The following is a 115,343-nucleotide window of genomic DNA, read 5'->3' on the forward strand; positions in this document are numbered from 1 at the left end:
TATTGATTTTTCATTTATCTATCCTTTAGTAGAAAACCTCTACTCTGCCAAAGGACGCCCTAGTATTGATCCTGTTGTTCTCTTTAAAATGACGTTTATTCAGTACGTTTTTGGTATACGGTCCATGCGTCAAACCATCAAAGAAATTGAAACGAATATGGCGTATCGTTGGTTTTTAGGATTTGGCTTCCATACAGAAGTCCCGCATTTCTCTACCTTCGGTAAAAATTATGTCCGTCGCTTTCAAGACACTGATATATTTGAGCAGATATTCTATCGTATATTAAAAGAGATTATGCATCAAGGACTCCTCCATGCAGACCATTTATTTATCGATTCTACGCATGTGAAAGCGAGTGCGAATAAACGAAAGTATGATAAAAAAGTTGTGCGAAAAGAAACACGGGCTTATGAAGAGAAACTTCAATTAGAGTTAAATATTGATCGTGAGGAACACGGAAAAAAGCCCTTTTCCCCGGAGAAATTTGAAAAAGAAGAATGGAAAGAAATAAAGGAAAGCACGACAGATCCTGAAAGTGGGTATTACGTGAAGGATGAACGTACGAAACAGTTTGCGTATTCTTTTCATGCAGCGACAGATGAAAAGGGCTTTGTCTTAGGTGCCATTGTGACTCCGGGAAATGTGCACGATAGCCATGTATTGCAGCCACTTGTGGAAAGAGTCATTCAAAACGTTCAAAAACCAATCGCTGTTGCGGCAGATGCAGCCTATAAAACACCAGCGATTACGAACTTTTTATTAGAGAATCAAATGTTGCCTGTTCTTCCGTATACACGACCTAAAACGAAAGATGGATTCTTCCGAAAGCATGAGTATATATATGACGAGCATTATAATTGTTATCTTTGCCCACAAGGGCAGATATTGAAGTATGCAACAACGACGAAAGAAGGATATCGGCAATATAAATCGAATCCTTTGATTTGTGCGAAGTGTCCAAGCCTTTCCCAATGTACAGAAAGTAAGCATCATCAAAAACTCATTCAACGCCATATCTGGGAGTCGTATGTGGAGGAAGCTGAACATTTACGCCATTCCTATGACATCAAACAAATCTATGCAAAGCGCAAAGAAACGATTGAGCGTGTCTTTGCCGATGCAAAAGAAAAGCATGGTATGCGATGGACAACCTTAAGAGGTCTGAAAAAATTGTCCATGCAGGCGATGCTTACTTTTGCTGCCATGAATTTAAAGAAACTGGCTACTTGGACGTGGCAGGCAGCTTAAGAAGGTATCTATGCTCGAAGAGTATGCTAGATTTGGTTGTATATAACCAAATCTAAAAAAGAAATAGGAAGAAAAATGACAAAAGCCATCGAGAGTGAACCTCTCGATGGCTTTTGTCTACAGTCTGAAAGGAAGAAACCGATACAAATAGTATCGGTTTCTTCCTTTTTATAACGAGTACACGTAATCCGTACTATAAAACGATGAAAACAACCTTATCTTGATTGATTTTTACAGACAATCTTCCTTATTATAATAACAATATAAAAACACATGAATAATCTGCACTGTTTCCTTCAACGTATATTGACTTCTACTACTGAGAAACGCTAAATTAAAGTATAAAAATTTTTATAGAGCATTCAGGAAAGGGCGTATCTATATGTCTGTAGGTAAAAAATTAAGCTTTGGTTTCTTTGCAATTATTCTCACATTAATCATTTCTTTGTTCATTATGTTCCTGTTATTTTCAAACATTGAAAAAAAGATTGAAAATGCATTAGAAGGACATGTTGCCCTGGTAGAATTAGCAGATGATATTCAATACGAAATGGCTATGCAAGGTCTTTTCATTCGTGCCATCATCATCGAAGACAAACCTGCTAACAAAGAGAGTTTCTCAAAATATGCAAGTATGCTCGACACACATGTAGATGAAATCACTGAAAAATCGAATTCAGCTGAAATGGAAACATATGCACAGGAATTAAAAGTTCATAATGATTCTTTTAACAAGGCAGCAACTGAAGCAATAGCTTTATTTGAAGCTGGTAATCTAGAAGGTGCTTTGCAGAAGGTAAATGGTGAAGTCCAACAAGCTAATAAAGGTATACAAGATGTATCCGATCAAATTGGAAACTATCAAAAGCAACAACTAGATATTGTGACAAAAGAATCTAAACAGGCCGTGTTTAATTCACAAATTATTTCCATTATCGCAATCATTATTGGTATCGCTCTAGGTATTTTCCTTATTTTCTATATACAACGGACAATCTCACGCCCTTTAAAATCTGTCGTTCTGGCTGCAAACCATGTAGCTAATGGAGAATTAATTCATCCAGATATTACCCATCAATCAAAAGATGAAATTGGTCAACTTTCAGCAGCTTTTAATGCCATGAAGGGGAATCTGAAAAATTTATTAACGCATATACAGGACAATGCAGAGCATTTAACAGCTTCAGTAGAGGAACTTTCTGCCTCAACTGAAGAAATTACTGCCACTGCTGATGAAATTACAATACGGATTAACGAAACAGCTGAGGCTGCAGTGACAGCTACAGTTGCAGCTAACGAAAGCGCACACGCTATGGATGAAACGGCTGTAGGTGTTCAACGAATAGCTGAGGCAACTCAACAACTACATCAGAATGCTATAACAACTTCAGAATTAGCAACAAATGGAAATGAGACGGTAGAAGAAGCTCAGCAACAAATGAATGTCATCCATGAATCAACACAAACGATTAATAATCTTGTTCAAAAATTGAGTAAGCAATCAGATGAGATTAGTCAGATCACAGCTGTTATTACAGCTATTACAGATCAAACAAATTTATTGGCACTCAATGCAGCAATTGAAGCGGCTAGAGCTGGAGAGCATGGTAAAGGATTTGCGGTAGTAGCAGATGAGGTTCGTAAGTTAGCTGAGGAATCCAAACAATCAGCCAACCAAATCGTTGCCTTAACGCTAGATATTCAACAGGATACACATAATGTAGAAAAAGCAGTCTTTGATGGACTTCATTCTGTCACAGAGGGCGTTAAAATCATCGGACATGCAGGACAAGCCTTTGAAGGAATTGTGAAAGCAATTAATACGATGACAGATCAAATAGAAGATATATCAGCTACCTCTGAAGAAATTTCAGCTAGCGCTGAACAGGTTGCAGCGTCCGTTGCAGAAATCGCCCATGGTGCTTCAACGAGCGCGGATAATACAAAAATTGTAGCTTCAGCAACAAGAGAACAATCTATAACAGTACAACAAGTAAACCAAGTTGCCTCAGATCTAAGCGAAAAGTCCTTAGATTTACAGAATCAGATCAATCAATTTAAACTTTAAATAGAAAACAGTGCATTTTATAAATGGGATGCACTGTTTTTTATATTTTTTCATGGTATACCACTTAAAAAGTGGAAGAATATCCTTCTGAATAGCTATTGTTAACGTTTTCATTCGATGAATAAACAGATTTTTAGTAATTATTTGCATTATCAATCCTCTTCAGTAAGACAAATGACATCCTCAAAAAAACAATACGATTTAAACAGTTCTCTTTGGAAGAATACAAGGCGAAATGAAGCATTCCTTTTATTTTTTAACTGATGAATAAAACAGTAACCGACTGCATATATGCATGTATATACAACTAGCCCCAAAATTATTTCAAAAAAACTTAATCTCGTAAACTAGCTTGTCACTAAATCCAAATTTTTCTTAGTATGGGTACCTTTTTTCATACAAATGCTCATTTTTTTCTTTTTCTTCCCCACAAATGGATAATCCTAGAAAAATACAAAACAAGTTTCTTATATATCATTAATAGATAAAAATATTCATGTTTTGCGATAATAAATTACAAGAAATTACCTGTAAAAGAATCTAATTCACTGAGTTTTACATAGATTTTCTACAAATCTATACAAATTCCTCAAGGTATTACATCTATGACTTTTGATTCATTTTTCAAATATCGATAATATTATCAAAAAAATAGGAATTTTCCGTATAGTAAATCATTTTTTTATTTTTACTTTATTTTTGATATTCAGAATAAGTAAATATCAAATTTTTAATATATATACACTTCGCCTCTTTAGCGTGATAAATCGGAAAAATTTATTATTCTCCTAAATGTCAGATAATACTATATAAATTCGAATCTTTTTTATTTTGTACACAATGATTTTTTTGGTATATTAAATAGGAGCTTCACAAAAGGCTTAAAAATTGTATAAGGGGGATTCACATGAATAAAAACAAAAAGTTTTTATTACTAACAGTCCTTGCAGTATTTTCTTTAGTACTTGCTGCATGTGGCTTCGGTGGAGATTCGTCTGACAAATCTAAAGACGAAGGAAAAGATTCTGGTTCTTCAGAAACAACTTCATCAGGTGGCGAATTAAATGTAGTAGTAGCTTCTGAGCCGCCATCTCTTCATCCTGCATTAGCAACAGATACAACTTCTGGTGTTATTCTAACAAATACTTTTGAAGGATTAACAACACTTGATGCAGACGCTCGTCCAGTTGCAGCTGCTGCTGAAAGCTGGGAAGTTAGTGAAGATTTAAAAACATACACGTTCAAATTACGTGATGCTAAATGGTCAAACGGAGATCCAGTAGTAGCTGGTGACTTCGAATACGCTTGGAAATGGGCATTAAACCCAGACAATCTTTCTGAATATGCTTCAATCCTTTACCCAATTAAAGGTGCTGCAGCATACAACAATGGTGAAGGTTCTGCTGATGATGTAGGCGTTAAAGCACAAGACGAAAAAACATTAGTAGTAACTTTAGAAAACCCAACACCTTACTTCTTAGAATTAACAGCATTCAAAACATATGCACCATTAAACCAAAAAGTAGTTGAAGGTAATGATGAGTGGTATGCAGATGCTGGTGAAAACTATGTAACAAACGGTCCTTTCACATTAGCTGAATGGAGACACAATGATACAATCGTATTAAAGAAAAACCCAGAGTACTGGGATGCTGATAAAGTTTCTTTAGAAACTGTTAATATCGGTATGGTTGAGTCTGAAGCAACTGCAGCAACAAGCTTCAAAGCTGGAGAAATTGACTACTTAGGTGCACCATTCCAATCTGTGGCACTTGATTCAATCGACGCATTTAAAGCTGATGGTTCATTAAATATTAATGACCAAGCTTCTGTTTACTGGTACAAGCTAAATACAAAAGATAAAATCACTGGAAACGCTAACATCCGTAAAGCGTTAGCTTTAGCAGTTGATCGTCAAGGTTTAATTGACAACATTACTAAAGGTGAGCAAAAACCTGCATTAGGCATGGTTCCTATCGCAGTTCATGGCTTTGAAGAAGACCGTGGTTACTTCAAAGATAACGATATCGAAGGTGCTAAAGCAGCACTTGAAGCTGGTATGAAAGAACTTGGAATTACAAACCCAGCAGATATCAAAATTAACCTTTCTTACAACACAAGTGAAGCACACGCTGCTATCGCTCAATACGTTCAAGAGGGCTGGACTAAAAACCTAGGTATCACTGTAGGTCTAGATAACTCTGAATGGCAAGTATATTTAGAAAAACTTAACCAATTAGATTACCAAGTTGGCCGTATGGGCTGGGTTGGTGACTACAACGATGCTTATACATTCTTAGAAATGTATGACACTGCTGCAAACGGTAACAACGATACTGGTTGGGAAAGTGCAGAATACAAAAAATTATTAGATCAATCTAACGTTGAAGCAGATCCTGCTAAACGTCTTGAGCTTTTAAAACAAGCTGAAAAAGTTGCTGTAAATGATTTCCCAGTTATTCCAATCTACTACTACACGAACCTATCTGTAGTACAAGATTATGTGAAAAACATGAAGGCAGACATCCTTGGTAACATCTCTCTTAAAGAGGTTAAAGTAGAGAAATAATCAACAAATAATTCGCTTATTTAGCTCTACAGCGAAGAGCTGCCTCGTAGCCACTTCGGCGCGAGTCAGCTCTTTTTAAAATACGAAGGCATATATTTGTCTGAAAATTGACAAATAGAAGGAGGAGTTTTATGTGATTAAATATATTTTGAAAAGGCTGATGTATATACTTCTCGCGCTTTTCGTCATCGTAACGGTTACGTTTTTCTTAATGCGTCTCGCTCCTGGTAGTCCTTTCGCGAGTGAACGTAATTTCCCACCTCAAATTGAGGAGAAGTTAAACGAAACGTATGGATTAAATAACCCTTGGTATATTCAATATAAAGATTATTTAATCGATACGGCCACATTCAATTTCGGTGAGTCAATGAAATATAAAGCGCGTTCTACAAATGATATGATTTCTGAAAGTTTCCCTGTTTCATTAACATTAGGGATTGAAGCTATGCTATTAGCAGTTGGATTCGGTGTATTAATTGGCGTAGTTTCCGCGCTATATCATAATAGGTTCCCGGATTATTTGGCAACGTCCTTTGCGGTGCTCGGTATATCAGTACCTTCATTTATCTTAGCAGGTTTAATGCAGTATTTCTTAGCCTTTAAGCTAGGCTGGTTCCCTATTAGTGGGTGGAAGGGCTTTATTTATAGTATTTTACCAGCCCTTGCAATCGCTTTCTCTCACATGGGCTTTATCGCAAAATTAACACGTTCAAGTATGCTTGAACAAAACAATAGTGATTATGTAAAAATGGCTCGTGCAAAAGGTATTGGTAAATGGACAATCGTATTCCGTCATACATTACGAAATGCCCTTCTGCCAGTCGTAACATACCTTGGTCCATTAACAGCTGGTGTTGTAACAGGTAGTTTCATTGTTGAGCAAATTTTCGCTATTCCTGGACTTGGTAAGCACTTTGTTCAAAGTATTACAAACCGTGACTATACAGTAATTATGGGTACGACGGTGTTCTATTCCATCATCCTTTTATTTGCGGTATTAATCGTTGATATTCTATATAGTGTGATTGATCCGCGTATTAAACTGAAAGGAGCGAAAAAATAATGACACAGCAACAAATTGAAAAAGATAAGTTTAAAATTGTTGGTGGAAATCATGAAGCAACGGAAAAATTAGCTGATAAATCAGTCTCCTTTTGGAAAGAAGTATTTCTCCGTTTCTCTCATAACAAATTAGCCATCATTGGGATAATCATTTTAATCATTGTTATTTTAATGGCTACATTCGTACCAATGTTTTCTCAATATAAAGCAAGTGATCAGCTAGGTGTTTACAACGCACCACCATCTGCACAATTTTGGTTTGGAACGGATGACCTTGGTCGTGATATTTTCGTTCGTATTTGGGAAGGCGCTCGTATTTCCCTATTTATCGGTATTGCTGCAGCGATTATTGATTTAATTATCGGTGTTTTATGGGGAAGTATTTCAGGCTTAGCAGGCGGTCGTGTTGATAACATCATGATGCGTATTGCCGACGTTTTAACAGCTGTACCTTACCTTCTAGTAGTAATCGTACTTTTAGTTGTTATGCAACCTGGTTTATTCCCAATGATTATTGCCCTGTCCATCACTGGATGGATTAACATGGCTCGTATCGTTCGTGGTGAAGTATTATCTATTAAAAATCAAGAATATGTTCTTGCTGCTCGTACATTAGGTGCTAGTACAGGCCATTTAATTATTAAACACTTAGTTCCGAATGCTCTTGGTGCAATCTTAGTAACGATGACGTTAACAATTCCATCTGCTATTTTCACTGAATCATTCCTAAGCTACCTTGGTCTTGGGGTGCCTGCTCCAACTGCTTCTTGGGGTACAATGGCCTCTGATGGTAATAAAGCTATTGCCAATGCTCCATGGCGCTTGATTTTCCCAGCAGTATTTATCTCACTGACAATCTTTGCGTTTAACGCAGTTGGTGACGGCTTACGTGACGCTCTAGATCCAAAACTACGTAAATAAGGAGGTGGCCGAAATGAGTAAAACAATTCTAGAAGTAAAAGATTTAAGAATTAACTTTAAAACTTATGCAGGGCTTGTCCATGCTGTACGTGGTGTTAACTTTGATTTAAAGGAGGGTGAAACACTCGCTATAGTAGGTGAATCAGGCTCTGGTAAAAGTGTTACGAGTAATGCATTAATGAAACTAATTCCCCAGCCACCTGGTATTTATGAGTCAGGACAAATTTTATTTAATGGCCGTGATTTAGTTCCATTAACTGATAAAGAAATGTCTAAAGTACGCGGAAATGAAATTGCAATGATTTTCCAAGATCCTATGACAAGTTTGAACCCAACAATGAAGGTCGGACGTCAAATAACTGAAGTAATTTTGCAACACAAAAAAGTTTCTAAAGACGAAGCGAAAAAACGTGCAATTGAGCTTTTAACACAGGTAGGTATCCCCTTCCCTGAAAAACGCTATAACCAATACCCACATGAATTTTCAGGTGGTATGCGTCAACGTGTTGTTATTGCCATTGCCCTTGCAGCTGATCCAAAGCTATTAATTGCAGATGAGCCGACAACAGCTCTAGACGTAACAATTCAAGCGCAAATTTTAGAATTAATGAAAGAAATTCAGAAAAACTCGCAAACATCTATCATTTTCATTACACACGATTTAGGTGTAGTGGCGAATATCGCTGACCGTGTAGCAGTAATGTACGCTGGACAAATCGTTGAATATGGTACTGTAAATGATATTTTCTATAATCCAAAGCATCCTTACACATGGGGTCTACTTGGTTCAATGCCAGATTTAGATAATGATACTGATGAGCTATTACGTACGATTCCAGGCTCACCACCAGATCTGACGAATCCACCTAAGGGTGATGCATTTGCAGCTCGTAACGAGTATGCTATGGCGATTGATTATGAACAAGAGCCACCAATGTTCCAAGTAAGTGAAACACATTTTGCAAAGACTTGGTTGTTGCATCCTGATGCACCAAAGATTCCTCTTCCAGATGCGGTTGCTAAACGTATTGAAGGGTATTTAGCAAAGGAGGCACAAGAAAATGACTAAAACTGGTGCGAAAAAAATTCTTGAAATCAAAAATTTACAGCAGCATTTTGGTTCGCCAAGTAATCCTATCAAAGCTGTAGATGGTATCAGCTTCGATGTTTACGAAGGTGAAACACTTGGTCTTGTGGGTGAATCAGGTTGTGGTAAGTCAACAACTGGTCGTTCAATTATTCGTTTATACGATATTACAGGTGGCGAGATTGTTTTCGATGGTGAAAATGTCCATGGAAAAAAATCTAAAAATGAGTTAAAGAAATTTAACCGTCAAATGCAAATGATTTTCCAAGATCCTTATGCTTCTTTAAACCCTCGTATGACGGCTGGTGAGATCATTGGTGAAGCCTTTGATATTCATGGTCTTTACAAGGATAAAAAAGAACGTCGTGCAAAAATTCAAGAGTTACTTGAAGCTGTTGGTTTAAACAAAGAGCACGCGAATCGTTACGCCCACGAATTCTCTGGTGGTCAACGTCAACGTATTGGAATTGCCCGTGCACTAAGTTTAGATCCTAAGTTTATCATTGCAGATGAGCCAATCTCTGCGCTAGACGTATCTATCCAAGCGCAAGTTGTTAACTTACTAAAACAACTACAAAAAGAACGTGGCTTAACATATCTTTTCATTGCCCATGACTTATCTATGGTAAAATACATCAGTGACCGTATTGCTGTAATGTACCGTGGTAAAATCATGGAAATCGGTAAAGCAGATGATATCTACAATCACCCTGTTCATCCGTATACAAAATCTTTACTATCAGCTATCCCACTTCCTGATCCGATGTCAGAGAAGCGCCGTCAACGTATTCAGTACAAGCATACAGAGGTTGACGAAAGTGCAACCTACCATGAAGTAGGTGACCAGCATTATGTTTATGGTACTGCTGATCTAGTAAAAACTTGGGTTGCTAATCGCTAAAAGCTATAACTCCTATCGACAGTATAAAAACTGTGATGGGAGTTTTTTTAATTTACTTCTTTTATTACCCCATATCCCCATCAGACTAAACCTAAATAAACTTACTACCTTTTAGTAGACTATAATTCCCTTCATTCTTTTATTTTCCATAAAATAATTAGTAAATAAATACCATTTATGTAAAATTAGTTTAAATATTTTAAGGAATATATTATGATAGAGTTAACACGAATAAAGGGGTGTATTCAATGAAAAAAAGTATGAAACTTCTTCTTGCTACATGTTGTTTTACAATCGTATTAATTAGTGTTGGTTCTACCACAGCATCTGCCTACCCTGGTCCATGCCACAGTCCAAAGCCTTGTGTGATTAGACCATAATAGTTGCTCTCAAAACATTATTTCCAGGTCTCTATGGTCTCTGTAAGGACAATCAATATTACTGTGTATTAAACTATTATCCTTTATAAAATTCGGCACCTTTAAATGTGATTACTTTTACATTTAAAGGTGCCCTATTTTCTTGTCACTTATTTAATATCCATTTTTTGATTACCTTCTGGATTTTGGATTTAATGCATCCTTTAACCCTTCTCCGATAAAATTAATGGACAAAATTACTAGCGTAATAGCTGTTGCAGGAGGCACCCACATCCAAAGCTTCTCCTTTAATACCTCTGAGTTTCTAGCTTCGGACAGCATATTCCCCCAACTTGGTGTATCTGCTGGTACGCCTAACCCTAAAAAGCTTAAACCAGATTCAGCGACGATTGTTACAGCCATTAGCAATGTTGCTTGTACAATAATCGTCGAAGCAACATTAGGTAGTAAATGCTTCATAATAATCTTTGATGATTTACATCCTATTGATTGAGCTGCTAATATATACTCATTTTCCTTTTCAGCAAGCACCCTACTTCGTACAATCCTTGCAACTGATCCCCACATTAAAAGTGAGATAACAAAAATCAAAGTCCATAGACCAGATACTTTTCCAATTAGAATTTGATTTAAAACAATTACAAAAATCATAAATGGAAACATTAAGATAAAATCTGTAAATCTCATGAGTATTTGATCTATTTTTCCACCAAAGTACCCTGAAATGGCGCCGACAGTAGTTCCAATTAAAACAATAAAGAACATACAGCTTAATCCTACTGTTAAGGAGGATCTACCAGCATAGAGCATTCTTGTAAACACATCTCGTCCATTTGTATCTGTTCCTAACCAATTTTCACTAGAGGGTGGTTTACTTATTTGGGTAAAATCCACCCGGACAATATCTTTAGTTGTAATATATGGTGCTAGAAACGATAAGATAATAACGATCAGTAGAAATATAAGGCTAATCAAGGCTAGTTTATTTTTAAAGAACTTTCGTCTCGCAATTACCCATGGCGAGGGGCTTTTCTTTGGCGATTTTGGCGTTAAAACTTCTTGATCCGTTACCAATGTCATATTTCCCCCTCCTTAATCCAATCTAATACGTGGATCTACTACACCATATAATAAATCCGCTATTAAATTTCCAAAAAGTGTTAAAAACGAAAGTAACATTGTGATCGACATCATGACTGCATAATCCCTTCTTCCAACAGATTCAAGGAAGAGAGCACCTATTCCAGGATACGTAAAGATTGTTTCTGTTATTACTGCACCGCTAATTAATGTTGCGATATCAAACCCAAGGAACGTAATAAGAGGAATAATAGAATTTCGTAAAATATGTTTGTTATAAATTTTCGATTCTTTTGTTCCCTTTGCTCTCGCAGTTCTTACAAAATCTTTTCTACTATTTTCAATAATGTCATTCCGCAAAAATTGTGTATAGGATGCTGTTCCCATCAATCCTAATATAAGCGCAGGTAGTAAAACATGGTGGAATCTACTTATATAGTAGTCCAAATTTCCAGGCTCTAGCCCGACACCAACAGATCCGTTAAATGGGAACCAACCTAATTTGAACGAGAAAAAGTAAATGGCTACAATTCCCGCAACAAATGACGGAATGGCTAAAGCTAGATAATTATACGTTGCAATCAAATTATCCCCAAGTGTATAGGGTTTTCTACCAGCATACATGCCCATGATAAATGCAAATATGTAGGTAAAAATTAACGATGTTAGAGCTAAAAATATGGTATTAGGTATACGCTGCGCAATAATTTCTACTGCTGGTTTCTTATAAACAGTTGATTTACCAAAATCCCCTTGCATAAAATTAACAATCCATCTACCGTATTGCTGGATAATAGGATCGTTATAGCCTAATTTTTCTCTCATTTCTTCGATATATTGTGGATTCGTATTAGAAGGATCAATTTCACCAGCAAATGCATCTCCTGGCATCATTTTCGCTAAAAAGAATACCACCAACGAAATAAGGAGTAACAATGGGATCATGCCAAGTAGTCGTCGAAGTGTATATTGAAGCATGTAACGTCTCCTTATCTATAAATTTACTAACTAAGTCCTCTGTTCAAGGACTTAGTTAGCAAGAATTAAAGTACACAATAGCTTATTCTTTAATATGCCATTTATAAACATCCGTTTGGAAGCCAACAGCGTTGACATGGACACCTTGTAAACGGTTATTAATACCATATAAATCTAAGTTTTCCCATAAAGGAAGTGCAGGTAATTCTTCGTTGAAGTATTTTTGCCATTCAACATATGTTGCCATACGTTTTTCTTTGTCAAATGCTTCTTCACTTAAGCCTTTATCCAATAATTCTTGGTTTTTAGGATCTACCCAACGACCATAGTTCCACTCTGCGTCATTACCCCATAATCCTGATGGATCTGGATCAGCACCTGTACTCCACGCACCGAAGAATGCTTCTAATGCTGCATCATCATTATCTTTCATATCATTATATAAGTTAAACTCAATTAAACTACCTGTCGCTAATTCTGTTTTTACACCAATATCATTCCAAGATTGAACAATTGCTTGTGCACGTCCTTCAAATGCTGCTGAACCTGCATAGTGACCAAATGAAATTTTAAATGGTTGTCCCTTTGGATCTTCTACGAAACCATCACCATCTTTATCTACATAACCTGCAGATGCTAATAGCTCTTTAGCTTTTTCTGGGTTGAATTCATATTGGTTTAGTTCTGACTCTGGTGCAGCAGTCCAGAAAGTAGTTGGAATCACAGTGTTGGCAACTGTTGCTTTTCCTTCTAAGAAAGCATCGATCATTGCTGGACGGTTAATTGCATATAATAATGCTTGACGTAATTCTTTTGCATTAAATTTATCAAAATCTGCCACATTTTTTAATGTAGCTTTATCACGATGACCAAAACGAAGTCCGATATATGAATAGCCCACACCATTAGTTTCTTCAATACGTACATTGCCTAATGCTTCTAATTCTTTTACAGATTGTGGTCTAATATCCATAATGTCAATTTCTCCATTTTGGAATGCACCAGTTGCTAATGATGGGTCAATTACTTTTACAATAACACCATCAAGCTGTGGTTTGCCCTTCCAGTAATCATCAAAACGCTCTAATTCAGAATATTCTCCATCTACAACTTTTTTTACCTTAAATGGCCCTAAGCCAACAGGATTTTCACGAACTTGCTTTGACTCCTCTAAATCCTTAACAGCAATACCTTCATAATGTTTCTTCGGCATTGGATTTGACCATAGATTTTCTAAATTATTAATTTTCACTTGTTCAAAAGTGATTTTTACAGTGTATGGATCTACTACTTCAATACCTTCGATTTTGTCAGCCTTACCTTCTTTTTTAGCTTTGGCACCTTTAATTCCCTCAACATAATTGTAGCGAGGTCCAGCATAATCAGGATGCGCAAGAGTTTCTAAAGCAAAAACCCAGTCATCAGCTGTTAATTCCTCACCATTATGCCATTTTACACCCTTCTGGAATGTAAACGTATACGTTAATTTATCCTCACTAATTTCCCATGAAGCTAAGTTTGGAACATATTCTAAGTCATCATTTACATCATAAATACCTTCCATTGTGAAATTTTGAATATAGCTGTCTACAATACTACCTGAATAAGCAGGATCATATACGCCTTCAGGTGCAACATCTGTACCATATGTTACGATGCCACCCTCTGTAGAAGGTTCATCTGTTGTTGTCGTTGTATCCCCGCTTGTATCCTTTTCATTTTCCTTCTCTGTTTTTGATGAGTCATTATTACATGCAGCTAAAAATAATGCCATAACTAGCAATAGCATAAATGACCATAATGCTGATTTTTTCATTTTTTTCCCCCCGTAATTTTATTTTTGTCAATAACTATTTTCCGTTTTTAGTTTTTAATATAAATGACAAGCAACACTATGCCCCGACTTCACCTCCTTTAAAGCTGGCTTAGATAATGAACATTCTGCCATTGCCTTTGGACATCTTGGATGGAATGGACAGCCTGATGGTGGATTAGCAGGGCTCGGTATATCTCCCTCTAAAACAATACGACTATTTTTCTTTCTCGGATCTGGCACAGGTATTGCAGAGATCAATGCTTGTGTATAAGGATGTAATGGCTCATCGTAAATATGTTCCTTATCAGCTATTTCTACAATATTTCCTAGATACATCACGCCAATTCGATCGCTCATATGCTTGACCACACTTAAATCATGTGCGATAAACAGGAATGTTAAATCAAACTCATCCTGAAGTTCTTTTAATAGATTAAGAACTTGTGATTGTACTGATACATCTAAGGCTGAAACAGGCTCGTCTGCAATAATAAGCTTTGGTCTAAGTGCAAGTGCCCGAGCAATACCAATACGCTGGCGCTGGCCACCTGAGAACTCATGAGCATATTTATAATAGGCATCTTCAGGTAAGCCGACTTTTCTTAATAGCTCCATTACCTCGCCTTTTAATGATTTCAATGATTTGTTACTGAAATTCATAATCGGCTCTGCAACAATGCTTCCTACCATTTGCATAGGATTTAAAGATGCGTATGGATCCTGAAATACCATTTGAATATCTTTTCGTATATCTCTTAAAGATTTCCCTCTCAAGTTTGTAATATCTTTACCGTCAAAGATAATTTTTCCATCCGTCGAGTCTAATAATCTTAAAATTGTCCGTCCAGTTGTCGATTTGCCGCAACCCGATTCTCCAACTAACCCTAATGTCTCGCCATTTTTAATAGAAAAAGAAATGTTATCCACTGCTTTTACATGACCGACAGTATGCCTTAAGAAGCCACCTTTGATTGGGTAATATGTTTTCAAATCAATTATTTCTAGTAAGTTATCCTTTTTTTGTTTTACGATTGTTTCATTCATGTTGTCAGCTCACACCCTTTCTAGTATCGCAACTTTCATAAAGTAAACAAGATACCTCATGTCCATCATCTATAAAGGAAAGTTGCGGCGTAACCTTGCTACAATCAGGCATAGCTGAAGGACATCTATCCACAAAACGGCAACCTATTTGGGGCATATTTTTCAACGAAGGTACAATCCCTTGAATGGTCGTTAACTTTTCAACTTCCTCATCGATTCTTGGTATAGAAGCCATTAATAGCTTTGTATAAGGATGCTGCGGATTGTGGAACAAATTATCTACATTTGTTTTTTCTACAATTTTCCCAGCGTACATGATAATTACTTCATCACACATTTCGGCTACGACGCCTAAATCATGTGTAATAAGTACGATGGACATATCATTTTTTGCTTGAATTGTCTTTAATAGCTCTAAGATTTGAGCTTGCACAGTCACATCAAGTGCCGTAGTAGGCTCATCTGCAATTAATAGTTTAGGTTGACATGCAATGGCAATGGCAATCATAACCCTTTGTCTCATACCACCAGATAATTGGTGAGGATACTCATCTACAATTTGATCCGCTCTGGGTATGCCGACTTGCTTTAATAAGTCTATTGCTTTACTTTTAGCCTCAGCCTTTGAGATTTTAGAGTGATTTAAGATAATCTCTTGTATTTGTGAACCAATTGTAAAAACGGGATTTAATGATGTCATGGGTTCTTGGAAAATCATACTGATATCTTTTCCTCTAATCTTATTCATGTCATCGCTAGAATAATTTTCGATGTTTTTTCCTTCAAACTTAATTTCTCCGCCTGTAATTTTGCCTATCCCTTTTGGAAGAAGCTGCATAACTGAAAGTGACATGACACTTTTTCCACATCCAGATTCTCCAACTACCCCAATAATTTGACCTGATTTGACTGAAAAAGAAACATCATCAACAGCATGATAGATATCCCCATCTATATCAAAACCAGTTTTAAGGTTTTTCACTTCTAACATTAAGCTCATTTAATATCACACCTTTAATTTTTTTACTAAAAATCACTACATCCTTTATGTAAGCAACAGAAACATATGTCTAAAATGTATTCTTTAAGTAAAAGATGTAAAAAGAAATTAGCTTTTGACTTCCTACATAAGATTCAATATTCCGAAAAATTAGATCATAAGATGTTAAACCTATTTCAAAATTATATTAGCTAAAAAAAACATCAAATTTTAAAGAGAACATCTTCCTTACATAAAATTGATCCTATTTTCCAAATGTAATAGTAACTGGATCAGTATATAATATTCTGACAATTAGGCGTAATGCTATTTTATCTGGAAATAATACATTTAATCAAGTGAATTTTTACAATTCTCATAATATTACATACAAAATAATCCATACAACTATACCATTTCAATTTGGACACTTTAGGTTTAAGCATACTGAATATTAGTTCATTTTCAACTTTATTTGCCTAAAGTATCATTTTTTTATTTTATTGAAATAATAATAACCTACTCAATTGATCCACACATACTACGTCAAAATTTACTTTTATTTGGAAAACATGATTATAAAAGGATTTTTATTGTTTATTTAATTCAGAGAATGATACTAAATTTTCCTAATTATTATTAACGAATAATTTTATTTACTAAAGCACTAAACAAATGAAGTGTTTTATATTACATTAAAAAAATAAATTATTTTTATAATTTCTTTAATCTATAGGCCATACTTCTCTTAAAAGTTAATAAAGTTTATTTTCCTTTGACTACATCGAAAAAACACAAAAAAACAACTATCAACAAAAGTATCGATAGTTGTTTCTATGCATTTGCTCTCTTTTATATTCCAGTAACTCTATGTTTTACTACTACTTTTACAAGATTTCTAATTATAGCTCTCCAGCTTTTAATTTTCCATGCCACTCTTTTAAGAATGGAATATCTTCTTCTTTAATAGCGCCGGATTCATTTGCTGCTTCAATCAGATAATCAAAATTTGTTAATGATACGTATTGGATGCCAGCCTCATCAAATGCTTGTTCAGCGCGTGGAAGATTATATGTGTAAACACAAACAACTCCAAGCACCTCACAGCCTGCTGCACGCAATGCTTCTACTGCTGTAATGGAAGAACCACCTGTAGAAACGATATCCTCCACAACCACTACTTTTTGTCCTGCTACGTATTTTCCTTCAATTTGATTACCACGGCCATGCTCCTTCGCTTTAGAGCGTACATAAACCATTGGTAATTCTAAAATATCACTTACCCATGCCGCATGTGGGATACCTGCTGTAGCTGTTCCTGCTACAATTTCTGTCGCTCCGAAATTTTCTTTGATGACAGAGGCTAAACCATTTGCTAATTGTTTACGAATAACTGGATCGGAAATTGTTAAACGTGTATCACAGTAAATAGGTGATTTAATACCAGATGCCCATGTAAATAGCTCTGTAGGATTTAATTCTACTGCTCCAACTTTTAACATAGCGTGTGCAATTTCATTTTGTAATGTCATAATTTATGCCTCCCATAATTCACTTACGATTTTATATGCTGCTACTGGATCCTGTGCACCTGTTACAGCACGGCCAACAACGATGAGTGATGAACCATCACGCTTTGCCCCATCAGGTGTTGCTATACGTTTTTGATCGTGTGCAGCACCTCCAGCTAAACGAATCCCTGGTGTGACACGTAGAAATTCATCTCCACACACCTCAGCAATCGCCTTAGCCTCATGGACAGAGCAAACAACACCTTGTAAGCCTGCTTCCTTTGTCAGCCCTGCGTAGTGTAGGACAGACTCTTGCAATGAAAGAGCAATCTTTTGTTCTGCTTGCATTTGTTCTTCTGTTGTGGATGTTAATTGAGTAACAGCTATTAGTGCTGGACGTTCTTTGCCTGTTGGTGTTCCTGCTTCAAGTCCTTCTAGAGCTGCTTCCATCATAGCACGTCCGCCTGCAGCATGGACATTGACTAAATCTACCCCTAATTTTGCTAGCCCCTTCATCGCAGAGCCTACTGTATTTGGGATATCATGTAATTTTAAATCAAGGAAAATATCATGACCTAAATCCTTTACTTTGCGTACGATATCAGGTCCCTCTTGCATATATAATTCCATTCCAATTTTCACGAAAAGAGGCTCATCGAATTTTTTAAGAAAATCGAATACTTCTTTTTCTCCTGGAAAATCTAGAGCTAGTATAGGTTTCGTATTCATCAACGATGGCTCCTTCCAATAATCTCTGTTATATGTTCTACACCTAATGCATCCAGCTTTGCTGGTAATTCTTCAATAATGTTCGGGCAAACGAAATGGTCAACAAAGTTAGCTGTTCCTACTGCTACAGCTGAAGCACCTGCGGACATAAAATCAATGACATCCTGTGCTTCCGTTACACCGCCCATACCAATTATCGGAATATTGACAGCCTTGTACACCTCATAAACCATTCGTATTGCTACAGGTTTTACAGCAGGACCAGATAGTCCACCTGTGCCATTAGCTATGACTGGCTTACCTGTACGCTCATCTAAACGCATACCAACCAATGTATTAATCATGGTAATACCATCTGCTCCACCTGCTTCAACAGCTAGGGCAATATCAACGATGTTCGTCACGTTTGGTGATAACTTCACATAGACTGGCACTTCTGACACAGCCTTGACAGCCTTGACCAGCTCACGTGCAGTAGCAGGATCTGTTCCAAATTGAATACCACCACATTTCACATTAGGGCACGAAATATTCAGCTCCAACGCTTTAACATTTGAGGCTGTTGAAATACGGCGTGCTACTTCTACATAGTCTGATGTCTCTGTTCCAGCAACATTGGCGATGATGGGCACATTATAATCCTCTAAAAATTTTAATTCCTCATTCATCACTTTTTCAATGCCTGGATTTTGTAGACCAATGGCATTTAACATCCCCGCTGCTGTTTCGGCAACACGTGGCGTAGGGTTACCTGCACGCGTTTCGACCGTTGTTGCCTTAATCATGATAGCCCCCAGTTTAGATAAATCATAAAGCTGTGCATATTCACGACCAAAACCAAAGCAACCTGAGGCTGGCATAATAGGGTTTTTTAAATCTAAGCCTGGTATTTGAATTGTTAAACGACTCATAGTGCCACCGTTCCTTTCGGGAAAACTGGACCATCAGAGCAAACTTTAACATAGTCTTTTTCAACCTGATCAGTTGTTTTGCATACACATGCAAAGCAAGCTCCAATACCACAGCCCATACGTTCTTCAAATGATAAATAGCCTTCTTTTTCAGGATAAAAGCCTTCTAATGCCCTTAACATTGGTAAGGGTCCACAGGAATAAAAAACATCAAATTCAGGAGCATGCGACTCTAAAACCGTTGTTACAAAGCCTTTTGTACCTTTCGAGCCATCCACCGTAACATAATGCGTTTCACCAAGTGCACTAAATTCATCCTCATAAAAGCAGACATCTTTTGTTTGGAAGCCTAAGACGTGGATTGTTTTCACACCACGAGCATTCAATTGCTTGGCTAGCTCATGTAATGGAGGGACACCAATGCCACCACCAACTAGTAGTGCAGTACCTCCCTCTTGCACCGCTTCTACTGGGAAACCATTCCCAATTGGTCCAAGTACGTTGACCAGCTGACCTTCTCGATTTGTTGCCAGAACTTTCGTACCACGCCCCTCAGCACGATAGATCATTGTAAACTCATTGTTGTCTTTATCAATATTTGCAATACTAATTGGTCGACGTAAAAGCGGCTCCAGTGAATCCGACACCTTTACATGGACAAACTGGCCAGGAGTCATCTCCTGAACCAGTTCACCATGAAGTGTCAGTTCGAAAATGTTTGTCGCAATTTGCTTTTGAGAGACGACCGTCATTTTCTCTTGACGTATCATATTAGTGTACTACCTCCGCTTTTGGCATTTGTTCTGCTGTAAATGTCATAGATTCGATAACACGTACCATTGCTTCTGCTGTATCTAAAGATGTTAGACAAGGAACACCATTTTCTACAGACTCACGACGAATTCGGAAGCCGTCACGAGCTGGTTGCTTGCCTTTTGTTAAAGTGTTGACAACAAGCTGAGCTTCCCCATTTTGGATAAGGTCAATCAATGTTTGTCCTTTCGCCCCAATCTTGCCTACTACATCTGTTCGTACGCCTGCTGCTTCAAATGCTTTTGCTGTACCTTCAGTTGCTACAATGCGATAGCCTACTGTTGAGAAGCGTTTTGCTAATGCAATCGCTTCTTCCTTATCTTTATCAGACACAGTGAATAATACTGTACCTTCTGTTCGTATTTCCATACCTGCTGCAACTAAGCCTTTATAAAGAGCTTTTTCTAATGTTGCATCTTTCCCCATTACTTCACCAGTAGATTTCATTTCAGGTCCTAATGTAATGTCTACACGTCGTAATTTAGCGAATGAGAACACTGGTACTTTTACAAATACGCCTTTTTGCTCAGCTGCTAGGCCTGTTGGATAGCCTTGCTCTACAATGGATTTGCCAAGGATTGCTTTTGTTGCAATATTAGCCATTGGGATATTTGTAATCTTACTTAGGAACGGTACTGTACGTGATGAACGTGGGTTCACCTCGATAACAAATACTTCGTTTTGTGAAATGACATATTGGATGTTCATTAAGCCGATGATGCCTAGCCCCTTCGCAAGACGAGTTGTATAGTCAACTAATGTATCTTTTTGTGCCTGTGTTAATTTTTGCGGTGGATAAACAGAGATTGAGTCACCAGAGTGAACTCCTGCACGCTCGATATGCTCCATAATTCCTGGTATTAACACATTCTCACCGTCACAGATAGCATCTACTTCAATTTCCTGTCCTGTTAAGTAACGGTCTACTAATACTGGATGATCTGGAGATGCCTCTACCGCGTTTTCCATATAGTGCTGTAATTCTTCTTGGTTATAAACAATTTCCATTGCACGTCCACCAAGTACATAAGAAGGGCGGACAAGCACTGGGAAGCCTAGACGCTCACCAATGGCAAGAGCTTCCTCTGTAGAAACCGCTGTTTCTCCTTGAGGTTGTGGAATATCTAATTCACGTAGCGCCTGCTCAAATTTATCGCGGTTTTCTGCACGGTCAATATCCTCAAGAGACGTACCTAAGATTTTCACACCATTAGCAGCTAATTTATCAGCAAGGTTAATAGCCGTTTGACCACCGAATTGAACAACAACACCAATTGGTTGTTCTAAGTCGATAATATGCATAACATCCTCAATTGTTAATGGTTCAAAATATAATTTATCGGAAATTGAGAAATCTGTTGACACTGTTTCTGGATTTGAGTTAATGATGATCGCTTCATAACCTGCTTCTTGAATCGCCCATACTGAGTGTACTGTGGCGTAGTCAAATTCTACCCCTTGGCCAATGCGGATTGGACCTGAACCGAGTACCACCACAGAAGGTTTTTCTGACTTAATCGATTCATTTTCGTCTTCATATGTGCCATAGAAATATGGTGTTTCTGATTCAAATTCTGCTGCACATGTATCCACCATTTTATAGACTGGCATAATACCAAGCTCTTTACGATAAGCATACAATTCTTCTGGTGTTGTTTCCCAAAGCTCAGCAATTTTCTTATCTGCAAAGCCTAAACGTTTAGCTGTTCGTAGTACGTCTTTATCATTCTTATTGTCAGCAAGCGTTTGTTCCATATCCACAATATTTTTAAATTTATTTAAGAAGAATAGATCGATTGCTGACCATTCATGAATTTGTTCAATTGTTACACCTCGACGTAAAGCTTCACCGATGAAGAATAGACGCTCATCCCCAGCCTTGCGAATACGTTTTTCAATCCAAGAATCTGAATTTTCTTCAGCATGTTTTAACTCTAAGTGTACTTGACCTGTCTCAAGAGAACGAACCGCTTTTAGCATAGCTTCCTCAAAAGTACGACCTAACGCCATTACTTCACCAGTAGCTTTCATTTGCGTACCAAGATTACGTTTAGCAGATTCGAATTTATCGAATGGCCAGCGAGGAATTTTTGCTACGATATAGTCCAGTGCAGGCTCAAAACAAGCATATGTTGAGCCTGTTACAGGATTTTTAATTTCATCTAACGTTAAGCCTACTGCAATTTTAGCGGCTAGCTTAGCAATTGGATAACCTGTTGCTTTTGATGCTAATGCAGATGATCGAGAGACACGTGGATTTACTTCAATCACATAGTAATTAAAGCTATATGGATCAAGTGCAAGCTGTACGTTACAGCCACCTTCAATTTTTAATGCGCGAATAATATCGAGTGAAATATTACGTAGCATTTGGTTTTCGCGATCAGATAATGTTTGCGTTGGTGCAACAACGATTGAGTCACCTGTATGAATCCCTACTGGGTCAACGTTTTCCATGTTACATACAACGATGGCATTGTCAGCTGCATCACGCATTACTTCGTATTCAATTTCTTTATAGCCTGCGATTGATTTCTCTAATAGACATTGCGTTACAGGTGAATATTTTAAACCCGATGTCACAATTTCTTCTAAGTCTTGATCGTTGTAGCAAATACCGCCCCCTGTACCGCCAAGTGTAAAGGCAGGTCGAACAATGACAGGATATCCAATTTTCGCAACAAATCTTTTCGCTTCATCTAAGTTATGAATAATATCAGATTCAGGAACTGGAGCTCCTAGCTCATACATTAAATTACGGAATAAATCACGGTCCTCTGCTTTATGGATGGCATCTAATTTAGTACCAAGAATTTCAATCCCAAGCTCATCTAGAATACCTGATTTGTCTAATTCGATCGCCATATTTAGGCCCGTTTGACCACCAAGTGTTGGTAAAATCGCGTCTGGACGTTCTTTACGTAATATACGCGATACAAAATCAAGAGAAATTGGCTCAATATAGACTTTGTCTGCAATTTCTGTATCTGTCATGATTGTAGCAGGGTTTGAATTGATTAAAATAACGCGGTAGCCCTCTTCTTTTAATGAAAGACATGCTTGTGTTCCTGCATAGTCAAATTCTGCTGCTTGTCCGATAACAATTGGGCCTGAGCCGATTACTAAAATAGTTTCAATATCTGTACGTTTAGGCATGTTGTTTCCCCTTCCCTGCTTCTACTTCCATCATTTCGATGAATTCATCAAATAAGTGGTTTGAATCTTCTGGACCTGGTGATGCTTCTGGGTGATATTGCACTGTGAAAATTGGATATTTTTTATGACGCACACCTTCACATGTTCCATCATTTAACGCGATATGTGTTAATTCTAAATCTGTATCTTTTAATGATTCGATATCGATGGCATAGCCATGGTTCTGAGATGTTAAATCTGTACGACCTGTACGTAAATCTTTTACTGGATGGTTACCACCACGGTGTCCAAACGGTAATTTAAAGGCTTTTGCACCACTTGCTAAAGAAAAGATTTGATGGCCTAAACAAATTCCGAACATTGGCACTTTTCCAATTAAGTTACGTACTGTTTCAATGCCTTCTTGAACATCTTCAGGATTTCCTGGTCCATTTGACAGCATGATGCCATCTGGATGCCAAGCTAAAATTTCCTCAGCTGACGTATTATAAGGTACTACTAGCACATCACAATCACGTTTGTTTAATTCTCGTAAAATCCCATGCTTCATTCCATAATCAATTAGGACAACTCGTTTACCACGCCCTGGAGATGGATAGGCCGCTTTTGGTGATACTTCACGAACATGGTGCGTAATGGCTGGCGTTGCTTGTAATTGTGCTACTATTTCATCCACATTTACTTCTTCATCAGCAGCTGTCAAAATCGCTTTTACGGAACCTTTACTACGAATAATACGTGTTAATTTTCGTGTATCAATTCCTTCAATTCCTGGGATATCCTTTGATGTCAAATAATCATCTAAAGTTAAATCACAGCGGAAATTTGAAGGATTTTTAGCTAATTCACGCACAACAAATCCACGAATAGCTGGCGTAATCGATTCAAAGTCATCACGGTTAATGCCGTAATTACCAACTAAAGGATAAGTTAAAGTGACAATTTGTCCATAGAATGAAGGATCTGAAATCGTTTCCTGATAACCCGTCATCCCTGTTGTGAAAACAACCTCACCTTGTGAAGCGCGCTCGCTACCAAATGCTGTACCTATAAATACTGTGCCATCTTCTAAAACTAGTAAACGTTTTTTCATTACTCTGCCTCCTGATATACGATATTGCCTTCAAAAATAGTTAGTACTGGCCAACCCTTTGCCACCCAGCCGTTGAATGGTGTATTACGACCTTTTGATACAAAGCCTTCTGCATCAATCGTTTGTTCTTTTTTAATATCAATTAAAATCATATCCGCTGAAGCACCCACTTCTAATGTGCCATATGGCAGATCAAAAATCTCAGCTGCTTTCACTGTCATCCAATCAACTAATTGTTTTAACGTCCACTTTCCTGTTTCTACAAACTGTGTATAAAGTAGTGGGAAAGCTGTTTCGAAACCTACAATACCAAATGGTGCGCCAACCATACCGCAGCATTTTTCTTCTACTGTGTGTGGCGCATGATCTGTTGCAATGCAGTCGATTGTGCCATCAAGTAGTGCTGCATGTAGAGAATCTTTATCATCCGCTGCGCGTAATGGTGGATTCATTTTCCAATTAGCATCATCAGATGGAATATCCATCTCTTCTAGTAATAAATGATGTGGACAAACTTCTGCTGTGACACGGATTCCTGCAGCCTTTGCATCTCTTACCGCACGCACTGATTCCTTCGTCGATACGTGACAAACATGGTAACGAGCGCCTGCTGCTTCTGCAAGTAGTACATCTCGTGCAATTTGTACGGATTCACAAATGGAAGGTATTCCTGGGAGGCCTAGCTCTTTATTACGCTTTCCTTCATGCATCACACCATCATAGATTAATGAGTTGTCCTCACAATGTGCTACAACGACCATATCGTGCTGGGCCGCATCTTTCATTTGCTCATACATCGTTGAGGCTAGCTGGATACCAACACCATCATCTGAGAATGCCACTGCTCCATGTGCTTTTAATTCTTCAATATTTGTTCGAACCTCACCCGATATATCCTTTGTTAGGGAACCGTATGGGAGTACTCGAATAACCGCACTGTCCTTAATGAGCCCATTGATGAGTTGCATGTTTTCAACCGAATCAGGTACTGGCTTTGTATTAGGCATTGCGCAAATTGTCGTAAAGCCGCCTTTTGCTGCTGATGCCGAACCTGTTGCAATGGTTTCCTTATGCTCAAATCCTGGCTCTCGTAAATGTGTATGAACATCGATAAAGCCTGGTGCTACGATTAAGCCATGTCCTTCAATCAGTTCTGCACCTGCTACAGTCACATCTTGACCAATAGCCGTAATCTTTCCGTCTGCCATTGCAATATTGACTGTCTTCAATTCACCTTGTTCATCTAGCATTTGTACATTTTGAAGTACCTTTGTCATGTTATTCTCTCCCCTTTAAAATGGTTTCCATAATAGCCATCCGTGTGTAAACACCGTTCCGCACCTGTTCAAAAATTCGAGAGCGATCACACTCTACTAACTCAGAAGCAATTTCGACATCACGATTGACGGGTGCTGGATGCATAATAATGGCCGATTCTTTCATTTGCTTTTCTCGTTCAATTGTTAAACCAAACTCTTGATGGTAACCTTCCTTTGAGAAGCTTTTATTTACTTTATGACGTTCATGTTGCACACGTAGTAACATAATGACATCACTTATTTCGATCAGATTATCCCATGAATGGTGCGCTTCAAAACCGCCAGACCATTCTTCTGGGCAAAGGAAATGAACATTTGCCCCTAAATTTTGTAATGCTGTTGCATTTGATTTCGCTACTCGACTATGAGAGATATCTCCTGCAATTGTGACATTCAACCCTTCGAAATAGCCAAACTCTTTTTTGATGGTATAAAGATCCAATAAGGATTGTGAAGGGTGTTGCCCAGCACCATCTCCTGCATTAATAATCGCTACGTTGATACCATTCAGCAGCTCATTGTAATACTCATCTTCTGACGCTCGAATGATGACAGCATCTAAACCAATCATTTCCAATGTTTTGACCGTATCGTACATCGTTTCCCCTTTTGTAACACTCGAAAACCCTGCATCAAAAGGGATAACATGACAGCCAATTTTGTATTCTGCCATTTCAAAGCTTGTTTTTGTACGAGTACTTGGTTCAAAGAATAGGTTGGCCACTTTGTGTGTGCGAGATAACGATGATGTTTCACCATTTTCAAATGCTTGCGCAAGATCTAGGATTTGGTTAATCTCTTCTGTTGTTAAATGTTCCATCGATAATAAGTTCTTCATCATGTGACCTCCATTAGGGTGTGAATCGTGAACGTCTTTGTCTGACGTTCTCTGTATATAAAGTAAAAGCCCCGTTGATGTCATCAACGAGGCATGAGGAGGCGTGACAAACTACAGCAAGACATACATCCTACTTCAGCCTGTCCACAACTTCCCTTTTTTTGCCTCTCTGGACAATTCATTAAAAGGTACTACTATGAATCTTTATTTTGATTGTATTGTACGGGTATATCAGCTTCTTTTTTACCTGGTAGAATCGCATTCAATAGCACACCAATAATCGCTGCTAGGGCCATTCCTTCAACACTCAATGATTCTGAGATAACAAACTTGGCACCGCCAATACCAATGACTAAAATCACTGAAGCAATTACTAGGTTACGACTGTTACCAAAATCAATATGATTATCTACTAGCATACGTAAGCCACTTGCTGCGATAATTCCGAAGAGTAAGATGGAGACCCCACCAAGTACTGCGGTTGGAATCGTTGCAATTACGGCCATTGCTTTCCCGAAGAATGATAGTAAGATAGCAACCACTGCTGCACCTGCAATAACGTAGATACTGTATACTCGAGTAATGGCTAGTACACCAATATTCTCACCATACGTTGTTTTCGGAGGGCCTCCGATTAAAGCACTCACAAATGTGCCAAGTCCGTCACCTAGTAGCGAACGGTGTAGTCCTGGCTCTTTAATATAATCCCGATCTACTACTTTTCCTAATACCAGTTGATGACCAATATGTTCTGAAATTGTTACAATAACGATAGGTACCATGATAAGTAGAATTTTTGTTGTTATTTCAAACTCATAATGCACACCCGGTATTAAGAAATCAGGCATAGCGAAGAATTTTGCTTTGGCAATCGGTGTATAGTCTACTATGTCAATTATCATGGAGTAAATGTAACCTACAATTAGGCCCATCAAAATTGGCATAGTGCTTAAAATTCCTTTAAAGAAAATCGTAAAGATGATAGCTGTAAAGACCGTAACTAAAGCAGCTGAGAAGTGTAAAAAGCTATACTCTCCATTAACGTTCATTGCCATATTCACAGCCGTACCAGAAAGTCCAAGCCCAATTACCATAATTACTGGACCTACCACAATCGGTGGCAAGATTTTCATAATCCACTTATAACCACTTTTCCAAATGATTAAGGATACAATTCCGTACGTAATGCCGACAGCCATAGCACCGATCATGGCATTGCCTGGGTTTACACTCGAACCGTCTTCATTTAAACCACCTGCAGCAAGTAGGATTGGTGCAATAAAGGCGAAGGATGAGCCTAAATAAGCCGGTACCTGGAATTTCGTAATTAATAGGAAGAATAATGTAGCAATTCCGCTTGTTAAAAGGGCAATCGCTGGACTAAGACCTACTAACTGCGGTACTAAAATCGTTGAACCAAACATCGCAAACATATGCTGGAAACTTAATGTCACTAGCTGGAGCGGGGTCGGTTTATCCTTAATATCTAAAACTGCATTTGACATACTGTTTCCTCACTTTATTGTTCGTCTTCTTTGTAAATAATGACGCAATCTTCTCCGTCTACTTCTTGTAAATTGACAACAATGCGCTCAGAGCCAGAAGTTGGAACGTTTTTTCCCACATAGTCTGCTCTAATTGGTAGCTCTCGATGTCCTCTATCTACTAGAACAGCTAGTTGAATTTGTGCAGGTCTTCCTAAATCCATTACAGCATCTAGAGCTGCACGTACTGTTCGACCTGTATAAAGTACATCATCTACTAAGATGATTTTTTGATTTTTCACTTGATACTCGATATCAACTTGTTCTACATGTGCTTGTTCGTTTTCATGTTTCGTTGTTAAATCATCTCGGTAAAGTGTAATATCAAGTTCCCCTGTACGAATCGGTTTACCTTCAATTTTTTCAATTCGCTGCGCCAAACGTCTGGCTAGAAAGGCACCTCGTGTTTTAATGCCAACTAAAATACATTCATCGATTCCTTTATTACGTTCAATTATTTCATGGGCAATACGTGTTAATGCTCGTGTCATTGATGGGCCATCTAATAATTCATTTTGTGCCATATTCGTATCCTCCTCTCTTCAATCTATTATCGGCCATGTGTCCATAAAAAAACCTCTCGAGGCGAATAGCCTGAGAGGGTTGTATACGTGTTGAAAAAGCATGTTGGAAAAATTTGCAGCACAAATTTCCACAACACTATCACATGTCCCTTCTCAGCCTCTCTGGACTGCCATTAAAGGTGAATATTTAGTTATGTTGTTCATTCACTGTCGTTAGTATAGACTTTCTTTTCGTATACGTCAATGCCTATTTCGTAAATCATTTAATAATTTTTCATAATCAGCTGGAAGTGGTGTTTCAAACTCCAAGTATTCTCCAGATGAAGGATGATCGAATCCTAAAGTCGCTGCATGTAAAACTTGTCCCCCAAAGTCGATTGTCTTTTTCGGACCATATTTTGGATCTCCAACAAGTGGGAAGCCAATATAATTCATATGCACACGAATTTGGTGTGTACGTCCCGTTTCTAAACGACATTCCACCAGCGTATAGTCACCAAAACGTTCAACAACTTGGAAGTGTGTGACAGCATGTTTACCATTATCGACAACTGCCTGTTTTTGGCGATCTTTTTGGTCACGACCAATCGGTGCATCAATTGTCCCCTTATCATGTGCAATATGCCCGTGGACAAGAGCAATATATTTACGAGTAACTGTTTTATTCACTAATTGATTGACTAATGATTCATGAGCCGTATCGTTTTTAGCAACCATCAATAAGCCCGATGTATCTTTGTCTATACGATGGACAATTCCTGGTCGTAGTACACCATTAATCCCTGATAAGTCTTTACAATGATACATTAAGCCATTTACCAGTGTACCTCCCATATGGCCAGGTGCTGGATGTACCACCATACCCTTTGGTTTATTCACAACAAGAACATCTGCATCCTCATAAACAATATCTAAATCTAAATTTTCTGCGACAACATCCAATTCTTCCACTTCTGGTACATCAATAGCGATGATGTCACCAGCTTTAACCTTATATTTTGCCTTTACAGCATCACCGTTTACTTTAATGACTCCCTCACTAATCCAGTTCCCAATTTGCGTGCGTGACCACTCAGATTGTAAGCTAGAAAGTGCTTTATCAATGCGCTCTCCTTGCTGCTGTTCTTCGATTGTATATGTTACTTGCGTCATTGTTTCACCTGTTTCTTCTCTTTTTTATCTTCCATAATTAAGCCAATCATCAGCACGACAACCGCTATTGTTAATGCAGCATCTGCCACATTAAAAATAGGAAAATCATAATTAATAATTGGAATTAAAACATCTACAAAATCGACCACTTCTCCTCTAAATAGACGGTCTATAAAGTTTCCTACTGCACCACCAAGCAAGAGCATTAAGCCGACTTGAAAAACAGGCTTTCCCTTTGCTTCTTTATGATAAAAATAGACAATCGCACAGATAACAGCAACTGTGACAATACTAAACAACCACATTTGCCCCTCTAGCATCCCCCATGCTGCCCCTCTATTTCGATGAGACAAAATACCAAACCATGGGTCCCATACAGCAATGCGTTCAGCATATTCCATATTTTTCACAATCAGCCATTTTGTCCATTGATCCAGTAAAACGACAAAAGCAGCTAATCCATAATATTTATACACAGACATTCCTCCGTTCACTCAACATCTTACCTATTCTACCATAACAGTACCATTCACAATAACTAATATCATATCTAAATATGGCTGATTCTAAATCTCTTCAAGAAATATAAAAAGGCTACCCCTATTACGTTTAAGCAATAGAAATAGCCATAACTTATTGGTTAGACAGTTTCAGATTCTTTTGAATGTACTCGCTTCATGAAGTCATTAACATCAGCAGGAACTTTGCGATCTATTAATGACACGATGATAACAGATAAGAAGCCCACAGGTACTGTCACAATACCTGGAATTTTAAACTGCAAGAAGCTTGGTAACGTTCCTGGTAAAAAGATCATCCACATAGACACGCCAAGTCCTATTAATAATCCTGCAATGGCTCCTTTTTCTGTCATGCCTCTCCACCAAATACCTAAAATGAATATTGGGGTAAATGTACTTGCAGCGACAGTAAAAGCGAGCGCCACTAAATGGCCAATGGATGCATCCTTTACAAGTAAACCCAATGCTCCATATAAAATACCTAATAATACAATAGCCACTTTCCCAGCAATAACTCGTTGTTTTTGTGTAATATCCTTTTTCATGATATTGGCATATAAATCATGAGCTAGTGCACCTGAGCTTGTAATAAACAATCCTGAAAGATTGGAGAAAATAGCTGCAAATGCTCCTGCTATAACTAATCCAAGTAGCCATTTGCCACCTAGTGCAAGGGCTGTAGTAGGAATGACCATATTATTCCCACCCAGCACTAAATCACGCATGACTTCCTCACTAGCTGTTCCAGAAATGAAAATAGATCGACCTACAACACCTAAATAAACAGCTAACAAGAAGAACGCGCTTGCAATTCCAATGGCCATGAGTGCAGATTTACGGGCTGCTTTAGCACTTGGGTTTGTATAAAAGCGCAATAAAATATGAGGAAGGCCAATTGTTCCTAGCGCTAATCCTATCGTCATACTAATTGTTTGCCAGAACGTGGGGAAATAAAAGCCCGTGCCTGTCCAAGCAGCACCATCAAAATTGATATCATTGCCATCTAAGGCATACGGTGAAGTGCCTGTAATTGGACCGCTAAATGAATGGATGGCTGCTAAAATTTTATCATAATGTAAACCGCCATAAACTGCTGCAATTAACATCACAATAAACGCACCAAGACGAATCCACAACTCTAATGCTTGGTTGATGGTTGTTCCTTTCATACCACCAATACCTACATAAAAAATCATAACAACACAAGTAAATATAATACCGAATTCATAAGAAGTACCGAAAAACATACTTAAAATCTGTGCAGCACCTAATAATTGGGGAGCTGCATAAAAGCCTGAAATAGCTAACACCACTGCCACAGCTACAAGCCGAGCTCGTCTACTATGAAAACGATAGCCTAAAAAATCTGCAACGGTAAATGCACCAAAACGTCTTAAAGGACCTGCCACAAAAATCGCTAATAATGTTAACCCAATGGAGAAGCAAAAAGCATAATAAGCACCATCATATCCAAGTTGAAATGTTAACCCTGCGATACCCAGAAATGTTGCTGCACTTAAGTAATCCCCACCAATGGCAGACCCATTTGTAAACCATCCGAAGCTTCGGCCACCTACAAAGAAATCCGAAGCTGTTGCATTTCTTTTTGTTAAATACGTAATGTATACAATTGTTCCCATTAAAGCAATGGTCATTAACATCTTTGGTTCTAATAGAGCTTCCATCATTCAACATTTCCCCCTTTGTTCCAACTACTTATTTGCTATATCATATTGCTTTAGACGTTTCTCGTACATGGCTGTGTGAACATATGCAATAATAAATGCCATAGCCATCATTACAATCGTTGTCACAAACCATGTGACTGTCATACCACCCCAGATCTTCTTAAACGCAAATGCTGGCGCAAACCAATTCATAACAGGGATACTAAAAATCAAAATAAAGTAAAATATCGATAAACCTAAACCTGTTGTAAATTCATCTTTCATAATTTTGTTTGTTGTTGCATCTAAAGGTGGTAGATCTTTCACATCAATTGTTCCTGCTTCTACATAGTCATAATCATGACTGCCTACTTCCGCCATAAGCCAACTCCCCCTTTTCTGGTAAGTGAATAATTGTCTGAAATTTCAAATTATTATTCACTACAATTATTCTATTCTATTTCAACTTCAATATAGATATAAAATATTGCTGTATTAGTACAAAAAATTGCTATTTTAAGTTAAAATATTTTTATCTTTTTATTCGTAGGGGGCTGGTAGCATTTTAAAGGTGGTATGGTATATGGAAAGCTCATTTGACAAGCAGCAAATGAGTGAATGGTTAAAAGAGGTTTTACCAAACGCTTTAGAGGAATGTAAAGTGCCAAAGCCAGAAGATGAGGTCATTATTGTCTATGAAGTCAATCGGTTATTTGATTGGGTAAAGATTAATCGATTAAAAAGAAATTATCCTAATAGTATTATTGTCCCGTTTGTTACAGAACACCTTACCTACTCGACTGGTATAGCAATTGAATTAGCTTTACCTGCACTTCTCATAAAACCATTACAAAAATCAAAATTTTTACGAATTGTAAAAAAGCTGTATACGTCCTATCAGGAAAAAAAGGCGAGTACACTTACAATGCTTGAGCTATCACAACAAGTATCCCAACAACATACCTCTCCATTTAGGGAAGCATTTTTAAAACGCCTGATCCGTGGAGAAATTGACAATGAACAAGAAATAATACAATCTGCTTCATTTTTATCGACAAGCTGTATACCTAATATTGTATTTTTAATTCAAGGCTATATTGATGGGGCTAATAAGAAAGCTGTCCCACACGATGCAAGTAGTAGTATTACAACTGTTTTTCGTCAGCACTTTGCTGAGAAGGCCTCATTATCCTTTTTACATTTTGAACGCTATTTATTACTTCTCATGCGAATTCCTACTGACTACAACTCTTTCAAACATTGGACTGAGGGTGAAGCCTGTTTATTAGAGGTTATCGAGACCCTAAAAAGGGATTGTTCTATTCATCTTTTTATGGGGGTTGGAGGTGTATTTCAGGATGCTATGCAAGTGAAGGAATCCTATAGCCAGGCTAGAAAAGCACGTAGAAAACCACCTATCCATAATATACACATCCGATATTACGAAGATTTAACAAAGCATGAGCAGCTGCAAAAAGCTATTCAGTATATTGAAGAGCATTACGACGAACAACTGACCATTCGTGATGTTGCAAAATATATTAACTTTAGCCCAACTCATTTTAGTAGACTATTTAAAAAAGAAACAGGTCGTAATTTTGTTGACTATGTTGCTTATACACGCATTATCAAAACCTTACCTTTTTTACGCAAGTACGACTACACCATAGAAAAAATCTCCTCCACCTGTGGCTTCAATACACCAAATTACTATAGTTTAACTTTTAAAAAATATGTAGGGATATCTCCAACAGACTATCGCAATACGACAGAAATTTTATTTAAATAATGGAAAAGAATCTGCAAAACTTCCATGAAAAAAGCAAGCCTCCAACAAGGAGACTTGCACATCCTCTACATTAAAATGCAGATTCTTGTTATTTATAGATTAAACGTAATACTTTTCTACAACTTCTGCACAGCGAGCACATACTGTAGGTTGTGCTTCATTTGAACCAACTGTTTCAGAAATTGACCAGCAACGCTCACATTTCTCACCTGTAGCCTTCTCAACAACAATGGAAACATGCTCAAGTGTTAAAGCTTCAGCAGGTGCCTCCTCGATAGCAGCTACCTCAAAAGCTGAAACGATGGAAAGTTGTGCAAAGTCAATGTTGGCATCGTTCAATAATGCGACAACATCTTCTTTCGCGTAGACAGTGACTTTTGCTTCAAGTGATTTACCAATTGTTTTCGCATTACGTGCTTCCTCTAATGCTTTTAAAATATCATCGCGTACATCAATAATTTTTTCCCATTTTGTACGTAGGCTGTCAAAATTCGCTTGAACATCTACCTCTGGGAAATCTGTTAATTGAACAGAAACTTCTTCTACAATACCTTGAGCATCTAGATAAGACCACATTTCATCTGTTGTATGTGGGATAATTGGTGTCATGATTTTTACTAATGTCATCAATGTATCATAAATAACTGTTTGCATCGCACGACGATCCTTATTGTCATGACCCTCGATATAGACTACGTCTTTGGCAATATCAAGATAGAATGAAGATAACTCTACAGCAACGAAATTATTGACTACATGATAGACAGCAGCAAAATCATAGCGATCATAGGCAGCACGCACAGTTTTTAAGACATCCTGTAAGCGCATATACACATATTGATCCATTTCACGAAGCTCAGCATAACTTACACGATCTTTCGTAGGATCGAAATCAGCAATATTGCCGTGTAAGAAACGGAAAGTATTACGAATTTTACGATACACTTCAGATACTTGCTTTAACATATCCATAGAGATGCGGACATCTGCTGTATAGTCAACAGAAGCAACCCATAAACGAAGTATGTCTGCTCCATACTGATCCATTACTTTTTGCGGAATAATCACATTCCCTAAAGATTTACTCATTTTACGTCCTTCACCATCAAGTACAAAACCATGTGTTAAAAGTCCTTTGTATGGTGCATAGCCGTTAATAGCTACAGATGTAATAAGAGAGGAATTAAACCAACCACGATGTTGGTCAGAACCCTCTAAATAGAGGTCAGCTGGATATTTCATACCACGTTCTACTAGTACACCTTGGTGTGATGAACCGGAATCAAACCATACATCCATAATATCATTTTCTTTTGTAAATTCGCCGTTCGGGCTACCTGGATGTGTAAAGCCTTCTGGTAATAACTCTTTTGCTGTTTTTTGGAACCAAATATTTGATCCATTCTCACGGAATAATGCTGAGACATGACTAATTGTTTCAGGTGTAATAATAGGTTCACCATTTTCAGCATAGAAAATCGGAATCGGCACACCCCACGCACGTTGACGTGAAATTACCCAGTCTCCACGATCACGAATCATATTATAAAGACGAGTTTCTCCCCAAGCTGGTGTAAATGCTGTTGCTTTTACAGCCTCTAATAACTCCCCACGGAATGCTTCAACAGATGCAAACCATTGTGGTGTCGCACGATAAATAACAGGCTTTTTCGTACGCCAGTCATGTGGATAGGAGTGCGTAAAGAAATCAAGCTTTTCTAACGCTCCTACTTCTTTTAGTTTTTCTGTGACGAGTTTATTTGCATCATTATAAAACACGCCTTCAAAGCCAGGTGCTTCATCTGTATAACAGCCACTATTATCAAGAGGGCTAAGAATACCTAAACCGTACTGTTTACCAATATGATAATCGTCTTCACCATGCCCTGGGGCTGTATGAACACAACCTGTACCCGCTTCAGCAGTTACGTGTTCACCTACCATAATAAGCGATTCACGATCGTAGAATGGATGTTGTGCTACAATACGATCTAATGCCTCTCCTTTTACCTCTTGTACAACCTCATAGTCTACCCATCCAAGCGTAGTTGCCACTGACTCTAATAACTCTTTGGCAATGATGAATTTTTTATTAGCCACTGCAACTACTACATAGATAAATTCAGGATTCAAAGAAATCCCTAAGTTTGCTGGTAATGTCCATGGTGTTGTTGTCCAAATGATAAATTTAGCATCTGCTGGAACAACACCCTTCGCATCCTTAATTGCAAAGCTTACATAAATGGATGGAGATTTGATGTCCTTATATTCAATTTCAGCTTCCGCCAAAGCAGATTCAGAAGAAGGAGACCAATAAACCGGCTTTAACCCTTTATAGATATAACCTTTTTCCGCCATTTTACCGAATACTTCAATTTGACGAGCTTCAAACTCAGGCTTTAATGTAATATATGGATTTTCCCAATCACCTCGAATGCCTAGACGGCGGAATTGGGCACGTTGATTGTCAATTTGCTCATAAGCATACTCTTCACAAAGTTGGCGGAATGCTGCTACTGACATTTCTTTACGTTTTACACCTTTGTTAGTCAATGCTTGCTCAATTGGTAAACCATGTGTATCCCAACCTGGAATATAATTGACATGGTAGCCAGTCATGGAGCGATGACGTGTAATCATATCCTTCAATACTTTATTTAGAGCATGGCCTATATGGATATCACCATTTGCATAGGGAGGACCATCATGTAGAACAAATTCTGGTCGACCTTCCGTACGCTCCATCTGTAATTTGTTAATATCCATGCCATTCCATTTTTCTTGCATTTTTGGCTCATTTGCCGGTAAATTTCCACGCATTGGGAAATCTGTTTTTGGCATTAATAAAGTATCTTTGTATTCAACCATTAAAATTCCTCCTTTATTTTACACAAACAGGTAGACATTTTTCTCATAAGACAGTTATTGGCAAAATTATCTAAAACGATTCGGAAACAAACAAAAAAAGCCCTCAATCCCACTAAGGGACGAGAAGCTTCTACTCGCGGTACCACCCTAATTGTAGTACAAAAATTTGCACTACCTCTTAAAAGCACGTTTAACGTCGTGCATCACGAAATAACCTACTTTTTTCAGTTATTTAGCTCAGAAGTGATGTTCAATGCTAGTTGTATGTTTGGGCTCTCACTGTCCCCAAATCGCTTAACAACGCCTAACAAATACTGTCTTCGTCTCTGCTTTTATGCATATCTGTTCAAAATAATTACTATTACAAAGTATATGAAATTCAAACAATCGCGTCAAGTTTCATTTGTCAATTACAGCAATTAAAAAGAAAAGTTAAATATCCTCAGAATCCTGTGCTTCTTCAACAGATGCTTGAATTTCTGTTAAATCGATATCATATTGCAGCAAATGATCCCAGTCATCTGCATTAAGTAAATCCAGCTGTGCTTCTACAAGCATCTTGAAACGATTACGAAATACCTTAGATTGCTTTTTAAGCTCATCAATTTCAATCGTCACCTTACGAGCCTTCGTCAAAGCTTCATTGACAATTCGATCAGCATTTTTTTCAGCTTCTTTTACAATGAGCTTTGCCTCTTTTTGAGAATTTCTTCTCACTTCATCAGCCGCTTCTTGTGCAACGACAATAGACTTCTGCAAAGTTTCTTCTAAGGTGTTGAAATGTCTCGCTTGTTCTAAAGCCATCTCTAATTGCTTATCAACCTCTTTTTTTTCACGAAGCAGAATTTCATAGTCTTTAATAATCTGATCTAAAAATTCATTTACTTCATCTTCAGCATAACCTCTGAAGGCTTTTGTAAACTCCTTATTATGTATATCAATAGGTGATAATGGCATACAATCCTTCTCTCCTTTACATGTACATTCGTAATTCCTATTATACAATTGTTCCGACAACTTAGCAGTAAAAATTAATGAAATTTGCTTCACTTTCAGCTTTTTTGGGCCAATCGACCGACTTGAAGACGGATTTTATCTTTTTTTGTTCGGCCTTCAGTCATAATAATTTTCACCCGACCACTTCCACGTATCGATAAAATATCTCCCTCTTGTAATTCAAAAGCAACTGTATCTCTTTCTGTCCAATTTACACGAACTTTTTTCCCAGTAATTAAAGCTTGAGCTTTTTGGCGTGATACATTTAATACAGTCGCTATAATTACATCTAAGCGCATGGAAGATACTGTATGAGATTCCTCCAACCATTCTTCCTCATTTACAATAAGGGAATCCGCTTCTTTTAAAGACTCAATATGCACCTTAACTTTACCAATACCTGTTAAATGTAACCGAACATATTCTGCTACCTCTTGAGCTACAACGAATTGCACCTGCTGATCATTTACACGAATATCACCAAATTTGCCACGATTTAAACCTAATGAAAGCAACGCACCTAAAACATCAGGATGTCGTAATTGGACAAATTTCACTGGATATTGAATCGTAAAGGCCACTAACTGAAAGTCTTCTTCTGTTGCTTCATAGTAAGTAGGAAAAATAAGCATACGCTGCCTCTCCGCCTCTTCAAATAAACCTGTGCATGCAGTTTTTAGGGTATCATTTTGCCCGATAATCGATGTCACAATAAAACGTTGTCTTGGATCAAGAAAATCTGTCAGCTTAGGCGCATAACGATCTTCAACCTCACGCTGCCAGCTTATTACCTGTTCAATAAAGGGCTGTTCATCTTTTCGAAAATGCTGGATTAAGTGTTCCATCTCGTTGTCTCCTCTTTCACTAGTTCCATTTTGCTTTGTTAGTTGGAAACTTAGTATTCCCAATTAATGACGTTTGGACGTCATTGTTTTAAATTTTTTATTAGTCGCTTTAGTAGCATAGAAAATTAAAATAAATAAAAAATCCCCACCAAAACGTGAGGATTTACTTCTAAGCGAACATAAAATATATTTTCTGAATGACTATATAAAGCCCTCTTTCTATAAAATTCAGCATAAAGATGGCCACAATTGGCGAAATATCAATCATACCAAGAGGCGGAATGAATTTCCTAAAAATACCTAAATATGGCTCACAAACTTTTTCAAGCATGCGACCAATTGCTGAATTTTGAGCGGCAGGCACCCAAGACATTAAGATATATGCAATTAGCATGAATGAGTAAATCTTAAATGCTAATGATACATAACCAAGTATAATAAAAAAAGTCATATAAACTACAATCCTCGCTATTAATTATCGTCTAAAATAAAGTTTGTAATTTCACCAGTCACTTCTACATTATCTGGCGTACAAAGGAAGATATCTTTACCAATACGTTGAATATCTCCAGCAAGAGCATAGACTGTGCCACTTAAAAAATCAATAATGCGTTTACCTTGTTCTCTTTCGATACGTTGCAAATTGACAATTGTTGCACGTTTATTTTTTAAATGCTCTGCGATATCTTGTGCTTCTGCATAAACTCTCGGTTCTATTAAAACAACTTTTGCTCCCTTAGAACTCATAGCTGCCTGCAAACTGACAATGTTATTAGGAGTTGCTGTGCTTTGTGGCATGATTTCATGAATAGGTGCTTTGCGTTCTTTCATCATTTTTTTTGGCTTAACTGAATGAATCGGTTGCTGTTGTTGTATGGGTTGTTGTTGCTGAATAGGAGCTTGCGTGATTTCTTCTTCTAATTCTTCTTCAAGGTAAAAGAAGTTTTTAATCTTATTTTTCATGCTCATCCTGTTCCCCTCTTTCATTTCCAACAAGAGCCGTTCCGACTCGAACAAAAGTAGCCCCTTCCTCTACCGCAATTTCAAAGTCATTAGACATGCCCATTGATAACTCGGTACAAGGTGCGTGTGCGAATCCTTGCTCGGCTATTTGCTGTTGACATTGTTTTAATTGCTTGAAAACAGAGCGAATAATTGCTTCGTTTTCGGTGTTTGGTGCCATAGTCATTAAACCTACAACTTGAATCTTAGTAAAACCTTTTAATGCTTCTACAAAAGGCAAAACTTCTTCGATAGTTAAACCATGTTTTGATTCTTCACCAGAAATATTTACTTGTACAAAACATTTAACAGGTTGTTCGGCTCTTTTTTCAATTTCTTCTGCCAAACTCAAACGATCTAAGGAGTGTAAATAATCAATGCTGTTAATCACTTGTTTTACTTTACGTGTTTGAAGCGACCCAATGTAATGCCAATGAACATCAGCATGTATCTCAGTAATTTTACGATGTAAGCCCTCTGGTCTGTTTTCTCCTAAATGAGTGAGCCCTGTTTCAATTGCTTCTTGTGTTCTTTCAACAGAAACTTCCTTCGTCACGGCAATTATTTGGACTTTTTCGCCCTCACGATTCCCTTTTTTTTCTGCTGCTGTTATTAAATCATTTAGTTTGTTTAAATTTGTTAAGATTTTTGTCACTGTTTTTCCCAACTTTACAACAATAGTTTCTTTTATTGTAACAAGCAATGCTTGATTTATCAATGAATAGCCTGACCTATGTCAGCATACAATTCCCACAATTTTAATGTGCCTATGTCTTAGGAAAGGGCTTTGACTAAAATGACATCCTTACCAACAACAAGCACATCCTTCATATACACTTTTCTCACAGACTCTTCACCTTTAAAAAAACCAAGATATTTGCGAGGCTCTGCAATCAAAAATGCTGTCACATAGCCTGTTTCTTTTGATACTTCAGCATCTATGACAAAGCCTATAAATCGTCCATTTCCTGCTTCAATGACTTCTTTTTGTTGTAACATTGAAAAACGCAATGACATACCTCCTCTATTGTTTACTTTCGTATAAACATTTCTACTACCATCAAACTTTGCTGTTACTTTATATTTATGTATCATTTGTTCATTGAATGAAGATAAAATGCGCACCGAATTATACGATGCGCATTTTTTTATTTGTAATCTTTTTGCATTGTTTCAATTGCATTTTTTTCAAGACGTGAAATTTGTGCTTGAGAAATCCCAAGTTCTTTGGCAATCTCAGTTTGGGTCTCTCCATAATAAAATCGTTTGGCAACGATCATTTGCTGACGTTCATCTAGCTTTTGCAAGCTTTCCTTTACCGACACATAGGCAACCCATTGATCTTCTGATACATCATCATCACGTAATTGGTCCATCATATAAACAGCATCTCCGCCATCTGAATAAATGGGTTCCTGTAATGAAACTGGATCTTGAATGGCATCTAAAGCAAATAAAACGTCTTCCTTTTTCATGTCAATCATCTCGGCAATTTCTTCAATCGTTGGTTCTCGCAAATTATCGGTTATCCATTGCTCTTTTGCCTGCATTGCCTTATAAGCTATATCTCTTAGAGAGCGAGATACACGTAATGCATGATGATCACGCAGATGGCGACGAATTTCACCAATAATCATTGGTACAGCATATGTCGAAAATCGTACATTATGCTTTAAATCAAAATGATCAATGGCTTTCATGAGGCCAATACAGCCTACTTGAAATAAATCATCTGCCTGTTCACCTCTATAGGCAAATCTACCGACAATACTAAGCACTAACCTTAAATTGCACATCACAAGCTCTTCTCTAATCTCTGTTTCTCCAGCTTGTAATCGGATAAAGAGTTCCTTCATTTCCTCGTGCTTTAGAATTGGCAAAGTCGATGTATCTAAGCCGCAAAGATCTACTTTTGTTCGCATATTCGATTCCTCCGGATGTTATTCTCTGACTAAACCGTGACATCAGTTTGTCCGAGAGAAACAAGAATATGCACAAAAGCTGCGACCAATTTTAGGTAGGATAAATTTCCCTTTCTAAGAAATTGGTTGATTTAAATTTTCACGTAAATCTTGAATAATTTTCTTTTCTAAACGGGAAATATATGATTGCGATATGCCTAAATGATCTGCAACTTCTTTTTGTGTCATTTCAACTTTTCCATTGAGACCAAAGCGACATTCCATAATATAACGTTCACGCGCACCTAGTAAATTAATAGCGTGGAACATATGCTGACGTTCAATTTTTTTCTCCACATTATCTAAAATAATATGCTCTTCTGTTCCTAAAATATCTGACAGTAATAATTCATTTCCATCTGCATCAGAATTTAGTGGCTCATCTAAGGATACTTCACCCTTCATACGACTTGTTTTTCGTAAATGCATTAAAATTTCATTTTCAATACAGCGTGATGCGTATGTTGCAAGCTTAATATTTTTATCCGTATTGAACGTCTCAATTGCTTTTATTAAACCAATGGAGCCAATACTGATTAAGTCTTCGATTGGCGTTCCCGTATTATCAAAACGTCTAGCAATATAAACAACAAGACGTAAATTACGTTCAATTAGTGTGTCTCTAGCTCGTAAATCACCATTCATAAAGGATGCAATGACTGTAACTTCTTCTTCTCGACTTAATGGCACTGGCAATGAATCATTTCCCCCTATATAGTACGTTTCACGACTCCGAAACTTACTCCATAATTTTTTCAAGCTAGCAAGTAGCCTAAGAAGCAATAGTTCTCCCCCTCTATGAGTTATTTGAAAGCGCTGAAAAATGTAAAATTGCTGCTGTGCTATGTGGAAAATTTTTAGCTTTTTTGGTTAATACGATATATTCATTCATTTTCACTTGCGAAGGCTCCCCCTTTATATGCCACTCATCAAAGCGAAAACCAAGGACAACGGTTTGCTGCTGTACTGTATTGACATGAATAAATCGTATATAACGCTGATAATCTTCTGAAAACATAGATACATTGTACGGATCTGTTTCTTGCCATTCCATTAATGATTCCCGGAACGCTGAAGGTAAATGTGGTCTCAAAGCAGTATAGGAAACAAAATGAACCGGCTTTCCTGATAATGGCTCAATGGCTTGATTTCCTGTATCTACAAAGGCAGAAAGTGGTATCTTTGCCCCAAAGATTGTTAAAGTTGTATCAAATACAAATTGACCACTTAAGCGTTCTAATTTTACAAAACCCCATTGCTTATAAAATGCAATAAGATTTAAAACTGCAAGCAAAAAGCAAATCATAATGAAATGGGTGGAAGAAAGATTTTTTAAAAAAGGTTGTAGTGCTGTTAACAATCCGCCAATAACGATCGTTGCTGTTAACACAATAGGTCCTTGCTTCTGAAAGCTTCGAATCTTAAAGTGAAACGCTATACCAATTAACAATATAAAACTAAGAATTGTCGTCCACAGCACTTGACCGCCAATGACAGCTACAAAACTACTACAAATAGAACTCATTAATAATCTTGAATTTTTTACAAGGACTCCTGTTACTCTTGCCGTAAACGTGAGTATCGCTAGATTAAAAAGCGTATTAATGAGCACCAGCCATTCTCCATACATAACAGCCGCCTCCTACTTACAAAGTTAGCACGTTACTCCCACAAATATTGTCAAACAATCGCATCATTTCCTAAAAATGTTTTGACAAAAAACATGGTTTCCTTACACATTTGAACATCATGGCAGACAATATAAAAAGCTCGTATTTTACATATGTAAAATACGAGCTTTTTAGAAGTTAATTAACCACGATTTTTGCGATTACGTAAAAATGCCGGAACCTCAAGCATGTCATCCTGTGCATAATTTTGCTGATTTTGACGTGGCTGCTCATGTTGAACATGCATTTCTTGTCGTTGTTCACGAATAGGTGCTTGTTGCTGTGGAGCAGATTGTCTGTTCATATTAAGTGTCGGTTTTGATGTAGGTCGTTGTTGCTGTAAAGCTTCCTCTGTGAAGCCTGTCGCAATAACTGTAACAATGATTTCATCTTTAAGATTTTCATTAATTACAGAACCGAAAATCATATTTACCTCTTCATCTGATGCAGAAGCTACGATATCTGCTGCTTCTTGTACTTCAAATAAGCTAAGATTTGAACCACCTGTAATGTTCATAAGGACACCTTTAGCACCATCAATGGATGATTCAAGCAATGGACTTGAAATAGCTTTCTTTGCAGCCTCAGAAGCTCTGTTTTCACCTGTTGCAATACCAATTCCCATTAAGGCTGAACCTTTGTTGGACATAATCGTTTTCACGTCTGCAAAGTCTAAGTTAATAAGACCAGGTGTAGCAATTAAATCTGAAATACCTTGTACACCTTGACGTAATACATTATCGGCTTCTCTAAAGGCTTCTAACATTGGTGTTGATTTATCAACTATTTGTAGTAGCTTGTCGTTTGGTATCACAATCAGTGTATCTACTGCTTCTTTCATACCGCCAATTCCACCGATTGCTTGTGTTTGACGTTTACGACCTTCAAAAGTAAATGGACGTGTGACAACACCTACTGTTAGGGCTCCCAATTCACGTGCAATTTGTGCAATCACTGGAGCTGCCCCAGTACCCGTTCCGCCGCCCATACCAGCAGTCACGAATACCATATCGGCGCCTCGTAAAACCTCTTCTAGCTGTTCTCTGCTCTCTTCAGCAGCTTTTTTTCCTACTTCTGGATTTGCACCTGCACCTAATCCACGCGTTAATTTAGCCCCAATTTGTAGCCTTACTTCCGCTTTGGATAAATTTAATGCCTGAGCATCCGTGTTAACTGCGATAAAGTCAACACCTTGTACACCATGTTCTATCATTCGATTGACAGCGTTGTTACCGCCGCCACCAACACCTATGACCTTTATTACTGCAAGTTCATCAACACTTGTATCAAATTCTAACATCTCTTTTTCCTCCCACGGTAACTCGACTCTGTATCATTCATTACGCATTCTAGTTAATCAAAAAACTTATCAAATAATTTTTTTGCTCTCCCAATTACGCTTTCTTTTGGTTCTGAAGGTGCAGAATACTCTTGCTTTTTGCTTATAGCTGGTTGAGCCCCTACAACTGCATATTCAACAGGCTGCGTATTCGTACTTTTACCGTAAAAATCATCTTCTAAATAGGCGTAACGAATAAGTCCAACTGCCGTCGCAAATGAAGGCTCTCTAACACCGATATAATCGGGTGTATAGATTCTAACACGCGTTTGTAGAATTTGACGTGCTAATTGGGCAATCCCCTCAAGCTTTGCAACACCACCAGTTAAAACTACACCGCCTGGTAAATCTCTAACACCTAAACGTGCTAATTCATCTATAACTAACTCTAGTAATTCTTCTAATCTAGCACCGATAATCTCCGATATATAACGTTGGCTGTACTGATCAGTAGAATCTGTACCCACGACAGGCACTTCAAAGAGTTCGTCATCTGATGCGTCATCATAAAAGGCGTGTCCAAACTGGTGTTTAATTTGTTCTGCTTGTTCTGTTGGTGTTTTTAAAACGATTGAAATATCTTTCGTTATATGATCACCACCAACTGGTATGACACCCGTATGCGTTAATAATCCCTCTTCAAAAACTGCAATTGTTGTAGATCCGCCACCTAAGTCAATAAAGGCAGTTCCTTGGTTTTTTTCATCTTCTGTTAATGCAAAGTAGCCTGATGCTAATGGCTGCAAATATATTTCTCGTATACTTAAACCCGCTCGCTCAACACAGCGAAGAACATTGTGTAAAAGCGTTTTGGATGTCGTTATCATTGTTGCATCCATTTCAAGACGGATGCCAATCATACCACGAGGATCTTTAATTTCATCAAGGTTGTCCACAATAAACTGTCTTGGAATGATGTTAACTAATTCACGTTCAGGAGGTATTGACATGACTTGTGCAGATTCTACCACTCTGTCTAAATCATCATCTGTAATTTCTCTATTTTCACTATTTACAGCGACAACACCTTTAACTAGCTGTAACATCGTCTGGTTAGCTGGAACGCCTAAAACGACTTCATGGATTTGATAACCAGTCATTCGTTCGGCCTGTTCTATTGCTTTTCGAATAGATTGTACTGTTGCATCAATATCAACAATTGCACCTTTTCGAACTCCATTCGACTTTACATTTCCGACGCCAATTACATGTAATTGCCCGTCACTCATTTCACCTATTAATACCTTGACAGAGGAGGACCCAATATCAAGGGAAATGTATAAATCTTGCTGATTCAATTCGCTGCACCTCCTTGAAAAATGCTCTTGTTTTCATTCTATTGTAAATTTGGCATAATGTCTAAGCAAATCGAGTATTTTGGTCAATTTTTCTCTCATTCTATGGAAGTTTTTTTCCGCTTGTGACGTTTCTCATCTAACCGAGTTAGTAATATACGCCTAATAATTGCTATATTTTGGAATAAACGTACTCCAAAAGCGAAAATCGCTGCTAAATACAAATCTATCCCCAAATTCACTCCTATAAAAGCTAATCCTGCTGCTAGAACTATATTAAAAAAGAATCCTGATACAAAAACTTTATCATCGTAAACTTGCTGTAATTGAGCACGAATACCTCCAAATAATGTATCTAAAGCTGCTAAAACAGCTATTGACAGATAATTTTCATACATAGAGGGGATTTGTATATTTGTTAACAAGCCAAGGGCAAGTCCAAATACCAAACCTAAAAATGGTAGCCACATATATTAATCTCCTTTTTTTACCTCTGCTAAATAATCATTTGTCAACGGCTGATCAAATGCTGGAATTTGTAACTGTTCAATTGGTTCTTCAATTACTAAATTAAAATTGTCTAAATAAAATGAGTCTATAAATGTTGAGGCCTGCAAGGAATTATACATTTTTTGTGCTGCTTTATAATCGCTTGTCCCAACAAATATCTCAAATGAAGGCGAAGACAGTGGTATACTGTTTACTGTTGTCTTACCATTAATATCCCGTATGGCTGTTGTTTGTACTACCCGATTACCATCAATTGAGACATTAGTAGCATTGTTCTTAAAAAGGGTATTCAATAATTGAGTTAACAAATCGGGTGAAATCTCTTTAATTTCATAGCCCATTTCTATCAGTTCAGGTGCAGGTTCAACTCGAAGTACAACACCTGGCCCTATAACTTCTGTTAATCCTGCTTGTAGCTTTAAACGATTTAATGTTTCATTTAAAGCTGCTTGCTGATTTACTTTTTCAGATTGCTCATAGCGATCCACTACTTCATGAAGTGAGCGAATTTCTGCCAGTAGTGCGGAATGTCTTTGTTTTTCTTGTGCTAATTCCTCTCTTATTGCCCAAATATCTCGTGTATCTCGCTCAGCTGGTTTTTGTATGGTATTGTATTGTACCGCTATCATCAAACCGATAATAAATAGCACGATCGTTATTCGGGTGTACATATTTCTTTTCAAAATAGCCCCTCCTAGACGTATCGTATGCCCCTCAGAATACGACTTTGAATTGTATAATTTTCTACAATCGACTATATAACTGAAGGCTAAATTAAACATGAAGTTTAAAGTATAGAACTTGTCCTAACTTTCTATTTTTACTTTTGGCATGGTAAGCTTCTGATTTTCTTCAAGTGACACAACAATATTGTCATTTAATAATTGATCCACCACGCCCCCGTTTAAGTTTAAAGAAGCTATTAATGTATCTGAATCACCAACCGCTTCGATTACAAACGGAGCTGGATGTTGTGTACCATCAATTGTTATTACTGGCCCATTACAGCGAATATAAGAACTCGCTAATACACGTTGTCCATTAATAGCAATAGCTTGCGCGCCTGAAATTTTTAGTTCATTTAACAATTTAAATACATGACTTTCATGGACAATATAGTCATTTGGATTTAAGGATTTTGGATCATAGTCTCCATCTTGAAGGGTTATGCGTATGCCCTTCCCCTCACTCTTTAGTTCACCGAGTAAAAGCCGTAAATCTTCTGCTTGCTCAACAAGCTTCTTGTAGTCCTTTTCGTTTGAAGCAAAGGATTTTTCATACTTCCGAATTTGTTCTTGTAAATGATTTAGTTCTTCCGTAAGTTCTTTATTGCGCTCTTGTTGAGTGATTAGCTCCTCACGATAAGAATCTTCTTGCTCAAAAAGCTCAGAATTAATAGTGCCTGCTTCTCGATTATCTTTCGCCTGGTTGTATGAATAGCCGATGATAAATCCTGTTGTTACACAAACAATTAGTAATTCGAATTGTTTTCTAGTAAAAAAACTACCTTTGCTATTCGTCTTCTTGTTGTTCATCTTCTGTCACTTCCTGGTTAACCATTTCACCATCTGCATTTACTTCCATGTCAATACTAATCTTGTTGTATTCCTCGTTAAAAGGACGATAGTATGAACCGACCTCTAAATCAATCACACCTTTTTCTAAGTTAGCAATTTGTGCGACGATAGAGGGGTAGTAATTTAACTTTTCCGCTAGTGTCTGAATAACAGCACGTACTTCGTAGCCATCATTCATATAAAGCTTGACTGCATTTGGATTTGCTTCATTACTATTTGTGTTAACCTGAGAAATTAAAGCTAATACTTCGGGCTTTAATTGTGCTAGCTGTTCAACAAGCTTATTAATTGTCTTTTCACCAGTTATCCCGATAAAAACAGGTGCATCAATGGGTGTATCATTTCCCGTTTGTTCAAAGCGCTTGCCGTTTTCTAGCAAAGGATAATAAGTCCCATCCCCAGCTAAGTACGCAACTTTTTTCCATTCTTTAATATCAATTGTTACGCCTTGTAACCAGTTACGGTTAACCTGTACTTCTTTTACCCATTTATCCTTTAATAAAATCTGTTCAATATCTTCCACTTTGAAACTCCACATTGATTTTCCTGGCGCAAGAGTACTTGCCTCCAAATAATATTGGTCATTCGCTAGCTTCGCACCATTGACAGTGATTTTATTGATGTTACTGTATGGAGATTGAAAATAAAGGAGTACTGCTAACACAATAAAGAAAAGTAATATTAGCACTATAAATTTCCGGTTTGTACGCTTTTTTCGTCGCTTTTTTAGCGTAGGTATGCGTTCTTCTATATCAATTACTTTCTCCATAAAAGTACTCCTCCTTTATATTTATTTCGCTAATTGATAAATAATACCTATTATTAACCACATTGTTACTAAAGATGTTCCACCATAGCTAATAAAAGGTAATGTGACACCCGTTACTGGCACTAAACCTATTACTACGGCTATATTTAGAAAAGCCTGCACCATAAGCATTGTGACTAGCCCGATAATCGCATAATAGGACGTTCGGTTTTTAGCCTGTACAGCAAATCTATAGCCTGCATAGATCGTTAGTACAAAAAGCACTAAAATAACGAGGCCACCAATCAATCCGACTTCTTCTAAAATAATGGCGTAAATAAAATCATTTTGAGGCTCTGGTAAATACAGAAACTTTTGTCGGCTTTGTCCAAAGCCATGCCCAAAAATCCCTGCTGGACCGATAGCCATTAAAGATTGCACCGCTTGGAACCCACTAACCAAGGGATCAGCCCATGGATCAAGAAATGCTTCTATACGCTTTAGACGATATGGCGCTGTCGCTATGAGACCTACTAATCCAGCGACACCAGCTAGCATAATCATGGCGTATAATTTTAGAGGATAGCCAGCGACAAAAAACAATAAAAACACAGATACAACGAGAATAAATACTGAGCCAAAATCCGGCTGCAACATGATAAGAACAACAGGAAGTAACAGGATAAAACCATGTCGCCAGTTAACAACAGGAGTGCCCGTTTTATGTTGGGCTAATATATGGCTCAAGTACACAATGACGGTAATTTTCGTTAGCTCTGCCGGCTGTATTGTTAATGGACCTACACCAATCCAGCTTTGCGAACCATTTCGCACTAATCCTATACCAGGAATCAGGACGAGAACGAGTAAAATTAACGAAAATATATAGGCCATTTTCCAAAAGGACTGCTCTCTCAAAATATTTAATCGAATCGTGATTAAAAATACGACAATGGCTACCACAAAGTATACGCTTTGCTTCATATAAAACGGCATTTTTCCACTATAATGAACGGCACTCCAATAGGTACCTGCAGAATAGACGAAAATAATGCCGATTATTGATAGCATCAAAGTTGTGACGAGCAATAAGTAGCTTTCTTTACCTCTCAGTAATGCCATCCTTCCAAGTCAAGTATATTCTAAAATAGTTACAGGCTCATTACAGCTTCATTACAGCATCAATAAAAACATCTCCACGTATTTCAAAGCTGTCATATTGATCCCAACTTGCACATGCTGGAGATAGTAAAATAACATCTCCTTCTGCAGACAGCGGTGCTGCATATTGAACAGCGTCTTCTACATTTTGAGCAATGACGGTATGTTGGACACCACACGATTTTGCAAATTCTACAAATCGTAAGCCAGTTTCTCCAAACGCAACAACACCCTTTACATGACTCATACAAGGGCGAAGCTCTTCGAAAGAATGTCCACGATCTAAGCCACCTGCGAGTAAAATAACAGGAGCTTGGAAAGCATCTAAAGCACTCTTTGTCGCTAAGCAATTGGTTGCCTTAGAGTCGTTGTAAATCTTACGACCGTTCCATTCACGTACGAATTGTGTACGGTGTCTAACTCCACCAAATGTCGCTAAAACCTCTTCCATCTTCTCTTTGTCACAGCCAACTAAAATACAGGCTGCCACGGCTGCTAGGATATTTTCTAAATTATGCTTACCAGGCAAGGCAATGTTCGCACGATCCATGTATGGTTCACCTTGCCAATAAATTGTTGTATCATCTGCACTAATTCCATTTGCAGTACGCCCCTTCGAACTGAATGGAATCTTCTGTGCATGAGATTGTGCTGCATATCCAACCACTATCGGTTGGTCGGCATTATAAATAAAATAATCACTGTCATCTTGATTACGAGTTACGCCAAACTTCGCTTCAGCATAGTTATTAAATGTTCCATGATAGTCTAGATGCGCATCATAAAGATTCGTCAAAATAGCAATTTTAGGCTTAAACGTTTTAATCCCCATCAATTGGAAAGAAGACAATTCTGTTACAATGATGTCATCTTGATTAGCTTCTTTTGCGACGCCACAAGCAACTGTCCCAATATTTCCAGCAATTAAAGGATTTTTACTTCCGTTACTTAACATGTCGAATATTAAAGTTGTTGTCGTTGTTTTGCCATTTGAGCCTGTTATACCAATAAATGGTGCATCACTAATTAAAAAAGCTAGCTCAATCTCTGTCCAGACTGGAATCTCTCGACTAAGGGCATCAGCCACAATTCGATTGCTATAAGGTATACCTGGATTTTTTACCACTAACTCAAAGCCTTCATCAAGTAAATCTTCAGGATGGCGACCACAGATAACTGTAATCCCCTTCTGTAAGAGCCCTTGTGCATCTGGACTTTCATCAAATGGTTTTGAATCATTTACTGTTACAAATGCACCAAGCTCATGTAAAATTTCAGCAGCGGCCACACCACTTTTTGCTAGACCTAACACAAGTACTTTTTTATGTTGTAAATCTGTATAGTTTTTCATTAGAACGCCTCCGATAAGACTGCAATTAATGCTACTGCTAAGGCAGTTGACCAGAAGACAAGCACTACTTTCCATTCTGACCAACCCGATAATTCAAAATGATGATGAATAGGGCTCATTTTAAAAATACGCTTTTTTCGAAGCTTAAAGCTACCTACCTGCAAAATAACGGAAAGTGTTTCGATCACAAACACTAAGCCAACTAGTAAAAGCAAGAATTCTTCTTTTACTAAGACAGATACCATAGCTAATGCTCCACCTAATGCTAATGACCCCGTATCCCCCATAAATACCTTTGCAGGATTTGCATTAAATAATAAAAAGCCTAATAAAGCACCTGTTACAGCAAACGAAAATAGTGCAATATCTGCCTGACTTTGGAATAGCGCAATAACACCAAATGCTGCAAAGGCAATGGAGGCAGTACCTGCCACTAGCCCGTCTAGTCCATCTGTCAAATTCACTGCATTGGAGAAGCCTACTAACCAAAAAATTAAAAAGGCTACATAGAATACATCTAGATCAATAGTCCACTCCGTAAATGGAATAGCTAACGTTGTATCAAACGATCCTACATGTAGAAGGAAATACGCAAGAATAGCAATAACAATTTGACCAATCAATTTTTGAAGAGAGGTTAAACCTAAATTTCTTTTAAATACAACCTTTAAACCATCATCTAATAAACCTATTAAGCCGAATCCTGCTAATACTAATAAAAGTACTACGGTCTGTGTCGTTAATAAATCTAAAAAGCTACCTACACCAACAGTTGTTACGAGGATGGATATTAAGAAAATGATTCCCCCCATTGTTGGTGTACCAGCTTTTTTCATATGTGATTTTGGTCCCTCTTCTCGAATACTTTGCCCAAACTTTAGACGACGAAGAAGTGGAATACTAATTGGTGCCAGGATAACTGTTACTATAAAAGCAAGAGCTAAAATGGTAAGTGTTGTTGCGAGTTTCATTGAAAAATCTCCTTTAAATCTTGTTTCACTTTCTTCTTTAAGAAAAAAGCATTAACTTTCATTTTATTATTACTACCCTTCATAATAATAGTGGTTCTTTCCCATTTTTTAAAGGTAAAGTTATTTTAGTTCTCCAAATATAAATGAATGGTACCATCTTGTTTGATAACACTATCCACTTCAGGTAATTGATTACCAATTTTAGTCCCTTCTCCATGCCATTCAATACGGAATGGATAAAACTGCTTGGCAATATCATCCTTTGTTTGACCAATAAAATTCGGTACCTTCACAGTAATTGGGTCACCATAACGATAATCCTTTTCCAGTTGTTCCTTCGATTTTTCAATACCTACAAAAGGCGCAACATCCTCAATAATTTGCCCCACTATAGGCGCTGCTACAACACCACCAAACTGGGTTGTCTTTTTCGGATTGTCAACAGCTACATAGACAACAATTTGCGGATTGTCTGCTGGTGCAAAGCCAATAAAGGATACGATGTATTCTCCACTTTTATAACGGCCATTTTCAACTTTTTGCGCTGTTCCAGTTTTACCACCAATTCGCAGTCCATCTCGAAAGGCTTGTCGACCTGAACCATTCGCTACTACTGATTCCAAAGCACCTCGAACCTTAGCAGAGGTTTCTTCACGAATTACCTGATTTTTAACAACTGGTTGCGTTTCTTGTATGACTTCACCTGTATTTGGATTAAATACCTTTTTCACAACATATGGCGTATAAAGCTTGCCTCCATTTATGGCAGCAGCTACTGCTTGAACTTGTTGAATAGGTGTCACGGCTACCCCTTGCCCAAATGAAGTGGTGGCCTGCTCAACAGGGCCAAAGGCATCCTTAGAAAATAAAATACCCGATGCTTCACCAGCTATATTAGACCCTGTCTTTTTTCCAAAACCAAAGTCTTTAATATATTGTAGTAATCGCTCATTGCCTAGACGCTGACCTAATTCTATAAAGCCTGGGTTACAGGAGTTCTCAACCACCTCTAAAAAGGTTTCATGCCCATGTCCTTCACGTTTCCAACAGCGAAGCTTTGCTCCCGCCACCATCGTATAACCTGGATCATAAAAGGTTTCATGCTCCAAATCCACTAAGTTTTCTTCCAACGCAGCACTAAGGGTAATAATTTTAAAAGTAGAACCGGGCTCATACGTCATCCATACAGGTAAATTTCGATTGTAGATGGCTGGCTCTACTAATTGATATTCCGCTGGGTGGAAAGTAGGATAAGAGGCTAATGCCAAAATTTCGCCAGTGTTTGGATTCATCGCAATAGCTAGTGCTTGGTCAGCTTCATAGCGCTTCATTGCTTGCGATATTTCGCGCTCTACGACTTGCTGTACATCAACGTCAATTGTTAGCTCGATCGTAGCACCATCTTCTCCTGCTTTCCAAGCACTTGAAACATTAGGTAAATTATTACCTTTTGCATCTGTAAAGAGACGGATAGCAGAAGAATTAGCCTGCAGAAATTTATCATATTCATATTCAATCCCAGCTAATCCTTGGGCATCATACCCCGTAAAACCTAAAAATCGAGATAATAGCGTGCCATAAGGATAATCCCTAGAATAATCAACACCACTATACAATCCTTCAATTTGCATGCCTTGTAATTCTACTGCTTTTTCATAAGGTATATTTTTGCCTTCAGGTGCTAGTTTCACTAAGTACGCTTTTTTTTGCATTTTCTCTAATAGCTTCGCTTTATCCACTTCTAGAACCTGGGCAATTTTTTCAGCAGCTCCTTCAATATCATCACTTTGTGAAGGCATGAAATATAAAGTAGGCGCTAGCTTATTAGTTACAATACTCTCTCCATCTCGATCTGTTATATGCCCTCGTTCATTCGCAAATGGAATTTCCCTGTCCCAGTTCTCCTCTGCCTTAGTAGTCAATTCTTTTTGATCTAACACTTGCAAAAAGAACAACCTAACAACAATTGCCACTGCTACACACATAAATAACACATATAAAATACGTAAACGCTTTTTAGAATGGATAGAAATCCACTTCATTCGACATCACACCTTGTTTTTTACAACGTATGAAATAAAGTGGACTTCTATTCAGTATTATTCATCCTCTACTTCTTCAACTTCACCCTCAGAGGCAGCTTCAACGTCTTGTACAAAGCTTTCAGCAGGTGTTTTGAGCTTAACAACAATCGGGGAACTATCAGTGATGACGGTTCCAGCTGAAACGCTTTGACTTGCTACAAAACCTTCGCCGAATATTTCCATCTCTAGTCCAGTCATAGATTTGAAGACTAGTAAATTACGTAATGACCAATTCGTAAAGTCTGGCAATGTTACCTCGCCATCTGTCTTTAAAAATACAAAACTACCTTTTACCAGCTTTTGAGTGTTCGATGGATATTGTTCAATAATTTTACCACCACTACCAACAACAATTGGTTGTAAACCATCATTGGCTAATTCTACTTCAACCGCTTCAGCACTTTGACCTGTAAAGTCCTGAATGCTGACTTTATTGACATGTTGAACATCGTCTGGGTTGATATTAAGGTGCTTTAAGCTATTTAACATAACTGGATTAAAGACTTTCGATACTGGTACAGATCCAAGCTCATTGTTCAGCTTAGGTTTTTTCACTGAGACATATACAATTAGCTGTGGATCATCTACAGGAGCCAAGCCTAAAAATGAATAAAGGTATTGGTTTGAAAGATATCCACCACTAGCTTTCGGAATTTGGGCAGTCCCCGTTTTCCCTGCAACCTCATAATCCTCCAATATAAAATCCTTCGCTGTCCCATGTTTTGATGTTAATGTTGAAGCTAGGATTTCTCGTACTTGTTTCGCTGTATCAGCTTTAATCGGCTGTCCTTTTTCAACAGGCTCATGATTTTGAATAATTTTCCCTGTAGAAGAATCAACAATACGGTCGATAACATACGGTTGCATCATCTTGCCATCATTCGCAATAGCAGTCATCGCTTGGATTAACTGAATAGGTGTTACTGTTGAACCTTGGCCGTAAGTTGTTGTTACTCGTTGAATAGGGTACTTCGATAAAATAGTACCCGCTGCTTCATTCGGTAAATCAATTCCCGTTTTGTGCCCAAAACCAAAGCGGTCTAGATAATCAATAAATACGTCATCGCCAATCTTAGTTAATAAATGGGCCATACCAGTATTGGCAGAGCGTTGAAAACCTTCTAAATAAGTGATTGGACCCCAACCATATCTATTGTGATCTCGAATCGTACGGTCAAATACTGTATATGAACCTGACATAAACCAATCATTCGGTGTCCATTTTCCCGTATCGATAGCTGAAGCAAGCGTGAAAGTTTTCATCGTCGAGCCAGGCTCAATTGTTTCCTCAATCACCTCATTCAGCCACTTCATATTTTGACTTTCACGTGTTTCTGGGTTAAATGTAGGACGCTGTGACATTGCTAAAATCTTTCCAGTCTTCGGATCTGCTACTACCGCGGTCATCGACTCAGGATTATATTCCTGTTCAACCTTTGTCATTGCTTCCTCTAAGAAGCTTTGGATTGTTTTATCAAGTGTTAAATAAATGTCGTCCCCATTTTTTGCAGGTGTAATCATTTTCTCACTGTTTGGAAGCAAATAGCGGAAAGCATCTGTCTCATATTCCACCTTGCCATTAACGCCTGTTAATTCTTTATCATACGTATATTCTAGACCCATTTCTCCCTTGGTTGTAACCGTGCCATCTTCATTATCTTTTTTGAGAGCATAGCCAATTAAATGAGAGGCAAATACACCATTTGGATAATACCGTTTTAAGTCACTCACAAAGAGAATTCCTGGTAATTTTTCTTCCTTTATTTTACTCATGACCTCGTGACTAATGCCACGGCCTGCGCTACCAAACTCAACTTGATATAAAGGTTCACCATCACTTCTATATCGATTGTTCAATTTTTTAACAATCTCGTCTTCCTTTTCCTTCATCGCTGGAATATATTTCGCTAGTACTTTTGCCGTTTTCTCCGAATCCACTACATGTCGAGGATTCTTTGGATCTGTTGTAGCCTTTTCGCTTACAATGGCAATCATTCGATAACTCAATGTATCCTCTGCAATTACTTGTCCATTTTGATCATAAATCTTCCCACGATTAGCTGTAATTACACTTTCCTTACCATACTTAGCTGCTGCTCTCGCTGCAAGCTCTTGTCCTTCCACTTCACCTGTAGCCTGTAATGTCACCATTCTTGTGAATAATAGAAAAAAGAGCCCTCCATAAAAAATTAATAATAGAAAGGCTCCCCATTGGAATCGAAATCTCTTTTTTTTCATTCTCCCGGCACTACCTTTACATTTTTCTCATTTTGAGTTAAACCGAGTTCTTTGGCTTTTTTCCATATGTTTTCGTATGTAGAAAGTTCACTTACACGAACCGTTAAGTCAACATTCTGTTTCGCAATCTCTTCTGCTTCTGATTCGATTTTTTGAATGTCTATACTTGTTGTTTGAATCGCTGCTTGTTTATTTAATACAAGAATTCCTAGTACAGCAATAATGCCAATTAAAACAATTAGCATTGTCTTTTCAAACTTCTGGTTCGTTTTTTTACGACGTATGATAGTGGGTTGTGGACTAGGTGGTGTTATCGGTTGTTGCACTTGTTGATGTTGGTGCTGTTGCCTTACACGAACTGCTGCCATTTACTCACGCCCTTTGTCGTTAATTTTCTCCACCACTCTAAGCTTCGCTGAACGCGCACGATTATTAACTGCCAATTCTTCATCAGAAGGAATAATTGGCTTTCGTGTAATAAGCTTTAAAGTTGGCTTCATGTCATCAGGAATTACAGGTAAATTTGGCGGTAATTCCGGTAATGATGACGCTTCCTTAAAGATTGTCTTGCATAGGCGGTCCTCCAATGAATGGAACGTAATGACACTAATGCGCCCCCCTACGTTAATCATATCAATCGCATCGACTAATGAATCCTCTGCTGCGCCTAGCTCATCATTAACAGCAATTCTTATTGCTTGGAAAATGCGCTTTGCCGGATGTCCACCTTTTCGGCGTGCCGCTGCTGGAATACCCTCTTTAATTAATTCTACAAGTTGACCAGTTGTTTCAATCGGTGCTGTTTTTCGAGCCTCTTCAATTTTACGGGCAACTTGTTTAGAAAATTTTTCTTCTCCATAACGGAAAAATATACGAACAAGATCTTCGTATGCCCATTGATTAACAACATCTGATGCTGTCAGTGTTGCAGTTTGATCCATACGCATATCAAGTGGTGCATCGTGGTGATAACTAAAGCCTCTCTCAGGTGTATCTAATTGTGGAGAAGATACGCCTAAGTCATATAAAATACCATCAACCTGCTTAATGCCATGAGCTAATAGTTCTTCTTTTAAGTAACGGAAATTCGAATGGATAAATGTAACACGCTCTATATAAGGTGCTAATCGAATTTTCGCATTTTCAATAGCCGTAATATCTTGATCAAAACAAATTAAGCGGCCTTTATCTGATAATTGTTGTACTAGATATTCACTGTGTCCCGCACCACCTAGTGTACAGTCCACATATACACCATCAGGATCTATGTTCAACCCATCAACAGTTTCTTTTAATAACACGGTTGTATGATCGAACATACCACTCGCTCCTCTCAGGCCTTAACCTCATTCAACTATCACGTTGTAATGCCTATTACAAGTTAAAAATCAAAGCCAATCATATTTTCTGCAATTTCATTAAAAGATTGTTCAGACTCACTAAAGTAAGCTTCCCAAGCATCCTTAGCCCAAATCTCGATTCGATTTGAAACACCCAACACCACACATTCTTTTACTAGATGCGCATGCTGCATAAGGGTAGTTGGGATGTTGATACGCCCCTGCTTGTCTATCTCTACCTCTGTTGCTCCAGAAAAGAAAAACCTCGCAAATGCTCGTGTATCTTTTTTGGTCATTGGTAAACCTTTTAATTTCTCTTCGAGTTTTCGCCATTCATTCATAGGATAGCCAAATAGACAGTTATCGAGACCTCTTGTGACAACAAACGTTTCGCCTAAAGCTTCACGAAATTTTGCCGGTACGATTAATCGCCCTTTCGCATCAACGGAGTGTTGATATTCTCCCATGAACATACTACTCACCCCACTTTATTAAATAATGTACCACATCCCCCCACTTTCCTCCACTTTTTTTAAAAAAAACTTGACATTTTATCACTTAATGTGCAATTAGACCTTTAGGAATTTTTTTGACATGTGCTAAATGATACAAAAAAAGAGCCACCCCTGGTAGGATAGCTCTTTAAATACTATTTATCTCGACATTATTCATCAAATTTACAGGATATCAAATTACTACTTAGGTAAAAAGTATCTGTTTATTAATTTTATAAATAAAGTAAATAGTGGTGTTTACCGATGCTATAATTTTGCTTCAACATTTCAGTAATTAACATAGGTCCAAACTCATTGAAATATTGATACGGATTAAAGGATCTCTCTTGGAAACCATCATTAGGATATAATTCATTTTGCAATGTCATAAATTTACGAATCGTCGTTTCATGCTTACCCAATACAGTTTGTTCAATTTTTTGCTGTAGATAGTCAAATTGCTTCGCATGATTTTCTTGATTTTTCTCAAGAATCTTATCTAATTGCAGATGCTGTTTCTCTAAATAGGAGGCTAGCTCTTCATATTTTTCTACTAACAACTGCTGCATAGCTTGAATTTGACGTTTGGCTTCACTGTCCTGTACATCTGCAATAAAACGTTCTTTCAGGTGTAATGCTTTCCCTTCCCATACGTCAGTAACAGTTAGTTGATGCTCGCGTAATAATTGCTCTACATGACGAGTGACAATAGTTATATGTAGGCGCGGAGCAAAAATCGGCATTTGTAAATCTAACACTGAAAATGCATTTTTCAGTGTCGCCCAATAAGCTAGCTCTCCTGGACCTCCAACAAACGCTAATACTGGCAATGTCATCTCCTGCATCAATGGGCGAGTTACTACGTTATTACTTAAACGTTCAGGATGATTATGCGCCACTTCTAATAGCTCTTCTTGTGTAAATTTAAGGTTTGCCGCTAAATTAACAAACAGATCATTTTTTCTTTCTAAAAGATGTCGCTCCCCATCTTCTACGTAAAATAAATTGGCTGCTTCATATGTTGCTAAAATAGGCTTACCATAGCCAGCACGTTCAAGCTCTTGCTCCTTTTCCGTTACTACTCTAGCAATTTCTTCATTGGATTGAATAATTTGAGCAAAATATTTATGTTCAAATTGACGGAATTCAGAGTTAGCGGCATCGATTAATAATAAGCCTTCCTCTTTGAATAATTGATTCATTAGACAGGCAAAGAAATCTGTAAATGTTTCACTATTGTTCAATGCGTCAACTAATTGCTTAATCAGCGTTTCTGTATACTCTGTTTCTCCAATATCACGAATAATTGTATTAATTAATTGCGTCATCGACTCTTTGTTGAGGGCTGTTGCAGAAGCCATCGTTTTACGTCTAGAGCGCTCCCCATAAGCTCTTTTTTTCAGCAATTCCCCATGTACCGTATAGGTGTGATTGATTTCTTCTAAGTCATGATCTTCTCCAGCTATCCAGAAAACAGGAATAACAGGCTGTTGAAGCTTCGTACTTTGCTCTTTCGCTAATGCAATAACTGAAATAGCTTTATGAACGGAGTAAAGAGGGCCTGTTAAGATACCTGCTTGTTGTCCACCAACTATTACCATAGCTCCTTGCTCTAGTTGTTCTAAATGTTCATTCGCTTTTTTGGATAACCCCAGCGGCTCCATAAATTGACGGATGATTGTTGTTAACTCTTTTTGATCACGGGAATTTCGCGCTAAATGCTCCGCTCTTTTCTCAAAAGCTTGATCATTGTATTCATACTCAAAAAATTGATGAATGGCAGTATTTGGCGACCAGTAATCTGCTAGTACATGATTTTTTATAGGTACTTGGATTGACTCCAGTTTCATTTAACATAAACTCCTCTACTCACTAAATCATTTCCTTACTCATAACAAGAAATTGAATTTCATTCATACTATGCACATGAGGCTTTCAATGTTGCCTTGACATTCAAATTGCTCAAAAAAATCCGCGGCATCTATTAGCGGCTTTTATGCAACAATGTTGCAGCAGACATTTCGATTTAAAAGCCATCATTCTCCCTCGAGAAGGATTTTCTATACCTAACTTTGCTTTCGGTACAAAAAAACATGCGCTGGTTCACTTCCTCATATCACTGAACTACCCTTCTAATTACGAAGGTTTATGAATGCAATCCATATTCTCATCCCCATAGAATGATTTTTATAACTATTTTAATGCTATTATTTTAACGCTTAAAGCTTCAACATGAAAAGAAAATGCTTAGACAACCTGTAAATATTCCATAATGGATTGGATAACACCCACGATACATATCAATAGGTAAGCCGTACTAAGTATTAAGAATAAAAAACGCCAAATTTTCTTTAATAACGGCTTTACTTCTATTTCCTTTTTAGTCCGCCAATCAATATATGTAAAAATCATGGCCATCATTATCGCGAGGATCACTAAAAGCGCTCCAACATTCACACGCCAAAGCACACCAATAGCTAACGGAACAGAAAAAAACAAGCACAATGTCGTAACATCAGAGGCTGCTCCAAAAGCATGTGTGCCTCGAATTTTAACTTTCCTGCCAACCAGATAAACAATTACGAAAAGAACAATTGGACAAAAAATAATGATACTAATAACTATATGTAAAAGGTCTTTCAACTTCTTTCACCGCTCTCCTCTATTGCAAGCACTTGATGATATAAAGTACGCAAAGTAGGTAAATTATGACCGTTTGCTAAAGCTTTATTTAGAATGACACCAACAATTGTTTCGATTTCACTTTTTCTCCCCTGCAGACGATCCGCTAGCATAGATGAAGTATTGTTGGCCGTTTTCCTACATAAGTCTATCACATCAATAAAAGATATGGTGTGTTCAATATCTTCAAAAGCTTCCGTAAGCTCTCGATAAATATTTTCTAGCAGTAAAAATGCTTGTTGATTAGTCACTAACTCTCCGTTCTTTACTTGCAATACAGCTGTCAATGGATTAATTAGGCTATTAAGTGCCGCTTTTGCAAAAAGCATTTGCTCTGCATTACTAGCCAATTCAATAGGAAATAAGGAACGTTGTAATTGTAGTAGCTGTTGAAAAGCCTGGTGTTCTCCTCGTTCTATTGCTATTTTAAATAGCCCTACTCCTCTATGTTGAACCGTTGAATGGTCCAACAATTGAGCTCCAAAGGTCACTGAACCAAAGGCGATATTTTTTTGTGGCAAGAGTAGTGCCTCCTCAAAATGCGCTAAGCCGTTTTGCATAAAAAGCAACGGCATTTCACTTGAGAATAAGGCTAATTGATTGTAGAGCTTTTGCAAATGTCCGTATTTAACAGCAATCACTAGTAAATCTTGTTTTGGTAGATTAGCCAAATCTGTAGTAGCAACAATCCTATGCACAGTTTTAGTCCCATCAACGTTGATACGTGTTAACTTCTTGGCATTTAGTTCAATTACTTGTTCCTGCCTTCTGGCAACCAACGTTACTGGTACACTAGACTCCGCTAAAAAACTTGCTGTTAATTGACCAACTGCCCCTGCTCCAATTATCGCTACTTTCATTGTCTACACCCTTTCCATCTTTACTGATCAATGTTCCTCGATGTCACCACATCCATATTATTCCAAAATACTCAAAACACTCTGTGATACTTTGAAGCAACACAATACTATTCACACCATGAAAAAGGGTGAGCACTTTTTGGCGTGCCTCCTATAACAGCAGACTTTAAAACCCCCATCTGATGCTTCACCTCTGAATAGTATACTTTCATAAAACTATAAGAATAAGGTGCCTTAGAATACATCTAAGGCACCTTCTACGCAGGTTCTTTTATTATACAGGATAGACTGATTATTGACGATATACAGAAAGGGTTTTATGTCCATAAAAGAAAAGCAATGTAATTCATGTTCCAAAAACCACGCAATCATAATTTTAATCTTTCATTAATGAATAACCTTGCTGAAGCCATTTCACTAGCTTCTCATGCTCATTTTGCAATTCCCGATGCTTCATTTCAAGCGTTTGATAAGCCTCCGTTAATTCGTCAAAACTTGTCAACGCTAATTTCAAATGACTTCGCATAGATTGTTGGGGCTGATTTCGCACAGCTAGTAGTGACTGACTATATTGACCACGCAATGTTTTATTCCATCGGAAGCCACACGCTTGTTTTGTACGACCTAGTTCTATGGCCGCCATTTCAAAGGCCTCTAGCTGTGTTTTGCCATTTTGCACATTATGCAATACGATTTCTGCTAGTCTTTCATCATCTTCCTTTGTCCATTGATCTTTTCTTTTTTTCAATTCCATAATCTATCACCCTCGCATTTTTTACTACTATATGCAAAAGCAAGCAAAATAGAATCATTGCATGAAAAAAGACAGTGATGATGTTTTTACTCTCAACACTGTCTTTATACATTACTTATTATTCTTCTTTGTCAAGAAATTATTAACTGCTTGATGGTGCGCTTCACTTTCCCACAACTTTGCACAGGTACGAACTTCTTCCATCACACGCTCATACATATTTCGTTCACGCCACTTTCTAAGCTCAATCTCCTTATAAGCTTTATGAACAGAAGGATGAATTTTTCGCATATGTTCAATAAAATCGTTCAAGGCATCTTCTTTTGAGCCTTCAAAAACACGCATAGCCCATCCTATCTCATATAATAATTGCGCAGGGTAAGGCTTCGCATCCACGAGCATCTTCATCGCACGATCATGACGCAAACCTCGTTCAAATAAATATGTACCGCCACCCCAGCCACTTGTAATGGCTAGTGTTCCTTGAATAAATCCACATTTCGCATGGCTAGCTACTAAACGAAAATCACAAGCTGTTGCAATCTCACAGCCCCCTCCAACAGCAGTACCATTTATAAGTGCTATAGTTGGTACAGGAAGCGTAGCAAGGTCATATAATATTTTCCCCATCTTACTTAACATACCAAATGCCTCATCCTCTGTTTCCAATGAATGAAACTCAGATAAATCCCCTCCTGAGCAAAACGATTTATCGCCAGCACCAGTCACTACTAAGAAACGCACATCTTCATGCCCACGAATATATGTAATGACTTCTTGAAGACCGTTCATCACTTCATCATTGACAGCATTCCGTTTCTCTTCACGGTTAATGGTAAACGTCATAATGCCATCATGATTGTCAATCGTATAAGACATATTACTACCCCCTTTGTCACAATGAATAAATTGTATCACACAATTATTTCACTATTGTAAAGAACTTCATAATCAACGAAATATTCCGTCTTTTTAAGCAAACAAAAAGGCTAGTAAAGAGCCATGGTCTCTCTACTAGCCTTTTAAGTGAGCAAACACTGTATTATTTGCTTACTACTTCTTTACCTTTGTATTGTCCGCAAGCTTTGCAAACACGGTGTGATAATTTAGCCTCACCACAGTTAGGGCAAGTTACCATACCAGGTACAGATAATTTGAAATGCGTACGACGCTTTCTTTTTGCAGTTTTAGAAGTTCTTCTAAATGGTACAGCCATTGATGGCACCTCCTTACAGATCGTCTATTCGTCTGTTTGATCAAAATACTTAGCTAAAGCAGCTAGTCTTGGATCCACTTTTTGTTCGTCAGCTTTTTTGTGTAGCTCTACGTCTTCATCTGTTGCATAAGACCAATTTTTACCACCATGCACTTGTCCTTCAGAATCTTCCTTGAACACTTGCATTGGTACCTCAAGCAAAACTAATTCCTCAAGAACCGGTTTCATGTCGATGACTTCACCGTCAATATAGTGAATGTCTCCGTCATCGTCTCCTCGTTTATCTTCGTCAATCCAGCTAAAAATTTCAACTGTCTCAACTTCAATTGGAAACTCAACATCCTCCCATGTGCGAGCACATGGTAGTGTTAACGTTGCTGTCACAGTTAACTGACATGTCATTTGCGATGCACCAAAAGTACATAGCCCTTTTACATGAACGGGCGAAATTGCTCGAATATCCTGGTTTCGCTCCATCACTTCATCCAGCTGGACAAAGGCATCGATTGGCATCCCGTTTTGGCGGTATTTAGATAATTGATGAATTGACCATTTCATTCGTTTAATCACCTCGAGACAACACTGTTGATTATATAATGTGTAAAAATAGATGTCAAGATAATTTCTTGTCACCACTTTAAAACCCACCTATAATTATATACTATGAGAAGTGTATTTACTCCTAACAGTTTAAAATAAAGACACTAATTATAAGGGGGAGAAGCATGCAAGCAGTTGGAATTGTTGTTGAATATAATCCTTTTCACAACGGACATGCTTATCATTTAGAACAGGCTAAAAAAGCAGCACAGGCAGATCTCGTAATCGCTGTTATGAGCGGCACATTTTTACAACGTGGAGAACCTGCCATGGTAGATAAATGGACACGTACTAAAATGGCGCTTTCTGGCGGTGTAGATATTGTTATTGAACTGCCTTATGTCTATAGTACAGCACCTGCTACAGATTTCGCAAAAGGTGCCATTTCCTTATTAAGTGCTGTTGGTTGCAACTCTTTTGCCTTTGGAAGTGAAGACGGCTCTATACAGCCCTTTCTAAACACTTTCGAGCTGATTGACAGCCACCGTGCAGAATATGACCTGTTCATTAAAGACAGCCTTAAAACAGGTGCCAGCTACCCAAAAAGCCTACATTACGCCTATGAACAGCTTTCTCAGATGTACCCTGCTCCATACATCGATCTTGCACAACCAAATAATATATTGGGCTTTCATTATCTTGAAGCAGCAAGGGCACTTAACAGCAACATTAAACCATTAACAATTCCTCGCGTTGCAGCAGGATATCATGATGCATTAAAGAAAGACGCATCGATCGCCAGTGCCACTGGCATACGTAAAGCCCTTGCCTCTACAAATTCTTTACAAAGTGTACAAAATGTTGTTCCTACAGCTACTTTTGATTATTTAACAGACTGGCATACAAAGTATAACCAATTTGCAAGCTGGGAAACATTTTGGCCGTTATTACAGTTCACCATTATAAGACATACCCCTTCAGAACTTACTCGTTATGCAGAAGTAACAGAGGGCATAGAAAACGCAATTGTAAAGGCAGCCAAAAGCAGCTCTACATTTTATAGCTTTATGGAAAAAATAAAATCTAAGCGTTATACTTGGACCCGCCTTCAACGGATGATAACACATATCTATACAGGGTTTACCAAAAAGCAGCTTCAAAGTTTTAACTCGCCCTCTTTTATTCGGCTATTGGGTATGAGTTCGACAGGACAAGCTTATTTAGGTCAGCAAAAAAAGAATATAGAATTACCCTTAATCAGTCGAGTTGCAGCTACAAATGATGCGATGTTAGCTATCGATATACATGCAGCAGAGCTTTATAATTTAAGTATCGAGCAAGGAACAAAGGATTTTACGCTGCCGAAGGATTATCAAACACCACCTATTCGTTGCTAAAGACATCAAAAGGGATGCTAAAGTCCTTTTAGCATCCCTTTATATTATTTTGGTTGAAGTTGCTTTAAATAATTGATAGCATCGTCAACGCTCTTCACTGGAACGATTTTCATTTTTGTTTTAATCTCTTTGGCCGTTTTGACAGCCGTTGCATAATTCGATTCTAGCTCTGGATACTTCGCTTTCATTTCTTGAGAGATTTCATCATCTGGTGCAAAAAAGATTTCCATGCCGTCACGATCAGCGGCAATAACCTTATAGTCTATTCCACCAATTCTTCCAACAGATCCATCTATTAGCATTTCACCTGTTCCAGCAATTGCATAGCCTTTTGTTAAATCTTCATCAAGTAATTGGTCTAATATTTCAAGTGTAAACATCAGTCCAGCAGAAGGTCCCCCTATATCCTCTGTTTTCATCGTCACTTTCGGATTAGTTTCAATCGATTTGCTTTCAGTATAAGAAATACCTAAACCCGCTCTATGTTCTTGGGCGTTAGGAATTTCCTGTAGTGTAATAGTCTCCTGGTGTTGTTCTTCATTACGTATAAATTGAATGGTTACCTTATCGCCAAGCTGCTTAGGTTTTAATAGATCCACAAGCATTTGCTGGCTAGTTATTCTTTGTCCATCAACCTCGACAATTTCATCACCAGCTTTTAAAATACCGTCCGAAGCTCCTCCGTCTAAAACGTTTAATATGAATACACCATTAAAAAGAACCTTTGTCTCTAGCCCTGCTCTTTGGAAGGCTACATACTTGGCATTAAATTGTGAATCAGACATTAACTTTAACTGTCGAATATTATATTCCTCATCATCCTCTAAAGGATTTCGTACTTGTTCAATATCCATTAGCTTTTGATATTTTTGAACTTTCGCCCACAAATACGAAAATGGTGTGGCTTGCTGCATAGCAACTGTCATTAAACTTAAAGACCCCTCACTATCTGCCTCTTTACTATCCACAGTAACAAATTTACTGACATCATAGGCACTTCCAGGTTTCATAATATACGCGTCTAGTCGGTATAACATCATAAAACAAATCACGACTATCAACACTGCATAAATACTAATTTTTTTCTTCACTTGAAAACACCTCCTAGGACGCTTGCAAAACCATACGTTCATGTTTTTGCCTTTCTCACATATATTGATTTTAGCATTTGCCTATGTGAATGACAAAAAGTTGAAACGAGATGATAACATGTTTGCTACAATTCAAATAGTGCTCTGCGTAATTCTAATTCTCTTACTCTTGTTATTCCCACAAACCGCTCACAGTGGTACTGATTTAGGCTTAAATCTTTTCATGGAAGCACTTTTTCCGTACTTATTGCCGTATCTTGTGTTAACACAATGGCTTCTGCGTTTAACAGCCCCTATGCGTACCAAAACAAAAAGGGCTTCTTTATACGTACAAGCCTATATTATTAGTGCTCTTGGAGGCTATCCAACTGGCGCAACCACTATTGTTTATTTGAAAAATAGTGGTCAATTACACCCTAAAGAGGCAAATTTCTTGCTAGCTGTTTGTCATGCACCTAGTCCACTTTTTGTATTAGGTTTTGTAAGCCTTGATTTACTACACAGTAATACGTTTGGATGGTTGTTTTTATGTTTACTACATACGTTTAATATTTGTTGCCTAGTAACTGGCTACTTTTTCTTTCGCAAAACTGATTCACCTAATATCTCCGTACACAACACACCACTCTATAGTGCTCCATTTTCGGAAAGTATTAAAGAAACAGCCCCAACCATTCTACTAGTTGGTACAACCATCATCTTTTTCACAACGATTCAAACCATTGTACAACAGGGCTTAGATCAGCTGATACCAAAGCTTCCCTATACGATTGAGCTTTCCATAGCAGCTGTTCTGGAGGTAACGAACGGTCTTAAAATGACAGTTACAGCATTTCCAGATCTCCCCTATATCCATTTACTTGTTGTGATTTTGTTAACGATGCAAAGTATAAGTATTCACTTACAAATTTTTGTTATCGCCAAATCTGCAAAACTTTCTGTACGACCTTATATTAAATTCCGCCTCCTTAGCATAATCATTGTACCAACTATTTATGCTCTATTTTTTCTAAAATAACAATCGGTCTAAATATCAAAAAAGAGGATGTCATCGTTCTTTTGACATCCTCTGCATCCTTATTGTGTAAAACCATATTTTTCTTTTAAAGCCTTTACGACACATGTAGGGACTAGCTCGTTAACATCACTACCGTATTTCGCAACCTCTTTTACTATACTAGAACTTAGGAATGAATATTGATTTTTCGTCATGATGAAAAAAGTTTCGATTGTTTCATCAAGGAAACGGTTCATAGATGTAATTTGCATCTCATATTCAAAATCTGAAACTGCTCGTAAGCCACGAACAATTGCCTTCGCCTTTTTTTCCTTAGCATAATCAATCAATAAGCCTGAAGAACTCTCTATACGAACATTAGGTAAGGTTTTTGTCACTTCAGCCATCAAAGCCATACGTTCCTCTACAGAAAACAAAGGATTCTTTGCTGAATTGTTTAATACTGCTACATATACGATATCAAACACATCAGCCGCACGTTTAATTATATCTAAATGGCCGAATGTTACAGGGTCAAAACTTCCAGGAACTACAGCAATTTTTTCAGACAACTTATTCTCCCTCTTCCTCTGTACAGCGATAAACAGAAATAATTGTTCCGCCATAGGTTTCTTGTCTTGTTAAAACAAACTCCCCAAAATTTTGAGGTAATCCTATCTCTTTTGCATGTTCACATAAAATAATACCATCTTGCTGTATTTTACGGTTATCGACCAAAATCTGTACGAGGTCATAATATTCCTGCTGATGGTAAGGTGGATCTAAAAAAACGAGTTTAAATGTAATATCACGCTTTAATAGCGCTTTCACAGCGCGCTTTGCATCTATACGAAAAAGCTCTGTATATTCTTCATAACGGCATTTTTTTATATTTTCTTGTAGCACCTGGAATGCTTTAGGATCTTTCTCAATAAAAATAGCACGTTCTGCTCCTCTACTTAATGATTCAATCCCCAAGCCACCGCTTCCAGCAAACAGATCTAACGCTAAACCTCCATCAAAAAATGGCCCAATTATATTAAAAATGGACTCCTTTACTTTGTCAGTTGTAGGCCTTGTCGTATTTCCTGCTATTGCTTTAAGCGGCATTCCTTTGCGCTCTCCTGCTACAACTCTCATATCAGCATCTCACCGTACTTTCGTCTATATAAAGTATTTTGCAGCGAAAGGTTGGCCCTCCGCTGCAAAAGTTATTGTTGCTCTTGTTTTAATACTTGAATACGCTCATCCTTTTTTTGTAGTTCAACTAGGAATAATCGCTGTAACCAAGCTTCTTCTACATAATAATGATCAGCAATCTTAATGATTGGTTCAGAGATCGTCGAATACCTACGCTGGTTGAATACATAAAATCCAGGCTCTTTAGGGAAACGGAATGTACGATGCTCACTATTTACATAATAGCCATTCTTTCCTTCCGCAGCTGAGTAGCCGAGGTAAGGCAATAATGTATCTGCCGTATACAATACCTGTCCCTCATAGAGAATAACATGAACATCTTCCTTCAATGTATCATCCACATAGACATCACGTGCATCCTCAAATAAAAGTGGATAGGTTCCATTTTGCTGAGCTGCATTTAATGTAAAATAAGATGTCTTGGCATCTAATACCTGTGATAAGTACTTGTCCATTGTATCTGGTGAAATCGATTCATCTCCAAGCTTTTTCAATGTTTCCTGCCAAGCTTGTTGTTGAGCATCCGTCATGTAATCATTTAATGTCTTGATGATTTTCTTTGTTTTTTCTCCACCAATTGGATCGCTTATTAAATAGGATGCCACAACCTCAGGCAACCATTCTGGGGAATCTACAAAATTATATTGTGATTTGATTTGTGATAAAATTACTTCTTGCTCTACAGCTTGTGCAGTAAGTGTTGGTAAAAATAACAATCTTTCGTCATGAACTGCTACTGGACTTTTTTCTTGAATAATTGCAATATGCTCATCACTTAGAAGCTGTAAATTTTTTAATGACTTTAGAAAATCATTAGGGACTTCTTGCTGGGCATAAATTGATAACACCGGTGTCTGTTCTTGCGCTTTAAGCTCCCCGGCTTGCCAATATAAATCTTGAACAGTACCGTTTCCTCTAAACATTGTGTAATTGACAAGTACAAGTTGTTGTTGACCTACTAGGGGCAAACCCGTAACCCATTGTCCTTTCACCTTACTGTCTGTAGAAATTGAAACAATTGAATACGATGCTTCACCATTTATTAGTGTAGCAAAAACATTTTGAAGGAGCATCTTATTTTTTAAGCCACCCTCAATTGGAATTATGTATGACACAGATTGTGATTTTGTCTCCCCTTTTGCAAAGTAAGAAACTTCATCTGATAAACGATCACAGCTTTTTTCATTTTCAATAAAGCAACTAGCGTTTGTTGCTTTTTCTGGCCATTTAATTTTCACCTTTTGATTTGGTAGGTTTTTAAAATGTTGACGAATATCTAAGCTATTTTCGCGATAGACAATTTCTATTTCCTGAGAATAATGAAAATCCCCTATGCCTGTTTCTAAATCAGATGAATAAGCATGGTATTGGAAAAATACCGTTCCTGTAATGATTAGTGCTAAAATAGAAAAAAAGCTTAATGCAAATTTCATGTGCTTGACCTCCCGCAGCATGATACTATGAATAATGGAAAGGATGTGCAATTATTATGCCACAACAATTTATAGAATTAGGTGAAGGCTATGGTGATGTTTACGAGCTACTCGAAATTATTAAAACCAACCAGGAACGTTTTCATCAAGCCTTTTTACTAACATCTACAAAAGAAGACAAGAAGGTGATTTCTTTAGCTGTCGCCCTTAAACCAGTCGGCGAAAGTAAGTTCATGCCTATTTATATTTGTCGAGAAGGCATCCCATACAATGAAGAACAGCCAACACAGCGACAAAAAATGTTTGAAGCACAAATAGAACAACTCGGTCGAAAAGCAGTAGTTGTAGAAATAAAGCACTCATCTATATTTTCGGAATCAAAACTATTTTATCAATACTTAATAGGTATATTAAGACTAAATAACTATATACCTGCATTAACATAAGTTTATAGACCTACTTTGTAGTCATATTCCTTTGCTTTATCTGGTTTTGCATTTTCATATTCAGTTTTTACAAAAGGACGATAAGACGCCACAACGTCTTTCACAAATGGAAGGCGTTGTAGTTTTGTTGTCATCATGTCAATATCCTCACGATCGCAGTAAAGCACTACGTATTTTTGCCTTCTAGAAATATAAAGAACATGACCATATTTCCGAAGTGACTTCGCATGTTTTAATTGATGGACGTAAACGATTAGCCCTTGTCGTTCGTTCATAGTGGATTCCCTCATTTCTTACATAAAAGAATACCATAGACCAGAAAATGATAGCAACAGAGTTTAGCTGACAGAACGCTCAATTTTCCGTTATAATGGAAAAGCATACGACGTTGAACATCGTGAAGATGAATCAGTTGTTTTAATTAAATTCAATTGTAGCATCATTACAGGAACAGAAGAATGCTGAAAGATGATCATGCCTCAAATAAACCCTTTACAAGACATTTGCACCTCCATAATGATTGTTTTTCAAATAGGATGGCAAAAATCGGCATAAAAAATCATCATTCACTTATATAACTAATTTTAATAGTAGGTCCTGTACTTACTACTATTGATTAAACAATGAATTCACTACTACTTTTTATATGAGGATAATTGTTAAGGAGGACGAATATGGGTAAGAAAACAAAAATTGCGCTTGCAATTGCAGCAGCAAGTGCAGCAGCTTGGGCAGGCAGTAAAGCTATTTCAAAACCACAGCAACGCGAAGGTAAACAAGCATTACAATTCGAACGCCCCATAATTCTTGCACATCGTGGCGGAGCTCTTTTAGCACCAGAACATACAATGGTTGCATTTGAAAAAGCTGCACAGCTAGGTGTCGATGGCTTTGAAATCGACATTCGCCTAACAAAAGATGAGGAAATTATTGTTTTCCATGACGAGACAGTTGAACGTACAACGGATGGCTATGGTCTCATTGCAGATATGACGTTGGCAGAAATCAATGCCTTGAACCACGGCTACCAATTTGAAGATTTAGAGGGAAATTTCCCATATCGAGAGGATAAATTAAAAGTCGTAACTTTACGAGAGTTGCTTGAAGCCTATCCAAATATGTTAATCAACATTGATATCAAAGATGCTCCTGATACGTACGAAGGGAGTCTGATGCCTTCTAAACTTTGGCGCTTAATTGAAGAACTTCAAGCTGAACATCGTGTTGTTGTGACAAGCTTTTATGGTGAGCAAATAGATCGTTTTAATTTATATGCTCAAAATCAAGTAGCACTTGGTGCAGGTGAATCAGATGTCAGAAAAGCATTTGCTTCTTTCTCAAGTCAGTTTGGACATTTATATCACCCTAAAGTGGATGTTTTTCAAATTCCTCCAAAGTCAGGGGTTATTGCATTAGATTCTCCTAAATTTATTCAGTTTTTAAACAACCTCAATATTCCTGTCCACTATTGGACAATCAATGACCTAGATACGATGAAAAAATTACTCAATAATGGAGCAAAGGGCATTATTACAGATCGTCCGGATATTGCAGTTGAGTTATTACAAGTTCAAGAGTCTAAATAAGACTAGGAATGAAAGGGAAGCACACTGAACTGATGTGCTTCCCTTTCATGTAAATGTTAGATCCATTATTACTTCCCATTACAGTAATACTTAAGTTAAATAATCTATGATTGCATCAGTTACTTCTTGTAGTGTGGCAGCTCCACCCAAATCAGGCGTTTTTATACCCTGCGCTAATGTTTGCTCTATAGCATTCAATATCCTTGTTCCCACATCTTGATAACCAAGAAAATCGAGCATCATCTTACCTGTCCAAATTTGTCCAATAGGATTGGCAATTCCTTGACCAGCTATATCTGGTGCAGAACCATGGACAGGTTCAAACATTGATGGATATAGCCCTTCAATGTTTAAATTTGCTGCAGGTGCAATACCAATGCTTCCCATAATGGCACCGCCTAGATCTGTCAAAATATCCCCAAATAAATTCGATGCTACGATAACATCAAAATTTTCTGGCTTCATCACTAAAAATGCCGCTAGTGCATCAATATGATTAGATGCTTGACCTACCTCTTCATATTCTTTTCCTACTTGAGTAAACACTTCATCCCAAAAAGGCATGCTATATGTAATCCCATTTGATTTTGTAGCACTTGTCACATGTCCATTACGTATTTTGGCTAATTCAAATGCATAGCGCATCGCCCGTTCTGTACCCTTTCTTGTAAAAACAGCATTTTGGATTGCCACCTCTTCTTGACCACTATGTATTCTTCCTCCGCTTTCAGCATACTCCCCTTCAGAATTTTCCCTTACAACAATAAAATCGAAATCATTTGGTTGTCGTAAAGGTGATGGTAACCCTTGAAGTAGCTTTGCAGGTCGTACATTAATAGATTGCTGTAGCTCACGTCGAATTTTAATGAGAAGGCCCCATAATGATACATGATCCGGAACCAAGTTAGGCATACCAACTGCACCTAAAAATATTTGGTCATACTGTTTTAACAGCTCTATGCCATTATCAGGCATCATTTTTCCTGTCTCTAAATAGTATTCACAGCCCCATGGAAAAATTGTCCATTCAAATTGAAAGCGTCCATCTAACAAAGCTGCCTGATCAAGAACTTTTATTGCAGCTGGCACAACCTCTTTTCCTATTCCATCCCCAGGTATTACGGCAATTCGATAAGTTTTCATTAATGCTTCCTCCTTGAATTTAATTATAAAAAAGACTGTAAACTAACTCAGTTGCCTTCGAGTTGTCTACAGTCTAGAAGAGATATGTTATATACAAATCCTATTTACGCTGAGCAAGAGCATGAACCGCCCGAGCCACATCCACCTCCGCAAGATGAACCAGATGCAAAGAATGGATTACTAACAGGAACTTTTACCGCTTCAGAGACCGTTTTTCCTATTAATAGGCTAATCTCATCCAGTAAATCCTGAAAATCGTTTTCAGCAATTTTCAAGGCTGAAACTTTCTCATTTAAGTCAAGTGCCCTTTTCTGTTGGCGAATCGACTTCATAATTGTATGATAGTCCGGATGATATTTTCCGAAACGTTGTACATCTTCGTACTGCTCTTTCATGCGATTAAATGCATATATAGCCTCTACAATTTGTGCATCACTATATACAGCTTCATACGCTTGTTGTAGCGCCATCGCAGGTTCTGAGGAAAGAATCATCTCACAAAGCGCTTCCGCCTCATCCAAAATGATTACCCAGTCAGAGGTCATCATCATCTTTAATTCCCCCAATCTCTTTCCCATCATAACAGATTTTATGGTAATTTTACATTAATGATAATTTTAATGAAAGAGGTTTTCCAAATGATGACAACATCTAAGGAGCAGGTTGAACAGTTAGTGGCCGAGATTTTACAAGACAGTACCGAGGAAGATGAAGAAGTTTTATTACATCTTTTAAATGGCCTACGGGAGAAACAGCAAGGCATTCACCGTCGTTATATTAATGCTACTTTACATATGGTAGGTAAATTTGAGCCTGAGGTCAGTGAGGTCCGTATCCCTATTACACCGGTCATTCATAATACGATAAAGGTGCCACACGGAGGTATTGTTGCAACGATTGCCGATGCCGCTATGGGAGGGCTTGCTTCGCGCTCTGTGCCTGAGGGCTATAATGTAGTTACTACGAACATGAATATATCGTATATTGCTACAACTACAAATAAAGAATTGATTGCACGTGGTCGTTTTGTTCATAAGGGACGCCAAACGCTTGTCATGGAATGTGATGTTGAAGATGAGACTGGTCGAAGGCTTGCCATTGCTACAGGATCTTTCTTCGTTATTCAGCGTCGTCCGTAATTAAACTCGCAAAATAGTCTTTAATACATTGTTGATCGGAAAAAGGGAACTTTTGATTTTTAATTTGCTGTGTTTGTTCATGCCCTTTTCCGGCAACAAGGACAATGTCTCCCTTTTCTGCCTTTGCTAATGCTTGATGGATCGCAAGTTTGCGATCTAAATAAATTTCATAATATTGTTGCTCTGTAAATCCAGCAATAATACTTTCATTAATCACAATAGGATCTTCATCACGAGGATTATCTGTTGTTAAATAAATAACATCAGCATATTTACTTGCTACTGCCCCCATTGCAAAGCGTTTCGCCTTGTCTCGATTTCCTCCACAACTGAAGACAAGGTAAATTGTTTTAGAGCGATCAAAGGTTTGCAATACCGCTTGCAATGCTTCTGCTGTATGGGCATAATCTACATAAACATCAATTCCTAATGGATTTTCAATCTTCTCTAGCCTGCCCTCTGGTAGCCTTAACGACCACATATGTCCAACTATATCTTCCATAGGGACACCTAAGCGCCATACAGCCATTAAGGATGCAACAGCATTTTGCACATGGTATTTACCGACAAAAGGAATTTCTACAATATGCTCACTCGCGGAAGTCTGTAAACAAAGTACGGTTTTTCCAACTGATTCACTGACGATTTGAATATGTAAATCATTGTGATTATCAAAACCAAATGAGCAAGATTTTTTCTTATCATAAATACCAACAGAACGGCAAAAATTATCATCTCCATTTAATACTAGCTTTTTTGATAAATCCGCTAAACGTTTCTTGGCACGTTTATAAGCTTCTAAACCTCCATGATCTTCTAAATGATCTTCTGATAAATTTAAAAATACACCACAGTCAATGTCACAATGATCGAGCCTATGCTGCTGCAACCCCATTGAAGAAGCTTCTAATACAACATGGGTCACACCTTTTCGCACACATTGCTTAAGAATGGGGTGTAATTCTTTAGCTTGCAATGTTGTTAATTGCTCATAAGCCGTTTGTTGTTTCTCACCATTGATGAAAAAGCCAACCGTTCCAATAACTGCTGCATGTTTATGTAGTGCATTTAGAAGCTGACTAACAAAATGGCTCACTGTCGTCTTTCCATTTGTACCTGTAATAGCGATAACAGTTAAAGCTTCTGCTGGAAAAGCAGCAAGCTTCGCACTTGCATACGATAAAAATAATGCTGTATTTGGAACCCATACAAAAGGAATTTCTTTATCTATTATTGGCAAAGAGATACTTTCTTCTGAAACGATGGCAGCAGCTCCACGTGCCAATGCCTCTTTGACAAACCGACTTCCCGATGTTTTTTTACCTTTTCGCACAATAAATATATCACCAGGTTGTACCGCCTGTGCATAGTCCTCTACACCAGTAATTTCTGTCCGTATAGATCCTCCCGTCACGCTACATGGCCAGTCTTTTAATAACTCTGCTAATTGCAAACCTCATTCCCCCTTTCAGTTCTCTATCATATGATGGCGTTTGTAACGGTGTGACGAAAAATGTAGAAGCCTAAAAGAAGGAGAAACTCCACATAAAAAATGAAGACAAGCCCGTCTGTTGAAAGCTTGTCTTCATCTGAATATTCTTCTGTTATGGTAAGGTTTGATTTGATTTATCTGTAGATTCTTCGCTATCTTGTTTTTCATTTTTCGTCTCTTCATTATCTTGCTCTTCTCTACCCACTTCTTGTGTAGTAGGTTCAAGATATATTTGCGTATAATAATCTACAAAGGCGCCAGAACCAACGCGTGTATATCGATCATTCAAAAGAACTTTTCTATGTTCAGGAGAATTTGTCCAGCCATGCATGGCTTCAATCGCATCAAAATAAGCAGTTGCCAGGTTTTCGTTCGCTTCACTATACTCGATTTTTTGCGTCTGTAATCGTTTTTTTAGATCACCATAGGTTGGAGATTCATGCGCTAAAAAATTTTGCACCTTCATGTCCTCACTATGCATTCTTGCTGCTTCCTCCAATGATTCATCCATTTCTAAAGGAAGTAAATCATGATGGACTCTTGTTACATTTAGCAAATCGTCTAATTGTTTAGCACTAGCCACATCAATTTCTTGCTGTAAGAAAGAGGAAGGTGGAGCACGTCTAACAAGCTCCCCTTGATAGCTCATTTCATATGGCTGATGAAGGACAAGTGTTTCACTGTCTGTATATCGTATCCCTTGCAACTCACTTGTCTCCCTATCTATGTAAAGCTGTGCATAAAGACCATCAAATTTGATAAGCAGCCTTGTTTGCATATCTTCTTCACTCATTGAGAAAATGAAAATATTTTCGCCTACAGTGGCGGCTACCTCATAATCAATGATCGTCATTCTGTATATTTCATCACGTTTTTGGCCTACTTTAAAAGGAAATGCATCAATTTCTTGTCCTGCTATGTAAATTTGTGTCACAATATTATTATCAATACCAATCATAAAAAAAGTTGAAACGTCTTCATTGTAGACCCACCATTGATAACCGAATGAAGACGGCTCTTTTCTTGCAGGCTCCCCATATTGTTCTAAAACAGTTTGTGTGCCTTTTCCTATCAATGTGGATATACCCGTTTGTGGACGTGTCATTGCTCCTATTGCAGGTTCCTGCTTTAGCTGTGTTTGAGGTATGATATTCGAATTGGTATTTGGGCCTTCTAGTGGCTCATTTTCCTTAGGGGTATTAAAAAACATAAAACCAATTAATGCAACTGCACCACAAACCATTAAAATGCGGAATAAAGCTTTCATACAGGGCTCCTTTTCATCACCATTATTGTAAGTTATTATATCAATTGTAATTGGGTTGACACAATGTTGTCATTGCAACAATGTCGAATATGCTCTATTATAAAAATGAGCGTATACTTTGTACGAGAACCTAAAGGAGGACTATACATGTATTTTGAAAATACTAACCTTGAAAATTTAACAGCTGATCAAGAGCTACTTGTCAGCATTATGAAAAAACATGGTTTAGAATGTGATGGCGGCTGGGATTACGAGCGTATGACATTCGATAAACGATTCGATACTCGTGAAGGTCGTTATTACCTACGCGTATTCGCATATGCTATTTCTGGTGACGTAGGTGCACACGATGCTATCCTTACATTAATGAAACCAGTCCTTGGTAAATACTATTATCCGCATGGTGTTGAATATGGAGATGACGAGGTTTATCCAGCACACCTTGTAAAAAAATGTGAAGAAATCTTAAAAAAGGTTAAATTAGAGTTAGATCAATTCTCAATCGAGCCTACAAATAAAAATAACTTTGAACCTGTTAACGCACGCTAATCTTTCGTACATTGAAGTGACGGCAAGTAAGCGTAAATAGCTTCATGGTTGTAAAAAGACTGGTGGTCCAGTCTTTTTTATTTTGAGTAAAAAAAATTTTTTTTCTCATACTACCTATATCTATTACAAGATGTAGGTGAGAAAAATGTTATCATTTTTTAATCGTCCTTTTTTTCGTCATCCCATTATTGTTATTGCAATGGGTATACTGATCCTTTGGTCCATCTCCATATCATTACCAATTTTACTTGCCTACTTAACCGCGTTATTGTTAGAACCAATCATCGTTCGAATGAGCAAACGGTTTAGAAAAAAACGGAAAATCGTTGTCTTCTTCTTTTTTTTGTTTTTTCTAAGTATATCTTTATTATTATGTACACTAATCCTTTATATAAGCTGGAAACAATTTTCTTCCTTTATTATTGATATACCTGATTATCTTAATCAATTGTCTGCCCTATGGATTCAAATGCAATCTAAGCTCAGCAATTACACCTATCATTTACCGGTAGAGCTAGTTTCACAAATTCAATTTATGATTGCAAAAGCTTTAGCATCCATCGAAAAATTTTCTTTATCCTTAACGAACGTCAATGTTTGGTCAACGTTACTAACATATATTCCCACACGTCTTTTTGATATATTTGTTTATTGGATTGTGTTGTATATGTTGCTTTTAGAATTACCAACAATTAATCGTAAATTATTATCACCCGTTCCTTTTCATTACCATCAAAAAATTATCTTTATTGGCCAACGTGTTAAGCTAGCCTTATTTGGATTTCTGAAAGCTCAATTACTTGTAGGGATAGGGATCTTTGCTATATCATTCGCTGCATTTTATTTTTTAAAAACACCATTCCCTATATTGTTAGCAATTTTACTTGTTGTTTTAGACTTTATCCCTTTTCTTGATTCATTTATTTTATTAGTCCCATGGGCAATCTATCAGGTCTTTGCTGGCGATTATTTATATGCAGCTGTCTTAATTTTACTAACCATTGGACAATTTCTAGTCCGACGAATGATTGAGCCAAAAATTATTGGCGATAAAATTGGACTTTCTTCCTTGAATACCTTTATTGCCATGTTTATTGGTTTTAAAATCTTTGGATTTATTGGAATATTAATTGGTCCATTACTGGTTGTTGTAGTGCTTTCACTATTCCAACCAACTATAAAAAATCTCCCTCCTGCACAGAAATAAGGAGGGAGATTTTTTTAAAATCCTAAAATGGCTTTAATTACTGATGTTGTTTCACCAGGCTCAAATAAAATATACAATAATAAATAAACTAATACACCAGTTATGGCAACAAAGAACCAAATAATACTTGTAATTGGCCCAATTCGTCTGTGTAATTTAATGTTCATTTTCAAACCTGAAATAATACTAACGATACCAAACACAGCTCCAGATGTCGCTAAAATAATATGGAAAATCAAGAAGAACGTATAGTATGGTTTTAAATCTTCTCCACCGCCAAAAGCTGTATTTCCAATAAAGATTGTACGGGACGCATAGATGATAAAGAAAATAAGTGCTGCAACACCTGCAGCAAGCATCACTTTCTTATGTCCCTCTACATTTCTTTTTATAATTAAGCCCCACCCTATCGCTACTAGTACCGCACTAATAACGATAAACGATGTACTAATAGTAGGCAATATTTGCAATTCCATTGTCAAAACCCCTTACACAAAGTAAATTTCTATTCTTCAATTAATGTTGCTGTTGACTTTCCCACTTCTTTTGGTGGGCAGCTAAAGCGTCAGCAGTGATTTTATCTGGATCTTTTTGCTCAGATCGATACCATCTTGTGAAGATCGTACCAATTAGTACACCAAAAATAAGCTCTTGTAGGATTTTCATTAACACGCCACCTAATTGCTGATCTGCAACTGGTTTCATGTCTGTAAATAGCTCTGGTCCAGATAAAGATAATCCTGACAATGTAGAGGCTGGTACACAAAGCTCCATTGCCTTTAACCATGCATCACCGTTTGTATATGTCTCATACATTGCATTTGGCGCAAAGATGATTAATCCACAAGCAGGTGTAATTAAAACAGCATTAGCAATAATATACGCCAATTTATGCAAAGGCTTCATTTGATTACTATTTGGCAAATTTTGAATTAAAGGCCAGTACATAAACACTGCAGATAGAAATAATACAAATGTATAGGTACCATGTAATGTTTCATTTAATTTAATGTAATCCAATATGGACGGTAAATGATAGAAAGAAAATAGACCGATAAATACAAAGACAGCAACAACTGGTAATGTTAGCACTTTAAACAAAGTTCTAACTACAGGTGCCTCAATAGCCACCTTCCAAACCCACCAGGGAATCCCTTTAATTAAGAAAATAGGGACCAGCAATAACAGAATAGCCATTTGCACCATGTGCATAGTAAACATAATATGAGCCATTAAATCAATCGGAGATCCTTTGATAATATAGATGGTAATCATAGCTAAAACAAAGTAAATAGCTTCACTTTTTTTCAAAGGTTCACTTACTTTAAAATCTTTACGCCACTTTGTTGTGACTAAAAAATAGATGATTGTTATAAAAACAAGAACCCCTATTAAATACGGGCTCCACAATGCTTGGAAACCAAATATACTAAGTGGCATATGGAACGCACTCCTTTAAACTTCAGTACTCCTATTATAAAACGCTTACAGCTATACTGCAATGAACGAAAGGTGAACAAATGTTAAGTTTCAACAGTGTTTGCCTCTTTGGATACCTAAATAACCTCAAAACATAAGAAAAGCACGTTCGTACAAAATAACGAACGTGCTTTTTTGGTGATTACCACCAAATGATTGTTAAAAATGCTAAGAAGAATGTAAATGCGATTAAAATTCCCATCCACATGAAGAAACCAATAACACCACCAAAGTGAGTTTTTTTATCTTCTAAGTGCATGAAAGAATAAAGTTGAAGTACAACTTGAACGCCAGCCAATAATAATACGAATGGCATAATTAAGTATTTAGAAAAATCAGCTGCAACTACTGCGAATGCGATAAAAGTGAAGAAAATCATAATCGCAAAGTTGATTACTTGTTTACGCATATGAACGGCATTATGATGACGATCATACTCATACTGTGCCTGTGACTTAGCAACTATAGGTGTATCGTGTGAAGACATTATCCGATCACTCCCATCAAGTATACTACTGTAAAGATAAATACCCAAACTACGTCGATAAAGTGCCAATATAAAGCAGCAACGAAGAATTTAGGTGCATTGTACAGGTTTAATCCACGTTTAGCATTACGGATCATTAAAGTACCAATCCATACAAGACCTAAAGTTACGTGGAAACCGTGTGTACCAACTAACGAATAAAACGCTGTTGCGAATGCAGATTGATTAAATGTAAAACCAAGGTGCACATAGTGGTTGAACTCATAGATTTCAAGTGCTAAGAATCCAAGACCTAAAGCTAATGTAATCGCTAACCAAGTTTGCATACCTTTAAAGTTAAAGTTACGCATATGGTAAATTGCATAAACAGATGTTAGTGATGATGTTAATAATAACATCGTCATAGCAAATGCTAATGGTAATTCAAATAAACCTTGAGTTGTGAACTCCATGCCAGCTGGCCCTTTGTTCTTAAGCGCTAAATAAGTAGCGAATAAACTTGCGAAAAGTACAACTTCACAGGCAAGGAAAATCCAGAAACCAACGACTTTATTTTTACCTTCCATCGTAGCTTGTTCAGGATGATCTGGCCAAGTATGAGGAGTAAATTTAGTATTGAAATCCATTATTTATTTCCTCCTTTGCCGTAAAGATGTTCTTCAATTTCAAGAATTTCTTCTTTGTGTAAATGGAAACCATGATCGTCTTTAACAGAACGAGCAATCATCGCACCAAATGTAATTGCTAAACCAATGATTAATACATAAATAGACCATGGCTTATCTGCGTCTGGATTGTAAAGTGCACCAAATGCTGCAATAAACATACCTAATGAAATAACGAATGGAATCGCTGAGTTATTTGGCATATGGATATCACCTAGTGGCTCAGCAAATGTTACTTCTTTATTACCTTCTTGTTTTTCAATCCACCATGGATCTAAACCACGAACAAGTGGAGTTTGACGGAAATTATAGAATGGAATTGGTTGTGGAATTGACCATTCTAAAGTACGTCCATCGCCCCATGGGTCGCGTCCTGCTGGTTTGCCCTTAATAGACATTAAGCAGTTGATTACCATTAAGATAACCCCTACACCCATCATTAATGCACCGATTGTAGAGATATAGTTGAATTGATCCCAACCTTGACCTTCCATGTAAGTGAATACACGACGTGGCATACCCATCAAACCTAAGAAATGTTGAAGGAAGAATGTTAAATGGAATCCGATAAAGAATACCCAGAAAGTAATTTTACCAAGCGTTTCGTTTAACATACGGTTGAAGAAAATTGGCCAGTAGAAGTGCGCTGAACCGAATAATGCTGTAACGATACCACCAACGATTACGTAGTGGAAGTGAGCAACGATAAAGTAAGAATCATGTAACTGATAGTCAAGAGGTGCAGATGCTTGCATGACCCCTGTAACACCACCTGCAACGAATGACGGGATAAATCCAAGTGCATAAAGCATTGGTGTTGTAACTTTAATAGATCCACCCCAAATAGTTAGGATCCAGTTGAATACTTTCATACCTGTTGGAACCGCAATTGCCATTGTTGCAACAGCGAAGATTGCGTTTGCTGTTGGCCCAAGACCAACTGTAAACATATGGTGAGCCCAAACCATGAACCCTAAGAAACCAATTAAAATTGTAGCGAATACCATTGAAGAGTATCCGAATAGACGTTTACGAGAGAACGCTGGAATAATCTCAGAGAATAAACCGAATGCTGGTAATACTAAGATATAAACCTCTGGGTGTCCGAAGATCCAGAATAAGTGTTCCCAAATTACTGTGTTACCACCCATTGTATGGTCAAAGAAGTTACCACCGAACATACGGTCAAATAACATCATTAATAAACCAATTGTTAATGGAGGGAATGCGAATAAGATTAAGGCACTTGATACAAGAGCAGTCCAAGTGAATAATGGCATACGCATAAATGTCATACCTGGAGCACGCATTGTAATAATCGTAACGATAAAGTTAAGACCTGAAATTAATGTACCTGCCCCTGAAATTTGTAAACCAAGAACATAGAAATCAATACCATGTCCTGGAGAGTATAAAGATAATGATGCATAAGAAGTCCAGCCCGCATCAGGAGCGCCACCCATAAAGAATGACAGGTGAAGGAATACTGCACCTAGGAAGAATAACCAGAACCCTAATGAGTTAAGGAACGGGAATGCAACGTCACGCGCACCAATTTGTAATGGTACAAGCATGTTCATAAATGCGAATAGTAGTGGCGTAGCAGCTAGGAATAACATTGTTGTTCCATGCATTGTTAATAATTCATTGAAAAAACCAGCTGATACGAAATCATTATTTGGTTTCATTAATTGAATACGCATTAATAATGCTTCAAAACCAGCGATAGCGAAGAACAATGTACCGGCTAATAAATACATCACTGCTAACTTTTTATGGTCAACAGTAGTGATGTAATCCCAGACAGCTGCTCCAAAGCCCTTTTTCTGTGTGTATGAGCTCACAACTTTTACCTCCCTCAAAATTTGTTACATAGAACGAAAATTATTTTTCTACTGATAAGCCCATGATGTAAGTTGCAAGAGCTTCAATTTCTTCATCAGATAAATTACCGTAGATAGGCGCAGTGCCATCAGCATTCATCATTAAGTTACCTGGTTTAAATTCCTCAGGGTTTTTAATCCAAGCTTTTAAACTTTCTTCATTATGCTCTAAGAAACCAGCAACACGGTTACGGTCACCAAACGTAGTTAAGTTTGGACCTGGTGTACCGCCTGCTCCTGAACCAGAGATAGCATGACAGCCTAAGCAGCTATTAGCAAAAGTCGCTTCACCAAGATCTGTTGAAGCTTTGTCAGCAGTTTGTCCTTCAGTTGCTTTCATTGCATCAACCCATGCATCAAATGCTTCTGGGCTTAATGTTTTTACTTTAAAGTCCATTAATGCATGTGAAGGTCCACATAATTCAGCACATTTTCCATAAAATACGCCATCTTTAAGATCTTTTGATTCTTTATCGAATACTAAGTAGAATTTGTTTAAGTTTTCCACGTTTGTATCCATTTTACCGCCTACAGCAGGAATCCAGAATGAGTGCTTAACATCGGCAGCTTTTAAATTAAAGTAAACTTTTTCACCTGTTGGTACCACTAACTCTTGAGCCGTTACGATACCTTGGTTAGGATATTCGAATTCCCACCAGTATAATTTTGCCGTTACATTGATTGTTAGGGCTGTTTTGTTCCCTTCTTCATCTACCTCATCCATTGCAGCAACATCTGCAAATTTATAAGTAGTTGTAACAACTGGTACAGCGATAATTAATAATAAAATAATCGGAATAACTGTCCAAATCACTTCTAAAGTATGACTACCCTCTACTTGCTTAGGGATAACATTTTCACCTACGCGTGCACGACGGTATTTTAGGAATGCAAGTAAATAGATAACAGATACTATTACTACTACTAGCGTCATAATTACAGTAGTTAACAGTAATAAATTTAATTGTTGTTTACCTACTTCTCCAGATGGTTTTAGTGTAGAAAGATAATCTTCACCACAACCTGAAAGGAAAACCATCATCACTGCTAGAAGTGAAAAAAGACGCCATTTTTTAAGCCCTTTCATCATAGCTTAATTAAACCCCTCTTTCTTTGTTGTATTTTCATGTGTACCTAGGACATCAGTTCTGTCTATATGAATTCTTATAAAAAGAAAGAATCCCTAACTTTAGCTAAACACCGCAAATATTATGATGGCTACAAATAGTATGGTCATATGATTCAACGAATAAATAAACATTTTATTTGCCCATTTCATATCATCTTTTGTTGTAAAGCCTTTCAGAGCTAGTATTAACCAACCCAAGTTCAATGCAGTAGCAAGAGTTAAAAAGCCAATTCCAAGCTCTGTTAAAAGGAAAGGTAACGGTAATAATAAAAGAATCCAGAATAACATTGAGTACTTTGTACGTTTAAATCCCTTTACAACAGGTAGCATTGGTATTTTAGCTGCACGATATTCCTCAGTCCGTTTCATTGCAAGCGCATAGAAATGTGGCGGTTGCCATGCAAACATGATAAGGAATAAGGCTAGTGCTCCTGGACCTAAGGCAGGCTCAATCGCTGCGAATCCAATAACAGGAGGAATAGCCCCCGAAATACTACCTACAACCGTGTTACTAACATGCTTCCTCTTTGACCACATTGAATACAGAACGACATAAGCAAATATTCCTACTAGTCCCCACATGCCGGCTGCAAACGATGCCGCAAATAACAAAATTTCACCTACAATTAAAAATGAGAGGGCAATGGTCAACACAAAGTTTGGCTTAAATCTGCCTGTCACTGTCGGTCTTGCCTTAGTTCTTTTCATGATGGGATCTATATCCTGATCAATGAAGTTATTCATTGCACCTGAGCCACCAATGATTAATGCCGCACCCAGCATGGTGTAAAATATGACATCAAGCTCTTGCAAGAAATGTCTACTAGTAAACTGAAAAGCCAGCCACATCCCTGTAAACGTTGTGACAAGATTCGAGTTAACGATTCCAATTTTTATTAGTGCTAAGAAATCTTTTACAACAGATGTTGTTTCTGGACCAGGATTTCTAGTAGCCGCCAGTGTACGACCGTTTGACATAATACCTCTCCTTTCATTTTTGTAAGCATATTCCGCTAACAATAACTATAGCGAAATTTGCGATTGATTTCTAGACATTAAGTGAAATTTAGATGAAGTTGTAAAAATTAGTTTTGTCTAGAAATATAATTAAAAACAACATATCTATAGTAAAACATTTTCTAAAATGAATTGTGAAGGTTAAAGCACGAAATTATGAACAATTTGTGAAATGGAATCGACATCTAGTAGTCCCTTCTCTTTACAAGTTGTTTTTTATACGTATTTTCGATATTATCTAGTAGCAGAAACATTACGTTCTTGTAATGTTGATAGATAAAGTAGGTGACTCATTTTATGCAACACAACAGGTATTTGAAGTGGTTTGCTGTTGCCGCTACAGTAGGGATGCTCCTTATATTACTAGGTGGGGCTCTCGTTACCAAAACAGATAGTGGCCTAGGCTGTGGTCGAAACTGGCCTGATTGTAATGGATCTCTTATTCCAAAGGAGATTACACCAGAAGTCCTTATTGAATTCTCACATCGTCTCGTAACAGGAGTTGTATCTATCTCAATTCTTGTGTTAACCGTTTGGACATGGCGTAAGCTCGGACATATTCGCGAAGTAAAACTATTAGGTTTCCTAGCAATGTTTTTCTTAATCGCGCAAGCTCTTATTGGAGCAGCTCAAGTATTATGGGGGCAAGGTGATTTCATCTTAGCACTTCATTTTGGGATATCTCTGATTTCCTTTGCCGCGGTTCTTCTTCTCTCTATGATTGTATTTGAAGTCGATCGGAAATTTGATGCCGATAACGTATTTATCGGTAAAAAGTTACGTTGGCATACAATTGCTGTCACAATTTATTCTTATTTAGTCGTTTATACTGGGGCGCTAGTTCGACATACAGATTCAAGCTTAATTTGTCCCGATTGGCCATTTTGCTATAATGAAACACCTTTGGCACCCCCGAATAATATGTATGAATGGGTGCAAATGGGACATCGATTAGCTGTTCTTATTATTTTCATTTGGATAGCATACATAACTTGGCACGCTGTAAAGGAATATAAACATCAACGTGTTATATACTATGGATGGATAATTGCCTTTACTATAGTAGTTTTACAAGTTATTGCAGGTATGTTAGTAGTTCTTACTAAACTGAATTTAACGGTAGCTTTACTGCATTCATTATTTATTTCCCTTTTATTCGGTTTATTATGCTATATGATCATGCTAGTTGCTCGAAGTAATTATAATGAGAAAAAGAAATAGCCCAGAAATAGCCCATTAAAAAAGATTCGCCACCAAAGATGTGTCGAATCTTTTTTCTATGACTATTTTTGTTTCTTCATAGCTTCAGTCCCTATAATTCCAACAATTAAAATAATCATGGATACCAGTGCATAATCTTTAAAAAATGTTGTAAAAGGAATGTCGAAATATCGACAAATTAGCGTTACGAGACGGCCTCCTAATAAAATTAAACCAATGACTAACATCCAGTTAAATAGCGCTCTAAGCATTTTTTGGCCCCTCTACTTTCATTGCTGTCCATATAATATTTGTTACTTCGAGACTGTAATCCTCTGCCGCTATCGCAAGCGGTCCCCCTATAAGCATATATTCACCAATCGCTCCTTGAATTACTTTTGCCATTACATTGACAGAGCGAACACTAAAAGTCCCCTGTTTTTTACCATCTTCCAAAATATTATATAATGCCGTCAATAGTGGGTCTTCCTCTTCATTTGGCAGTTTATAGTAAGGGATGTCATGTGCAGTCCGAGCGTTGAAGACAATTTCTAATAATGCAGCATTTTCTTTTGGGTGTGTCGCTTGATAAGCAATGCTTGCCTCTATGAAGTTTGCTAATTGTGTGACAGGGTCACTGGCAGTATATGTTTTTGTCAAAATGAAAGTTGTGGATTGCTCAATTAGTGCTTGCAGACTTTGGTTGATTAAATCTTGTCGATCTACAAAGTGATAAGAAATTAATGCTGTGCTAATAGAAGCACGTTTAGCGATTTGTGCTAAACTTGCCTTTACATAGCCTATATCATCAAGTGTCGCTATCGTAGCTTCAATAATTTGCTGCTTTCTTGCTTCCTGAATAAAGGTATTTTTATTGTTATCCATAGAATTCTCCTGATTGATTAACCAAACATTTTTCTGATTAAGTAATCAGATTTTATATGATTTATCGCTTAAACACAATAAAAAAGGTTATGTAGATACTAATAAAAGCATCTAATAACCTTTTTTTCATGACTATTTATTCAATTTCAATTAATAGATCCCCTGTTGAAATAGCATCTCCTGCACTTGCATATACCTCTTTTACAATGCCGTCTTTAGGTGCTTGGACAGTTGTTTCCATTTTCATGGCTTCTGTAATTAACAGATGATCACCACGTTTAACAGGACTACCTTTAGAAACAACAACTTTCAACACAGTACCTGGCATTGTAGCACCGATTTGGTTTGGATTGCTTGGATCGGCTTTTAATGCTAAATTGCCATCAACCTCAACAGTCATATCTTGAATCACCAATTCACGCGATTGACCATTAAGCTCAAAGTAAAGGACACGTGTTCCATTGTGTTGTGGTTCCCCGATTGAAACGAGTTTAATAATCAATGTTTTACCTTTTTCAATTTCGACCTCAATAATTTCACCAAGCTTTAAGCCATATAAGAATGTCGGTGTGTCAAGAACTGAAATATTGCCAAAGGATTCTGCTGTTTTCGCATATTCCTCAAAGACTTTTGGATAAAGTGCATAAGCCAGTACATCTTTTTTCGTAACTGGGCGATTTAACTTTTCCTCTAGCACAGCCTCTAATTGATCAAATTGAATAGGCTCTAATAATTCTCCTGGACGAACTGTAATTGCTTCTCGATCTTTTAACACTACTTGTTGTAATGCCTCTGGGAACCCGCCATGTGGCTGCCCAAGATAACCTTGGAAGAATTCAATCACAGAATCTGGGAAATCAATCGTTTTCCCTCTTGTTAAGACTGTATTTTCGTCTAGATCATTTTGCACCATAAATAAAGCCATATCACCCACTACCTTGGAGGATGGTGTAACTTTAACAATATCACCAAATAGTAGATTTACACGGGAATACATGCGTTTCACTTCTTCCCATCGATCACCAAGCCCTACAGCTTTTGCTTGTTGCTGTAAGTTACTATACTGACCACCAGGCATCTCATGTACGTAAATCTCAGAATGCGGGCTGATCATGCCACTTTCAAAATCTTTATAGTATTTACGAACATCTTCCCAGTAGTACGATAATTTTTCTAATGCATCGATATCCGCTCGTACCTCACGTTTGCCGCCCTTCATTGCATAGTACAAGGAGTTTGCACTTGGTTGAGATGTTAGACCTGCCATAGATCCAAGCGCTGTATCAATAATATCAACACCTGCTTCTATCGCTTTAGCATATAAGTAAATTCCATTGCCACTAGTATCATGTGTATGCAAGTGGATTGGCAGACTTGTCGTCTCTTTTAACTCGGAAATTAAACGGTACGCCGCTTCCGGTTTCAATAAACCAGCCATATCTTTAATCGCTAAAATATGGGCACCGGCTGCTTCAAGCTCTTTCGCCATATCCTTATAGTATTGCACTGAATATTTCGCACGACTGTCATCGAGGATATCCCCCGTATAACAGATGGCTGCTTCAGCAATTTTTCCTGATTGACGCACAGCATCTATCGCTACTTCCATGCCTTTAATCCAATTTAAGCTATCGAAAATACGGAATACATCAATTCCTGATGAAGCCGATTCAGCGATAAATTCTCGGATTAGATTGTCAGGATAGTTTGTATAACCAACAGCATTAGCTCCACGCAGTAACATCTGGAATAACACATTCGGCACTTGCTCACGCAGTTTCGCTAGCCGCTCCCATGGATCTTCTTTTAAGAAGCGATATGCTACATCGAATGTTGCACCGCCCCACATTTCCAGCGAGAATAACTGATGCATCATGCGAGCTGTTGCATCTGCAATTTGATACATATCCTGTGAACGAACACGTGTTGCAAGCAGGGATTGGTGAGCATCGCGGAATGTAGTATCTGTTAGTAGTACGTCTTCCTGTGCTAAAATCCACTGCACTAAGCCATCTGCTCCCTGTGTATCTAAAATCTGCTTTGTACCTGCTGGTGGTACAATTAAAGGATCAATTTTAGGTTGGTTTGGCTGGACAAAGATAGGTTTTGACTTCTTCTCTACACCAGGGAAGCCATTTAAGGTCACATTCCCAATATAGCTTAACAGCTTTGTTCCACGGTCTTTACGCACAGGGAACTCGAAAAGCTCTGGTGTTGTATCAATAAAGCTAGTATCAAAGGCCCCTGATAAAAACTTTTCATGAGTCACCACATTATTTAAAAACGGAATATTCGTTTTAACGCCACGAATACGGAATTCTTTTAAATTACGATCCATTTTCGCAGCAGCTTCTTTAAAGTTCATACCCGAAGTAGAAATTTTCACCAACAAAGAGTCATAGTATGGTGTAACGACAGCACCCTGGAATCCATTCCCAGCATCTAATCGCACGCCAAAACCACCACTTGAACGGTAAACCATTAACTTTCCTGTATCTGGCATAAAGTCATTTGCAGGGTCTTCTGTTGTCACACGTGCTTGAATGGCATAGCCAATCATTGGCATATCTTCTTGCTTTGGCATATGAATTTCTTCACTGTGAAGTCCATAGCCTGCCGCTACCTTAATTTGGGCATGGACGATATCAACACCTGTAATCATTTCTGTAATTGTATGTTCTACTTGAATGCGAGGGTTTACCTCGATGAAATAAAAATCGTCTCCTGCGACTAAAAATTCCACTGTCCCTGCATTTATGTACGAGACATTCTTCATTAATTTCACAGCAGCATCGCAAATACGATTTCTTAATTCTTGTGAAATCGAATGAGATGGCGCAATTTCTACCACTTTTTGATGTCGACGCTGAATTGAGCAATCACGCTCATATAAATGCACAATATTGCCATGTTTATCGCCAATAATTTGTACTTCAATGTGTTTTGGTTTTATGATTGCTTTTTCTACATATACTTCATCGGAACCAAAAGCAGCCTTTGCCTCAGATTTTGCTCTTTCATAGGAGGAAGCAAGATCCTCTGGCGTATGGACTAGACGCATCCCTCGACCACCACCGCCAAGTGCTGCCTTAATCATAACTGGATAGCCATAATTGCTAGCAAACGTCTCTACCTCTGCTAGATCGGCTACTGGGCCATCTGTACCAGGAATAACAGGAATCTCAGCCGCAATGGCTTGAGAACGTGCTTTGACCTTATCTCCAAACATATCTAAATGCTGAGAAGTTGGTCCGATAAAGACAATGCCCTCTTCCTCACAGCGACGTGCAAATTCCACGTTTTCTGATAAAAAACCATACCCTGGATGAATCGCATCAACATCTGCATCTTTTGCGATGGCAATAATACCTTCAATATCTAAATAAGCATCGATTGGTTTCTTGCCAGCTCCCACTAAATAAGCTTCATCTGCTTTAAAGCGATGAAAAGCACCACTATCTTCTCTTGAATAGATGGCAACAGTTTGGATATTCAGCTCCGTACAAGCACGGAAAATACGAATTGCAATTTCTCCTCGATTGGCTACGAGAATTTTGTTGATTGATTCCATAGGTATCCCCCTTTATGATTGTGTTTTTTTCCTCTCTACCTTTTCAAACATAGAAACATTGATCAATATTCCCATCGCTAAAGATAGAATGATTATAGATGTACCGCCATAGCTTATAAAAGGTAACGTTACACCGGTTAACGGGATTAACCCGGTTACACCCCCAAGATTAATAAATGATTGCCAGCCTATCCAGCTCGCAATACCAGCCGCAATCATGCGTGCCAATGGATCTTTTGTCCGCAATGCAATAGAAAAACCTTTATATACAATAAATCCCAAGCCACATAAGACAATCAAAACGCCCCATATCCCTAACTCTTCCATTATGATTGCCATAATAAAATCTGTTTGTGGTTCAGGCAAGTATCCTAGTTTTTGAATGGATTGACCTAGACCACGTCCCTCTAAGCCGCCTCCGCCAATGGCATAATAACTATTCACCACTTGGTGACCACTACCATCCTCATATTCAAACGGATTTAAGTAAGACAATATCCGTCCTTTTCGATTTCCTGTTAGTAGCTCTCCCTTAAATATCCATAGAATACCAAGAATAGCTGTACCAAACGCACCTAATACACCGAAAAATTTCCAAAATGTTCTAAATGGAATGCCACTTGAAGCTACAACTGAAACAGCAATACCACATAGAATAATCACTGCTCCTAAGTCTGTTTCAAAGGCTACCCCAGCAACCACTAAAATCCATAGAAAAATTGGGTAAAAAATTTCAGTCGGTTGTAGCTTTTCAAACGTATATTTTTGCGCTTTTCGATAAAAAGCAGCTGCAAAATATAAAATTATAAATAGTTTCGCATACTCTGAAGGTTGAAAATTCCCTAAACCTGGGATAGCAATCCAACTTTGAGAGCCTACTTCTTCTGCCCCATTCCCTGCTACTTTTACCCATGTAAATAACACAACCAATACAACAGTTAGCAATAACATAATATTCTTATTCGCATAATGTTTATATGGGAAAAATGCTGTAATGATAAAGCCAAGAAATGCCACCATTAAATTGGTCACTTGCTTTTGATAAAAATAATCAGGTGCTTGACCTTTTTGAACAATAGCAACCATCATACTTGAACTGTAAATCATTATTAATCCAAATAAACTTAATAATAGGACCGTAAAAAATAAGGGATAATCAAAATTTTGTGCATAGCGTTTTAAGTATTGTCTCATTGGAAAACCTCGTTCTAGTAAAAAAACTCAAAGCGCAAAGAAGCGTTTGAGTTTTTCTTTTTATTTGTCTGTATACGCGTCGTGTAGTACAGAAAGTTCCTTCTCGAGTGAATCGAGAATTTCTTTGCCTTTTTCACGTTCAATCAATCCAAGCTTCACAGCAAAGTCAATTTCACGTGATAGACCGAACATTTGTGTATCTAATACTTCCTCATATAAAGGGCATTGTGGCATTGTTAAATGATCCATTTGTACTCGAATAAGGCGAGCAATCTTATCTGCATCAGCAACTAATAGCTCCAAAGCCTTCTCTTGAAAAGAAGTTTGTGATTTCGTATCCATGAGGACGCCCCCATTATCTGATATTTCTTCGATTCTATCTTAATAAAGTTTATCTTTTAGTCGATAAAAATGCAAGTGTCTTCATTGGAAAATAGAGAATTCGAATTATATTTCTTTATTATCTCTAGGCATTAGCGTTATACTATGTCATGGATATACAAGATTTGAGGAGGATTTCTATTATGGAAACAATAATTCCTATCACAGGTGCAGTCACATACCAACTAACATTAGATCCTACTGTGTGGATTTTCGATGATCGTAAATTAGATTTAAACACTTACTTCACTACTCAAAATGTTGAGGAAGATGCTGACGTCAAATATATGCGTGAAGTAGGAGCACACTGGTCACGTGAAATTATGGAAGGAGCAACATTCCCACCTACATTAAAATCAGAAAGGAAATTTGACCGTAAAGGAATGGAGACAGGTACATTTGGTATCGAATTAAGTCATTTCTTGAAGAATGCTGAAATTAAACCAGAAGCGACAAAAATCGTCTTAACTTGCAAAGATGGCGAAGAATATCCTTTCACAATTGAAGAAGCTTATACACTTATTTTAAAATATAGCCAAGACGGTAAGCCTCTTTTAGAAGACGGTCCCATCCATGTATTACTAAGAGACGGTTCAAATATTGACAATCCTATTAAAAACGTATCAGCCATTCGCGCTGAATAGGAGGGAATGCAATGCGCGTTAAATGCGTTATTTGCGATACGATTCATAATTTAGATGATAATTTACCTTTAGCAAAAAAATTGCGTAATCGACCAATTCATACTTATATGTGCGATATTTGTCATGATCGCATTTCGGAAAATACTGTAGCACGAATGGAAACAGGCAATTTCCGTTTTTATCGTACTTCACCCCAGATGGATAAAGAATTTTAACTAAAGAACAGATTAAAAAGAGGTGCCTCTATTTTGAGACACCTCTTTTTTATACTATCCATTATTTTTAATAATCGTTTTTTCAACTAATTCTACAACTTGATACATAATGGTAGCAAAAAAGGCAATAATCAGAAGTGACATAAGGACAAGGTTAAAATTAAATACTTGGAAGCCATAGATAATTAAATAACCAAGTCCTTTTGAAGCTACTAAAAATTCCCCTACTATAACCCCTACCCATGATAAGCCAACATTCACTTTCAAGGTCGAAATGATTGTAGGAAATGAGGCTGGCAAAATGACCTCACGAAAGATTTGCCATCTTGTCGCTCCAAAGGTTTGTAAAACCTTACTATAATTCGGATCGACACCTTTAAATGCCGTATATACAACAATCGTTGTTATAATGATGGATATTAATGCACCCATAGCTATGATAGAAAAATAACCTGGGCCGAGTGCAACAATCAAAATCGGACCAAGTGCTACTTTTGGCATCGCGTTTAAAATTACTAGATAGGGATCGAGTACTTTTGATAGTAACGGGGACCACCACAAGACAACAGCTATCAATGTTCCTAATAAAGTCCCCGCTAAAAAGCCAATTACGGTCTCCATTAATGTAACACTCACATGCAATGTTAAAGAACCGTCAATGACTTTCTCAATAAATGTATGCCATACATGAGTTGGCGAGCTAAAAATTAACCGATCAATCCATTCTAATCTTGAAAGCAGCTCCCATCCACCAAAGAATAGCAGTAAAATAATAAGCTGATATATTCGAACATAGCGTTTTTCTTTTTTTAACAATTGCTGATATTGCTTAAATAATGTATTATCCAAGGCTCTCCAGCTCCTTCCAAATAGTTTGGAAAATATCTGCATAGGCTGGATGCTGTCTTACATCAAAAGGTGATAGTTCATTAAGGGCTTTAGGTATTTCAAACACTTTGTGAACTGCCCCTGGGTTTGCAGAAAATAGAACTACGCGCTCACTCATTGCGATTGCTTCACCAATATCATGTGTCACAAGAATAGCAGTCTTTTTATAAGTTTTTAATGTTTCCACCACTAAATCCTCAAGCTTTAATTTCGACTGATAATCTAACGCTGAAAATGGTTCATCTAATAATAAAATTTTAGGATTTACAGCTAAGGTACGAGCAAGGGCCACACGTTGCCGCATACCTCCTGATAATTCTCGAGGGTAATTGTTCCCCACATGCGGTAATCCTACTTCCTGTAATAACGCATTGGCCGTTACTTTATGTGTTTTATGACTTTTTCCCATTATTTTCAAGCCGATTGTGACGTTTTCTTCAATGGTCTTCCAAGGAAATAAATAGTCTTGCTGAAGCATATAGCCAATGCTTGATTGATTACTTGCTGATAGCTTTTCACCATCTATATAAACATTGCCTTCAGTGGCAGGGAATAATCCTGCAATAATTGATAATAATGTGGTTTTACCGCAGCCACTCGGCCCAATAAACGAAACAAACTCTCCTTCATGAATGGCTAAACTGATATCACGTAATACTTCCTTTGCCTGTGTACTTGAAAAATAACTATGGTGAATATTCTCCAGCTGTAAAAATTCCATATTACTCAGCAGCCTTTTTGGCAAAAGTAGTGTTCACAAGTTTTTCATACTCCACTCGTTGAGGAAGTTCACCTGCTTCCTCCATAATTGTTTGCAAGTTATCCCACTCTCCTTCATCAAGGATTGGGGCAGTAGCATAAGAGCCTTGTGCTTTATATCGATCAATTACCGTTTCAATTATCTCTATATCCACATTTTCAAAATACGGTTGAATAATTTTTGCTACTTCAGCAGCACTCTCATTTTGCACAAAATCCTGTGCTCGTTTCAATGCATTTGTAAAGGCTTGAACAGTTGAAGCTTCATCCTTTAAATAACTACTTTTGGCCATAAAGGACGTGTAAGGAAGATTACCAGACTCCGTTCCAAACGAAGCTACAATATAACCTTTTCCTTCTTTCTCAAAGACACTCGCAGTAGGTTCAAATAATTGAACATAGTCACCAGTACCTGATGCAAAAGCAGTAGCAATGTTGGCAAAATCAATATTTTGAATGAGCGTTAAATCATTTACAGGGTCGATGCCATGTTTTTTCAGCACGAATTCACCTGCCATTTGTGGCATTCCACCTTTACGTTGCCCCAAAAACGTTGAGCCCTTCAATTGATCCCACGAAAAATTATCTATCTTATCTCTTGCCACTAAAAAGGTACCATCCGTTTGTGTTAACTGTGCAAAATTTTGAATGGGATCATTTGCACCTTGTAAAGTGACATAAATAGACGTCTCCGACCCAACTAAAGCTATATCAATTCCATCTGACAGTAACGCCGTCATCGTTTTATCGCCACCTGCAATCGTTTGTAGCTCAACAGAAAGACCCTCCTCCTCGAAGAATCCTTTCTCAAGTGCTACATATTGAGGCGCATAGAAAATCGAACGAGTTACTTCTCCTACTTTGACTTTTTCTAGCTCTGCTTTATTACATGCCGTCAAAGAAAGGAGTAACAAAGCAATGACACCTAATAATAAACCTTTTGTAAGCCAACGCATTCCCTTTCCTCCTTGATGTGTTGAAAATAAGCCTATCGACATTAACTTATTCACATAAGAAGATTTCGGTGCCTATCATTTTTTAATTTGTGTAGAGTGCGGGTGATTCTTCAGCTTGACTACAGGGGAAACATACAAAAAAACAGTCTTAGCATTAAAACCGCTAAGACTGTTTATAACAGATAAAAAGTTCTTATTATAAAGTACGTAATTGTTATTGATTGGTAGCTTGTTGCTCTTCTCTTTTTTCACGCCATAGTCTTGTTTTATAGACAATTAGAATTAAGGCCGCTACAATCAGACCTTCAATCATTGGTAAGAATAGGGCGAAGAATGTAAGCATGATACAACCTAAAAATAGGAACGCATAAATAATAATATTTTGAGATAACTTTAATTTCTTGGCAAAGCCTAGTTTATAGACAATGGCAGAAAGTACAAATACAAGAAGAAATACAACATAACCTGCTATTTCATAGCTTGGTAAATTTTCATATAAAAATCTAGTGATACCAGCCATTCTCCCATAAACTCGTGTTGTTTCATCTGTACCTGTCTGTGCAGCAACTTGAATAACATTTAGTTCACCCAATAAAGCGGACTTCAGATCCAAGACTCCTCTTCCTTTCGTGGAAGCAAAAAATTATTGTTCAGCGTTTTTTAGTTTTTTCGCTATTCTTTCACGTTCATTTTTATCTAGAATTTGTTTACGAAGGCGAATAGATTCTGGAGTGATTTCTAAATACTCATCATCATTTAAGAACTCTAATGCTTCTTCTAGTGTTAATAGACGCGGCTTTTTAATAACGTTTGTTGCATCTTTTGTCGCAGAACGAACATTCGTTTTTTGCTTCATTTTTGTTATGTTTACAGTGATATCATTATCACGTGTATTTTCACCAACAATCATACCTTCATAAATTTCAGTACCTGGCTCAACAAATAGTGTACCACGGTCCTCTACTTGCATCATACCATAAGTTGTCGATTTACCAGTTTCCATTGATACAAGAACACCTTGGTGACGGCCACCAATACGGCCTGGAATATATGGTTGGTAACAATCGAATGTATGGTTAATGATACCAAAACCTTTCGTCATAGACATGAATTCTGTTGTATATCCAATTAAACCACGGGCAGGAACAAGGAATGTTAAACGTACTTGGCCATTGCCATTGTTCACCATATCCAACATTTCACCTTTACGCGTACCAATCGATTCAATAACCGAACCTACATTTTCTTCTGGAACATCAATTTGTACACGTTCAAATGGTTCACATTTTACACCATCAATTTCACGAATGATAACTTGAGGTTTTGATACTTGTAGTTCAAAGCCTTCACGGCGCATATTTTCAATAAGAATTGATAAATGTAGCTCACCACGTCCAGAAACCGTCCATGCATCTGGTGAATCTGTATCTTCTACACGTAGAGATACGTCCGTTTGAAGTTGTGAACGTAAACGCTCTTCTACTTTACGAGCAGTTACCCATTTCCCTTCACGACCTGCAAACGGTGAATTATTCACTAAGAAAGTCATTTGTAATGTTGGCTCGTCTATACGTAATGGTGTTAAAGCTTCTTGATGTTCCACCGGACATACTGTTTCCCCAACGTTGATGTCTTCCATACCTGAAACAGCAATTAAGTCACCAGCTTTTGCTGATTGGATTTCTTCACGTTTTAAACCAAAGAAACCAAATAGTTTTGTTACACGGAATTGTTTCACAGTCCCATCTAACTTCATTAAAGCAACTTGTTGCCCTACTTCAATTGTTCCGCGGAATACGCGTCCAATCCCAATACGACCAACATAATCATTGTAGTCAAGTAATGCCACTTGGAATTGTAATGGATCTGCTGAGTTGTCTACTGGTGCAGGAATTGCTTCAATTACCTTTTCAAATAGACATTGCATATTTTCTTCTTGTTTTGCTGGATCAGCATCAAGAGAAGCTGTACCGTTTACACCTGATGCATACACAACAGGGAAATCTAATTGATCATCATCAGCGCCTAGCTCGATGAATAATTCTAATACTTCATCTACTACTTCTAAAGGACGAGCTGAATCTTTATCAACTTTGTTTACAACTACAATCGGTGTTAACTTTTGTTCCAACGCTTTTTTCAGTACAAAGCGTGTTTGCGGCATACAACCCTCATACGCATCGACAACTAGTAAAACGCCATCTACCATTTTTAAAATACGTTCTACCTCACCACCGAAGTCGGCGTGTCCAGGCGTATCAAGGATGTTAATACGAGTTCCGTTATAGTTTACTGCAGTATTTTTTGCTAAAATTGTAATACCACGTTCGCGTTCAATATCATTAGAGTCCATTGCACGTTCTTCAACATGTTCGTTTGAACGGAATGTACCTGATTGTTTTAATAATTGGTCGACTAAAGTAGTTTTACCATGGTCAACGTGGGCGATAATTGCGATATTGCGAAGATCTTGACGTAAGTTTGTCATTATTCCACTCCATATTCTTTTTTCGAATGTTTAACTGTGATATTATAGCACAAGAAGGATAGAAATGTCCTTATTAGAATTTCCATCATTCTAAAAAATATATTTGATCGACAAATTTTTTATATAGGAGGCTAGGCTATGAATCGTGCAAAAATCGTAATGGCCATCTATGCATTGGCAGCTGTATTAGCAATGTGTTCTATCGGCTACTCTGTTGCAGCTAGTAATGTATTTGGTGTAATAGCTGGTATTGTGGCTACTTGTGTCATTTTCATGACAGCCTTTAAAATGAAGCGTAAACTACGTGCGCAAGGATTACTTTAAAGAACATAAAAAGGAGCTGTCTAATAAATAGACGGCTCCTTTTTATTCATATGGCACTATATATTTTTCTAATAATTCTTTATGAATAGCGGGATTAGCAATAATAAATGTATCCTGATGAAGGAAATCAAAGCCTTCACCATGTAGATTTGTAGCAACTGCTCCAACTTCCTGAGCAATGATGGTCCCTCCTGCAATATCCCATGGTGCTAAACGCATAGAGACATAGGCATCTAATTTGCCACTTACAACAAATGCAATTTCCATTGCTGCGGAGCCATAGGACCGTGTACCGCGAACTTTACGAACCATATCTATCACCTTTTCATGATGAATATGTCGATTAGGTGCGACCCAATGTGCATTTATGCCAATGACAGACTCCTCCATTGTAACAGACTGTAGTTTACGCAATGGTGAATCATTATACCATGCGCCTTGCCCCTCGATGGCACTAAATAAATCCTCCCGCATGACATCAAATATGTAACCTAACTTTCCTACGCCATTGACAAAAATACCGATTGAAATCATAAAATGGCGATGCTGTTTAACAAAATTCATCGTTCCATCAATTGGATCAATAATCCAAACTACACCATCTAGTGATTTAACCTGTTCGCCCATTCCTTCTTCCCCTAGAATTTTGTGGGTTGGATCAAAGGCTTTAATTTGCTCAATAAAGAATAACTCCGTCTCTCGATCAATATTGGTAACGAGGTCATTTGCACCTGATTTTGTCTCAATTACTAGATTATACGAAAAAGCCTCTCGAATACGTCGCCCAGCTTCAAAAATAATATCTTTTGCAAATTTATCAATTTGTTGTAAATCCACTCATAACCCACCCTTCGAATATAAGAAAAGGCCTTCTATATTAATCGCTCTCGTATGTTTATGATACCTTTTCCCACTACTTCACAACTTTTGCTATATAAAACCTAGTACTACCTTATGATATAATTTCTATTTTACCCTTTGTCACAATAAAAATCACCTGCTGTCGGAATATTCAGCAAGTGATTTTTTAAATGGGTATTAGATTTTGATTACGCATAGGCGTGCAAACTTTCAAGTTCCATCTGAATTTCTGCCAGACGTTTTTTACTTTTTTCAATTTCCATGTCATTTTTTTCATTCATTGCTGCAAAAAGTGAAGCTAATTCATAATCTAATTCTAATTGTAAAATGTGCTCATATTGCTTTTCAATGTCAACTTTACGTATAATTTTTACGAATGGTTTCATAAAAAACACTTCCTTTTTTTAATTTTTTTACAAAAACTTTACTCATTTGATAAAGTTCTTGTTATAAGATTTTTTCCCAAATTCAGCGTAAAATAAACCTTATAAAACGAAAGGAGTAAAATAAAATTGCCAAAAATAAAGTGGACAAACAAAGACTTTAAGGTTTTTACAATAGACGGTTTAGAACAGAGAATGGATGCATTAAATTTACATGTACGTCCAAAATTCAATCAGCTAGGTGAAGATTTTTCTGCATTTTTCTCTAGCCAATTAGGTGAAGAATTCTTCCCGCATGTGGCTAAACATGCTCGAAGAACTGTTAACCCTCCAAAAGATAGTTGGGTTGCCTTCGCCCCTTATAAAAGAGGTTATAAATCATTGCCTCACTTTCAGATTGGTCTATGGCACACACATTTATTCATCGTCTTAGCTATTATTTATGAAGCGCCTCAAAAAAATGTTATGGCTGAGCGTTTACTAGCTCATAAATCTTTAATTGAGCAGCTTCCAGATGATTTTATCATGTCAGGAGATCATATGTCCCCTGAGGCCGTTTCTCTCGAAGTGGCAAAAGAAGACAAGCTTGAAGAAATGCTTATTCGCCTACGAGATGTCAAAAAGGGTGAGTTTTTAATTGGCCGTCATATTCCAAAAGAACAAGCAACCAAACTAACAGCAAGCGAATTACATCAATTAACAGAAGACACATTTAACAGCTTACTTCCTCTTTACAACATTATTGTTGGAAAATAAGCTAACCTTATAAAGTTTTTTATTGATGTAGTTTATGCAATATGTCGTTTTTTAACACAAAAAAATAAAGAGTGGATGTGAGTTGACCTCACATCCACTTTTTTAATGGCCATTTCTTGGGGTAACTTTTATAATCATCCCATCTTCGGCTTCCTTTGTTTGTTTTACAACTGGATAGCTAATGTAGCCACTCGCCTCTTCAAATTCGCGAAAAATTGATTTTTCCTCTGCTTGGGAAGGAACAATCTCTTTAAAGCGTCGATATTTAGCTAGCATAACTTCACGCTTGATGCCTTTTTCATAAGCTTTCTCAATTCCCTCAAAGAATTGAACAACATCCACAATCTCCTCTGTGGACCAATCAGTTGAAAACGGATAAGAGTATTCCATTCGACAAAACCACCTTTACGTTATTGCCCCCATTTTAACCGTATACTTTCAGCTTCTGCAACCATTCTCTTAATAAGGTCATCAACGGTTGGGATATCGTGAATCATTCCAGTCACTTGTCCAGCCCAGCCAAAGCCCTGTTCCTTATCACCATCGTAAATAAAGCGTTTATTTGCTGAACCACTTATATATTCTTTCAATGCCTCATATGTTGGTGTTTTTTCCTCAATTTCTAAAATCTTTGTAGTAAAGTCATTGCGTAATGCACGAGCCGGCGCACCAATAGAGCGCTTAATAATGGTTGTATCTGCTTCAGTACTTGCAACTAGTGCCTCTTTATAAGCCTCAGAAGCATCAACACACTCTCGTGTTGCTATAAAACGAGTGCCCATTTCAATGCCTTCAGCTCCCAATGCTTGAGCAGCCATCCAGCCGCGCCCATCACCAATTCCACCTGAAGCAATGACAGGAATACTAACACTATCAACCACCTGGGGAACAAGAACCATTGTACCGACATCATCACGCCCCAGATGACCGCCACCCTCTTGACCCACAACCATTACAGCATCTGCTCCAAGCTGTTCAGCCTTTTGAGCTTGTCTACGAGCAGCTACAAGGACTAATTTTTTTATAGCTGTGCCTGCCAGTAAATTAAATATAGGCGCTGGATTTCCCCCTGTCATTGTAACAACTGGAACTTCTTCTTCGATTGCAACGCGCACCATATCCTCATAGCCTTTACCATGCATGCCAATCGCAAAATTTACGCCAAATGGTTTATCTGTTAATGTTCGTACCTTATGGATCTCTGCTCGTAATAATTCAGGATCTCGTAAACTCATAGCCGTTATTTGCCCTAAACCACCAGCATTCGACACAGCTGCGGCTAAATCAGCATATGCTAAATAGGCTAATCCCCCTTGAATAATTGGATATTTAACCTGTAAAAGATCCGTCACACGTGTATTCCAATTCATAGTACCTCCCCTTTCGTTCAATACTATTTTCTCGGTATCCTGAAAAAAATCCTTTTATTTTTTAGGAAAAGCCTATTTTTTCGTGTCGTTAGGTGCTATAATTCATTTGTTTTCTTAGATATTATAAAGTGAGGTGGTACCTGCGTTGTCACAATTAGAGACTCCATTGTTCGACGTATTATTAAAACATCGGAACAGACATCCCATTCAGTTCCATATTCCAGGCCATAAGAAAGGGCAAGGAATGGATCCTGCTTTCCGAGAATTCGTCGGCGACAACGTTTTATCAATTGATTTAATTAATATTGCTCCACTAGACGATTTACATTCACCAAAGGGTGCTATAAAAGAAGCGCAAAACTTAGCAGCTGAAGCCTTTGGTGCTGATCATACATTCTTTTCCGTTCAAGGTACTAGTGGCGCCATCATGACGATGATTCTGACCGTCGTCGGTCCAGGTGATAAAATTCTAGTGCCACGGAATGTTCATAAATCTATTATGTCGGCGATTGTATTCGCTGGTGCCATTCCAATTTTTATTCATCCTGAAGTTGACAGCGAATATGGGATTTCTCATGGCATATCCCCTGAAGCTGTTGAAAAAGCATTAAATGCTTACCCAGATACAAAGGCAGTACTTGTTATTAATCCAACATATTTTGGCTTTACAGCTGATTTAAAGCGTATTGTGGAGATTGCTCATGACCGTAATATTCCGGTAGTAGTAGATGAAGCGCATGGTGTACACATAAAATTTCATGATGACCTTCCATATTCAGCTATGGAAGCAGGTGCTGACATGGCAGCAACAAGCGTTCATAAGCTTGGTGGCTCCATGACACAAACGTCTATTTTAAATGTACGTGAGGGTCTTGTTTCTGCAAAACGTGTACAAGCTGTATTTTCTATGTTAACAACTACATCGACATCCTATCCATTACTTGCTTCACTTGACACAGCTCGACGTCAGTTAGCCATTCATGGATACGATTTAATTGACGATGCATTACGTTTAGCAAAGGATGCTCGTAAACGCATCAATCAAATACCACATTTAAAGTGTGCAGGTAAGGAAAAGTTACATTCTTCTGCAACTTATGATATGGATCCATTAAAACTTCTGATTAGTGTGAAAGATTTAGGTATTTCTGGTCATCGAGCTGAGGAATGGTTGCGTTATAATGCCAATATTGAAGTCGAATTGTCTGACCTTTATAATATCTTATGTTTAGTGACTTTAGGAGATACAAAAAAGGAAATTAATCTTTTAATAAATGCGTTAACTCGTATGTCAAAAGCATTTGATTCTGAAGCGGCTATAACAGAGGCTTTGGTAAATGTGCCAGAAATTCCAGCTCTCGCCATGTCTCCGCGTGATGCTTTTTATGCAGATACAGAAGTCGTTCCTCTTGCAGAAGCAGATAACTGTATTTGTGCAGAATTTATTATGGTATATCCTCCTGGGATTCCTATTTTTATTCCCGGGGAAATAATTACTCAAGAAAATATTCATTATATTCAAATGAATATTGAAGCAGGTTTACCCGTTCAAGGACCAGAGGATACAACATTAAAAACAATTCGTGTTATCAAAGAACGTAAGCCAATTTTCTAAAAAATATAAGCTAGCTCTTCAATATGAAGGGCTAGCTTTTATATTTATAAATACAGATGTGAGTATATTTTCTTGTTGAACACAACCAGAAAACATTCTCTTCATTACAAAATAGCTATAATAGAATATTATCTGAAGTTTTTTTCATTTCATTTTCACAATGAATAATTGCTTTTTAGAAATAACCATTTATTTAAAACAAAAGGGTTGTTTCCTATCTTTTTTGAGACAGCTCCTTTTTCTATAAAGCACCATTCTATTATAAAAATAAATACACAAATAAAGGGCAGAAGAAGGCTCCGATAACAGCCGTTAAACCCATTGATAAGGAACCAACTGATAATTCCTGTTCCCCATATTCTCTTAATTTCACAAGACCTACCCCATGTGAGGCACTTCCTACTGCCACTCCCCTACTCACGGCAGAGTCAATTTTGCCATACTTAATGACTAACGGTCCGATAATGGCCCCTACAAACCCTGCAATCATGACGAAAACAGCCGTTAAAGGAGGAATGCCCCCAATCGTTTCGCTCACCTGCATTCCAACAGGCGTTGTTAACGATTTAGGTAAGGCTGTCAGCATCCAGCTAGGTTCTACACCGATCCATTTTAGTAACACAAAAATTGTCACTAAGCCTGTTATCATGCCGATGAGAAGTCCTGATAAAATAGAATACTTATATTTCATAATAATAGCTCGTTGATTATAGAGAGGATATGCAAGTGCCACAACAGCAGGCCCAAGCATTTTCTGAAGCCATTCCCCACCTTGCATATAAGTTGAATAAGGAATATCAAATACAAGTAAAATCATTGCACTGACAATCGTAGTCGTGACCAAGGGAATCATGATAGGATGGGGAAATCGTTGATAGAGCTTTGTAAATAAAATAAACATGATGATGGTGCTAAGGACAACCGTTACTTCAATCAACAGTTAATTCCCCCTTTCCTTCTTCCACACTAGGCTTTGAGCTTTCTTTTTTGGCCAGTTCTCTTTTTTCAATGAGTTGTGTCAGCAATCCTGTTACATAAATAGAGATTAATGTACTAGCAATAACTGCTAAAATGATGAGCAGACCAGTGAGTGTAATGAGCTCTGGATAATCAATAACACCTACAGTTGCTGGAATGAAAAACAACGTTAAGATACCAATTAAAAAACCTGCTCCATCTTGTATATATTCGACCTTAATAATTTTAAAATTGAGTGAAAGTGCTAATAAAAGTAAGCCAATGACGCTTCCTGGAAGAGGTATGTGCAGATAAGAAACAATGCCAACCCCCATGTAATAGAAAATAGTAAGTATACCGATTTGCACAATAATCCGAACAGCTCGTAACAACAACGTAGCAAAATTTTCGTTCAACATTTCGCCACTTTTCACCCCCTATATCGTTCATTCTACATCTGTAGGAATTTTCTGTCTATTGTAATTTTAGAAAAATAATAATCAAATACCGAAATATCCAAGCAATTCTATGAAACAGTATTAAAAGTCCTATTCTACAAGACTTCATGATTTTACTTTTTATCATTATGACTTATCAACTTTTTTTATATTGTGCCTATCCACTTCAAATCACTTTTTTAATGATCATCTAGCAAATTTCGAAATTTTTTTATATAATCGAAAATTACAAAAGATTACTAGTATTATCAATGACTAAAATTTCTAGAATAAACACAAAGGTGGGATTCACTATTTTCTTTAAAACATTAACACTCCAAGCCCGCTTTGCCTATTACAGCAGTTTTTTAATTTTTATTATTGTTATTTTAGCAGGCATCCTCTTTTATATGACCATATCTGATGCATTGCAAACACAAATTGGAAACCGGGCACTATATTTGGCGGAAACAACGGCTAGCAGGGGTGATGTAATTGAAGCGTTTCATACAAATAACCCTTCCGAAAGTCTGCAAAAAATTAGCAAAGAGATTATGCTTGCTGCAAAAGCTACTTATGTTGTAATAGGAGATAAAAATGGTATACGCTACACCCATCCTATCGCAGACCGTATTGGTAAATCGATGGTCGGAGATGATAATGACCGAGCATTAATCAACGGTGAGTCTTATATTTCCATTGCAAATGGTTCAATGGGACAATCCATTCGTGGGAAAGCACCTATCTTAGACTCAAATGGATCGATTATTGGTGTTGTTTCAATTGGTTACTTAACAAGTGAATTAGATCGCTTATATTTTTTATACCTTGATAATATTTTTTATACGATGGTTATTGCCCTAGGCATTGGTATTATCGGCTCTATTTTTTTATCCCGAAACATTAAAAAGCAAATTTTTAATCTGGAGCCAAATGAAATTGCCAGTCTATTAACAGAAAAAAATACTTTAATTGAATCAGTTCGTGAAGCTATTATTACGGTAAATCAGAAAGGTGAAATTACGACCCTAAACAATGCTGCCGCGAAAATCTTACATTTAACGGATTCAGCTTCTATCATGGGCGATAATATCGAACAGCATATACCAAACACACATCTGCTTAACGTATTAATGAAGGGTGAAAAACAACTTGATAAATTGATGATTGTTAATGGTCATGAAATTATTGTTAACCGTGTACCTATGAAGGTGAATGGTAAAGTTGTCGGCGCAGTTGCAAGTTTCCGATTACAATCAGAAATAGAACAAATGGCTATCGAATTATCACAAGTAAAGCAATATACGGAAGCTTTACGTGCTCAAACACATGAGTTTAATAATGTCCTTTACACAATATCAGGCCTTATTCAATTAAATGCATCTGATGAAGCACTATCTATTATTCATAAAGAGGTACAAGGACATTCTTCTCTAACCCAATTTATAACAAAGCGTGTAAAGGACCCTTTTTTAAATGGTTTAATTATCGGATTTTTTAATCGTGCCCGTGAATTAAAAATCAAGTTGATTTTTGATGAGGATAGTTATTTAGAAACATTCCCTGAAAGCATCGAAAAAAGCTTAATTATTTCTATTATGGGAAATTTATTAACCAATGCTTTTGAAGAAGTTGAAAAAAACAAAGAGCGACAGCCAATTATTAGGCTTTTTATATTTGATAATGGAGAGGAAATCATCTTTGAGGTCGAGGACTCGGGACAAGGTTTTGCACAAGAAAAACTAGACGTGCTATTTTCAGAAAATATTTCTACGAAAGATAGTAAGCATCGAGGCTATGGATTAAGGAAAGTCATTTCCAGTATCCATGATTTAAACGGTACTCTTGCTCTTGAAGAAGGAGATTTAGGAGGTGCCCTATTTATCGTATCTATTAGCAAAAGGGGGACTATGATCCATGAACAATATTGAAGTGCTAGTAATTGAAGATGATGTACGTGTAGCAGATGTACATTGTCGTTTTTTAGAAAAAATTGAAGGCTTTACAGTAATTGCAAGGGCAAGTACGGGAGAAGAAGCTTTAGATTGGCTTCAATCATTTTCACCACACCTTATATTACTCGATGTCTTTTTGCCAGATATACTGGGAGTAGATTTAATTGATAAAATCCAAGAAGTGAGCCCAACAAGTAGTATTATTTTGATTACCGCAGCTACAGAGGCACATATAGTACAGAAAGCTTATCGGAAAAATGTTACTGATTACATTTTAAAGCCATTTACATTCGAACAGCTAAAAGAGAGTATAGAAAAATTCCGTTACAAGCATCTATTGCTGAAAAATAATGAGAAATTTACACATGAAAAAATTCAATACCTTTGGCCAAAAGCAGGTTCATCCCCCCCTCAAGAAACACCGTTATTATTACCAAAAGGGATAGATCCAACAACAATGAATCATGTTATCAACCATTTAAGTATAATGGAGAATGGTAGTACAGCTGAGCTGTTGGGAAAGAATATAGGTGTCAGCCGTTCCACCGCTCGTCGTTATTTAGAATTTTTAGTTACACAAAAGCAGGTCTATACCGAACTGACTTATGGTACAGTTGGGCGTCCTGAACGACGATACTTTATTTCCACATAAACTTTATGAACAAAATGATGTTAATCCACATTATTATCACAATATTTCCAAAATTGAGAAGTAAGTTATAGTATGGGTAGCGCTAAATTGATAGCGCTACCATTTTATTTTTAAGGGGGATTTTTATGTGGAGGAACATTTCTAAAATAATGGTAGCTGGCTTACTATTTACTAGTTTGGTTGGCTGTTCAGCATCAAATGGAGAAAAAACAGAGGGAACGAATGCCAGTGATTATCCAAAAAGTAATATTACCATTGTTGCTCCATCAGGTGCTGGTGGTGGCTGGGATTTAACAGCTCGTGCAGTAGCAAAATCAATGAGTGATACTGGGTTGATTGATAAGGCGATTCAAGTTGAGAATAAGCCAGGTGGTGGTGGTGCTGCCTTCATGGCAACATTTGCCACAAAGGAAGCCAATAATGATTATATGTTAATGGTTAAATCACCACCGATCCTTATAAATCATGAAAAGGCTGAAGGAAATAGTAAATTTGGCTATAAGGATACTACACCTTTAGCACAATTAACACGGGACTATGGCGCAATCGTTGTTAGAAAGGATTCTCCTTTCCAAACGCTTGCAGATGTTTTAAATGCCATGAAAACTTCACCAAAAGATGTCACATTAGCAGGTGGGTCTGCACCAGGTTCGATGGATCATCTAGTAGGAATTATCCCGGCTTATAAAGCGGGGATTGACTTAAAAACAATTAAATATGTTTCTTATGATGGTGGCGGTGAGGCGGTTACAGCATTATTAGGTGGCAATGCGGATGTAATTGCAACAGATGCCTCCACAATTGCTACTTATGTTAAATCCGGAGATGTTCGTGTATTAGCTGTCAGTTCCTCTGAACGCTTAGAAGGTGAGCTAGCAGAGGTTCCTACTTTTAAAGAAGCCGGTATTGATGAGGAGTTTACAATTTGGCGTGGTATCTTTGGTCCAAAAAATATGAGTGAAGATGCGATTGCCTATTGGTCTGAAAAATTACAGGCAATGTCTGAATCAAAAGAATGGCAAGCTGAGGTGACCCGTAATGGCTGGCAAGCAGAATACCGTAATGCGGAAGAATTTACAGCTTATCTAGACAGTCAAAATAAAATAATCATTGAACTACTAACAGCTCTTGGTATGCAAAAATAACGAATCATTTTTTTAAAAAAGGCACAAGTATTTCCATTAAATATAGAACTACTTGTGTAACTTTATCTATTTTCAATGGAGGTGTAAAACGGTTGAGCTATACATTTGATAAAACATTTAGCATTACCCTCTTAGCACTTAGTATTTTGTTTATTTTTCAAGCAACACAGATTTCTGATAGTGCTTATGGGTCTACAGTTGGTCCCAAAATTTTTCCATTAGGTTTAGGTATTATTTTAGGTTTATTAAGTCTTCAATTATTTTATGAATCATGGAAAAAAGCTGTGAGAGAGCGAGTCACAGGAGGACCAACTACTTCTTCTAAAATATCTTCAACAGAGCTCAAAAAGTTCTTAATTATTTTAGGTAGCGCTCTTGCGTATGTATTTTTCCTTGAAAAAATTGGCTATATGATAACAACATTTTTATTTTTGTGTATTAGTTTCCAAACAATGGAACGTACTAAACTTATTTATTCAATTATTATTGCAGCTGGATTTTCACTGGGCGTCTATTATTTATTTACAAGTTTACTAGGAGGGTCATTGCCTAGTTTCCCAATTTTTTAGTACAGGAGTGAACATATGTCGACATTGCAATTTTTAGCTGATGGATTTGCAGTTGCCCTTCAATGGCAAAACCTTTTATTCGCTCTTGTTGGTGTCATAATTGGTACAGCAGTTGGTGTACTTCCAGGTATAGGTCCAATGAGTGGAGTTGCATTATTAATCCCCGTTACAGCAACCATTACAGCTGGACTACCTACTGAGGCTGCCGCTACCAGCTCAATTATTTTACTTGCAGGGGTATACTATGGGGCCATGTATGGTGGATCAACAACTTCCATTCTATTAAACACGCCTGGTGAATCCTCATCAGTTGTGACAACATTGGATGGCTATCAAATGGCTAAACAAGGTCGTGCTGGAAGTGCTCTTTCTATCGCGGCCATTGGCTCATTTTGTGCAGGCGTTGTAGCACTACTAGGTCTGATATTATTAGCTAATCCATTGTCAAAATTAGCACTTAAATTTGGACCCGCAGAATACTTTTCTTTGATGTTATTAGGACTTGCAGCAGTAAGTGGCCTAGCAGGACGTTCTATTACCAAAGCTTTAATTATGACTGTTTTAGGGCTTATGCTCGGAACAGTTGGTATTGATGCCGTATCAGGTATAGAACGTTTTACATTTGGTCAGCCAATGCTGTTCTCTGGCATTGAATTTTTAACCATCGCTGTTGGTTTATTTGCATTAGGCGAAGTATTTAAAACCATTCTTGAAAAAGAAGAAGAGGATGGTCAATTAGCCAAAATTAATCGTGTATTACCAACAAAGCAAGATTTAAAGGATAGTGCTGTTCCTATTGCTCGCGGCTCCTTATTAGGCTTTTTCATCGGCGTATTACCCGGCGCAGGCGCAACACTTGCCTCATTCTTTTCTTATATTACCGAGAAAAAATTCAGTAAAACACCCGAGCAATTTGGAAAAGGTCATATTGCGGGTGTAGCTGGACCTGAATCAGCGAACAATGCTGCATCAGGCGGTGCAATGATCCCATTACTAACTTTAGGAATTCCCGGCTCAGGTACTACTGCTATTTTAATGGGTGCACTTATTATGTATAATATTCAGCCAGGTCCATTATTATTTGATGAACATCCTCAAGTTGCTTGGGGATTAATTGCCAGTATGTTTATTGGAAATTTAATGTTATTAGCATTAAATATGCCTTTGGTCCGCATTTTTGCCAAAATCATCGAAACACCTAAAAAATATTTATTGCCTATTATTATTGCAATTTCAATTTTTGGAGTTTATGCCGTACAATTCGCCACGTTTGATTTATTTTTATTAGTAGCTTGTGGTGTACTTGGTTATCTATTTGCTAAAAATGATTACCCAGTAGCTCCATTAGTACTTGCATTAGTACTAGGGCCGATGATTGAAAATAATATGCGCCGTGCATTAACCATTTCGAATGGAGACTTTTCTATTTTTATAACAAAGCCTTTATCATTACTATTTTTAGTGGTTGCCATTTCTTGGTTACTTATACCACTGATTATGAAAATACGTGGTAAAAATGTACTTATTAATGAAGAAGGATAAATATTCTTAAAAATCCACTATACTTCTATTAGTATAGTGGATTTTTACTATTCTATAATGCGTGACCAGAGCCACCATCAATATTAACAGCTGTACCTGTAACATAGCTCGCCGCATCAGATACTAAAAAAGTGATAACGTTTGCTGCTTCTTGCGTATCACCTACACGACCCAGCGGAATTGCTTGCCCCACTTTACGAGAATATTCTTCCCACGATAAATTTGGTTCTTCCTTTTTCCATTTCTTTTCGATTTGATCACTACGAATAAGTCCTATACATACAGAATTTACTCGAATATTATCCTTCCCTAAATCCTTGCTCATCGCTTTTGTCAAGGCAAGCCCTGCAGCACGGCTTACAGTAGTTGGAAGTGAACTTGCAGGTGGAGTTTTAGCCATCACGGCAGTCACATTAACGATTGCACCGCCCCCAGCCTTTCGCATATATGGAGCAGCATATTTTGAACAATGAATAGCTCCAAATACCTTTAAATCTAAATCTGCCTGCCACAGCTCACTACTCACCGTTTCAAAGGAATTCGCTGAAGCTGTACCAGCATTATTAATAAGAATATCCACACGTCCAAAATGCTCTACAGTACGCTCAATGAGATACTTACAATCTTTTTCTTTTGTAATGTCAGTTGGAACAATTAATACATCTACGCCTGTTTCATTTTTTATGCATCCTGCAGCCACTTGCAGTTGTTTTTCACCACGAGCGCAAAGTACAACCTGTGCACCCTCTTTAACAAGCTGCATGGCTGTATAATAGCCAATTCCTTTACTCGATCCTGTTATAATTGCTACTTTCCCCGTTAAATTAAGCTCCATTATTAAATCCTCCCTTACTTTCTACAATGCTATCATTATAGCATTTATCGATTATTCAGAATAATCAAAGGAGCTTGTAAAAGGTAGAAATACGATTTAAAAGCTATAATAATTGAATATTTTCCATGAGGAGCTACTTATTACTTATCATTATCATTCAAGCCTGTTACGGGAAAAAGCTAATAGAAAAATTAATTGTTCATATAAAACATTGGCTAAAAAAAGAGTGTAGATAAGCGAATGTCTCGCTTTATCTACACTCCTTTATTCAAATTATTTTTTCGCTACAATGTGGATTGGGTTGCCAAGTAATACTTCAGCAGTTTCCATTGTAATTTCACCTAATGTTGGGTGAGCGTGAATTGTTAATGCGATATCCTCAGCAGTCATGCCGCCTTCAATTGCTAAGCCCATTTCAGCGATCATATCAGATGCACCAGCACCTACGATTTGAGCACCAATTAATAAGCCGTCTTCTTTACGAGCAACAAGTTTCACGAAACCTTCTGATTGGTTTAATGCAAGAGCACGACCATTTGCTGCGAATGGGAATTTCGCTGCAGTGTATTCAATGCCTTCAGCTTTTGCTTGTTCTTCGTTGTAACCAACTGTCGCCATTTCTGGATCTGTGAAACATACAGCTGGCACAGCAAGATAATCAACTACTGATTTTTCACCCGCAATTGCTTCAGCAGCAACTTTACCTTCGTAAGATGCTTTATGTGCAAGTTGTGGACCTGCTACGATATCACCGATTGCATAGATGTTTGGAATATTTGTACGACATTGTTTGTCAACATTGATTAGACCACGTTCACCGAATTCAACTCCGATTTCAGCAAGGCCCATTTCATCTGTATTTGGACGACGTCCTACAGTAACTAATACGTAATCAGCTTCAACTTTTTTCTCTTCTCCGCCTACTTCATAAGTTACTACTACGCCGTTTTCAGTTTCTTCTACGCCTTTTGCAGATGCGTTAACTTCAATTTCAACGCCTTTCTTTTTAAGGCCTTTTTTCACGATTTGCGTCATTTGTTTTTCGAAGCCAGCTAAAATATCTTTTCCGCCTTCAATAATTGTTACTTGAGAGCCAAGGTTCGCATAAGCTGATCCAAGCTCAGTACCAATATAACCGCCACCGATAACAACTAATTTACCAGGTACTTCTTGTAGAGAAAGTGCACCAGTAGAATTTAATACACGATCAGTGAATTTGAATGTTGGAATTTCAACTGGACGAGAACCTGTTGCAATAATGACATTGTTAAATGTGTAAGTTTGAGCAGATTCACCATTGATGATACGCACTGAATGAGCGTCAACGAAATAAGCTTCACCTTGTACAATTTCAACTTTGTTACCTTTAAGTAAGCCTTCAACACCGCCAGTTAATTTCTTAACAACGCTGTCTTTAAATGCTTGTGCTTTTGAGAAGTCTAATTTCACATCAGAAGCGATGATTCCCATGTCATCTGAATGTTTAGCTTGCTCAAAACGGTGACCTACTGAAATTAATGCTTTTGATGGGATACAACCTACGTTTAAGCACACTCCACCAAGTACATTTTTTTCAACGATTGTTACTTTTTGGCCAGTTTGAGCTGCACGAATTGCTGCAACATATCCTCCAGGACCTGAACCAATGACAAGAGTATCTGTTTCGATTGGGAAATCTCCTACTACCATTTTTGTTACGCCTCCATTAATAATAATTCTGGCTCACTTAACAAACGCTTTAAATGATTTAAAGCATTTTGCGCAGTGGCTCCATCGATCATACGATGATCAAAGCTCAATGATAATGCTAACACAGGTGCGGCTACAATTTCACCATTTTTTATTACAGGTTTTTCTGAAATTCGACCAATACCTAGAATTGCTACTTCAGGATGGTTAATAACTGGTGTAAACCATTGTCCTCCTGCAGAGCCAATATTCGTAATGGACATGGAAGCACCTTTCATTTCATGTGGTGCTAGCTTACCTTCACGGGCTTTTGTCGCTAATTCATTAATTTCATTAGACACTGCAAATACAGATTTACGATCTGCATGCTTAATAACTGGTACTAGTAAGCCTCTTTCAGTATCTGCTGCAATACCAATGTTATAGTAATGCTTTTGGATAATTTCTTGTGTTGCATCATCTAAAGAGCGATTAAATTCTGGGAACTCGCGTAAAGTTGAAATAAGTGCTTTCACTACATATGGTAAGTATGTTAATTTAACACCTTTTTCGGCAGCGATATCTTTGAATTTTTTACGATGTGCTACAAGAGCTGTTACATCGACTTCATCCATTAGTGTAACATGAGGAGCCGTTTGTTTCGAGTGTACCATTGCTTTTGCAATCGCTTTTCGAATACCTGACATTTTTTCACGAGTCTCTGGGAAATCCCCCTCAAGAACTACTGGTGCTGCTGGTGTAGACGTTTCTTGTTGAACTGTATCTTCTGATGTTTCGATATTTGTAGTTTCAGCCTCTACAGTGCCTCCACCTTTTAAGAAGTTTTCAATATCTTCTTTAAGGATTCGACCGTTTTTGCCTGTACCCTTCACTTCACGAATATTTACATCGTTATCACGGGCAAATTTACGTACAGAAGGCATCGCGATCACACGTTTTGTTTCATCAACTACTGTCTCCACTTTTTCTGGAGCTTTTTCGGGAGCTTTTTCTGGTGCCTTTTCCTCTTTAGCAGGAGCTTTTTCTACGTTCTGACCAGATTCAGCAGTTGCTTGAACTTGTGCCTCTGTTTTTGCTTCGGCATGATCGTCACCTTTTAGCTTTAAGTCTTCATAGCCAGGTGCGTCTAATCGGATTAAAACATCGCCAACTACGGCAACTGTTCCTTCTCCTACTAAAACTTCCTCTACTGTTCCTTCAACTGGTGAAGGGATTTCTACTACTGCTTTATCATTTTGTACTTCACAAAGAATATCGTCTTC

111 protein-coding genes and 1 other annotated feature (1 of these 112 running past the window's edge) are annotated in these 115,343 nt (G+C 37.5%); of the genes, 26 read left to right on the forward strand and 85 right to left on the reverse strand.

Going from position 1 to position 115,343, the window contains the following annotated elements; all coding sequences use genetic code 11:
• The 7 genes from BFM98_RS09050 to BFM98_RS09085 all read left to right on the forward strand — a co-directional run.
• On the forward strand, positions 1-1,249 hold a 1,249-nt coding region (locus BFM98_RS09050; RefSeq protein WP_066037179.1), incomplete at its 5' end, for an IS1182-like element ISBsp5 family transposase.
• A 382-nt stretch (positions 1,250-1,631) separates the two neighbouring features.
• Positions 1,632-3,317: a methyl-accepting chemotaxis protein gene (locus BFM98_RS09055; RefSeq protein ID WP_066037180.1), complete on the forward strand. Its 1,686-nt coding sequence runs from the start codon at positions 1,632-1,634 to the stop codon at positions 3,315-3,317.
• 907 nt (positions 3,318-4,224) lie between these two features.
• Positions 4,225-5,886 (forward strand): peptide ABC transporter substrate-binding protein, encoded by a 1,662-nt coding sequence (locus tag BFM98_RS09065; RefSeq protein WP_054549875.1) that lies wholly within the window; start codon positions 4,225-4,227, stop codon positions 5,884-5,886.
• A gap of 133 nt (positions 5,887-6,019) precedes the next feature.
• A complete protein-coding gene (locus BFM98_RS09070; RefSeq protein WP_004227372.1) occupies positions 6,020-6,949 on the forward strand; it encodes an ABC transporter permease in 930 nt (309 codons plus the stop codon).
• Positions 6,949-7,869 (forward strand): ABC transporter permease, encoded by a 921-nt coding sequence (locus tag BFM98_RS09075; protein ID WP_066037181.1) that lies wholly within the window; start codon positions 6,949-6,951, stop codon positions 7,867-7,869. The genes BFM98_RS09070 and BFM98_RS09075 overlap by 1 nt, the downstream gene beginning before the upstream one ends.
• A gap of 13 nt (positions 7,870-7,882) precedes the next feature.
• A complete protein-coding gene (locus BFM98_RS09080; RefSeq protein ID WP_048395385.1) occupies positions 7,883-8,938 on the forward strand; it encodes an ABC transporter ATP-binding protein in 1,056 nt (351 codons plus the stop codon).
• Positions 8,931-9,857, forward strand: a complete 927-nt coding sequence (locus BFM98_RS09085) for an ABC transporter ATP-binding protein (protein ID WP_054549873.1) — start codon at positions 8,931-8,933, stop codon at positions 9,855-9,857. The genes BFM98_RS09080 and BFM98_RS09085 overlap by 8 nt, the downstream gene beginning before the upstream one ends.
• A 551-nt stretch (positions 9,858-10,408) precedes the next feature.
• Here BFM98_RS09085 and opp4C read toward each other — a convergent pair.
• The 19 genes from opp4C to BFM98_RS09180 form a co-directional block, all read right to left on the reverse strand.
• Positions 10,409-11,317, reverse strand: coding sequence for an oligopeptide ABC transporter permease (gene opp4C, locus BFM98_RS09090; protein WP_048395389.1), 909 nt, complete (start codon positions 11,315-11,317; stop codon positions 10,409-10,411).
• Between the two features lie 12 nt (positions 11,318-11,329).
• Positions 11,330-12,295: an oligopeptide ABC transporter permease gene (opp4B, locus tag BFM98_RS09095; RefSeq protein ID WP_016994271.1), complete on the reverse strand. Its 966-nt coding sequence runs from the start codon at positions 12,293-12,295 to the stop codon at positions 11,330-11,332.
• An 82-nt stretch (positions 12,296-12,377) separates the two neighbouring features.
• Positions 12,378-14,111, reverse strand: coding sequence for an oligopeptide ABC transporter substrate-binding protein (gene opp4A / locus BFM98_RS09100; RefSeq protein WP_048395392.1), 1,734 nt, complete (start codon positions 14,109-14,111; stop codon positions 12,378-12,380).
• A 54-nt stretch (positions 14,112-14,165) separates the two neighbouring features.
• The gene (locus BFM98_RS09105; protein WP_048395393.1) at positions 14,166-15,155 is read right to left on the reverse strand and encodes an ABC transporter ATP-binding protein; all 990 of its coding nucleotides are present in this window, start codon (positions 15,153-15,155) and stop codon (positions 14,166-14,168) included.
• Positions 15,156-15,159: 4 nt separating this feature from the next.
• Positions 15,160-16,155 carry an ABC transporter ATP-binding protein gene (locus tag BFM98_RS09110; RefSeq protein WP_048395394.1) on the reverse strand — a complete coding sequence of 332 codons (996 nt, stop codon included), beginning with the start codon at positions 16,153-16,155 and terminating at the stop codon, positions 15,160-15,162.
• An 881-nt stretch (positions 16,156-17,036) separates the two neighbouring features.
• Positions 17,037-17,666, reverse strand: a complete 630-nt coding sequence (gene pyrE, locus BFM98_RS09115; RefSeq protein ID WP_048394623.1) for an orotate phosphoribosyltransferase — start codon at positions 17,664-17,666, stop codon at positions 17,037-17,039.
• A gap of 3 nt (positions 17,667-17,669) precedes the next feature.
• Positions 17,670-18,374 carry an orotidine-5'-phosphate decarboxylase gene (pyrF, locus tag BFM98_RS09120; protein WP_054549870.1) on the reverse strand — a complete coding sequence of 235 codons (705 nt, stop codon included), beginning with the start codon at positions 18,372-18,374 and terminating at the stop codon, positions 17,670-17,672.
• The gene (locus tag BFM98_RS09125) at positions 18,374-19,285 is read right to left on the reverse strand and encodes a dihydroorotate dehydrogenase (protein ID WP_048394627.1); all 912 of its coding nucleotides are present in this window, start codon (positions 19,283-19,285) and stop codon (positions 18,374-18,376) included. Before BFM98_RS09125 ends, pyrF begins: the two co-directional genes overlap by 1 nt.
• Complete coding sequence (locus BFM98_RS09130) at positions 19,282-20,055, reverse strand: dihydroorotate dehydrogenase electron transfer subunit (protein WP_004227355.1); 774 nt, start codon at positions 20,053-20,055, stop codon at positions 19,282-19,284. The genes BFM98_RS09125 and BFM98_RS09130 overlap by 4 nt, the downstream gene beginning before the upstream one ends.
• Position 20,056: 1 nt before the next feature.
• Entirely contained in the window at positions 20,057-23,254 is a 3,198-nt protein-coding gene (gene carB / locus BFM98_RS09135; RefSeq protein WP_066037182.1) for a carbamoyl-phosphate synthase large subunit, read from the reverse strand.
• A complete protein-coding gene (gene carA / locus BFM98_RS09140; RefSeq protein ID WP_066037183.1) occupies positions 23,247-24,347 on the reverse strand; it encodes a glutamine-hydrolyzing carbamoyl-phosphate synthase small subunit in 1,101 nt (366 codons plus the stop codon). The genes carB and carA overlap by 8 nt, the downstream gene beginning before the upstream one ends.
• Positions 24,347-25,624 (reverse strand): dihydroorotase, encoded by a 1,278-nt coding sequence (locus tag BFM98_RS09145; RefSeq protein WP_054549868.1) that lies wholly within the window; start codon positions 25,622-25,624, stop codon positions 24,347-24,349. Before BFM98_RS09145 ends, carA begins: the two co-directional genes overlap by 1 nt.
• Before the next feature lies 1 nt (position 25,625).
• Positions 25,626-26,504 (reverse strand): aspartate carbamoyltransferase catalytic subunit, encoded by an 879-nt coding sequence (locus BFM98_RS09150; RefSeq protein ID WP_048394636.1) that lies wholly within the window; start codon positions 26,502-26,504, stop codon positions 25,626-25,628.
• A gap of 194 nt (positions 26,505-26,698) precedes the next feature.
• Complete coding sequence (locus BFM98_RS09155) at positions 26,699-28,009, reverse strand: uracil-xanthine permease family protein (RefSeq protein WP_054549867.1); 1,311 nt, start codon at positions 28,007-28,009, stop codon at positions 26,699-26,701.
• Positions 28,010-28,023: 14 nt separating this feature from the next.
• Entirely contained in the window at positions 28,024-28,572 is a 549-nt protein-coding gene (gene pyrR, locus BFM98_RS09160; RefSeq protein ID WP_004227349.1) for a bifunctional pyr operon transcriptional regulator/uracil phosphoribosyltransferase PyrR, read from the reverse strand.
• A gap of 240 nt (positions 28,573-28,812) precedes the next feature.
• Complete coding sequence (locus tag BFM98_RS09165; RefSeq protein WP_066037184.1) at positions 28,813-29,724, reverse strand: RluA family pseudouridine synthase; 912 nt, start codon at positions 29,722-29,724, stop codon at positions 28,813-28,815.
• Positions 29,721-30,200, reverse strand: coding sequence for a signal peptidase II (gene lspA / locus BFM98_RS09170; protein WP_004227346.1), 480 nt, complete (start codon positions 30,198-30,200; stop codon positions 29,721-29,723). The genes BFM98_RS09165 and lspA overlap by 4 nt, the downstream gene beginning before the upstream one ends.
• Before the next feature lie 164 nt (positions 30,201-30,364).
• Entirely contained in the window at positions 30,365-31,933 is a 1,569-nt protein-coding gene (locus BFM98_RS09175) for a sodium/solute symporter (RefSeq protein ID WP_004227344.1), read from the reverse strand.
• Positions 31,934-31,957: 24 nt separating this feature from the next.
• A complete protein-coding gene (locus BFM98_RS09180) occupies positions 31,958-32,293 on the reverse strand; it encodes a DUF485 domain-containing protein (RefSeq protein ID WP_048394642.1) in 336 nt (111 codons plus the stop codon).
• A 202-nt stretch (positions 32,294-32,495) separates the two neighbouring features.
• Here BFM98_RS09180 and BFM98_RS09185 point away from each other — a divergent pair, with 202 nt between their 5' ends.
• Positions 32,496-33,701: an AraC family transcriptional regulator gene (locus tag BFM98_RS09185; protein WP_066037185.1), complete on the forward strand. Its 1,206-nt coding sequence runs from the start codon at positions 32,496-32,498 to the stop codon at positions 33,699-33,701.
• A gap of 99 nt (positions 33,702-33,800) precedes the next feature.
• On the opposite strand, the gene ileS is transcribed toward BFM98_RS09185, so the two are convergent.
• The 31 genes from ileS to BFM98_RS09340 form a co-directional block, all read right to left on the reverse strand.
• A complete protein-coding gene (gene ileS / locus BFM98_RS09190) occupies positions 33,801-36,569 on the reverse strand; it encodes an isoleucine--tRNA ligase (protein ID WP_066037186.1) in 2,769 nt (922 codons plus the stop codon).
• A gap of 112 nt (positions 36,570-36,681) precedes the next feature.
• Positions 36,682-36,905: a binding site (T-box leader), on the reverse strand.
• A gap of 96 nt (positions 36,906-37,001) precedes the next feature.
• A complete protein-coding gene (locus BFM98_RS09195; protein WP_004227329.1) occupies positions 37,002-37,526 on the reverse strand; it encodes a DivIVA domain-containing protein in 525 nt (174 codons plus the stop codon).
• 95 nt (positions 37,527-37,621) lie between these two features.
• Positions 37,622-38,410 carry a YlmH family RNA-binding protein gene (locus BFM98_RS09200; RefSeq protein WP_066037187.1) on the reverse strand — a complete coding sequence of 263 codons (789 nt, stop codon included), beginning with the start codon at positions 38,408-38,410 and terminating at the stop codon, positions 37,622-37,624.
• 169 nt (positions 38,411-38,579) lie between these two features.
• Positions 38,580-38,861 (reverse strand): YggT family protein, encoded by a 282-nt coding sequence (locus BFM98_RS09205; protein ID WP_004227322.1) that lies wholly within the window; start codon positions 38,859-38,861, stop codon positions 38,580-38,582.
• A 20-nt stretch (positions 38,862-38,881) separates the two neighbouring features.
• Positions 38,882-39,379: a cell division protein SepF gene (locus BFM98_RS09210; protein ID WP_004227319.1), complete on the reverse strand. Its 498-nt coding sequence runs from the start codon at positions 39,377-39,379 to the stop codon at positions 38,882-38,884.
• On the reverse strand, positions 39,363-40,067 hold the full coding sequence (locus BFM98_RS09215) for a YggS family pyridoxal phosphate-dependent enzyme (RefSeq protein WP_066037235.1): 705 nt from the start codon (positions 40,065-40,067) through the stop codon (positions 39,363-39,365). The genes BFM98_RS09210 and BFM98_RS09215 overlap by 17 nt, the downstream gene beginning before the upstream one ends.
• Before the next feature lie 119 nt (positions 40,068-40,186).
• Positions 40,187-40,429: a PRC-barrel domain-containing protein gene (locus BFM98_RS09220; protein WP_225340754.1), complete on the reverse strand. Its 243-nt coding sequence runs from the start codon at positions 40,427-40,429 to the stop codon at positions 40,187-40,189.
• 131 nt (positions 40,430-40,560) lie between these two features.
• Positions 40,561-41,334: an RNA polymerase sporulation sigma factor SigG gene (gene sigG, locus BFM98_RS09225; RefSeq protein WP_004227313.1), complete on the reverse strand. Its 774-nt coding sequence runs from the start codon at positions 41,332-41,334 to the stop codon at positions 40,561-40,563.
• Between the two features lie 114 nt (positions 41,335-41,448).
• Positions 41,449-42,156, reverse strand: coding sequence for an RNA polymerase sporulation sigma factor SigE (gene sigE / locus BFM98_RS09230; RefSeq protein WP_009373518.1), 708 nt, complete (start codon positions 42,154-42,156; stop codon positions 41,449-41,451).
• A gap of 13 nt (positions 42,157-42,169) precedes the next feature.
• The gene (locus BFM98_RS09235; protein WP_066037188.1) at positions 42,170-43,003 is read right to left on the reverse strand and encodes a sigma-E processing peptidase SpoIIGA; all 834 of its coding nucleotides are present in this window, start codon (positions 43,001-43,003) and stop codon (positions 42,170-42,172) included.
• Positions 43,004-43,185: 182 nt separating this feature from the next.
• Positions 43,186-44,343, reverse strand: a complete 1,158-nt coding sequence (gene ftsZ / locus BFM98_RS09240; protein WP_066037189.1) for a cell division protein FtsZ — start codon at positions 44,341-44,343, stop codon at positions 43,186-43,188.
• Between the two features lie 53 nt (positions 44,344-44,396).
• On the reverse strand, positions 44,397-45,680 hold the full coding sequence (ftsA, locus tag BFM98_RS09245; RefSeq protein WP_004224856.1) for a cell division protein FtsA: 1,284 nt from the start codon (positions 45,678-45,680) through the stop codon (positions 44,397-44,399).
• 95 nt (positions 45,681-45,775) lie between these two features.
• On the reverse strand, positions 45,776-46,147 hold the full coding sequence (locus BFM98_RS09250; protein ID WP_048394651.1) for a small basic family protein: 372 nt from the start codon (positions 46,145-46,147) through the stop codon (positions 45,776-45,778).
• A gap of 3 nt (positions 46,148-46,150) precedes the next feature.
• The gene (locus tag BFM98_RS09255; RefSeq protein ID WP_036077135.1) at positions 46,151-46,870 is read right to left on the reverse strand and encodes a DUF881 domain-containing protein; all 720 of its coding nucleotides are present in this window, start codon (positions 46,868-46,870) and stop codon (positions 46,151-46,153) included.
• Positions 46,871-46,993: 123 nt separating this feature from the next.
• Complete coding sequence (locus tag BFM98_RS09260; protein WP_048394654.1) at positions 46,994-47,722, reverse strand: DUF881 domain-containing protein; 729 nt, start codon at positions 47,720-47,722, stop codon at positions 46,994-46,996.
• Positions 47,700-48,533: a cell division protein FtsQ/DivIB gene (locus tag BFM98_RS09265; RefSeq protein WP_048394656.1), complete on the reverse strand. Its 834-nt coding sequence runs from the start codon at positions 48,531-48,533 to the stop codon at positions 47,700-47,702. The genes BFM98_RS09260 and BFM98_RS09265 overlap by 23 nt, the downstream gene beginning before the upstream one ends.
• Before the next feature lie 21 nt (positions 48,534-48,554).
• Positions 48,555-49,634, reverse strand: coding sequence for a putative lipid II flippase FtsW (gene ftsW, locus BFM98_RS09270; RefSeq protein WP_048394659.1), 1,080 nt, complete (start codon positions 49,632-49,634; stop codon positions 48,555-48,557).
• Between the two features lie 40 nt (positions 49,635-49,674).
• Positions 49,675-51,024, reverse strand: a complete 1,350-nt coding sequence (murD, locus tag BFM98_RS09275) for a UDP-N-acetylmuramoyl-L-alanine--D-glutamate ligase (RefSeq protein ID WP_066037190.1) — start codon at positions 51,022-51,024, stop codon at positions 49,675-49,677.
• Complete coding sequence (gene mraY, locus BFM98_RS09280) at positions 51,024-51,995, reverse strand: phospho-N-acetylmuramoyl-pentapeptide-transferase (RefSeq protein WP_048394663.1); 972 nt, start codon at positions 51,993-51,995, stop codon at positions 51,024-51,026. Before mraY ends, murD begins: the two co-directional genes overlap by 1 nt.
• A gap of 125 nt (positions 51,996-52,120) precedes the next feature.
• Positions 52,121-54,037, reverse strand: coding sequence for a stage V sporulation protein D (locus tag BFM98_RS09285; RefSeq protein ID WP_048394665.1), 1,917 nt, complete (start codon positions 54,035-54,037; stop codon positions 52,121-52,123).
• A 57-nt stretch (positions 54,038-54,094) separates the two neighbouring features.
• Positions 54,095-56,317 carry a penicillin-binding protein gene (locus tag BFM98_RS09290; protein WP_066037191.1) on the reverse strand — a complete coding sequence of 741 codons (2,223 nt, stop codon included), beginning with the start codon at positions 56,315-56,317 and terminating at the stop codon, positions 54,095-54,097.
• On the reverse strand, positions 56,314-56,685 hold the full coding sequence (gene ftsL, locus BFM98_RS09295; RefSeq protein WP_004224836.1) for a cell division protein FtsL: 372 nt from the start codon (positions 56,683-56,685) through the stop codon (positions 56,314-56,316). Before ftsL ends, BFM98_RS09290 begins: the two co-directional genes overlap by 4 nt.
• Positions 56,686-57,636, reverse strand: coding sequence for a 16S rRNA (cytosine(1402)-N(4))-methyltransferase RsmH (gene rsmH / locus BFM98_RS09300; protein ID WP_066037192.1), 951 nt, complete (start codon positions 57,634-57,636; stop codon positions 56,686-56,688).
• Positions 57,637-57,698: 62 nt separating this feature from the next.
• On the reverse strand, positions 57,699-58,130 hold the full coding sequence (gene mraZ / locus BFM98_RS09305; protein WP_048394670.1) for a division/cell wall cluster transcriptional repressor MraZ: 432 nt from the start codon (positions 58,128-58,130) through the stop codon (positions 57,699-57,701).
• Between the two features lie 254 nt (positions 58,131-58,384).
• A complete protein-coding gene (gene bshC, locus BFM98_RS09310; protein WP_066037193.1) occupies positions 58,385-60,001 on the reverse strand; it encodes a bacillithiol biosynthesis cysteine-adding enzyme BshC in 1,617 nt (538 codons plus the stop codon).
• Positions 60,002-60,398: 397 nt separating this feature from the next.
• Positions 60,399-60,794 carry a DUF3397 domain-containing protein gene (locus BFM98_RS09315; RefSeq protein ID WP_066037194.1) on the reverse strand — a complete coding sequence of 132 codons (396 nt, stop codon included), beginning with the start codon at positions 60,792-60,794 and terminating at the stop codon, positions 60,399-60,401.
• Positions 60,791-61,693: a ketopantoate reductase family protein gene (locus BFM98_RS09320; protein ID WP_066037195.1), complete on the reverse strand. Its 903-nt coding sequence runs from the start codon at positions 61,691-61,693 to the stop codon at positions 60,791-60,793. The genes BFM98_RS09315 and BFM98_RS09320 overlap by 4 nt, the downstream gene beginning before the upstream one ends.
• Before the next feature lie 376 nt (positions 61,694-62,069).
• Positions 62,070-62,447: a transcriptional regulator gene (locus BFM98_RS09325; protein ID WP_004224822.1), complete on the reverse strand. Its 378-nt coding sequence runs from the start codon at positions 62,445-62,447 to the stop codon at positions 62,070-62,072.
• Positions 62,448-62,558: 111 nt separating this feature from the next.
• Positions 62,559-63,326, reverse strand: coding sequence for an enoyl-CoA hydratase/isomerase family protein (locus tag BFM98_RS09330; RefSeq protein WP_016992547.1), 768 nt, complete (start codon positions 63,324-63,326; stop codon positions 62,559-62,561).
• Positions 63,327-63,489: 163 nt separating this feature from the next.
• Positions 63,490-63,663 carry a 50S ribosomal protein L32 gene (gene rpmF, locus BFM98_RS09335; RefSeq protein WP_004224819.1) on the reverse strand — a complete coding sequence of 58 codons (174 nt, stop codon included), beginning with the start codon at positions 63,661-63,663 and terminating at the stop codon, positions 63,490-63,492.
• Positions 63,664-63,687: 24 nt separating this feature from the next.
• On the reverse strand, positions 63,688-64,221 hold the full coding sequence (locus BFM98_RS09340; RefSeq protein ID WP_004224818.1) for a YceD family protein: 534 nt from the start codon (positions 64,219-64,221) through the stop codon (positions 63,688-63,690).
• Positions 64,222-64,388: 167 nt separating this feature from the next.
• Here BFM98_RS09340 and BFM98_RS09345 point away from each other — a divergent pair, with 167 nt between their 5' ends.
• Entirely contained in the window at positions 64,389-65,600 is a 1,212-nt protein-coding gene (locus BFM98_RS09345; RefSeq protein WP_066037196.1) for a nucleotidyltransferase, read from the forward strand.
• Positions 65,601-65,644: 44 nt separating this feature from the next.
• On the opposite strand, the gene BFM98_RS09350 is transcribed toward BFM98_RS09345, so the two are convergent.
• Positions 65,645-66,691, reverse strand: a complete 1,047-nt coding sequence (locus tag BFM98_RS09350; protein ID WP_048394679.1) for a SepM family pheromone-processing serine protease — start codon at positions 66,689-66,691, stop codon at positions 65,645-65,647.
• A gap of 118 nt (positions 66,692-66,809) precedes the next feature.
• Between BFM98_RS09350 and BFM98_RS09355 the strand changes: the two genes are divergently transcribed.
• Positions 66,810-67,709 carry a hypothetical protein gene (locus BFM98_RS09355; RefSeq protein WP_231595723.1) on the forward strand — a complete coding sequence of 300 codons (900 nt, stop codon included), beginning with the start codon at positions 66,810-66,812 and terminating at the stop codon, positions 67,707-67,709.
• 59 nt (positions 67,710-67,768) lie between these two features.
• On the opposite strand, the gene coaD is transcribed toward BFM98_RS09355, so the two are convergent.
• The 3 genes from coaD to BFM98_RS09370 form a co-directional block, all read right to left on the reverse strand.
• Positions 67,769-68,260, reverse strand: a complete 492-nt coding sequence (gene coaD / locus BFM98_RS09360) for a pantetheine-phosphate adenylyltransferase (protein WP_004224812.1) — start codon at positions 68,258-68,260, stop codon at positions 67,769-67,771.
• Between the two features lies 1 nt (position 68,261).
• A complete protein-coding gene (gene rsmD / locus BFM98_RS09365) occupies positions 68,262-68,828 on the reverse strand; it encodes a 16S rRNA (guanine(966)-N(2))-methyltransferase RsmD (RefSeq protein ID WP_048394681.1) in 567 nt (188 codons plus the stop codon).
• A 71-nt stretch (positions 68,829-68,899) separates the two neighbouring features.
• Complete coding sequence (locus BFM98_RS09370) at positions 68,900-70,321, reverse strand: hypothetical protein (RefSeq protein ID WP_048394682.1); 1,422 nt, start codon at positions 70,319-70,321, stop codon at positions 68,900-68,902.
• A 56-nt stretch (positions 70,322-70,377) separates the two neighbouring features.
• Between BFM98_RS09370 and BFM98_RS09375 the strand changes: the two genes are divergently transcribed.
• A complete protein-coding gene (locus tag BFM98_RS09375; RefSeq protein ID WP_036077099.1) occupies positions 70,378-70,767 on the forward strand; it encodes a DUF7147 family protein in 390 nt (129 codons plus the stop codon).
• 2 nt (positions 70,768-70,769) lie between these two features.
• Here BFM98_RS09375 and BFM98_RS09380 read toward each other — a convergent pair whose 3' ends face one another.
• Positions 70,770-71,042: a YlbG family protein gene (locus BFM98_RS09380; protein ID WP_004224806.1), complete on the reverse strand. Its 273-nt coding sequence runs from the start codon at positions 71,040-71,042 to the stop codon at positions 70,770-70,772.
• Between the two features lie 399 nt (positions 71,043-71,441).
• Here BFM98_RS09380 and BFM98_RS09385 point away from each other — a divergent pair, with 399 nt between their 5' ends.
• Entirely contained in the window at positions 71,442-72,353 is a 912-nt protein-coding gene (locus tag BFM98_RS09385; RefSeq protein WP_048394685.1) for a glycerophosphodiester phosphodiesterase family protein, read from the forward strand.
• 90 nt (positions 72,354-72,443) lie between these two features.
• Here the strand turns inward: BFM98_RS09385 and BFM98_RS09390 are convergent, their stop codons facing one another.
• Both BFM98_RS09390 and BFM98_RS09395 read right to left on the reverse strand, forming a co-directional pair.
• The gene (locus tag BFM98_RS09390; protein WP_054549853.1) at positions 72,444-73,496 is read right to left on the reverse strand and encodes a tartrate dehydrogenase; all 1,053 of its coding nucleotides are present in this window, start codon (positions 73,494-73,496) and stop codon (positions 72,444-72,446) included.
• Between the two features lie 104 nt (positions 73,497-73,600).
• Positions 73,601-74,047 carry a YlbF/YmcA family competence regulator gene (locus tag BFM98_RS09395; RefSeq protein WP_004224800.1) on the reverse strand — a complete coding sequence of 149 codons (447 nt, stop codon included), beginning with the start codon at positions 74,045-74,047 and terminating at the stop codon, positions 73,601-73,603.
• An 87-nt stretch (positions 74,048-74,134) separates the two neighbouring features.
• On the opposite strand from BFM98_RS09395, the gene BFM98_RS09400 reads away from it, so the two are divergent.
• Positions 74,135-74,635, forward strand: a complete 501-nt coding sequence (locus BFM98_RS09400; protein ID WP_066037197.1) for a PaaI family thioesterase — start codon at positions 74,135-74,137, stop codon at positions 74,633-74,635.
• Here BFM98_RS09400 and BFM98_RS09405 read toward each other — a convergent pair.
• Positions 74,616-76,088, reverse strand: coding sequence for a UDP-N-acetylmuramoyl-L-alanyl-D-glutamate--2,6-diaminopimelate ligase (locus BFM98_RS09405; RefSeq protein WP_048394690.1), 1,473 nt, complete (start codon positions 76,086-76,088; stop codon positions 74,616-74,618). The two genes, BFM98_RS09400 and BFM98_RS09405, sit on opposite strands and share 20 nt — an antisense overlap.
• A 151-nt stretch (positions 76,089-76,239) precedes the next feature.
• Positions 76,240-77,394: a CAP domain-containing protein gene (locus BFM98_RS09410; RefSeq protein WP_048394693.1), complete on the reverse strand. Its 1,155-nt coding sequence runs from the start codon at positions 77,392-77,394 to the stop codon at positions 76,240-76,242.
• Positions 77,395-77,541: 147 nt separating this feature from the next.
• On the opposite strand from BFM98_RS09410, the gene BFM98_RS09415 reads away from it, so the two are divergent.
• Positions 77,542-77,943, forward strand: coding sequence for a YugN family protein (locus tag BFM98_RS09415; protein WP_004224795.1), 402 nt, complete (start codon positions 77,542-77,544; stop codon positions 77,941-77,943).
• A gap of 145 nt (positions 77,944-78,088) precedes the next feature.
• On the forward strand, positions 78,089-79,150 hold the full coding sequence (gene ytvI, locus BFM98_RS09420) for a sporulation integral membrane protein YtvI (protein WP_081010996.1): 1,062 nt from the start codon (positions 78,089-78,091) through the stop codon (positions 79,148-79,150).
• A gap of 14 nt (positions 79,151-79,164) precedes the next feature.
• Here the strand turns inward: ytvI and BFM98_RS09425 are convergent, their stop codons facing one another.
• The 7 genes from BFM98_RS09425 to cyoE form a co-directional block, all read right to left on the reverse strand.
• Positions 79,165-79,626 (reverse strand): DUF420 domain-containing protein, encoded by a 462-nt coding sequence (locus BFM98_RS09425; protein ID WP_016992774.1) that lies wholly within the window; start codon positions 79,624-79,626, stop codon positions 79,165-79,167.
• A gap of 40 nt (positions 79,627-79,666) precedes the next feature.
• Positions 79,667-80,590, reverse strand: a complete 924-nt coding sequence (ctaG, locus tag BFM98_RS09430; protein WP_054549850.1) for a cytochrome c oxidase assembly factor CtaG — start codon at positions 80,588-80,590, stop codon at positions 79,667-79,669.
• 181 nt (positions 80,591-80,771) lie between these two features.
• The gene (locus tag BFM98_RS09435) at positions 80,772-81,116 is read right to left on the reverse strand and encodes a cytochrome C oxidase subunit IV family protein (protein WP_004224789.1); all 345 of its coding nucleotides are present in this window, start codon (positions 81,114-81,116) and stop codon (positions 80,772-80,774) included.
• Positions 81,116-81,742 (reverse strand): cytochrome c oxidase subunit 3, encoded by a 627-nt coding sequence (locus BFM98_RS09440; RefSeq protein WP_004224788.1) that lies wholly within the window; start codon positions 81,740-81,742, stop codon positions 81,116-81,118. Before BFM98_RS09440 ends, BFM98_RS09435 begins: the two co-directional genes overlap by 1 nt.
• Positions 81,742-83,625: a cytochrome c oxidase subunit I gene (gene ctaD / locus BFM98_RS09445; protein WP_004224787.1), complete on the reverse strand. Its 1,884-nt coding sequence runs from the start codon at positions 83,623-83,625 to the stop codon at positions 81,742-81,744. Before ctaD ends, BFM98_RS09440 begins: the two co-directional genes overlap by 1 nt.
• A gap of 40 nt (positions 83,626-83,665) precedes the next feature.
• Positions 83,666-84,754, reverse strand: a complete 1,089-nt coding sequence (coxB, locus tag BFM98_RS09450; RefSeq protein ID WP_066037198.1) for a cytochrome c oxidase subunit II — start codon at positions 84,752-84,754, stop codon at positions 83,666-83,668.
• A 99-nt stretch (positions 84,755-84,853) separates the two neighbouring features.
• Positions 84,854-85,771: a heme o synthase gene (cyoE, locus tag BFM98_RS09455; RefSeq protein WP_048394698.1), complete on the reverse strand. Its 918-nt coding sequence runs from the start codon at positions 85,769-85,771 to the stop codon at positions 84,854-84,856.
• A 336-nt stretch (positions 85,772-86,107) separates the two neighbouring features.
• On the opposite strand from cyoE, the gene BFM98_RS09460 reads away from it, so the two are divergent.
• Positions 86,108-87,031, forward strand: coding sequence for a COX15/CtaA family protein (locus BFM98_RS09460; RefSeq protein ID WP_048394700.1), 924 nt, complete (start codon positions 86,108-86,110; stop codon positions 87,029-87,031).
• A gap of 62 nt (positions 87,032-87,093) precedes the next feature.
• Here BFM98_RS09460 and BFM98_RS09465 read toward each other — a convergent pair whose 3' ends face one another.
• The 5 genes from BFM98_RS09465 to BFM98_RS09485 form a co-directional block, all read right to left on the reverse strand.
• Positions 87,094-87,282, reverse strand: a complete 189-nt coding sequence (locus tag BFM98_RS09465; RefSeq protein WP_004224783.1) for a hypothetical protein — start codon at positions 87,280-87,282, stop codon at positions 87,094-87,096.
• Positions 87,275-87,895: a TetR/AcrR family transcriptional regulator gene (locus BFM98_RS09470; protein WP_066037199.1), complete on the reverse strand. Its 621-nt coding sequence runs from the start codon at positions 87,893-87,895 to the stop codon at positions 87,275-87,277. Before BFM98_RS09470 ends, BFM98_RS09465 begins: the two co-directional genes overlap by 8 nt.
• 136 nt (positions 87,896-88,031) lie before the next feature.
• Positions 88,032-91,466, reverse strand: coding sequence for a pyruvate carboxylase (gene pyc, locus BFM98_RS09475; protein WP_048394705.1), 3,435 nt, complete (start codon positions 91,464-91,466; stop codon positions 88,032-88,034).
• 12 nt (positions 91,467-91,478) lie between these two features.
• A complete protein-coding gene (locus BFM98_RS09480; protein WP_048394707.1) occupies positions 91,479-92,660 on the reverse strand; it encodes an FtsW/RodA/SpoVE family cell cycle protein in 1,182 nt (393 codons plus the stop codon).
• Between the two features lie 60 nt (positions 92,661-92,720).
• Positions 92,721-93,002: an Fpa/YlaN family protein gene (locus tag BFM98_RS09485; protein ID WP_004224778.1), complete on the reverse strand. Its 282-nt coding sequence runs from the start codon at positions 93,000-93,002 to the stop codon at positions 92,721-92,723.
• Between the two features lie 182 nt (positions 93,003-93,184).
• Between BFM98_RS09485 and BFM98_RS09490 the strand changes: the two genes are divergently transcribed.
• Positions 93,185-93,685: a molybdopterin-binding protein gene (locus BFM98_RS09490; RefSeq protein ID WP_048394710.1), complete on the forward strand. Its 501-nt coding sequence runs from the start codon at positions 93,185-93,187 to the stop codon at positions 93,683-93,685.
• A gap of 11 nt (positions 93,686-93,696) precedes the next feature.
• Entirely contained in the window at positions 93,697-93,900 is a 204-nt protein-coding gene (locus BFM98_RS09495; protein WP_048394712.1) for a YlaI family protein, read from the forward strand.
• A 54-nt stretch (positions 93,901-93,954) separates the two neighbouring features.
• Here BFM98_RS09495 and BFM98_RS09500 read toward each other — a convergent pair whose 3' ends face one another.
• From BFM98_RS09500 to typA, 5 genes are all read right to left on the reverse strand, one after another.
• Positions 93,955-94,749 carry an ABC transporter permease gene (locus tag BFM98_RS09500; RefSeq protein ID WP_081010995.1) on the reverse strand — a complete coding sequence of 265 codons (795 nt, stop codon included), beginning with the start codon at positions 94,747-94,749 and terminating at the stop codon, positions 93,955-93,957.
• Positions 94,742-95,509, reverse strand: coding sequence for an ABC transporter ATP-binding protein (locus tag BFM98_RS09505; protein ID WP_066037200.1), 768 nt, complete (start codon positions 95,507-95,509; stop codon positions 94,742-94,744). The genes BFM98_RS09500 and BFM98_RS09505 overlap by 8 nt, the downstream gene beginning before the upstream one ends.
• A gap of 1 nt (position 95,510) precedes the next feature.
• Positions 95,511-96,503: an ABC transporter substrate-binding protein gene (locus BFM98_RS09510; RefSeq protein ID WP_066037201.1), complete on the reverse strand. Its 993-nt coding sequence runs from the start codon at positions 96,501-96,503 to the stop codon at positions 95,511-95,513.
• Between the two features lie 214 nt (positions 96,504-96,717).
• Complete coding sequence (locus BFM98_RS09515; RefSeq protein WP_004224772.1) at positions 96,718-97,116, reverse strand: YlaH-like family protein; 399 nt, start codon at positions 97,114-97,116, stop codon at positions 96,718-96,720.
• A gap of 30 nt (positions 97,117-97,146) precedes the next feature.
• Positions 97,147-98,991, reverse strand: coding sequence for a translational GTPase TypA (typA, locus tag BFM98_RS09520; protein WP_054549845.1), 1,845 nt, complete (start codon positions 98,989-98,991; stop codon positions 97,147-97,149).
• 138 nt (positions 98,992-99,129) lie between these two features.
• Between typA and BFM98_RS09525 the strand changes: the two genes are divergently transcribed.
• Positions 99,130-99,315 (forward strand): DUF5325 family protein, encoded by a 186-nt coding sequence (locus tag BFM98_RS09525; protein WP_004224770.1) that lies wholly within the window; start codon positions 99,130-99,132, stop codon positions 99,313-99,315.
• Positions 99,316-99,357: 42 nt separating this feature from the next.
• Here the strand turns inward: BFM98_RS09525 and BFM98_RS09530 are convergent, their stop codons facing one another.
• Positions 99,358-100,152 carry an inositol monophosphatase family protein gene (locus tag BFM98_RS09530; protein ID WP_004224769.1) on the reverse strand — a complete coding sequence of 265 codons (795 nt, stop codon included), beginning with the start codon at positions 100,150-100,152 and terminating at the stop codon, positions 99,358-99,360.
• 212 nt (positions 100,153-100,364) lie between these two features.
• On the reverse strand, positions 100,365-100,562 hold the full coding sequence (locus BFM98_RS09535; RefSeq protein WP_004224768.1) for a hypothetical protein: 198 nt from the start codon (positions 100,560-100,562) through the stop codon (positions 100,365-100,367).
• A 126-nt stretch (positions 100,563-100,688) separates the two neighbouring features.
• Between BFM98_RS09535 and BFM98_RS09540 the strand changes: the two genes are divergently transcribed.
• Positions 100,689-101,315 (forward strand): YktB family protein, encoded by a 627-nt coding sequence (locus BFM98_RS09540; RefSeq protein ID WP_066037202.1) that lies wholly within the window; start codon positions 100,689-100,691, stop codon positions 101,313-101,315.
• A 102-nt stretch (positions 101,316-101,417) separates the two neighbouring features.
• Here the strand turns inward: BFM98_RS09540 and BFM98_RS09545 are convergent, their stop codons facing one another.
• Together BFM98_RS09545 and BFM98_RS09550 are read right to left on the reverse strand one after the other, a co-directional pair.
• Positions 101,418-101,705, reverse strand: a complete 288-nt coding sequence (locus BFM98_RS09545) for a UPF0223 family protein (protein WP_054549842.1) — start codon at positions 101,703-101,705, stop codon at positions 101,418-101,420.
• A gap of 20 nt (positions 101,706-101,725) precedes the next feature.
• Entirely contained in the window at positions 101,726-102,685 is a 960-nt protein-coding gene (locus BFM98_RS09550; protein WP_054549841.1) for an NAD(P)H-dependent flavin oxidoreductase, read from the reverse strand.
• 145 nt (positions 102,686-102,830) lie between these two features.
• Here BFM98_RS09550 and BFM98_RS09555 point away from each other — a divergent pair, with 145 nt between their 5' ends.
• Entirely contained in the window at positions 102,831-104,300 is a 1,470-nt protein-coding gene (locus tag BFM98_RS09555) for an aminotransferase class I/II-fold pyridoxal phosphate-dependent enzyme (protein ID WP_004224764.1), read from the forward strand.
• 259 nt (positions 104,301-104,559) lie between these two features.
• Here BFM98_RS09555 and BFM98_RS09560 read toward each other — a convergent pair whose 3' ends face one another.
• Positions 104,560-105,237: an LrgB family protein gene (locus BFM98_RS09560; protein WP_083225344.1), complete on the reverse strand. Its 678-nt coding sequence runs from the start codon at positions 105,235-105,237 to the stop codon at positions 104,560-104,562.
• Positions 105,230-105,676 (reverse strand): CidA/LrgA family protein, encoded by a 447-nt coding sequence (locus BFM98_RS09565; RefSeq protein ID WP_066037203.1) that lies wholly within the window; start codon positions 105,674-105,676, stop codon positions 105,230-105,232. Before BFM98_RS09565 ends, BFM98_RS09560 begins: the two co-directional genes overlap by 8 nt.
• A gap of 290 nt (positions 105,677-105,966) precedes the next feature.
• Here BFM98_RS09565 and BFM98_RS09570 point away from each other — a divergent pair, with 290 nt between their 5' ends.
• The 5 genes from BFM98_RS09570 (at position 105,967) to BFM98_RS09590 (ending at position 111,557) form a co-directional block, all read left to right on the forward strand.
• Positions 105,967-107,625, forward strand: a complete 1,659-nt coding sequence (locus tag BFM98_RS09570) for an ATP-binding protein (protein ID WP_233436303.1) — start codon at positions 105,967-105,969, stop codon at positions 107,623-107,625.
• A complete protein-coding gene (locus BFM98_RS09575; RefSeq protein WP_066037204.1) occupies positions 107,612-108,301 on the forward strand; it encodes a response regulator in 690 nt (229 codons plus the stop codon). Before BFM98_RS09570 ends, BFM98_RS09575 begins: the two co-directional genes overlap by 14 nt.
• A 125-nt stretch (positions 108,302-108,426) precedes the next feature.
• The gene (locus BFM98_RS09580; RefSeq protein WP_066037205.1) at positions 108,427-109,446 is read left to right on the forward strand and encodes a tripartite tricarboxylate transporter substrate binding protein; all 1,020 of its coding nucleotides are present in this window, start codon (positions 108,427-108,429) and stop codon (positions 109,444-109,446) included.
• Positions 109,447-109,538: 92 nt separating this feature from the next.
• Positions 109,539-110,015, forward strand: a complete 477-nt coding sequence (locus BFM98_RS09585; RefSeq protein WP_054549838.1) for a tripartite tricarboxylate transporter TctB family protein — start codon at positions 109,539-109,541, stop codon at positions 110,013-110,015.
• 15 nt (positions 110,016-110,030) lie between these two features.
• Positions 110,031-111,557: a tripartite tricarboxylate transporter permease gene (locus BFM98_RS09590; protein ID WP_048391942.1), complete on the forward strand. Its 1,527-nt coding sequence runs from the start codon at positions 110,031-110,033 to the stop codon at positions 111,555-111,557.
• Positions 111,558-111,609: 52 nt separating this feature from the next.
• Here BFM98_RS09590 and BFM98_RS09595 read toward each other — a convergent pair whose 3' ends face one another.
• The 3 genes from BFM98_RS09595 to BFM98_RS09605 form a co-directional block, all read right to left on the reverse strand.
• A complete protein-coding gene (locus BFM98_RS09595; RefSeq protein ID WP_048391943.1) occupies positions 111,610-112,392 on the reverse strand; it encodes an SDR family NAD(P)-dependent oxidoreductase in 783 nt (260 codons plus the stop codon).
• Positions 112,393-112,665: 273 nt separating this feature from the next.
• Positions 112,666-114,081 carry a dihydrolipoyl dehydrogenase gene (lpdA, locus tag BFM98_RS09600; RefSeq protein WP_004224738.1) on the reverse strand — a complete coding sequence of 472 codons (1,416 nt, stop codon included), beginning with the start codon at positions 114,079-114,081 and terminating at the stop codon, positions 112,666-112,668.
• Between the two features lie 5 nt (positions 114,082-114,086).
• Positions 114,087-115,343 carry the 3' portion of a dihydrolipoamide acetyltransferase family protein gene (locus BFM98_RS09605; protein WP_066037206.1) on the reverse strand. The gene runs 93 nt beyond the window's last position, so 1,257 of the gene's 1,350 nt are visible here — the last part of the coding sequence; the start codon falls outside the window, past its right edge; the stop codon is at positions 114,087-114,089.

The sequence above is a fragment of the Lysinibacillus sp. AR18-8 genome (assembly GCF_001705465.1).
In the GTDB taxonomy this organism is placed as follows: domain Bacteria; phylum Bacillota; class Bacilli; order Bacillales_A; family Planococcaceae; genus Lysinibacillus; species Lysinibacillus capsici.

What these genes read in the sequence shown, in the direction of transcription:
- carB (WP_066037182.1), bottom strand. Translation starts at nt 23,254, where the DNA reads ATGCCTAAACGTACAGATATTGAAACTATTTTAGTAATCGGCTCAGGC.
- BFM98_RS09260 (WP_048394654.1), bottom strand. Translation starts at nt 47,722, where the DNA reads ATGAACAACAAGAAGACGAATAGCAAAGGTAGTTTTTTTACTAGAAAA.
- BFM98_RS09145 (WP_054549868.1), bottom strand. Translation starts at nt 25,624, where the DNA reads ATGACAAAGGTACTTCAAAATGTACAAATGCTAGATGAACAAGGTGAA.
- ytvI (WP_081010996.1), top strand. Translation starts at nt 78,089, where the DNA reads ATGTTATCATTTTTTAATCGTCCTTTTTTTCGTCATCCCATTATTGTT.
- BFM98_RS09200 (WP_066037187.1), bottom strand. Translation starts at nt 38,410, where the DNA reads ATGGAACACTTAATCCAGCATTTTCGAAAAGATGAACAGCCCTTTATT.
- BFM98_RS09395 (WP_004224800.1), bottom strand. Translation starts at nt 74,047, where the DNA reads ATGATGATGACCTCTGACTGGGTAATCATTTTGGATGAGGCGGAAGCG.
- pyrF (WP_054549870.1), bottom strand. Translation starts at nt 18,374, where the DNA reads ATGAATACGAAACCTATACTAGCTCTAGATTTTCCAGGAGAAAAAGAA.
- BFM98_RS09435 (WP_004224789.1), bottom strand. Translation starts at nt 81,116, where the DNA reads ATGTCTTCACACGATACACCTATAGTTGCTAAGTCACAGGCACAGTAT.
- BFM98_RS09340 (WP_004224818.1), bottom strand. Translation starts at nt 64,221, where the DNA reads ATGAAATGGTCAATTCATCAATTATCTAAATACCGCCAAAACGGGATG.
- BFM98_RS09320 (WP_066037195.1), bottom strand. Translation starts at nt 61,693, where the DNA reads ATGAAAGTAGCGATAATTGGAGCAGGGGCAGTTGGTCAATTAACAGCA.
- opp4B (WP_016994271.1), bottom strand. Translation starts at nt 12,295, where the DNA reads ATGCTTCAATATACACTTCGACGACTACTTGGCATGATCCCATTGTTA.
- opp4A (WP_048395392.1), bottom strand. Translation starts at nt 14,111, where the DNA reads ATGAAAAAATCAGCATTATGGTCATTTATGCTATTGCTAGTTATGGCA.
- rpmF (WP_004224819.1), bottom strand. Translation starts at nt 63,663, where the DNA reads ATGGCTGTACCATTTAGAAGAACTTCTAAAACTGCAAAAAGAAAGCGT.
- BFM98_RS09385 (WP_048394685.1), top strand. Translation starts at nt 71,442, where the DNA reads ATGGGTAAGAAAACAAAAATTGCGCTTGCAATTGCAGCAGCAAGTGCA.
- BFM98_RS09440 (WP_004224788.1), bottom strand. Translation starts at nt 81,742, where the DNA reads ATGGATTTCAATACTAAATTTACTCCTCATACTTGGCCAGATCATCCT.
- BFM98_RS09550 (WP_054549841.1), bottom strand. Translation starts at nt 102,685, where the DNA reads ATGAATTGGAATACACGTGTGACGGATCTTTTACAGGTTAAATATCCA.
- ctaG (WP_054549850.1), bottom strand. Translation starts at nt 80,590, where the DNA reads ATGCCACTTAGTATATTTGGTTTCCAAGCATTGTGGAGCCCGTATTTA.
- BFM98_RS09165 (WP_066037184.1), bottom strand. Translation starts at nt 29,724, where the DNA reads ATGACGCAAGTAACATATACAATCGAAGAACAGCAGCAAGGAGAGCGC.
- BFM98_RS09485 (WP_004224778.1), bottom strand. Translation starts at nt 93,002, where the DNA reads ATGGATACGAAATCACAAACTTCTTTTCAAGAGAAGGCTTTGGAGCTA.
- ftsL (WP_004224836.1), bottom strand. Translation starts at nt 56,685, where the DNA reads ATGGCAGCAGTTCGTGTAAGGCAACAGCACCAACATCAACAAGTGCAA.
- typA (WP_054549845.1), bottom strand. Translation starts at nt 98,991, where the DNA reads ATGACAAACTTACGTCAAGATCTTCGCAATATCGCAATTATCGCCCAC.
- sigG (WP_004227313.1), bottom strand. Translation starts at nt 41,334, where the DNA reads ATGCGAACAAAAGTAGATCTTTGCGGCTTAGATACATCGACTTTGCCA.
- BFM98_RS09055 (WP_066037180.1), top strand. Translation starts at nt 1,632, where the DNA reads ATGTCTGTAGGTAAAAAATTAAGCTTTGGTTTCTTTGCAATTATTCTC.
- BFM98_RS09410 (WP_048394693.1), bottom strand. Translation starts at nt 77,394, where the DNA reads ATGAAAGCTTTATTCCGCATTTTAATGGTTTGTGGTGCAGTTGCATTA.
- BFM98_RS09390 (WP_054549853.1), bottom strand. Translation starts at nt 73,496, where the DNA reads ATGAAAACTTATCGAATTGCCGTAATACCTGGGGATGGAATAGGAAAA.
- BFM98_RS09205 (WP_004227322.1), bottom strand. Translation starts at nt 38,861, where the DNA reads ATGACTTTTTTTATTATACTTGGTTATGTATCATTAGCATTTAAGATT.
- pyrR (WP_004227349.1), bottom strand. Translation starts at nt 28,572, where the DNA reads ATGGCACAAAATGAATTATTAGATGGCCCATCAATGACACGAGCATTA.
- BFM98_RS09525 (WP_004224770.1), top strand. Translation starts at nt 99,130, where the DNA reads ATGAATCGTGCAAAAATCGTAATGGCCATCTATGCATTGGCAGCTGTA.
- BFM98_RS09110 (WP_048395394.1), bottom strand. Translation starts at nt 16,155, where the DNA reads ATGAGCTTAATGTTAGAAGTGAAAAACCTTAAAACTGGTTTTGATATA.
- BFM98_RS09495 (WP_048394712.1), top strand. Translation starts at nt 93,697, where the DNA reads ATGCGCGTTAAATGCGTTATTTGCGATACGATTCATAATTTAGATGAT.
- cyoE (WP_048394698.1), bottom strand. Translation starts at nt 85,771, where the DNA reads ATGTCAAACGGTCGTACACTGGCGGCTACTAGAAATCCTGGTCCAGAA.
- ftsZ (WP_066037189.1), bottom strand. Translation starts at nt 44,343, where the DNA reads ATGTTAGAATTTGATACAAGTGTTGATGAACTTGCAGTAATAAAGGTC.
- rsmH (WP_066037192.1), bottom strand. Translation starts at nt 57,636, where the DNA reads ATGTTCGATCATACAACCGTGTTATTAAAAGAAACTGTTGATGGGTTG.
- BFM98_RS09505 (WP_066037200.1), bottom strand. Translation starts at nt 95,509, where the DNA reads ATGGAATTTTTACAGCTGGAGAATATTCACCATAGTTATTTTTCAAGT.
- coxB (WP_066037198.1), bottom strand. Translation starts at nt 84,754, where the DNA reads ATGATGAAAGGGCTTAAAAAATGGCGTCTTTTTTCACTTCTAGCAGTG.
- pyrE (WP_048394623.1), bottom strand. Translation starts at nt 17,666, where the DNA reads ATGACATTACAAAATGAAATTGCACACGCTATGTTAAAAGTTGGAGCA.
- BFM98_RS09105 (WP_048395393.1), bottom strand. Translation starts at nt 15,155, where the DNA reads ATGAATGAAACAATCGTAAAACAAAAAAAGGATAACTTACTAGAAATA.
- BFM98_RS09590 (WP_048391942.1), top strand. Translation starts at nt 110,031, where the DNA reads ATGTCGACATTGCAATTTTTAGCTGATGGATTTGCAGTTGCCCTTCAA.
- BFM98_RS09595 (WP_048391943.1), bottom strand. Translation starts at nt 112,392, where the DNA reads ATGGAGCTTAATTTAACGGGGAAAGTAGCAATTATAACAGGATCGAGT.
- rsmD (WP_048394681.1), bottom strand. Translation starts at nt 68,828, where the DNA reads ATGAGAGTTGTAGCAGGAGAGCGCAAAGGAATGCCGCTTAAAGCAATA.
- lpdA (WP_004224738.1), bottom strand. Translation starts at nt 114,081, where the DNA reads ATGGTAGTAGGAGATTTCCCAATCGAAACAGATACTCTTGTCATTGGT.
- BFM98_RS09425 (WP_016992774.1), bottom strand. Translation starts at nt 79,626, where the DNA reads ATGGAATTGCAAATATTGCCTACTATTAGTACATCGTTTATCGTTATT.
- BFM98_RS09155 (WP_054549867.1), bottom strand. Translation starts at nt 28,009, where the DNA reads ATGTCAAATGCAGTTTTAGATATTAAGGATAAACCGACCCCGCTCCAG.
- BFM98_RS09490 (WP_048394710.1), top strand. Translation starts at nt 93,185, where the DNA reads ATGGAAACAATAATTCCTATCACAGGTGCAGTCACATACCAACTAACA.
- BFM98_RS09535 (WP_004224768.1), bottom strand. Translation starts at nt 100,562, where the DNA reads ATGAAACCATTCGTAAAAATTATACGTAAAGTTGACATTGAAAAGCAA.
- BFM98_RS09545 (WP_054549842.1), bottom strand. Translation starts at nt 101,705, where the DNA reads ATGGAATACTCTTATCCGTTTTCAACTGATTGGTCCACAGAGGAGATT.
- BFM98_RS09150 (WP_048394636.1), bottom strand. Translation starts at nt 26,504, where the DNA reads ATGAAGAACTTATTATCGATGGAACATTTAACAACAGAAGAGATTAAC.
- BFM98_RS09355 (WP_231595723.1), top strand. Translation starts at nt 66,810, where the DNA reads ATGTTTGCTACAATTCAAATAGTGCTCTGCGTAATTCTAATTCTCTTA.
- BFM98_RS09565 (WP_066037203.1), bottom strand. Translation starts at nt 105,676, where the DNA reads ATGTTGAACGAAAATTTTGCTACGTTGTTGTTACGAGCTGTTCGGATT.
- bshC (WP_066037193.1), bottom strand. Translation starts at nt 60,001, where the DNA reads ATGAAACTGGAGTCAATCCAAGTACCTATAAAAAATCATGTACTAGCA.
- BFM98_RS09380 (WP_004224806.1), bottom strand. Translation starts at nt 71,042, where the DNA reads ATGAACGAACGACAAGGGCTAATCGTTTACGTCCATCAATTAAAACAT.
- ftsW (WP_048394659.1), bottom strand. Translation starts at nt 49,634, where the DNA reads ATGGCATTACTGAGAGGTAAAGAAAGCTACTTATTGCTCGTCACAACT.
- BFM98_RS09575 (WP_066037204.1), top strand. Translation starts at nt 107,612, where the DNA reads ATGAACAATATTGAAGTGCTAGTAATTGAAGATGATGTACGTGTAGCA.
- BFM98_RS09195 (WP_004227329.1), bottom strand. Translation starts at nt 37,526, where the DNA reads ATGCCATTATCACCTATTGATATACATAATAAGGAGTTTACAAAAGCC.
- opp4C (WP_048395389.1), bottom strand. Translation starts at nt 11,317, where the DNA reads ATGACATTGGTAACGGATCAAGAAGTTTTAACGCCAAAATCGCCAAAG.
- BFM98_RS09375 (WP_036077099.1), top strand. Translation starts at nt 70,378, where the DNA reads ATGCCACAACAATTTATAGAATTAGGTGAAGGCTATGGTGATGTTTAC.
- BFM98_RS09325 (WP_004224822.1), bottom strand. Translation starts at nt 62,447, where the DNA reads ATGGAATTGAAAAAAAGAAAAGATCAATGGACAAAGGAAGATGATGAA.
- BFM98_RS09085 (WP_054549873.1), top strand. Translation starts at nt 8,931, where the DNA reads ATGACTAAAACTGGTGCGAAAAAAATTCTTGAAATCAAAAATTTACAG.
- BFM98_RS09080 (WP_048395385.1), top strand. Translation starts at nt 7,883, where the DNA reads ATGAGTAAAACAATTCTAGAAGTAAAAGATTTAAGAATTAACTTTAAA.
- BFM98_RS09290 (WP_066037191.1), bottom strand. Translation starts at nt 56,317, where the DNA reads ATGAAAAAAAAGAGATTTCGATTCCAATGGGGAGCCTTTCTATTATTA.
- BFM98_RS09415 (WP_004224795.1), top strand. Translation starts at nt 77,542, where the DNA reads ATGTATTTTGAAAATACTAACCTTGAAAATTTAACAGCTGATCAAGAG.
- BFM98_RS09235 (WP_066037188.1), bottom strand. Translation starts at nt 43,003, where the DNA reads ATGTATGGAGAATGGCTGGTGCTCATTAATACGCTTTTTAATCTAGCG.
- BFM98_RS09470 (WP_066037199.1), bottom strand. Translation starts at nt 87,895, where the DNA reads ATGGATAACAATAAAAATACCTTTATTCAGGAAGCAAGAAAGCAGCAA.
- BFM98_RS09465 (WP_004224783.1), bottom strand. Translation starts at nt 87,282, where the DNA reads ATGCTTAGAGCGCTATTTAACTGGATGTTAGTCATTGGTTTAATTTTA.
- BFM98_RS09400 (WP_066037197.1), top strand. Translation starts at nt 74,135, where the DNA reads ATGATGACAACATCTAAGGAGCAGGTTGAACAGTTAGTGGCCGAGATT.
- BFM98_RS09180 (WP_048394642.1), bottom strand. Translation starts at nt 32,293, where the DNA reads ATGGCGGAAGTAGGCAGTCATGATTATGACTATGTAGAAGCAGGAACA.
- BFM98_RS09480 (WP_048394707.1), bottom strand. Translation starts at nt 92,660, where the DNA reads ATGAGACAATACTTAAAACGCTATGCACAAAATTTTGATTATCCCTTA.
- mraY (WP_048394663.1), bottom strand. Translation starts at nt 51,995, where the DNA reads ATGAAACTCGCAACAACACTTACCATTTTAGCTCTTGCTTTTATAGTA.
- BFM98_RS09285 (WP_048394665.1), bottom strand. Translation starts at nt 54,037, where the DNA reads ATGAAGTGGATTTCTATCCATTCTAAAAAGCGTTTACGTATTTTATAT.
- ileS (WP_066037186.1), bottom strand. Translation starts at nt 36,569, where the DNA reads ATGGTTGAATACAAAGATACTTTATTAATGCCAAAAACAGATTTCCCA.
- BFM98_RS09580 (WP_066037205.1), top strand. Translation starts at nt 108,427, where the DNA reads ATGTGGAGGAACATTTCTAAAATAATGGTAGCTGGCTTACTATTTACT.
- BFM98_RS09125 (WP_048394627.1), bottom strand. Translation starts at nt 19,285, where the DNA reads ATGAGTCGTTTAACAATTCAAATACCAGGCTTAGATTTAAAAAACCCT.
- BFM98_RS09370 (WP_048394682.1), bottom strand. Translation starts at nt 70,321, where the DNA reads ATGAAATTTGCATTAAGCTTTTTTTCTATTTTAGCACTAATCATTACA.
- BFM98_RS09175 (WP_004227344.1), bottom strand. Translation starts at nt 31,933, where the DNA reads ATGATGGAAGCTCTATTAGAACCAAAGATGTTAATGACCATTGCTTTA.
- BFM98_RS09130 (WP_004227355.1), bottom strand. Translation starts at nt 20,055, where the DNA reads ATGATACGTCAAGAGAAAATGACGGTCGTCTCTCAAAAGCAAATTGCG.
- BFM98_RS09220 (WP_225340754.1), bottom strand. Translation starts at nt 40,429, where the DNA reads ATGTCATTGCGTTTTTCAATGTTACAACAAAAAGAAGTCATTGAAGCA.
- BFM98_RS09265 (WP_048394656.1), bottom strand. Translation starts at nt 48,533, where the DNA reads ATGGAGAAAGTAATTGATATAGAAGAACGCATACCTACGCTAAAAAAG.
- BFM98_RS09460 (WP_048394700.1), top strand. Translation starts at nt 86,108, where the DNA reads ATGCAACACAACAGGTATTTGAAGTGGTTTGCTGTTGCCGCTACAGTA.
- BFM98_RS09185 (WP_066037185.1), top strand. Translation starts at nt 32,496, where the DNA reads ATGGAAAGCTCATTTGACAAGCAGCAAATGAGTGAATGGTTAAAAGAG.
- mraZ (WP_048394670.1), bottom strand. Translation starts at nt 58,130, where the DNA reads ATGTTCATGGGAGAATATCAACACTCCGTTGATGCGAAAGGGCGATTA.
- BFM98_RS09570 (WP_233436303.1), top strand. Translation starts at nt 105,967, where the DNA reads ATGACTAAAATTTCTAGAATAAACACAAAGGTGGGATTCACTATTTTC.
- pyc (WP_048394705.1), bottom strand. Translation starts at nt 91,466, where the DNA reads ATGGAATCAATCAACAAAATTCTCGTAGCCAATCGAGGAGAAATTGCA.
- BFM98_RS09075 (WP_066037181.1), top strand. Translation starts at nt 6,949, where the DNA reads ATGACACAGCAACAAATTGAAAAAGATAAGTTTAAAATTGTTGGTGGA.
- BFM98_RS09510 (WP_066037201.1), bottom strand. Translation starts at nt 96,503, where the DNA reads ATGCGTTGGCTTACAAAAGGTTTATTATTAGGTGTCATTGCTTTGTTA.
- BFM98_RS09065 (WP_054549875.1), top strand. Translation starts at nt 4,225, where the DNA reads ATGAATAAAAACAAAAAGTTTTTATTACTAACAGTCCTTGCAGTATTT.
- BFM98_RS09250 (WP_048394651.1), bottom strand. Translation starts at nt 46,147, where the DNA reads ATGTGGCTACCATTTTTAGGTTTGGTATTTGGACTTGCCCTTGGCTTG.
- murD (WP_066037190.1), bottom strand. Translation starts at nt 51,024, where the DNA reads ATGAAAAACTATACAGATTTACAACATAAAAAAGTACTTGTGTTAGGT.
- BFM98_RS09330 (WP_016992547.1), bottom strand. Translation starts at nt 63,326, where the DNA reads ATGTCTTATACGATTGACAATCATGATGGCATTATGACGTTTACCATT.
- BFM98_RS09210 (WP_004227319.1), bottom strand. Translation starts at nt 39,379, where the DNA reads ATGAGCATGAAAAATAAGATTAAAAACTTCTTTTACCTTGAAGAAGAA.
- BFM98_RS09345 (WP_066037196.1), top strand. Translation starts at nt 64,389, where the DNA reads ATGCAAGCAGTTGGAATTGTTGTTGAATATAATCCTTTTCACAACGGA.
- carA (WP_066037183.1), bottom strand. Translation starts at nt 24,347, where the DNA reads ATGAAAAAACGTTTACTAGTTTTAGAAGATGGCACAGTATTTATAGGT.